The sequence below is a fragment of the Comamonas koreensis genome (genome assembly GCF_014076495.1).
Classification (GTDB): Bacteria; Pseudomonadota; Gammaproteobacteria; order Burkholderiales; family Burkholderiaceae_C; genus Comamonas; species Comamonas squillarum.
Genome location: NZ_CP043575.1, coordinates 3397199 through 3508375 on the forward strand (window position 1 = coordinate 3397199; position 111177 = coordinate 3508375).

A 111177-nucleotide genomic window follows, 5' to 3' on the forward strand; every position below is an offset into this window, starting at 1 on the left:
ACAGGTTGGCGTGTGGCACTGGCCCAGAACGGGCTGCGCGAGAGGCGCTCGATCAAGGTGCTGGCGGAGGAGCTGGGGTATGCGAATCCGTCCGCCTTGTCGCGGGCGTTTGCGGGGAAGGTGGGGGTGTGGCCTCGGGAGTGGTTGGCGACGCTGGTTCAAGCCCATCCTTAAGCTGCACCTCGGCTCTGCACATTGACGCTCGGAGACACATGTTTTATGGATCTAATGAACCAAGGGCATCTCCATGGAATATTTGCCCACCAACCTTTCACTGTGAAAATCACTAATTTTGGGGATTGCACGTAAAAGAACTCTTATATCAAATGTTATTTTTTATATAAGAGGCTAAACAATGCGCGTTCTTCATACTCTCAGGATCGGTATTCTTTCTGCAGGGCTGGCATCAGCAGGCTTGGCCAATGCTGCCGTAGAGACATTTTTCGGAGAGGATGCTGTTAATGGATCTGCCAGCGCACCCAGACCTCAATCCGATGCCGCGCGGGATGCATTTATTGCGCGACTGAATGGCGCAAACACTGAGAATTTTGATGCGATCAGTGCAGGCACGCCGGCGCCATTTTCTGTGAACATGGGCGCATCTGGAACCGCAACTCTTTCCGGATCAGCAACGGTTACCAACTTTTTGGGAAGTGGCAGATTTGCTACGTCCGGCTTCAACTTTATAGAGACCAGCACCAACTTCACCATTAGCTTCTCATTGCCACAGACCGCTTTTGGATTCTATGCGACAGACATATCCGATTTTGGCGGACAGTTGAGCATCACCTATTCAGATGGCACATCCAGTACAGTTGCCGTCCCACATAGCAATCCCGCCACAGATGGCTCAGTATTTTATTATGGCCTCATAGATATGGACAATCCATTTGTCTCTGTTGTTTTTAATAACAGTAATGCAACGGATATCTTTGGCTTTGATGATTTAACTGCTGGCACTGCAGCCCAGGTGATTCCGCCGGTTTCTATCGCCACTGCAAGTCTGCCAGCAGGAATGCATGGCAAAGACTATTTACCATTTACTGTAGAAGCAACTGGCGGACTCGCTCCGTTGACTTGGAGCGCAAACAATCTTCCTGCTGGACTTCTTCTTGACCCGGTAACCGGCGTCTTATCTGGCAGACCTACACAGAGCGGCACATTCACGGTGGATATTTCCGCAACGGATGCCAGTAGCCCCACGTCGCTCAGCGATACCAAGTCGTTCACGATAGAAATCACAGCGGTGCAAGCAACTGCAGCTCCCACACCGGTGCCAACCCTCGGTATCTGGGCTACCGTTGCTCTTTCGTCCCTGCTTGCGCTCTTTGGTTGGACGCGCCGCCGCCAGTATTAATCTGGCTGAGAATGCGCCCGCAGATCCCGTGGCTACTGGCCTTGCACCCAGCGGCAAATGACAGACCTAGATGCCTGAAGGGCGTAAAAAAGCCCGCTATACAGCGGGCTCAGCAGGGAATGCCTTCAAGCTAATTCTGGCTTACTTTCTAAAGCCAGCTCACTCCCACTCCAATATATACAAGGACTTTAAGCTGTTGATTAACAAAGATTTTTCGATTGATCAAAATCGAATAACCATCTTGCTAACCATCAGCTATTACTGCTCTAACTTGCTCGACTTTGCCATTTACAAGCTGGCCACATGATGGTTAAGCAGCGATCCTCACATCGAATCTGGTTTCCTCGTTCATCTTACGGGCGCCGAGGGCAAGCTGAGCAGCCTTGACATAGGCCTTGTGGAAAGACTCCGCCTTGCTCTGCATGTCCTTGGACAGGGTGATCCCATCGTCGCCCAAGGCGGTCATGTAGGCCTTGTAGCTTGAGCTCATGGCCTCAGTATTGCGGAACTCGCCCTGCAGGACCTTGGAGAATTTTTGGACCACCTCTTGGATGGCCTGGTCGGTCATCTTGCTGGGTGCGTCGTGAAGCGTGACGATGATGTTGGACATTTGGACTCCTTGTTGATGGAGCCCGAAGTGTAGCCAAACACTGTATTTATGTACAGTATTTTTACTTCTTACCCTCCTTCGGAGGGCAAGGAAAGGCGTCCTGCAATGCTTCGATCGTGAGATCCACCGCCGGCTGATGGCGTTTTTTCGCATTGTCTTGAAGATGGTTGTAGACAACATCAACGATCTGTCCTCCAGTGACAGTATGCGGAATGCAAAAAAGAATTTTATTTAAACTATCAATAACTCCTCTCACATAGCCATAACCCAGCGCCTGATCAAACACCGCGTCGGCAGGAGGAGGGCCTCCTGCTGGTGTCGGCTGTTTGAAGTCATATAGCGCTTTGAAAAGTTTATTTCCTGAATAGGTTTCTGCATGTGCCCCCAATGAACACAAGGTAGCAGCAAGTACAAGCGCAATAGCTTTCATGACGTTCCAGCCAATAATGATTCCACCCATTATGGACAATTCTGTAACTCCAATTAACAATGGCACAATGAAAGCTGCATTTTTTATCCTTGCCTCTGCGCTATCCCTCACGGCATGCGGGTCCTGGTCCCATCCACAGTACACAGGGGACGCTGGCCGTGCGCAGTTTGAGCGCGACAAGGCTGAGTGCGTGCAGTCCGCGCAAAGCAACGCGAAGGCGCAACCCGCTGCAGCTGTGCCTGCCAGCAACCGCCCCACAACTTACTCTGTTCACACGCAGGACATGGGAGGCGGCTACACCTCCGCGACCGTGACGCCTACCTCTCCCGCTGCCGGCGCTCCCGTGGCGAGCAAGTACGATGGCGGCGCGAAGAACGTGGCGCAGGTCGCATCTCGCGATGCGTGCCTGCGCGCCAAGGGGTGGAGCTTCTCCACCAGCAATTAAGGCTGTTCCGCCCCCGCCAACGAATTGACAGCCTGTGCCCGCATGGTCTTGGGCACAGACTTGAGCACGCGCATGTCCTTGTCGGTCTGCGCCTGCTTGGCCCGGCTCTTGATGGTGGATGGATTGATCACAATCGGGGTGTCGGGATAGCGATCATTCCATTTGTCGCGCTCTGCCAGCGCCGCGTCGAGCGCCTTTTGATCGTTGTCGACCACCGCCTGGGTCAGCTTTCCAGTTATCTGCCCCTGACGCTTGCGCAGCAGCGCGGCGTCCTGCATCAGCGGGCCGGTGCTGCGCGACTTCTCAGCGTTGGCAGTTGGGTTGAAGCCCAGCAGTTTGGTTACGCCGGCCGACTTCGGCAAGTCCATCACCTTGCGGCCGCGCGTGTCGGTGTTGTGACCCTTGGTCATGATCTCGATGCCTGCGGCTGCGTTGCGCACCGCAGTCGGCGCCAGGTTCAGTGCTGCCTTGCCGACGTTGCCCTCGTCCATGGCGCCGACAGCGTCCGAAGCCTGGCCTACCAGGGAGAAGATCGGGCCCAGGACCTCGGTAGATTCTCTGCTCTTCATCGAGTCGGAGTTTGAAGGGCGCAGCGCACCGGTGCCGGGGACCAGATTGCCCAGCCCCAGGCGGCCAGAGAAGTCCAACGGGAGCTGGGCAGACACGCCATACAGCGCCAGATCGCCGAAAGTCTTGCCCAGCATCGAGTACGCCCAGTCGCGCTTGTTGCGCTTCATGTTGGTGTTGAACCCCATCATCTGACCGGCAGTGTCGATCAGGTCATCCAGGTCCTGAGCAAAAGGCAAGCCCTCCTCACCCGACGCCAGGATCAGCACCGCCAGCATGGTCAGCGCCGCGCGCTTGCCGCCCGGCCCAGCGCGGTACATGCGGTTGAGCAGCTCCAGGTAGGTCAGGCTGTACTGCTTGAAGGTGAACAGAAGGCGCCCCACGGTCGAGCGCGCCAGGTTGGGGCGGCTGACCTTGTTGTAAATGCCCTGCGTCTGGTTCACAGCGCGCACAGCAAAGGCGTAGACATCCCTTTGGCCTTGCTCCTTCGCCATGTTGTAGGCCGCGATGAACGACAGCCGGCGGTTGAAGCCTTCGGCTGCAGCGAACATGGAACCCCAGAGAGTGAAGAAGGCCTGAGCTCGTGCACGGGCCGAGTCGCCGCCCGCCTGCACCTTATCTCCCAGCCCGGGCACCTTGGCGGCCAGGCTCACCAGCTTGGCGGACAAGCCGCGGGTGCCAGCGCTGTACAGGTGGAAAATCTCCTGTGCATCGACGATACCCTCCTGGCTGGCCCGCTTGAGCGCGGCGCGCAATTCAGCGTCGGCAATCTGCTTGCGACCCATGGCATATGGCAGCGCCTTGGTGAGGTGCGGCACGGGATTGCCGAATTGCACCAGGTATGGTGCAGTCATCATCACGGGTTGCGTCATGTTCACGATGGCCGATGCCACATTCCCGCCAAGGAACCACGCAAAAGCCAAGCTGCTCGCCATGGCCCCGCCGTCGTTGTTGTCGCCCATGAACTTGCGCAGTGCAATCGCCTCGTCGCGCACATCACCCTTTGCCTGGGGGATGTAGCGGATAGCGTTGTTGATGTCGCGGCTGAAATAGCGCTGGCTTGCCAGGCGGGCATTGCTGGTGATGAAGCTCGACAGGACGCGCGGCAGATCCGTGCTGTAGCCAGGCGTACCCTTGCGCTCAAGGCGGCGCTTCAAGGCGCTGCGCTCGGACAGTGCGGCTTCGTAGTATTTCTGTGTGACCGTGTCAAAGCCAACGATGTCGGCGAACAGAGCAACGGTTTCCGGCGTGATGCCCTGTAGCAGCTCGTGGCTGCGCTTGGAATCGTGCCCATGCTCGGTGAGGTACTGGGTTGCCGGATACTTGCGGCGCGCGGCCTTAAGCGCTGCATTGGCTTCGGCCTGCGTCTCAAACTTCTCAAACAGTACAGTCTGGCGGTTACCCTCTGCGTCATAGGCAATCTGGCCATCCACATCGAGCGCGGTGACGGTGACGGTGTAATCACCGAAGCGCATCAAGGGCGCGTAGCCAGCCTTAGCCAAGTTCTCCGCAGTGGCAAAGATCTGCCCCACCTTCGTGCGCGACTCCTGCATGCGCGCGATCTGCGCCCCGATGCTGGCCGCGATGTCCGGATCGCGCAGCGCCATGCCTTCCATCGCCTTGGTCGAAGTGTCGATTTGCTTATCGAATTCCCCTAGGATCAAATCTTTGGCTTGGGCTGGGTCGTCCATCACCGAGCGGCGCGCTCCTTCGGGCAGATAGGATCCGGCGATTGCATAGGCCTCTGCCGCTGCCACCTCCATGAGGCTGGCGTCAATGGCAGCGCGGGCTTGGCCGTAGGCGGCCACAGCCAAGTCATCCATCTTGAACTTTGAGCGCAGCTCGGCCTCGCTGAACACTTTGCCGTCCATCACGCTCTCACCGGCCAGCGTGCCTGCAAACAGGGCCGCCGACGCCTTTCCGACAGGAGACTTATCGCCCTGCCCCATCACCAGCTGCTTGAACGCCTCAGCCACACCGTCTACCTTCGGCAGAACCATGGGGGCCAACTCGGAGGGGCGCAGCGCGGTCAGCGAAACAGCCGACTGCTGCGCATTGATCAGACCGAAGACTTTCCCGAAGTGCTTATCTTTCAGCGCTTTGTTGTACTGGGTGGACAGGCTCTTGTCGTACCAGTTGAACGACTTGAACCGCGCAGGCTGGGCTACGGCTTCGATGGCTTTGCCGCTCGCCGAGTCTGCAATGCTTGCAGGCCCCTGGCTTGAATCCTTGCGGTTGAAACGAATGTCAGCGTTAGCTGGTTCAAAGTTACCGTTGTTGCCGATGGCGCTCTTGATCTGCTCAGGGCGGAAGGCAACGATTTCCTTTTCGCCGCCCTTGTGCTCGATAATGATCCCGTCGTAGCCCATCTTGGCGAGCGTGTCGCGCACATGCTCGGTATCCATTTCCGCGCCTGGCTGGTCCATGACCCGCTCCACCACGCTGCGCGGTGCTGGGTTCTGGATCGATAGATAGACCTCCATCACGTTGCCCGAGCCTTGGGTGTACGTCTCAGCGGCCGCTCGTGCGCTGGCGAAGTAGAAGCCGGTGCCCCAATCAGTGTTGCCGTCGCCCTCGCCGCTGAATTCGTCGCTGAATTCCGTGAACACCTCAGGGGTGCCGTGATAAACCACCATCGGCTTACCTTCAGCATCAACAACCTTGCTATCGCCAAACCAGCGCTTGAAGGCCGCAGTATCGGTTTGCTTTACATCTTGAGTGTGGGGCTCGCCATTGCCTTGATAAATGTTTTGCAATACACTTCGGATAGCTCCAACATTGTTTTTGGCGCCAGTGTGGTCCCCAGCTTCGGCTGCATCGCCCCTGGTCTTGAACGCCCCTTGTTGGAGCTTTTCTTTTAGCACTACCTCGTGCACATACAGACGGCTGGCGTGATCGTCTGACTTGACCAGCGCAATCTCGATCATCTCCTTGCCGGCCAGGTTGACCGGTGCTGCGATGTAGTAAACCATCCCAGCCCCGCGCGATCCGTCCATCGGTTCACTGTGAATGATCTTGCCCCTTGAGAGCACATCAGGCACGGCCGCGAAGGCATTGGCCTTGTCACGGCTGATGCCGTGCGAGATGCTGGACTTGACTGCTCGTTCGTCCAATTGGACCGCACCAATCCCTGCCACCTTGATAACCTGCTGACCTCGGTCGCGGAACCATTGCGGCACCTTGTCCGTGAGCTTCTGGCCATCAGGTGCAAACTCATCACCCTTCGTAGATGCGACCGGCGCGCCATCCAGGAACCGGCGGACATCATCCTTGCGATTGAAGTTCGGATCGATGCCTGCTTGCTTGTTCAGCCGCGACTGGTTCAGGTGATACTCGCCCATGACCTGGCCGGCAATCTCCATGACTGCCTTGAAGTCAGTCACAAAACGGTCTGTGCGCTTGCTGTAACCCAGCGAGGTGAGTGCCTTCTGGATCAAGCGGGCCACAGCCATTTGCACCTGGACCAGCAACTGCTTGTTGGAATTACCGACAGCACGCCAGAAGTCAGGGTCCATAAAGCCATCGGAGAAAACTTCGCCGACGAACTCCTCAATTTGCTGGTGAGGCTGGAGATGATTGGGAGCAACATCAGAGCCAAAGAACTTGGTTTCAAGTTCGTGCTCTTTGATGTAGGGCTCGATGGCGTCCAGCAGCCGGTCGTAAAGCGCTGGATTGGTCTTTGCCAGGATGTGGGCGAACTCATGTCCCAACACCGCGATATGCGGACGCTGGGAATCAACGTTCAGATAGATGGCTCCTTTGTACGTGACGCCATTGAAGTCCACCGCTTCTCCGCGGGAGTTAACGGGCGCTCTTTCGGTAGGCCGGATTTGAACCTGAATAACCGGGAGGCCCAGCGACTGCGCCAGTGATAGAAGACTCTCGTCTCCAGCGGTACGCCTTCCTTCCACGAGACGCGCAGCTCCGAAATCGCCTCCAAGTCCGTCATTGAGAGCGGCGACAGCTCTCTGTGTATCTGGCGAAAGATCTGGAGTGGAGTTTTCTTGGTTGGCATCGCTGTCCTTGCGGCTGAACTTAGGCGCCTCGATGGCTTCGGACAAGTGTTCCTGGCGAATGAACCACTTGCCGCCCTTGTTCCAAGTATATGGATCGGCCAATTGTGCCTGCTCTTTGGTCAGGCCTGCGCGCCAGACCCCGTGGAGCGTCTTGCCGCGCTTGGTGACATAAGCTTCAATGGGCTCCTCGCCTCTCCATGTTTTGTTCGCAGGCGCCGCACTGCCGCGCTTGCTCTCGGCCACAACCTTCGCCTGGTCCGCAACGCTGGGCGCATCCTTGGCGCGAGCTGGCAGGCCAATATCCTCCAGTCGGTCGAACAGATCGGCGACACTGTCCACGCTGGTGAGGTCGATATGGCGGGCTGATCCGTAGGCAGCGCGCTTTTCCTCGCTCGCCTGCTTTTCCAGCACCACGATTCGGGCGGCGACCGCTGTGCCGGCGCGCTCAAATGCCACCTGAGGCAACGCAACGTCGGCCATCAGCACTGCGTCCGGGACCAAGCTTTCGCCCTTGTCGTTTGCGCCATAGAGCCAGTCGTTCAACCGCTTATCGGCCGCCGGGCCGGTGGGGATCAGGGCTACCAGGCGGCCACCATCGCGCAGATGCCCCCAGGCCTTGGCAACGTGCTCTATCGCCGTCTTGCCACCCACACCAAAGGGCGGGTTCATCACGATGGAATCGAACTTGTTGGACTTGGCCAGGTCCTCAAACACGCCATCAACAACGCGATCCTCGGCCGGGTTGATGTTCAGTGCCAGGCGGGCGCGCAAGGTGCTCGAAGGTTCCACCACCGTGCGCTTGACGGCATCCGGGAACCAGCGCGCAATGGCGCCATGGCCGGCGCTGGGCTCCAGCGCATCGTCACCTGGGCGCATGTCGGCCCACTGCACCATCTTCAACCCCACCGGCTCGGGGGTGGCGAAGTAGTCTTTCCCCTCCTGTGCCTTCGTCTTGGCGTTCTTTTTCTGTGTGCCGAAATAGTAGGCCTTGGCTCGATCCCATTCAGTGAGCGCACCATTGATCTGCCGATCGCGCGCCTTGCCACCCTTGCCCTCGCCCTCGTGCCCCGGCTCGTAGTAGTCGCTCTCCTCAAACGCCTGGATGAAAGAATCCTTGAGCGCGCGCGCTTCTTCGCCCAGGCTCAGATTCTCGGCTGCGCTGGCCCGCCCGGCGATGGTGCCTGCGAAGGTGTGCTTCTCCCAGCTGGTGCCGGTGTTGAAGTAGCGAATGATGGCGTCCGACACCTGGCCGGTGCGGTAAATGCGGCCTTCTTGCTGGATCGCCATAGTGGGTGCTGAGGGCTGCCCCAGGTTAACCAGCACGCGCTGATACTTCCCGGTCGTGTCGTGACCACTCCAGCCCGCATTTTTGGCAGACTGCACCAGAAGCACTGCAGGCAGCTCGGAGTCGTTGTTGAACTTCTTGTAGCGCTCGAGCATTGCCTTGGCTTTCTCGTCGCCGTTGACCGGCATGACCTGGTCTCCGAAAGCCCGTTGGTACGCCTCAATGGGCGACAGCATGTTCTCCAGGCCAGAGGACAGCAGGTCCTTGAACTCTCGGCGGAACTCCGACACCGCCTCGGCCAAGGCCGCGCGCTGGTCAGCGGTCAGGGACCCGTACTCACCGAGCTGCTCAACTGACACGTTGAACGGGTTGAAGCCACCACCCTTTTTGTAGTCGTGAAAGACAACTACCTTTCGGCCCATTTCGAGTTGCTTGCGCACATAGGGAATGCTGTGCTCCGCCTTGATGGCCTCCAGGAGATACCTGCGGGACAAGTAGTCGAATGACCCACGGATCAGCTTGTTGAGATTCTGGTAGGTCTTCGGGTCCTTGCCCTCGGCCCGGCTCTGCTCGTCCATCCACTGGAAAACCGCGTCGATGCGGTTGCCCAGATCCGAATCAATCAGGACGAAACGGCGGTCATAGTCAGCAGCAACATCCAGTACACGCGACGAAAGCACACCCTCGCGCTTGAGCCAGGTGTTGAAGTTGCGTTGCATCAGGCCGCTGTCCACCCCGGCCTCGGGGGCGGTCAGCTTGTTGTAGCGCATGCGGTAGCCGAAGTGCTGCATCATGAACTGCTCGCGGCCGTTGCCGGAGTTGTATGCGGCGCCTTCTGCCTGGGGATACTCAAACAGGTATCCATTGGCCCAGTCCACCGTCTTCTCGTAGGCGAACGGCGTGGCCGACAGGAACAGCGCGCGGGGGCGCTTCTCCCCTTGGTTGGCCGCCACAAAGGCCTTTTCCTGCTCGTAGAGGTCGCGCAGCTCCTTGTTCAGGTCGTCAATCTTCTCCTGCAGGCGCGAGACATTAACCGCCTTGTCGCCGGCCTCCTCAGCCGCCTTGCGCTCCTCGCTCAGGCGGCGAACTTCCTCCAACTTGTCGGCGTTCTTGGCGCGGTGACGCGTCCAGGCCCCATCTGGGTGGAGCGTCAGCGCGCGTACCATCCTGAGCGCATCGGTCTCCTTGGCGTCCTCGGACTGCATCAGCTTTTGGGCCTCATCGGCGACCACCAAATCCCAGGCGCGCGTACTCAGCTGATTGTTTTGGCCCACATTGGCATACGTGGTTACGACCACACCGCGCCCCGCATCCTTGGTGTCGGCCAGCGCAGTGATACCGATGTCCAGGCGCTTGCCGGAGTCAATCCAGTCGTTAAGCACCTTCTCGTCAGGAACCACCACCAGGATGTTGTCTTTGCCTTGTCGCACCTGGCGCGAGATAACACCCAACCCCGTGAAAGTCTTTCCGGTGCCAGTGCCGTTGGTGAACAGCATGCCGTAGCCGTCTGGCTTGTCAAAGCGTGCTTCGGCCTTGACAACGTCGTCTTGCTGCCCAGGGAGCAGAGATGGCAGTGTGTCGCGGACATTCTGAATGCCGCGAGAAATGGGAGTGCTTAGTGCACCGCGCTGGCTTGTGCGGGCCTTAGCTGCTTCAAGGCCTGACGCAGCACTTGCTGCAACTGTCGCTGCTGGGATGGAGTCAGGCGGTACTCCTCCGATGCCAACATCACTGCCTCGCTCACGGAAACCACTTCCGGTAGCGATGCCCGCAAGTTCAGATAGCCCGTCTCCTGTATGAACGCGCTGATCGCCTCGTTCTCCATCAGGAGCGGCGCCACGATCCGGAACCCCAGAATCACGCTGTTGTCCGTCGTGTACTTCTCCGCGAACGCGTCCACCTTCGACTCGATCAGCTTGTCCATCTCGTCCGGATCCGAGCTCATCACCTCCCGCCAGAACGGATCCAGCGGCTGGCTGCGTGCTATCTGGTTCCAGATCGGGGCGGGTACTTGATGCATTGTTTTGTGCCTGTGTAGGTTTGTCTTGAAGTTTAGCCAATTCGGCGCGTACTGTCTCGGAAGAATCCATCCCCTCAACGGAGAGGTTGCTGTCTTCCATCATGTCGCGCGCGCCGTTGTACCAGCCGCGCAGGAACGGGCGGATCTTGCTGATAGGGGCGTCCAGGTCGCGGGCAATGGCCTGGGCAAAATCGGCGAATTTGCGCGCACCGGCTTCGATGTGGAACACCGCGAGCTCAGTGCCGATTGCCAGCATCTCGGGATCAATCCCTGAATTGAGTTGGCCCAGCTTCTTTTTCAGCCGCTCACGCAGCTCAGCCGCGCGGTCAGCACTCACCAGCTTATTCGCGGCGCCGTATGAGCTATCGGGTTGGGGGGCGCTTGAATCTTCGGCCTGTTCGCTAGGGCGGATATTCGCGTTGTCGTTCACTGCAGGATTCGCTGATTCCTGCACCTTGGCTCGCTCAATCGGCCCCTTTTCCAGCTCCTTGCGGCTTGGCATCGTGGAGTGTTGGCGCTGCTGCTCGTTGGGTGCATCAACCCATGCATCACCCTGCTTGCGCACGGCCTGTACCGTGACCTTCGCGCTGGCCGTGTCTGACTGAGGCACATAGGAAATAACGCGATCGGTGCCACCGCCATATGATTCAACGATGTTGCCTGGGGTGAAATACTCCGCCGTGGCTGCCTGCGTCTGCTTAGCCGTGAGGGGCTTGGTTTTCTTCCGAGCAGGAGCCTTCTCAACTGGGGCAACAGCCGTCTCAGTGTTGTCGACAACATCCTGACGAACCGCTTTGGCCGCGATCTCATCCCCAATGGATTGCACCTGTGCCTCTGCCTCCGTGCGATCTGCAGCACCAAGAGCATCTTTCACCAAGTCCAGGCGGCGCTGCGTGAGCTTTTTACCAGGGGTGGCCGCGACCTTGTCTGCCTCGGCCTGAGTGATCCCAGAGCTCGCCTGCATCAGCAGTGCGGCGCGGGCTTGCTGGTCCAACGCATCCCAGCGCGCGCGCACCGGCAGTGGCTTGCCTTCCTCGGTCACGCTGGCAGTGGCGCTGCCTGGAGCGCTCTCGGTGACGGGCTGCGCCGCCGCCGGGCGCTCTCCTCCGGCAATTTCCGCCTCTGAGAAGCCCAGCGAGCGCATGGCCTCTGCCTGGCTCACATTGCTCTCGCCAGACAGAGGATCACCAATATCCAGATCAGGGTCTTCGTCAATAGGCGCAACTTGCTCCTGCTGGGTCGCCCAGTCATAAGCGGCTCGGTCCGCCGCATCGCTGGCGTCATATGCGGCCTCTGGTGCTGCGGCTTCCTGGGGGGACTCCACGGCCTCGGGCGCTGGTAGCGCCTCCTGTTGTGGCTGGCCCTGCGCCTGGGCAGCGTGCTGGTCCAAACCGTAGAACACCGCAAGAGCTGCAGGATCTCCGCGATGCTGCTCCAACACGCGCAGCTCATTCAATTCTGCAGGGGTGAGCTGCTCGCCACCCTCTTCTACGTAGCTTCCATCCGCGTCCTGCACCACTTCGCCATCGCGCTTGGCGCGCAGGGTTTGGTAGCGTGAAGAAGCTAGGCCCAGCACTGCCTCGGTGTCCAACTGCGCTGCTGACGCATCAGCGGCCACGCTTTGCTGCACCAACTCGGCAGATGGCTGAGCCACAGGCGCCGCCTCAGCAGCAGGCTCTGCTTCCAATACCGGTTCCACACGACCGTCGCCCGTGGGCGCTAGGCGGACGGGAGCAGCCGTGTCTTCGGACGGTTGAGCCAGCTGTCCGAACTGTGCCCAGGCGGTCAGAGCCTTGTCCTTGGCCTTCATCGCCTCCGCTTCCATGATGCGCTCGGAAGGGCCCTTCTCCGACAGAAAGCTGGTGACCTTCCCAACTCCGCTGGTGCCGCCAGCCATAATGCCGCCCTGCATCAGCGTCTGAACGATGGTGTCCGCGACCTGGCCCAGGTAGTCGTTGAAAGTTGCACCCTTGTTCAAGCCCATTTGGGTGAATTTGTCCGTTGCAAATTGCCCGGTAGTCGTCAGTACCTCGCCAGGAACTTCCTTGGAAAGCGCGTGGAAAAGCAAACCCGCAATCTGGTCAGACGGCATGCCCTTAGCCGCGCCGCGCAGCGCATCGAGCTGGTGCCCGAGGCCAAAGCGTTCCCCAATGACTTCAAATGCGGCAAACAGGCCAGCTCGCTTGGTGGCGTCGGCGACGGTCAGTTTCTTCTCACGGCCCTCGGCATACTCCTGGCCGAAGCTCTGCGCGGCAATGCCGCCCAGCACCAGGGCCTGGCCGCCCTTGATGGCCGCGCCGCCCATCAGCAACGGCAGTTGCTGGCCGATGGAGTTGATCGCGCCCTCCAGGTTGCGCGCCATCATGTCGCCGCGCTCACCAATGGCAGCAGTCTTTTGCCCGATCAGCTTATTGTTGGCGCTGGCAAAATCCTTTGCGAGATCTTCTGCCCCGGTCACATCCGCCGCAAACTGAGATAGACCCAGCGCGGTCTGGCCGATCCCAAGTGCGGCCTTAGCGATCCCGCGCACTGCTGCGTTGTTCACACCATTGCCTGGCTGGTTTGGATTGAACAGCTTGGCAGTCTCGAAATCGAAATCGCTATTGCCTACCGAGGGGTTGGCCAGCAGCTCTTTACCCGCTGGCAGACCTTTGCGTGCAGCATCGTTACCCATGGTCTCAGCGAACGCAGCTTGCTCGCCTGCGCGCATGAGCCGCTCGCGGCGAGCCTCGGCACGCGTGTCAAGCGGCGCGGGTGTAAGCGCCTCCTGGTCTCGGCGCGCATCCACTGCACCCATCTGCTCGGCACGCTGGCGGGCCACCAGTCCTTGCCAGCTGTCCTGAGACTCAAGAACCTTGCGCTGCTCCGGCGTTGCGGCGTCCCAAGCGCCTTGCACAGCCTGCCTCATCTCGGGGCGCAGTGGAATTCCCCCTGCATTGTTCGCCAGCGTAGGGCTGTTCGCTTGCATATTCTCCCGCGTGAGCACCGAGCCAGCCTGCGCGGCGGGGTCGGCGGGCAGCTGCGGCTTCTTGCGCTGCATGTGGGGGAACACTCCAAATGCTGCCTGGCCAGTTTCCGTGGGCGCTGCCGTAGCCGCGGCGGGATCCTGTGTCAGAGGAGGCAAATCGCTGAGGAATTGAGCGCGCAGCGCATCGGCGTCCGAGCCGGCGTGCGGCTGGATGAATGTGTCGAAGTATGCTTCTTTGGCACCGCGCTGCTGTTGCGCCGACATGGCGGCAAACTCCGGCTTCGATGCCAGCTCGGCCCAGGTGGGAATGGACTGCTCTTGCGCAGCGGGTTTCAGCTTGGCCAGCGCGGCCGACGCTACGCCGGCGGCGGCAACGCCCTTGCGGATGTAATCGGGGTCCTCTGCATAGCCGCCTTGCTTGAGCGCGGTGAAGTAGCTTCCGGCGTCCTTGGCGCCCAGGACGTTTCGATAGCGGTCCTTACCAAGCAACCCGGCGAAGTCATCAGCGAATGCGTCACCGTTCTCGTAAGCGCGGTACTTGTCCACGCTGCCAGTCATGTTGTCCTTGGCCGACACACCCCGGCCCGAGAAGTCCTTGATGTTGCCTAGATTGTTGGTCCCTGGAATGACTGACTTGCCCCACCCGGTTTCCAGGCCCCACTGCCCGATGATGGCGTCCACCGGCGCGCCAGTCTTCTCGGAGACCCGTTGCGCCATGGGAAGCACTTGCCCCACGAAATCGTCCACGTTCTTGGATGGCTTGGAGCCAACGGTGGAGAGGGTTGCAGGTGGTGCGTATTCGGGGATCGCAGGAGCAGCGGCCTGCTGCACCTCGTTGGAAAAGTCAGCGAGTGCCTGAGCATTGCTGAGGCTTGCGGCCAGAGTGTTGATGTTGAGTTCAGTGTTCTGGCCGTTTTGCTGCATGTGTCAACCTACTAAGGGAGTCCCATCAATCGCCGAAGGTCGGCATTTGTCGGGGCCATAGTAGGTTGGGCTGGCTTACTCGTACCACCACCAGCGGCAGGCTGCGCGGCCGGGGGCATCTTGCCACTGCCTGCAGTCTGGATCTGGTCATACAGCTCACTGGCTGCAGCTACATCCGCTTGCGTAGGCTTGAATCGGCCGGTCAAATCAGCCTTTGCACGATCTGCCAGGTTGCGAGCAATGAAGTCCTGGCGACTCATGCTCTTGCCCTGCTGGATCTGGTCAATGGCCCGGGAAACGGGTATGCCTTGAACGCCCGCAATGTATTCCGCATCGCGCTGCAGCGGCCCCATCTTCGCCCCGGCGACCTTGGCCTGAGACTCAGGCGCCGTGAAGACCGGGCGCGGCACGCCGTCTGCGCCGGTGCGCACCAAGGTGGCCCCTGGCGCTACCGACTTGAGCTCGGACTTCTTGCCCAGGTTCAACTGTTGCTGCAATTGCGTCAGGGTACTGGCGGGCATCGGCGGGATGTCCGCGATGATCTGGCCCGAGGAATCCACGACCGCCAGCGCCTTTTGCCCATTCACATCGATCATTCTGGCGCCGGCCACGTCTTCGCGCAGTGGCGTGCCTGAGAGCGCCGAATGCGCATCGGCCACTGAGCGTCCGAGCAATGTGGAATCCCCGCTGTTCAAGGCCTGCACAACGCCCTGCAGCGCTTGCAAGCCGCCCGCAGAGGCGCCTGCAGCCGCCTTGCCCAGATTGGCATTGTTGTTGAGAGGGGCTGTTTTCTCCAAGCCCTGTTGCACCGTGAGGCCGGTGCGAGCCTTAGAGGCGTCGATCAGGTCATACGTTGGTCGGTTTGCTTGATTGGATTGAGCCTGCGCCAGGCTGAGACCGGCATTGAGATCATTGGTCTGCTCCACCACGGGGCTGCGCGCTGTGGCCGCCTTGGCCTGAGCGAGGCCCAGACGCCCGCGCTCCCCCTCCCCCTCGGCCGCTATCCGGCTGTTCTCCTGCCGCAGGGGGCGCAGATCCTCCTTGTCACCAAGGTCTCCGAGCTCAGAATCAGTGCGAGCGTTGGCGAGCGTAGCCAAACCTGGGGTGGTGTCGACGATGTACTGGTTCCTGGCCTTGCGCGCAGCCAGGTCCGATTGGAACTGCTGAGACTCGCGGAACCCCTTCAAGGCGGCGAGCCCCGCCAATGCATTAAATCCCATGGTCGCCTCGCTTAAAAGAATGCACCAACAACACTGCCCAGGAGATTGCCCATTCCCGAGCTCTCTTGCTGATTGGCCTGCGCCTGGCTGGCGGCCGCGTTGTAACCGCTACCAAGTGAGCTGCTCGCAACACCCGCCAGGTTATTGCCCAGCCCCAGCGCCTGAGTCTTCCGGGACCAAGCCGTGTCTTGCACTCCCTTGCGGGCGGCATTCTGGGTAACTGCGCCATTGGCGGCCTGCGCCAGGTTGAGCCCCACCATGCCGGCCTGATATGCGCCGCTGCTGGGATCCATGCCCGGGGTCCGGGTCAGCCGAGACTGTGCCTTGGCAAACTCGGTGGCATTCGTAGCCGCCGCATCGCCTGCCGCGCGCGCATAGTTCTCAGCGCTGTCGTAATTCATCGCATCGCCGACGACCGCCTGATTCAGCGGAATGTAGGTCTGCTCGTAGAGGTCTGCCAGTCCGGAGCCGAACTGGTTCAGCCGGGCCGATGCGGCATTGGCCTTGCCTGAGCTGCCATCATCGGCGAGCATGCCGCCGACAATTGTTGCACCTGCACTCGCTACGATTCCCCAAGACATGGTCTTACCTCCTGCACAGCTTCCAACTGCGCGAATTCGTCGTATTCCTCATAGGACTGAGCAACGCACTCAGCCTCGATCGCCACCAGGTCGGTGTTGTCTGTTCCGTGGATAGTCAACCAGCGACTTTCGGTGTGCGCGTATCCTGCCCGTTTGATCCCCGGGAAGGCCTCCACCACCTCGCCCGGCTTGATGCGCTTCAACCCGGTTTCGGTCAGCACTGACATATCTCCGCTGAGCAAGATGTTCAGCGTCTTGTGCTTGTGGATCTTACCCACGACGACGACCCCGGCCGGAACCCTCATCTCCCGCGCATAGATCCGGTGCGCAAAATGATGCTCGGTATGAAGCTCTACCTGGCTGTCTTTGTCGGCAAGCATCGCTTCCTGCAGGCGCATTAGCTTTGAGCGCATGGTGGGATCAGGCGTGTGTGCGATCTCTGAGGTCATGGGCTGCATGCTATCCATCCTCCGCTACTCGTGTGGCGCCTCTGGCCACACCAGTGCAGCTGGGTCCGGCTGCGCGGTGATGTCGCGCAGCGCCTGCCTGTACGCTCGCCACTCAGCGGCGAGAGGAATACCCGATTCCGCAGCTGCTGACGCGCGCCAATCGCAAGCAGCCAGCAACTCATCACGTTTGAACCGAGCTTGCGCCCAGGCCTCCTCGACAGACAACGGCATTTCATCCCAGGTGCAGGTCAAGATGTTCCACCGGTGGCGCGCGGATGGGCAGGCGCCAATCGGCCAGCCGGGCGGCTCTCCGTTCTCGACGATGGCTCCTTCCGGAAACACGGCGCAACCAACGGTGCCAAAGGCCAATAGATAGACGCCGTCGTGGGCGTAGTGCATCGCGCTGTTCATCGTTTGGCCCCTATGGCAAAGAGCATGGCATTATTGATGGCACTGGGCGTGTCGCCCTCAAATTGCAGGGTTAGCCTGGTGGTCGATCCCGCATTCGCATAAAACGCGTAGGCGTGCGAAACCGTGATGTAGCCGGTGTCAACCTCGTAGCCCGCCACCGACCCGCCGTTGACAAGAAGCCTCGTTCCTGTTTTCCGGAAACCTGAGCCGTAGGTAATGAGGGCCGAGGCGTGTACATACACCCAGCCGGGGTAGTCCATCGTGATGTTCAGGGTCACGACATCGAACCAAACACCAAAACCGGCCCCCGAACGCCCCGAGGGGTTGGAGCTGAACATGGGCACGGTGACGGCATTTCCCTGAATCAAGAGCGTGTCAACCTGGGCGAGCCCGATCATCGCCGTGGTAATCGTGCCATTCGCGATGACGCCATCTTCGATATAGACGCCTGCGGGCGCGACTTTCCCGTTCAGCGTTCTGGGGGTGGTGTAGACCACGAACGGAACGGCGTTGCCGTTGTTTGGCGATCCGATGGCGAACCTGTCCGCGCGCACAATGAACGTCGAGACCGTCGCCCCGTTGTTCGCCTCGCTCATCAGCCCGAAGCCAGACACATGCCCGTTCAAGTCCACCTTGATGGTGTACTTGGCCATCATCTGCCCATCAACAGTCGCGCGGGCGGCCGTCTCCTGCTGAATGAGCGCAGTGTTGTTGCCGACCTTCACCTGCAAGTCGATCAACGACTGCGCATAGGCGGCCACATTGCTCGCCATGGTGGTGTATTTCTGCTGCAACAATGCGTAGTTGCCGTTGATGACTGCGTACTGCTGCTCGGTACGGACAATGATCGCGTTGTCCGCGCTCACGCGCTCCTGCCGCTCCTGGAAGAAGTTAACCCCGTTCTTGCTGACGTCGATGTTGATCAGTTCGATGCGTTCTCCCAGCTCCTTCCAGAGCAAGGAATTGCGAATATCGCTTTGCACCTGGTTGATGAGGCCGGGAACGTCCGAGGGCTTGAGCACCTGGGGCGCTGAGGTGCCCGTCTTCTTCATGGTCTCGGTGGCCGAGGCAATGTCGATTCCGGCGATCTTGAGATCTGCCCGCGTGACGAACTGCTGGTCACCTTCACCGGTGGTGCCATTGCGCACGTTCTGGCCAGTGGCCATATCCTGCAGCACCTTGCGTACATTGGGGTCAGCAATGGCGTTCAAGGCCGTCTGGCTGATGGCTGGAACCCCTTGGTGCCGTTTGTTTGGACTGATCATAGGCCAGCCAGCTCCCGCGCCTTCTCAGCCACTCGCAGCTCGCGAAAGCGCCCCTGCCCCGAGACCTCGATTTTCCAGCGGTCGGCCATGAAGCCGGCTGGCAGCCTAAAGTCCGAGACCTTGCGGGTAATCAACTCGGTGTGCCGTAGCACATCATCAGCATAGAACTTCACCGTCCAGTTGCCCGAGGCCACCACCTGGGCATACCCGAAATTGAGCGGGCGCGTCAAAACCATCTCCCGCGAGCCCCAGCGGCATTGCTGCTCGTCGCCGGAGTGGAAGGCGTACACCTTGGCGCCAACCACGTAGTAGAGCTGGTCAGCCAGCAGGCCCGTAAACGTGCATTGGGCTTTGAACCCGGGCACGTCGGTCATAGTGCCACCCGCCTCGTCGAAGCGGATGACAAAAGGTATGGTCGTGTTGTCAGGGGTGTATGCCAGCAGGCGGCCATCGTTCATGCCGAAACGCAAGGCCTTGAGGTCGCCGTTCGTGAACCTGGCGCGCCACACCTCGCGCGTGAAAAACAGTTGCGAGTCCGCCAGGCTAGCGGTGGCACCGGTGATGGTCACCAAGCCGTCCGGGCTCGCGTATATAACTCGCCCCGACACGTTGATGATGCTCCACTTATTGACCCCGGCCTGCTCCACGTTGAGCTGGCTGACAGTCATGGCATCGGGCGAGATGCCCTCGACCAAATACGGCTGCGTGCGCGTCGTCACGATGGCGCCGGTGCCCACCGCGCAGGCGCCGACTACCTGGCTGCGCAAGGGCTTCACATTTGCAGGGCTCCAGGCCCAGGGGCGGTACGCCTCCGAGAAATGAACCTCGTTCTCCCGCATGGCCATCAGAATCCCATTGGGCAGGAGCGTGAGGTTGCGTAGCTCTTGCGATGGCGGGTAGCTGTAGAGAGAGCTCAACTCCTCATTGAGCTCGGCGCCGGCCTTTGAATCCCGAAAGCTGAGCGTCTTTGGCCCCGTCGCTCCGGAGGTGAAGACACTGTCAACATAGTAGTAGCTGGCAATGGTGGTGCCGCTAGCGGTCCGGTACACGCGGATTTCGGTCACCGGCACAAAGCCGCTCACGTCGTCCAGAGTGAGCGCAATATCGACCACGCTGGTTGGAGTCGCGTCCAGCGATAGCGGGTCTGAGGGCGGGCCCTCCTCGTTGTACTGGTTGACGTATGTGTAGACGTAGGCGCGCGACTCCATGTCCTTTTCTTCTGCGCCGGCCACCAGCTGAGCGTCGAACATGTTGTCGTGGTCTTCGACCTTGGCCAGCGATAGATCGATGTACTGCTGCGCGACGTAAAAGCTGGAGTTGCTGGTATAGATGTCGAGGTACAGCTCGCCGCTGGTCTTGTCCTTCGCGACCACGCGCAGCACTTCAAACGCGTCATTTGGAGTGGCCTGGTCTGCTGGGACCTGCGTTTCGTTCGATGTTTCGTTTTCCAGCTCAGGCTTTGCGCATGGCGCCCAGTGAGTGCCCGTGAACGTGTACCAGACATCGGACGGGCTGGTATGGTAGTAAGCCTGCAGGCGCCCCTGGCCGGGCTCTGGAAAACCAGCGTTGTCGTTGATGGAGTAGATCGGCCAGCCGTTGGCCGCATACTGCAAGCCTGGGATGCGGTTCCCAGTCACGGCGGCCGTGGATTTGACCTTCTTCTTTGGAGCCGTGAACCTGATTTTTGTGAGATACCCGCTCGCGTCAAATGTGGGCGTTACCGCGATGTTGCCCTCTTGGTACTTTACGTTTGCATCCTCGTAATGGAAGATGTACTCAATGCTGTGCTTATCGCGATTGACGCGGCGAATCTGCAGCCCCCCTCCGGCAGGGATCAGCGGCGCGGTCTTGGGGCGCGGAACGCCCACCTTGAAGGATGTACCAGGCACGCCGCCTGTAGGCTTGGTGCCCGCGCGATCCGTCACCCTTACACCGTCTGCACCGGTGTAATACAGGCGCCTGTACTGGTCGTTGGCGATGGGGGAGCGCACCGCATCGACGTCGCCTGGCCAAGAGTAAAAAGTGAGTCCGTCCTCAGTCCAAAGGCTTGAAGGCTGGTTGCTCATCGAGTTGATGAGAAAGCCACCCTTCATGTTGCGGAGCTCACCATAGGCGAAGTCGCAATTCTCCGCCAAGGTCGCGGCCGTTTCGGGCAACAGTGACTCCTGGACCCTTGGGTAGATGCCGGTGAACTTGTTCAAGATGAACCCGGCCATGGCTCACTCCAGTGGCGCGAGACCGGTGGTGGTGGCTTCCCAGGCCACCTTGCGCCAGTTCTTGCCCCACTCCCTTGTCATAGCCTCGTCGCCGTTGTCGCGAAGCTGCTGCATCACCCAGGCTGCATGGCGGCGCTTCTCCTCGCGCTCTTTAAATGCCACGTCCTTGCGTTTTGCCCACACCGACACAAGGCCGGTGAGGATCGTAAAAATAGCGCCAATGATGATGCCCATGGTATCCACCGAAAGACTCGAAAACCAGGTCGGCGCGACCCCGGCATCCGTTGCAGCTTTGGCTACGCCACCAGTGAAGGTAAAACCTCCAATGGCATAGTTGGCTCCAGCAGAAATACGGCCGATTACAAAAGCGCGGCTCTCATTGAGAAGGGACTTGAGCGACATTGTTCTACCCTCTCCCAGGCAGCACGGAATAAGTTAAAGGTGCGCGCAAGTCGAATCCGGGGATCGGATACCACTGCTGCACACCATCCCGAAACACATTGTCTATTTCGTAGCCAACTCGTACATTAAGGCCGAAGCGGCCGAGCAATGGACGGAAAGCTGTGAGCTGCCAGGCTTCGCCGCAGCGGCGCAGCTGAATTGTGTCGTCGGCATTTCGCCAGACCTGCACGGAGTCCGCTCCGGCCGACACATCCACCGGCATCCCAAGACGGTAGGCGAGGCCTTCACCGGCATTGCGGCGATACCAGTCTTTACGGGCCTTGGTGCTACGCGGGTGGTTGCCCTTGCTCCAATAGCATGCCTCGACGGCGCGCTGGTACTCCCATGAGGCGGGGTCCTCGCTGAGCCATTGCCCAGGCTCTGGCCGGTGGGTGGCGTCGTTCCAAGGTGCGTTGTCCCCATGCGCTGTGATGTTTCCCATCGGGGCGATGTCTTGATCCAGAAGATCGGGCCGCACATCAATCAGGCGCTCGCTCTTCCACGTCAGCATCTTGGCGATCTTTCCGGCCTTGAAGAGACGCACTTTCCATTTCGCCCATAGCAAGCCACGGGCTCGTTTTTCTGCGTCCTGCAGCGCGGCAAGCGCACTGGGTTGCAACGCCGAGGGCAATCCGGTGCGCGCAATAAGTTTGGCGATGTTCATGCCGCTCCTCAAATGGTGATCTGTTGGCCAGCAATGAACATCTCGTCCAGGGCATCGTCGCTCAGACCTAGCGCAGCAGCGGCCTTGGTCAGAAACGGAGAGTCGAAGCGGCGCCAGGTGCTGGTGTGGTTCCAGGCCAAGTCTGCCCACATAGCCTCTTGCCCGTCGGTGATGCCGGCCATGTAGTCAAGCACCCCCTGCGTGAGGCCCTGTAGCCCCAGGATCGCCCGGCCCTGTGCGCGGCTGATCTCGGCAGGCACGCGCGCACGGCGGTCGTCTTCGGCAATCTGCTCGGCCGTCTTGAGCTGGCCCCAGTCGATATTAGGCATTGGGCACCTCGTCAGTGGGCAGTGGCACGCGGCCATCTACGGGGTTCAGGATCGGCAGCGGGAAGGCGCAGCTTTCAGGCGCATCCCAGGCGATTGGTAGCAGCAGAGTCAGCTGCAACTCGCCACCCTGGCGGCGCACATCGCCTATGATGAACTCGCAATCCACTGCAGCCGCCGGCAGAACGCCACCCTCGGGCAGTTGAGTGAAGTCGAGCAGCTCGCCGTTGATGGTGAGCTTGTCGGCATCCTTGAGCACTTCCAGTGCATCAGAGCGGACCTGAGGGGAGAGATTGATTTTCATTAATACCACCGTCCAATCGCAAGAATTCTTACGAAGTAATTCGCCGTATCTGAGGTGACCCTGAACAACTGCATCTTTCCAGACTGAGTAGGAGTTGGATTTGCGGTCTCGCAAGCCCAGCTATGACCCTCTGCGCCATCGACCTTTGCACCAAAGAGCCACTCGGTTGGCTGAGAAATGAATTCTGCGGGCCAGGAATATGGACCAAAACTCGCACCATTTACAAAGACGCTGCCTGCTGCAACTGCAATCCCAGTGGTGCCCGAGACTCGCCAGCAGATCTGGGTGCCGTCGGCCAATCGAATAAATTCACCATTGCCATTGACGCCGCGCTGCATCACCGCCCCGTTGGGGACTCCAGCCAATTGCGACACAACACCAACAAGCGCAGCGAGCGCAGCAGACCCAAGCCCAAGATTGGAACGTGCCCCCGCAGCTGTGTTGGAGCCTGTTCCGCCCCCGTTTAATGGTGTTATGCCGGTGTGGTTAGCGCGATTCAGAAGTTGTGCATCACTGCTATTGGCGGTAGCGCCACCGGAGATGCCGGCCAACTTCGCCTTCTCTGCAGCTGTGAAGTCATTTGAGGACAGTCCTTTGCCCTCCTGCGCGTCTACCTTGGCATCCAGTGTGGACTGCAAGTTGTCGATGGAGGCAACAGCCTGCGTTCCGGTGTGCGTGCTACGGTCGCGCAGCTGTGCGTCGGTCGCGTTCTTTGTGGCTTGCTCTGCAATGGCACCAAGCTTCGTTGCTTCAGCGGTCGAATAGTCGTTGGTACTGAGGCCCTTACCGGCGACCTTTTCCACCTTGCTGTCGAGCGCCGCCTGCAAACCAGCAACTGTTGCTATCGACTGCGTGCCGGTGTGCGTCGTGCGATCGCGCAGTTGGGCATCACTGGCGTTTGCGGTTGCACCCACGGCTATACCTGCCAGCTTGTCTCGATCCGCAGTTGCGTAGTCCTGAGTGGACAGGCCCTTGCCGGTGACCTTGTCAACCTTGGTATCGAGGCCTGACTGCATTGCTGCCGCCTGCACAAAGTTCGTCAGTCCGTGAGCGGTTACCCTCATACCCAGATAGTCGCCAGGCATGTAGCTTTGCGCCTGCGTCCCCTCTTGGCCTCGCTGCACATAGATGCGCAGCTCGTTCACCACCGAGCTATCCACGGCCAGCACTTTGATGATCTCGATGTTGCTCTCAACAGAGCCTGACTTTTTAAACCCGGTGATGGTGTACCAGTTCCCATCATTCAAGGGGGCCAAATACACCGCAGCGCCCGAGCTGATGCGCAAGATGCCGTAATCCAGCTCGTTATCCGGATCTCCTGTCGTTGGTGCTGACTTGACCGGCGCAGTGAATTGAGACTGAAAGTTGTTGATAAAGATCTGCTTGGCCATCTCAGTCATCCTTAACCGTCATCGTGAACTCGTTTTCTTTCTCACGGCCGTCGCCGGTGACGGCTAGAACGGTGATCTTGTAGCGGCCCGCCAGAGGCTTGATGCACCACACCTTCACGCGTTGGTGCTGCACAGCAAATGAGCGACCAAACCCCGAGTACGGCACCTCCGAGCCATCAGCCAGGCTCTGCACCTTCACGGTGGCCGAGGTGATCGTGTCGTCGATAGGCAAGAACTCCGAGAAGTCCATGTCGTAATCGAGGGTCTCGGATGGTTGTTGCGTGAATTTGCCAATGATTGCCATCAGCCCACCTTCATTTCTCTGTCTTGGTACGGCACGTACATCACACGGATGTCGGGCGCGTCTTCGTCGTACGGGATCTGCTTGATAGTGTCCCCAGACACGGTTACTCGTACCCGCATAGCGAAAGGCACAACGGTGCGGAATCTCTCGTAGCTGCGCACCGCAGCCAGGCGCAGTGCCACAGCTGGTGAGATGGCAAGCGGGCCCAGCGGGGTGTAAGTCTTGAAGTTCGGCGTGAGGTCCGCCCTAGGACTAATCGCTACCCTGCCCTGGCTGATGCTCCGCCTCGGAAACACCGTCACATGGGGCACCAGCAGCACCCGTTGCGCGAAGGTCAGCTTTGTGCGCGAGCGATTGGTCCCGAGGATGGTGAGCTGCGCGGTGGGCGCAATGACGGTCCGGCCGCTGCGAACCAATGTTTTCCACACCGAAATCAGTTCGGCCCTGGCGGTGAACTCCACCGGCGCGCGCGCTCGCACCCGCCCATTTGGCCGCAACACTGCAGCCATATTGAACGTGGTGCTGACACGCTGAATCGAGTCTTCTACCAGCTCGTTTATCAGCGCGGCGTTGATGCTCTCGCTGTTCATCCTGGTGCGCGACCGATCAGAGGAAGTTCAGCATCAAATCGCCGCTGAGCTGCGAAGAGTCGATGAAGTACACATCGTTGATGTTGAGCAGTTTGGGAGCCGGCAGCGCTTCACTGAAAATCAAGTTTCCACCTGTGAGCGCATCCACCACACCGATGTGGGTCACCGTGACAGCCGCACCCGTCACTGGCGCGAACTCGGCGCGCTCAGTGTTGAATGTGCTGCCGTTGTTCGCCGTTGCGAACGTGGGCGCCTGGATGCGCGTGTACCAGCTGCCGGTCACCTCAGTGCCAGCCGTGAACGAATCGGTGGGGTCAGCCTTGAACAGCGCCAGGTAGCGCCCCGGCACGCCAGGCATCGCGATGCCCTTGCACCAGAAATTGGCAGTTGCGTTGGCGGCGTAGGTAGAAAATCCAGACATCTTTTATGCCTCCGGTTTTGCTTGTTGCAGGCCGACATCGGCCGCGAATGCTTGATAAAAACTGCCCGCTTTCGAGTCCGAGGCGGCTTCGGTGTCCTTGCTGTGCGCGCGAAAGCACACCCAGTTGAGGAGCGCGCCGCGGTACGTGTCAGGGATGGAAATGGGCTGGCCAGCCGTGATGTCTGGCGGGACCGCGCTGTATGTCATCAGAACGAAGCCGGCGCCGGTGTTTGCAGGCCACACCCAGAACTGCTCACGGATGTGCGGATCAGGCATGAAGTGCACGACTTCAAGCTGGGCCTTGTCAGCGGGCCACCTGGCGCGGGACTGGTCCAGGTAGTCGCGGGAGGTGGCGCGAATGCGCTTCCCCGGCGTCGCGCCATTGATACCCAGGTTGTAGGCCAGGTCCAGCACTGTGATGGCCCCAGCCGGTGCGCGCTGCAACACCCCCTGTGCCAGCTTCTGAGGCTCAGTCTTCGTGTAGGCCTGCGGTACCGCATTGACCACCTGCGTCTGCGCTTCGTTGAGCCAACCCAGCAGCTCTGGCTGGGTCCAGCGCGTGTTGCTCTGATCCTGCAGAATGATCGATGCTTGGTCGATGAGGCGCTGCGCCACGATGGTTCCCATGCTGACGCTCCTCAATGCCTGCTGCGCGTGCGCAGCGGTGCGCGGGCGCGGTTGGTGATGGCGCCCGCTTGGGCGTTATGCATTGCACCGTGGAACAGCTGCCTGTGCAGCGCGCCCAGATCGGGAGCGGACCAAGGTTTGCCGGGCATCAGCATCAGGCGCGCCAGGGCGCCATCAACGATTCGCTCCCCCCACTTGGCCCAGATCCAGCCCGGGATGGTCGTGGCCGCCCGTGATGGTTGCAGCGCCAAGTCGATCTCCAGCACGCCAGCCTGGCTGGTGACCGGCACGGGATGCAGTAGCACCTGCTCGGTGTCGTTCTGTGCCCAGAAGCGCGGTGCGCCAGTGGGGTCCCCGTACTCAACCTCATCGAGCCATTTCCCCTGATTGGCCGGAGCCAGCGCTTTCCCGCGATAGCGCACGGACAGCACCCTCACCACCGCTGCACCCATGTCCGGCTCGAGCTCCACCGCGCGCTGGCCGGCAGTCAAGCTGGCGTCCTCTTGCGTGTATGTCCACACGCCAGAAGTGCTGCAGAATTCGATGGCCGCATTGCGGATAGCCAGCTCGGTTACGGGCGAGGACGGGTCGGCGGCCAGGTGCGGCAGCACATCGTCTACGGCGTCAGCGAGGGTGAAGGCGGCCATATCAGTCTGCCGCTTTGATCGACGGGTCTACGACTGCGCCTTCGGCCTCCAGTTCGCGCACCTGGTCCAGCAGGTCGGCCGTGGCCTTACCCTTGAGGACCTTGTCGAACTTGCGCTTGGCGTACTCGCGCAGCTCACCGGCGGTGAACTTCTCCAGCGGCTTGTTTTCGGCGGCGACCTGCAGCGCGTCCTTCGCGGGCGGCTCGCTGCCATCCACCAGGCGGAACTCGCTGGGGTGGCGCAGTAGCGCGGTGGCTTGGGCGTCTGAGACTTCCGCGACGGCGCCCTTACCCTTCCAGGTCTTGCCGCTGTGCGCCACGCGATCCGTGACGAAGGGCTTACGGCCGATGTATTCGATTGATGGCATGTGTGCTCCTTACAAGAAAGCCCGCACCACGCGAGGCGGTGCAGGCGTTCACGGGCTGGGCTTAGATGCCCTCAGGGGACTGCAGAACGGTCAGGTCCAGGCGGCCCGTAGCGGCCGCACCGGTGACGGTTGCAGTCACGAAATAGCGGACCTTCTTTTTCACCGGGGCGGCGGCGCTGCGCGCTACGCCGGCGGCGGCCGTATCGGTGGCGGCCAGCAGGATCGCGGCGTCTTCCGCGAATGCGGTGCCGTCGAATGCCTCGATGCCGATCGACACCTTGCTGCCAGCGCCCAAGGCGCCATACACCAGCTTGGCGTCGTGGATCTTGGTGCCGGCAGAGAAGTCCAGCAGGCGGATCTTGGTGCCCGCAGCTGCAGCGTTCAGGGTGATATACCCATGTTCAGCAGCCAGGCCACGGTCGCCCACGTACTGCACGCTATCCAGGGAAGGAGCATTGATAGTTGCCATGATCTAATCTCGATTCTGGGAGGCAACGCCTCCCGTTATTGATTGACGAATTGAGCCAGGCTCACGTTACGAGGCGAGCAAAGCCCGGCCTTCGGCGGATTCGATGGCGGGTGCGTAGGAGTCGAACACCGCGCAGCCGTGGTCGGTCATCACGCCGTCGATCTCGAAGCGGATCTTGGCGGTGCCACCCATGTCGCCCGCAACGATCTCGATCACGTTGCCGTGGTCGGTCTTCTCCTCCGACCAGTCGTAGAAATAAGCGCTCTCGCCACCGCTGCGACCGTAGGCCCGGCCCAAAGCCTGCGCGCCGACGATGATCGAACGGTCAGTGGGGACTGCAGCAGTCTTCTCCACCGGCGTGAACTTGCCGCCGGTGCCCTGGTCCACTTGCACCTTGGAACCCGTGTCAAAGCGGATGGCATAGCGCTTGAGCGTAGCGATCAGCATGCCACCCCACATGATGGTTTCCATGTTGTCGAACAGCGGATGCTTTGCCCCAGGCACCTTGCGAGCCACGGCATCTGCCACAGCCTTTGCCCACTGCGAGGTAGTGCCGCGCTGCTTGAGGTACAGGAACTGGCGCTCGGACACGAACCACACGTACAGAGGCGAGTTCCAGTACTTGTCGTCGTTCTCGTACTTGATGCCCTGCAGGGGAACAGTGGACTCACGGATCTGCGAGCCAACGCGCTCGATGTCGGTGAAGGTCATCGCATCGGTGGTGGCCAGCTCTTCCACGCTGGTGGCGTCACCAGCATAGAACTGGCGGTTCTTGGTTGGAGCCTGGACATCATTGACCATGATGCCGTTGAAGTCCTCGTCAGAGTCTTGCGGCACAACCCAGTCGGAATGGTTCTGGGTGCCACGGGCGCCGGCCAGCTGCACCAGCGTGCGCTGGTCTTCCAGGCGGCCCATGTAATCGGTCAAGCCGGTCATCACCACATCGCGCAAATTGTGCACGGTGCGCTTCTGGGACATCTTGCCGCCGTTGTCGGCACCGGCGCGCGTCTGGTTGATCCAGATGTCCATGCTGGAGCTCGACGTTTTCATCATCTTGCCCTGCACGCGGGTGTCACCCATCACGGGCTTGCCGCGCAGAGGGTTGAACAGGTCGATGCTGACACGGTCACCTGCAGTCTTGGACAGGTCACCGGCCTTAACCACTGGATAGCCAGGCGCGGTCTGGTCCTTAGCCTTGCTGCCAAATTCGGCGTTCTTGGGCATTGGGCCCGAGAGCATGTTCAGGAAGCCGGGAGCCTGCTGCACCTTGGTGAACAGACCTGCGGAGAAGACTTTCGCAGCCAGTGGGCTGCCGATTGGGATGGAATTTGCTGCCATAGTGATTTACCTCAATTCACAACTTTGCGAAATACGCTGCCTGTTCGGCTGGCGACATGCTCTGCAGCTTTTGCGCGATCTGCGCTGCTGACAGGTTCTGTATTTCGTCGATTGCCGTTTCTTTCGGCGCGGCGCCTGCTGGGAACTGCTGCAGCGATGCGGGCATCTCGGAGTGCTGCTCCTTTGCCTTTGCCACAGCGGCTGCCTTGAGGTCTGCCGCGCCTGCCTTGGTAGTACCGAGGTCAATGGTCTTACCCGTCGAAGACTCCGCCATCTCGACAGCCTTGGCGAACCGCTCCGCCATGGGCTTGTCTTTCCATGCCGCTTGCTGCACCAGCAGTACATCGAACTGCTGCGCAACGGCGAACATGGCAGGATCATTGGCTTGGATATGGGCCAGCTTGGGCACCGTATCGATTGCCTCCTGCACAGCTTCACGCTGCTGGTTGGCCTGCCGCTCCTGCGCACTGGCATACGCCTGCTGCATAGGGTCGACCTTGTTGGCGAACTGCTCCTCCAGGCTCTTGCCAACGCTTTGCAGCTTGGCCACCGCCTTGTAGACAGTCGGGAAGTCTTCTTTCAGCTCAAGCAGCTCTGCGTCGGTCAGGTCGCCCGCTTTGTCCATCAACTCCGCTGCGCGCTCGGTGTCAGCATCACCGGGGGTACTGTTTTGCTTTGCGCGCAGCTGTTCAAGCTCGGTCTGTGCTTGCTGGTACTTGGCGTTGATCTCGTCGCGCTCGCGCTGCGCCGCTTGACGTTGTTCACGCTCACCAGCCAGGACAGTGAAGGGAAGAACGTGCTTGCCGTTTTTGGACTGAATGCCATCAGCGGTGTGCTCGTCGCCTTCGCCCTCGCCTGGGACGACTTCGGGTTTCTTTTCCTCTGCAGGGGCTGCAGATGAATCCTTTGCAGGCTCAGTGCCCGAGGTGCCCGGGGCCGCGTCGTCGTCCGGGGTGCCGGCCGACAGCTTCTCGTACAGAGCAAGCGCGTCTGTAGGGCTCAGGTTCTCAGGGATTTGGTCTGCTATTGGATCTGCCATAACTCTCGGTTCTCCGTTTAACGCACTGGTGCGAATAGGCCTGCATTGAGGACGTAACCCTGTCCGGGGTATCAACTGGGCCAGTGAACCGAAATTTATTGAGAATTTCTTACTCGTATCGGGAAAATTGAGCAAATCAAAACCGGCGCGTGGTCGGCTCAAAAGAGCATCAAAAGTTGCTTTTTGGAATAATTGATCCCCCTAATGATCTTCTATCAAGACACGCGCTAGCATAGGTCACGGGCCATCTAGGTTACATTGAGGTACACATCACTCATATCGAAGCAACATGCTGATCTACTGCGAAGGTGCCGCCCAAATCCGTCATCACACAACGGGCCTGATCTATGACATTCAAGCTGACGAACTGGATTGGAGCCAAGTAGGAGGCGACGAGGGGCCTATGGGTGCGTCAACTCACTATCAGGCCCAACTTGAGCATCCCGAATTAGGACTGTTGACGTGGGATATATGGGAATACCCCGTGGGTGTGGAAAACAGTACAGCGAGAAACGTAAATGGTCATGAGGTTATTCATGATTTACGGTATGGACTGGAGCATGTACCAGACATAGAAGACGCAGACGACTGGATAAATCCGTATATTCCAAATGATCCTTATGAGATTTTCAAGGAGTCAATCACAGAAGCCAATGTACTAGTGAATACGTCTGGCTCAGCCGAAGGAACGGGGCTCATCAACCGTATGGTTTTCTCTCACTACATTACAGCCATGGAGGCGTTTTTGTGTGATGCTCTGCTAAATGCGGTTTCAGATGACACCACCGCTAGAGGAAGGCTACTAAAGGAGCTTAAAGGGCTTCGGGAGCAAAAATTCACATTGAATGAGATCGCGGCAGATCCAGACATTGTGATTAGCAGCTTACAAAATCACCTACGCTCAATCGTCTACCATAATCTGGTAGTCGTAGGCGATTTATTCAAAATCGCTCTTGATATCGATATTTTCCAATTTATCGACGATAAGGATTTCTTATTTAAAGCGGTATTATTACGCCACGATTGCGTTCGTCGCAATGGTAAGGACAAAGATGGAAATATATTAGATGTTTTCACAAAAGACTTTGTAATAGAAACCGGCCAAGCGATCAGGTTCTTCATCGCTTCTCTTGCTTTGGCTATGGATCAAAGGGTTTTCCGGGGGATTACGGAGAAGCTCGAAAAACTGGAGGCGGAGCTCTCATTGTCCGGTTCGTAGCCGGAGGTCCTATCCATTGAACGTCAGGCCCATATTGGCGGAAACACAAGGAATCGAACCCTCACCCGCTCTTCACGGATGGCGACGGTTTTCAAGACCGTTTCCCGACCTTCGGGGCATGCTTCCGGTTGATGGCGGCCAGGCACTCCCAACCCTGCATTGCTGCTTGACCATCAGGAAACAAACCTAGTGACCTCCGTTTTGCCGCGCTTCACAAGCCGCTGGTCAGGCGGCGGGATCCGTGCAGTAGGCCGATACCACTCTGCGTGGCCGTTCCCGGCTAGGTTCGTTTCCTGATGCCCCTCGCAAGGGGCTTCAAGGCCTGTGCTGTTCCTACGTTCTCAGGCTACGCGCCGTCCGATCTCTCGATCAAGCTGCCACTGCGAAGCCACCGTTGGCAGCCACGGCACCCTTGGAGGATGCGGAGGCCTTGGCGATGGCAGCAATAGCTGCTACAGACGAAGAAGCAAAAGCGTTTGCAGTTACTTGGTTTGCTTGGTTTCGCCTTGCGGCCGGGCTCCGCTTGCCCGAGTCGTAAATCTCCGCGTCCTCGCGCTGTCTAAACCAGGTCAGCCCCACAGGATATGTCTAGGTTAGGTTCAAGAATCCCGCCGCGTCCGACCTGCAGATCAAACACACCTTTTGTGCCTAAACATATCTTGTGGAGCTGGGCGGAATCGAACCGCCGTCCAGCACGCACCTACTTCAACCTCTTGGCAGCATCACTGCTTGCCTCACGACCATCAACGCTAACTGCAGGTGACGAACTTACCCACTCGCCGCGTGTCTGGTTGCAATGGCTGGACTTGAACCAGCGACCTTCGGGGTATGAACCCGCTGAGCTACCAACTGCTCCACATTGCAGAATCAGGATGCTCAAAAGATGGCTCACATACGGCAGTGTTTCCACAACAAATCACACGGAGAGCCCCAGTTGCGGCGCCCACCCGCAACACCATCAATCGAGCAAGACTCAATATTAAATTGATCTTTAATCACTTGGCAAGACACGCGGAGCGTAAATTGTTTCAGGCTGTGGCGTGGTGTCTACGACTGGCAGTTGCACTCCCATGCCTTGCGCCATGGCTTGCAGCTCCTGGACGGCCCGTGCGAGGTCAACCGCAAGCTTGCGGGCCTCCATCAGCGTCTTCTCCGAGTCGGCCTCCTTGGCATTGATCTCCGCTGCAATCTTCGCCATGTTGAGCGTAGCTGCCTCCTGTTGCATCGCCTGCTGAATTTGCTGAGCCTGCTGAGCAGCCTGCTGATCGGCCTGCATCTGCTCGGGCGTCTTGACGCCTCCCACCGAGCGGATGCGATCGGCGATCTCATATTTGCGCGGGCTGTCCGTCTGCTCAAAGACGATGTCGGCCACAGCGGCCTGCATCTGCGGCGGCAGCGACTTGACCATCTCGGTCATCTGCTGCATTTGCTGCATCTTGAAGCTCGGTGTAGCCGGCACGTCGTCGAGAACCAGCACCGGGCGCACGCGCGTAGTGTCGTTCTCAATGACGGTCTGCCCAGTCGCTGGATCCACTACCCGTCGGTTGAACACAATCGTCTTGGCCTTGGCGCCCTGCCCAATCTTGACCCGCGTCTCCTTGCCCAGCATGTCCTGCAGGCGCATCTCAAAAAGCATTTGCCCAGCAATGCGGCGCGCGATGCGGTAGTTGTCGTTCAGGTCAGCCAGGCCATTGACGCCTTGCTCCACCAGCGAGTTGATCGCAAAGCCGCTAGTCGCGCTGGAGTTCTGGCCCATCAGCGCCTTGTGCACGCCCGAGGCCTCCGGGATGCTCTGCTTGGCCTCCTGCAGCGCCTGGAATTGCTGCGAGGAGATGTCCGCGCCGCTGTCCACCTGGAACTGCGAGTCAGGGGTTCGACCCTTTTTGAGAATGATGTAGGCGTCCTGGCGAGACACCTCGGCGGCCGCAGCTTCATGGTCCTCCACCGCATCGGCGTCGGCGATCACCCGCTTGCTGTTCATGGCCCAGAGCATCTTGCTCTTGCGGGCGTTGACTTCGCGCTGGGGCGAGAGCATCACGCGGATGATCCCGTACGGCGCACCCGACAGATCCTCGCGCTTGCCGAAGAAAGGCACATATGGGAACAGGCGATGGTTGTAGGGGCTCGGAGTGTCGTACAGCATGTGCGGGCCGACGTACCAAGCCAGGCGGACCTTCTGGAACACGGCCGGCTTGACCTGGGCGCCCTCCTCAACGATCAGGCGCTGGTGCTCCACGTTGTCGAAGTCGCACTCCACAACCGTGCCGGTGGGCAGCCGAAGCGTGTAGCCCTGCACCGCCTTGCGATACCACACCTCGGAGATCAGCACGCTGTTGTCTGCGCGGTTCACGTACATGTGCTCGCTCAGCCTGGTGTCACGGCTGATGTTGAAGTGCTGGATGAGGCCCGTGTTGCCGTTGTCCAGCAACGGATCGTAGCCCTGCCAGTTGGTACCGCACTGGCGCAGCAGCTCAGCGAACATGGGGAACATGCCAATGGCGTCATCGAGCAGGATCCAGCGGCGGCGGATCAGGTAGCGCGCATCGGACAGGTCAGGCTCCTTGCTGCGCCAATCCCAGTAGATCTCGCTGCGGTGGACGTAGCGGGCCATGTAGGCGTTCTGGGCCAGTCCATCGCGCTCGCGCCCGATGTAGACCCACCCCAGCCCCGCCTTCACCTCGGCTGCATAGGCCTCGGAGGTGGCGCGATCCAGTCCGGACTCCGTCTCGTCACGCTTGACCAGCAGCGACAGGCCCTCGGCCATGTCATCGGTGCACACGTCATCGTCCTCGGGTCGCACCCGGAAGTCCGACCGGCTCTTGACCTCCATGCCCAGCACCGTGTCGACAGTGGGCTGGATCAGGTTGGTGATGACCTCGGGCTGACCTCGGTCCTGCAGCGTCTCCTTATCTTCCTGGGACAGCTGGTGGTTGTCGTAGAAGTCGCAGCAGATATTGGCCTCGGTGCGCCACCCGCTCGGCTGCAGGGGCAGCTCCATCATCCAGCCCTCAATGATGCTGCGGTCAAGGGGCTTGTCCGCCAGCTCGGGGGCGACATCGCTCACGTTGTCGGTCGGGTCGGTCCCGAATTCGGCGGTGGTAGTGTTCATGCGCAAGGCCTGGTCAAAAATAGTCGCAGTTGCGCAGATTCTCAGGACAGGGGCTAACTCGTACCAGTCAAACCCAACTCGATCCACGACGCCGGCGCATGACCTGGCCCGTGCCCTTGCTGGGGATGGTGATGGCGTAGCGCAGCATCATCAGCGCGTAGCGTGTCGAGTCCAGCAAGTCGTCGTGCGCCTTCACGATCTTCCCGTCCTTGCGGTGGTACATGTTGTACTCGTTGAACCACTCGCTGAGCGTGGAGAAGACGCGAATGCGCAGCGGCTTCTCCCCCTTCAACAGGGTCTGCTGCCGGGCGTATTCCGCCGGATCGTTCGCGTTGAAGCCGTCCAGCATCATCATCAGCCCGGCCTCCACCGACGTTCGGTTCACCCGGGTCTGCCCGTCCAGCGTGTGCCCCTCTGGAAACTTCGCGTTCTCGTGGAGCATGTTCAGGCCATGGCCACGATACTGCTCCGACAACTGCGCGCCGCCGTCCTTGCCGTGCTGCAGGCCGTCGTGCGGCCAGGCAAAGGGTATCCAGTCGCCGCGCTGTAGCGCCTTGGGGGCGAGCTGGGCCGGGGTCTGCTTGCTCTCGCTGAGCGTGTCGTACAGGTAGACGATGTTCTCGTCGCGGTCCCAGGCCAGCCAGCTCATGGCAGTCGGGTGGTCCCAGCCGAAGTCGATCGCGCCAATGCGCGGCCACAGATCGGGGATGCTGAACGGCGCGACCTTGATGATCTCTTCGTCGGTGCCGAAGATCTGGCCGTCGCCCAGCGCCGGATAACCCCGGGAGCGGGCCTTGCGCAAGTGCGGAGGCGTGGATGCCAGCAGCTCGGCCTTGGTGCGCGCGCTCAGGTGGGGCACATCATCCCAGCCGGCCATGACCAGGTACTTGGATTCGGAGCCGGGCACTCTAGGCATCGTCGTCCTTGTAGATGTCCGGGATGCCATTGGGCAGGAAGGATCGCACCGTCTCGCTCATGCCCTCCAGTGGCGTGAACGTGATGTTGATGAGGCCATTGGTGGTGGCCGTCCGGATAAGGCACTCGCCGTAGATGTCGTACGGGGGCTCCTCATCTAGCCAGATCACGTCCTGCTCGGTGCCCTCAAATGAGCCGCGCCCCTGCTGGAAGGACTTGATGCCCAGCTTTGACCAGCCGCCAGTGATGTGGCGGACCTGCACGGTATCCATCAGGTCCTGCACGCCTTGTTTCCATGAGATTGACCCGATGTCATCGCCCGGCACCAGGCCGGTGCCCGCGACACCCTTGCGCGCGCCGTCGAACTTGATGTCGCCAAACAGCTTGTTCTGCACAATGTCCCGGCTGGTTTCGTTGGTCTTGCCGGCCGCCCAGGCCTTGATCGGCTTGTCGAACCTCCGACCCACCCACCAATGCGGATAGCGGCCGGTCAGGTGCAGTGCCATCTCGTACCCGCCGGCGCCCTCGGTCTTCCCGATCCGGTTGGCCGCCAGAAAGCAGCGCTCACGATACTGTGCCCCGGCCGCGAAGAACTCCAAGTGCTTGGGGTAGAGCTCGCGCCGTAGCGGGCCTTCGTCGGGGTAGTAGGTGAACAGCTTGCGCCGGGCCTCGCGCCGGGCTTTCTCCTGCAGCAGCTCCAGCAGCTGGGCCTTCTGCTCGCGCGTGAGCCCCGCCAGATCAGGCTTTGCCGGCGGTGTACGCAGCGATTTGCTTGTCGAGCTCATCGTCTCCCAACTCCGTCACCTGCTTGACCTCGATGCGCTCCTTGAACATGCCCAGGTGCTTACCGATGTCCACCAGAGCAGCGCGCTTGTCCGCCAGCTTGAACTTGACGCGCTTCACATCGCGGGCATCTTCGCCGCGCCCGTCGACAAAATCCTCGACCGTCACCTCAGAGAGCGCGGCAGCCTGGTCGCGGGTCAGGCTGGAGAAGTCCAGCACCGGGTCGCCGTCGTGCCCGATACGCATGTAGTCGTGCATGTTGGCGAAACCGAGCTTTGCCAGCTCCTTGAGCACCATGTCCTGGGTGATCTCAGTGCGCTCAGACCGCTTGTCCTTTGCAGCCTGCACGGCAGCTGCAACGCTAACATGCGCTAACAAACGGGCCGCCTGCTCGTTTGCCGTCTTGGGCGAGTAGCCGGCACGAATGGCCGCCTGCGTCCCGTTGAGGTCCACAAGGTACTCGTCCACAAACCGCTGCTGCCTGGGCGTCAACGCCATCAATCCACCCTCAACTTTCCGTGTTCTACAAGCCACTGCGCAGCGATGATCCGCTGCTTGACCCAGGCCTGTGATATTCCCCACTCTGCCGATATTTGGGCACTCGTGCGCGTGCGGGCGGCTACCAGCAGCTCACGCATCCGCGCTTTTGTCCAGGCTACTCGCGGCTTTTTGGCAGCAGAGCCTGCCGGGCGCGTACCGCGTTGATCAATGCCTTCTTCTCGCCTGCACACTCCTTCGCGCTCCCCGTTACCTCCACCAATCGCTCGGTGACATCGTACAAATCGCCCGTAGTCAGAGGGTTGGCCAGCTGCCCAGGGCATTCCTGCATCAGCCGATCATCGACCGGTGGCGCCGAAACTAGCGTTGAGCGCTGCGCGCAGCCCGTCAGAGATGACAGGATCAGAAGGGCACATGGCAGCACCAGCAGCGACTGGCGCCTGGCTTGCAAGAAGTTTTGTCGTGGCATGGTTCGCCTTCTCCGCGTTGAGCATTGACTTGAGGCCCGAGGCCTCCGCTTTGGCCGCTTGCGTGGCAGCCTTGGCCTGGTCCAGCGCAGCGTTGTCCAGGACCGGGACAACCTTCTCGACTGTCTGCACCACGGTCTTGGTGATGACTTCGGCCTCTTTGTGGCCTGCAGCCGACCACTTGTAGCCAAAGCCCAGGCCGGCAGTGAACACGATGGCCGCGCCCACAATCAACCCGACTATCTTTTCGATCAGTGACATACGGTCCGCCCCCACGATGAGTAAATGAGCTGGTGTTTCAGCAAGATCTTGGGCGAGTAGGTTTCGTTCTCGTGCTGGTTGGATGCCAGGATCCCCGGGTTGATGAACCCGGTTGCCTGCCACGACAGCGGATCGGGGGAACGGGCCTTGCGCCGATTGGTCCACCCCAGGCCGCCGTTGTAGCTGGACAGTGCGAAGTTCCACCGATCGCACTCTGTGTGTCCCTTGACGCGGTCATACAGCCACCGGTCATACCAGACCCCGGCGCGAATAGACCATGTGGGATTCAAAGGCTCAACTGCACCCCAAGCAGCCGCCTCATTGGCCCACTTGGCCGTTGCTGGCATGAATTGCATGAGCCCCAGAGCGCCGGTCCGTGATACGGCTTGTGCGCGCCAAAGACTCTCCTGGTGGATCTGGCCGGCGATGGCCGGCACAGGAGCCGGGATGCCAAAGCGAAACTGGGCCTCTCGCGTGAGCTGGGCCCGGTACTGCAGGGCAGCAGCCGGGATGGCCTGGGCCATGACATTGCCGCAGAGCAAGGCGATTGCGCAAGCGACCCAATGGCCGATGCCGGGGCGACTCACTGTCGCACCTCAAGGTGCTTGATCCGGTCGTCAAGAATTTCACAGTACGCGGTCATTGCCTGGGCCTGGCGCTTCATGCGACCTTGCTCCGCTTCGGTCAGCTTCTGGAACATGGGGTTGTCCGACACAAAGGCATTCAACTTGTCCAGGCGGTCTCGCAGATCGGAATGCTCGCGTAGCATTCGCTCCTCGTGCGGTGATCGGTCGCTAGGTCGCGCCTTGGACCCGGCAGGCACCTCTTTGATGAGGATGTCGGAGCCTGGGTAGACATACAACTCGACCTCATCACCAGGCTCCAAGATCTGGCCGGTTATCGCTGTCTCCACTTTCGCCTCGTAGGAGCCACCGTTCTTCGGGACTTGGATTCGGATTTTCAGGGTCATGGTTCGCGCTCAGGAAAGTCTCCAGCAACCGGCTGGCTCGGTTTGAATAGTTGCCCCCTGGCTGGGGCGCACAGATCAATATCTGGCACCGTTCTCAACTGCCGTGTGAACCCTGTTGCGTGGGTCAGGAGCGGTGCAAGGGGGTGAGCCCTTGCGTACGCACGGCTACATCCGCCTCAGGAATTGGTTTGAATATTTCGGCACGCGCCGGTGCAAAAGCAGGCATTACCGTTGGGGCACGCCTTGATGTTGGGAACAAAACCTACGGGCAGCAGGTTGGGCATGGCTAGAGGCCGAGGCACCCGCCCAATACCACCGCAGCGATGACAATTGCGGCTGGCAAGGCCGAAGAATCTTTCATCCCGCGAGAGTCCCGTCCCACGGCATTGCTCGCAATCCAGTAGCCCACCCAGGCGAACATCGTTACGTGCCCCGCCTTGTAGAGGACCGTCTGCGCGGCGGGCAGATCGCTGCCCACCAGCCAGGCCAATGTGTACAAGGCCAAACCCAGGCACAACCACTGCGCCATCTTCAATTTCTCTTTGATCTGCATCTTCGACACCACCAGAGTTAATGTGCTTGCTGCCAAGATCGCGGCCGCGATCCACCGTTTGTCTTTGTCCATCGGATTGCTCCAATTCCTTGATGGCCCGCTTGAGATAAACCGCTTGGTCGAGCGTCTCTTCGTAGGCGTGTTGCAACCATTGCTTCAAGTCCAGCGGGTTGTCAGCCACTGACACGCCGTACTTCTTCATGCCGAAGGCCTGGCGAGCAGAAATGTCAGCACACACCTGCGCCTCAACCCCGTGCGGCACGGCCCCGGCGGCCGGAGCTTCTCCGTCAACCTCTGCACATTTCATTGAACATCCTTTGCAACTCGTGGCCGGTGATGGCGCTGGACTCCCAGATCAGCCAACCCGCCTTCCTGTTGCGCCGCTTGCGAACAATCAGGCGTTTCTTGGAAAGAACACAAAGCGCGTCCTCCACCTGCTTGCGCTTGAGCCCGGTGGCGGCGGCGATGTCTCTGCCCATCACCTCCACCCCGGCGCCCGCGCGGATCACATCGAGGATGCGCTTCTGGTTCGTCATTCATCAAGACCCGGGGCCTCATACGCATTGACGCCGAAGTATTCGCACAGCACTTCACGCGCCTGCTCAGCTGATCGGCAGAGCGCATGCGCCCAGCCTTGCGAGGTGAAGTGGTCACGCCACTCCACCTGCTCGGGTGACTCGCGCCCCGTGGCCGTTTTCATCTCAATGACAAGTCCGGCAACTGCACCCACACGCACCGACAGATGCAGATCCGGGAATCCAGGTTTTGTACCGAGGGCCTTCATCTGGGCCCCTGTAAAGGCATCACGCTTGCCCCCGTTGGGCGAGTGATGCAGCCAACGCAGACCCGGCATCAATTGCCGGACTGCCTGCTTGTGCGACCAGCGAACAAGGCGTGCCTGCTCGGCCTCCTCGCTTCGATTGATCGTTCTTGAACGGTTTGCGGTCATGTCGTGATTTTAAATCAACATGATCAAATCTCACGCAATGATGCAATGTGTTGCAAGTGCACCAATGACCACTTCCCCGGACTTCCACGGCGACTCCACGGCCATGAAAGCACCTAGTCAATTGTTATATTTGACTTTTCTCACATTTTTCCCCGATTCCACGAATTCCTCAGCGTTATAGATCCAGATACCCCAACTGCCTAATATTTAATCAATTTTTTAAGGTGGGCATAGATGGGAGAATTTGGGGAAGTAGGTATAGGTATATATATTTATATATATTTTTCAATATCTTATCTATAGACAGCAGTTCCCCAAGAGTTCCACAGAGCTCGGAGAACTTGGAGAATTCCAGCTCAAAAAATGTTTGCACATGCTCACATAGCAATCAAGGGTAAACCCTTGTGAAATGATTGAACTTTAATCACACGACAGTGAACATTTCTGTATGATTGAGCCTGGATCAACTGCAAAAGATGATCTTTGATAAACACCTGCAATGACGGGTGATCAACTTCAACAGAGGTAACACATGCAATTCGTGAACATTCACGGGAGGCCGGTTTCGACCGAGGCCACCCAGAAATCACCGGTCTCAAAGAAGGAGGCGCCGAAGTCTTTTCACAAAGGCTGGAAGGTGCTGGGCGTGCACCCCGACCGCGTGAAGGAGGCCAAGGCCGTGCACGAGGCCGGTCAAAAGCGTCCATCGATCAAGGGCTACAAGCCTTTCAACCAATCCGAGTGGCTGCGGCAAGCGACCTTGAAGCCGGTGCAGTCCAAGCCCATGGCGACACCCGAGGGCGCGGGCCAACTGGCCGACCTGGCGCGCTCGAGCGGTTGGCTCAACGTGGTGGTGCAAGAGGTGATGAAGGGAGGGCACAAGTAATGGCGCGCGCCCTCCTCCAATTCTCATCATGCCTGGCGCTCGCCGCTGTGTGTGTGGCCGCCTATGTGCAGGTCATGCGCCTGGCCGATGCGGGCGCCAGTGACCTCGTCGTGATCCCCTTGACCCTGGTGATCGCTGTCCTCTTTGTCGCCTGTGGCACGGGCGCTGTCTTCGCATGGGAGCCTGAACATGTCCACGGCTGAACTCCAAACTTCATCATCCACCACCAATCAAACCGCCAAGCCCAAGGAGTTGACGGCTGAGCAAAAGGATCAGCTCAACCGGGTTCAAGAGGTATTCCGTGGATCGCCTCTCCCTCCCACTGATCCCTCCGCCATCACCCTGACACTGCAGGCGCGCGGCGAGCGCTTCGCCCAGCATGTGGATGTGGCCACTGAAACCTTGGGGTTCCATACGCTCAACGATCACTTCGCCAAGGGATTCAAGAACCACGACACCGAGAGGTCGCTGGCGTACATCAGCGGAAGCATGGGACGCCTACTGCACGGGCCAGGCAAGACGGCCACGGTTTTCATCGAGCCCGAGAAGCACCTCATGGAGTTCGCCACCGCCGGCAGCTGCTTTATCGAGATGCTCACCCAGCTGGCCGATGCTCTGGAGGCAGTCATCCTGAACGCAGACGGTGCAGTTCTTAGTGAGGCCGAGCTCAAGGCCCTTGGCGAGCAAATCAACGCCGGGGTGCGCAAGAAGATGCAGCAGCACCGGGCTGCGCACACCGTCGTGATGCCCGACGGCGAAGTGCGGCTCTACAACGGACTGTCCTTCACTTACGACGTGCTGGACGCCAAGGGCGACTGGGACCACACCGTTTATTTCGATGCCGCGCCGGCGACGGTCAGCCAGGGTCGGGCCAATGGCCTGAACATGGCCGCGGAGCTGATGAAGTTCCACAAGGCCCATAAGCGTGGCTTCTACTGGTTTGGGCGCGTGCTGGAAGCTGCGTACGAGGCCAAGAAGAAAGATCCGCGCGTCAAGTACAGCAAACCCTGCGTAGAAAACGTTGTGGCTGGCTTCATGACCGGCATCGAAGCCTTTGTCCAAGTCGGTTGCAAACACACGAATGTCGAATGGATCAACGCGCGCATCGACGAAGCCGAGCAGAGCTATGCCCGGGATCTGGCTGAAAAGGCTGAGTTCGCCGAGCGCATGCGCAACGCCCGGGCGGCAGCCGCGGCCAAGCGATCAGCGGCCGCGCAGGGAGGGTCATCGAAATGAGCGCCGTTGCAATCTCCCTCCCCTCCGACCACCTGGGCCTGCACCAGCAGGCGCCTTACGGCTCCCAGATCCTGCAGGCTGGCGGCGATCTGCGCTATCCGGAGATCGTCACCGGCGATGTGCTGCAGATCGACTTCGACGTCAAATCCATCAAGCACGACGGCCTGTACTTGATCGTCATCCGCAGCAAGGATGGCGCGCCGTGGCGCTGCGCACGCCGCTTCATGCGCGTGCCGAGCTTCTCCAGCGCGGGCATCGCCATCCACGGCCAGGACGTTGCCGCCGAAGGCTGGGCGCCCGTGCCCGATGAACTCATGAGCCGCATTGAAGTCTTCGGCGCGATCCGCGAGGTCTTCAAGCCCGTCAGCAAGATGGGGAGGTAGCGCGATGTCGGAACCACTCCCACCCAACACCCATGTCTGCGATTACATGCGCAGCTCCGTGGCTGTTTTGTACGACTACCTGCTGGGATCAGGTGACGAAGTCCCAACGCTTCGCAAGCTCTCCATCTCCAAGCTCGCAATCATGCTGCGCGACGAGATTGATGCAGCCAAGCGCGAGTCGCCCTCGTTCGCCGCCCAGCAGGACCAGAAATTCCAGGCCATCAAGGCCCAGCTGCTCAAGAAGCCGCGCAAAAACTCCCGCCTCTACAAGGAACTCAATCATGGATAGGCCCACCACCCCTACCCCCAACATCATCGAGCTCGCGCTGAAGCATGGCGCATCCAGCTACCGCAATCGCGCGGACACCGCCCACCCGGCGTACGGCTTCACCGAGCGGGGCCTGGTGCAGTTTGCGGAGGCGCTGCTTACAGGGTGCCATTGCCCTGATACCGCCGTGAAGCCGGCGAACCTGCAGGCCTTCGACGCAGCGGAATTCCTGGCAACCCCCAAGGATTGCGTTGACTACCTGCGCGAGTTCATCAATAAAGAGGACGAGCAACTGATCACCGGCGCGGTCGACGATGTGGTGCGCGCCCTGCAGCGATTCGCCGGCCGGCTAGCAGCGGTGCAAGCAGAGCCAGCGAGCTACGAGTTCCAGGATCGTGATGGCAAATGGTGCGCTTTTGCCAATGAAGACCATCGCCGCAACACAGAGCGCGATGGGACATGGCCAATCCGCGCGCTCTATACAGCCCCCCATCCCGTTGACGGGCTGGAGCCTGTCCGCCAGGCCATCCGCGACTATCACCATGCACTCGACACGCACAAGCACGGCGGCGTGGCCGCGCACGCAGCAGTCGATGCCATCGAGACTGCGCTGGGCATGCCCTGGCACCAGGGCGAGGAAGCGGGCCGGCGGGCGGCTGCGGCTGAACAAGGCGGTGCAGCATGAAGACCGATCCACGCAAGGGATGCGCGAACGAGCGCGAGCTGTGGCTGTGGGCCGCTATCCATGACCTGCTCGCCCATCCGCTGATGGTGCTCACCTGGTATAGCCGGCCGGCGCTTTGGTTTCACGACTTCACATCACACCGCGCATGGCCGCGCGCCGTGAGCGCCGCTGCTACCGTCACAGCGCACGCTACACGTTTCGGCAGTGTGCGCGTAGCCGCGCAGAGTCCAGGCGTTTGGCGCGTCTACCACGGGCAGGTCAATCACGCGATCACGCTGGCCGCCTTGTCAGGTGATGAGGCTTTGTACAGGGCGTTGCGGTGGTTCGACTCCCTGGGCGCAGAGTTTGGCGGTCGTTTCTCGCCGCAGACATCGGAGGCACTGTGATGCGTCAAAAAGGAATCACCCTTATCGAAACCTTGCTTGTGGTCGCCCTCACCGTCGTCGTGTTCCTGGTTGGCAGTTGCGTGATGGATCCCGAGCGAGTGGCTCAACGCGCCGCCGAGGAAGCGGCGGAGAAAAAAGCCGTGGAAGCGAGGCGCCAAGCCGAACTCAAGCCGCGAAAAATCAGCGAAGCCGATGGCTGCGAGGTCTGGGCGTTCAACCCCGGCCAGCGCTGGCAGTACTTCACGCGCTGCGGCAGCAAGACCGAAACCAAGACCACATGGGAGGAATGCCGCACCGTGACCTCCGGCAAGACTTCGCGTACCGAATGCACGCCTCACAGCGCGACCGTGACCAACGAACCCAAGGATGCCCAATGACAGCCGCCATGCCCCAAAACATAGACGCCTTGAGCCTGGCCGACTGGATTGACTCAGACTTCGATCCAGACGAAATGCTCGAGCGCGGATACGACGCCATTGCGGCCGAGCTGCGCCGGCTGAGTAAGGTGGAAGCGGCCTTCAAGGAATGGATCGAAAAAACCGATTGGGTCCAGCGCACAGCGAAACCCGCCGAGCTGGGCGTCCACCGGGCCGATGTGCTGGCTAGTCGCATCGCGGCGATGGATGCGGAAATCCGCGTCACTAACGACATGAACCAGCAGCTGCGTGACCAGAACACCGCAGTCGATGCGGCGTGCGCGGCGCTGGAGAAAGCCGGTATCGAAGCGGCCAACCGCGCCGCGGCCGCTGAGCAGCAAGTCACCGCCCTCACCCAGCGCCTGGACATGGCCAATCGGCTGAACACCGATGCGTGCAATCTGTTGGCGCAGCAAGCTGCCAGCGAGCGCCTCGCGAAGGCATTCCCCCAGGCTGCCGAAATGTTTCATCCGCTCTATGTCCAAGGCTTTAAGGCCGGCTATCGCCGGGGTGGCGCGCGCGGGAAGCGCTCTGTTCTGCGCCAAGTCGGCAAGCTGGTCGATGAAGTGATTGCCGCTCCTCCTCCGCCTGAGCAGGAGCCGCGCACCAATGAGTGGCACCACAACAGCAGAGTCGAATCCGCAGCCGGTATTCGTGATGCCTTAAGCCGAATGGGTGTGTACCTCACGATCACGACCATTCTTCAGCTTGTTGACATCACGCGCAAGGCACATGAAATAGGAGCCACCAATGATTGAACACCCCAAAATTACCGACGCCCAGATTGACGAGATCTTCAACGCCATGCCAGGCGGGCCTGCAGGCTTCATGAAGTCCTGGGGCTACCGTCAGTTTGCCCAGCAGCTGCTCGCGCTGCGGGCCATGCCAACCTGGGAGCCAGCATTCGACATCATGGTCCCTGAGCAAGAGGAACTGGTGATGCAGTTCTGCATGGAAATCGCGGGCCCAAAAGGAAAGCCCGGCCGCCCGCCTGATCCGGTCCGTTTGCTGGAGATGGCCGAGGCGCTGTACCAAGTTGAGCGGCAAGCCGCTGTAAAGCTCCCCCAGTCGGGTGAACTTGTAAATGTAGTGAAGCCCTCAGCCTCGTGACCCAGTACTACACCACCACCGAAGTGGCCGAGCGCGAGGGCCTGAGCCGCTTTGCTGTACTGCACATGTGCCGGCGCGGGACCATTACCCCAGCCAAGATGGTCGCCGGTCGCTGGTTGATCCAGGCCGGCTATCACTTCACTTACCGGCCGCCGGGGCGGCCGTCAAGCACCAGAAAGGAATGCGACGCAACATAGTTTATGAGATGATGCGCACACAATAACGTGGAGCGCATTTTGATACATAGACGCAGGCCAGTACCTCAACATTTCGGTTTCTACCCATTACCAATAGAATTCGACGAAAAGCAATTTCGAATTTCGACCCTCCCAGGCCTTTCGAAAACCGTAGCTGAGTTAAAGCAAAAAGAGACATTCGCAGGCGACTGGTTCTATGCACCCGCAGCATGCGCGAATATTCACGGCGTCGGTTACAGGAACATGCCTTTTTCCACGAGGATCTTTGGCCTACCTCACACGCACACGATCAACATACAAGGGTCTCAGGATCCAGACGAGGTAGAGTTTGTAGTTTGGTGTCTTTCTTTCTTTGTGGGAATGCGCCTTACGACTACTCCAAATGGATTTCTCGATGGCACTCCACTAACGCCGGGCGATCTTACAGACTTCCAATTGGGCGGTAACGAAAAACCCGCAATTGACCTCGCCTTAAATTTTTACGCCAAGCATGGAGAAGGATCCGTTGCAGCAAAAAGGTTGTGCGCAGTGATTCACGCGCTATTTTTGGCTCAATACAATCGAAATTTACCATTCGAGAAATTTCAATATCTTTATATGGCCATAGACGCATGCTTCAAAATCATGCAAGGCCAGACAAAACCAAAATCATCCGTGGGGCACGGTCAAAGAATTGAATGGATGTGCAATTTTTATGGGATGCCGATACCAGTGTGGGCAAAGTATGATGCGGCGACTAGAATTTCTGATATTTCTGATTTGCGCAACCCAGCTATTCACGAAGCATTATTTTTTGGTGAGCCACTCGGGTTCGCCGCTTCTGGCGGATATGAAACTTGGCCTAGCGAAATCAACCTAGCACTGGAAATGCGGGCGTTGATCTGCAGATTCGTAGTCGCTATCCTCGGACGAACCGACGTACCCTATGTGAAAAGCCCAATTGGCACCTCTCAGGTTTACGCGCTCGACTTGTAGGCAGAAGTCCTCGTCCAAAAAAAACCCGCCACGGAGGGCGGGTGCGCAATTCAACAGAGCAACACTAGGCTGCTACGTAGCATTCTACAAGGCTATTCTCAATCGACTTAGAAATAAGTTTGGCCTGGATAGCAGTATCCACCAGCTCGTCCAGCTCCTTGGCCTTGCACTTCATCAGCTTGAGCAGCTTGGATCGGGGCATGAAGCCCTGCGCCATCAGCGCGCTCTGTCCATCGGCAGCGCTGGTGAGCTTGCGCACCTTCTGGATGTAGCCCAGCATGCGCTGCAGCTGCTCGTCGAACTGACTGACCGTGCGCGACCTGGTCACCGCATCCAGTAGGCGCGAGTCGTAGTACTGCACATACTCGATAGCCCACTTCAAGTGCTGTGGCGTGATGCAGGTGTTCTGCGCCCTCTCCGCCTTGCACGCGATCATGGCCAGGCGCAGCGACTTCTCCAGCGTGCGGCCGAGCAGCACATCAACACCCTCGTGCTCAAACTTGTCCTTCCAGCCGTTGAGCTTGCGCTCGAAGGCCTGGATCAGCGGCAAGCAGGCATCGTCGAAGACCAGCGGAATGGTGTTCGGCTTCACATCCGGCCCGCAGACTCCCGCCAGGTCGCCGAAGGCCTGCCCCGTGATGTGCACCAGCTTGCACCACTCGGTGATGTGAAATGGCACATCTGCCGCGCGGCTGTGGAGGTTGATCAGTTGCCGGGGGCGGGTTGACTCAACCACGATGCAGCGGCCTAGAAACCCATCTTTGATCAGGTCGTCGGTCAGGTTACTGTAGAAGGTGTTGCCGGTCGTGGCTCCCAGCAGTGTGATGCCCGGGTTGTAAACCACGCGGGCCTGAACCTGTTGGTCCTGGCGCAGCGTCATTTGCGAATAGGTAGGTGGGCGCATCACGCCGTTGACCCGCCCATACGCCTCCACCAACTTGTCGATCGCCGCTTCGCCGTTGCTGTTCCCCTTGGCCCGAGACAGCTTGAGCATCTTGCCGATCTCGTCGATGCAAGCAAGGTGCGCGGGCGCCTGCAGCAGCTGAGAGAAGACTGCGCCGGCCGATGTGTATCCAGATCCGCCGATCAGCTCGGGCAGCCCGGCCTCCGTCAGAATCTGCTGCACAGCCGACTGTGGGTGCTCCTTGCCCTCGGTGGACTTGGCCACCATGATGAAGTAGAGGGATGTGAAGTTGTTGAACTGCGACACATAGGTGCGCGCCATCACCACGCTGCCTAGCGCGATGGCGGCGGCCACGGCCAGCTCAGGCTGCTCTTTGGGCGCTGTCGCGGCGATCCAGCGCGCAATCTCGCCCAGCATGCCGGGCGGGTTGATCACGAACGGAGGCAGCGCGGGCGCCGCCTCCTCGCTGGTGGTGGGCGGCAGCAGTATGCGGTCCGCCGCCGCCGGCGGTGATGATGAAATGTCCGGAGCTGGCGAAATGTCCGGAGCTGCGACGACTTGAGGCGGCGGCTCTTGCCGGCTGTCGCCGGCCGTGGCGCCAAAGCCATCGGGCACGACAAAGTCAGGTAGGCCGTCAACCGGCACCAGCTCGGCCAGCGCATCCACTGCGCGCATAAACTGCACCTGGTGCGTGTTCATCACCAGATCGATGGCGGTCATGCCGTAGTTGCCGCCAAAGTCGAAGATGCCGTTCGGATTGACGCCCACATTCGGATTTTCCGCTCCCCGCCAAGTAGCGATGCAGCGGTAACCGTCTCCGTGGTGGCGCGATGTGGGGATGAGGCGCGGCACCCAGAGATCCAGGTTCGCTAGGGCCTGCTGGTTCAGGCGGCTGTAGAACTCTGCGGCAGCCGACTGGTTGGTGTTGATGCGGTCGGTGCTGTCCTTGGGTTTGATGACCTTGCGGCTCTGATACTTCTTATCCGCCTCAGTCTGATACGGCGCGATGGTGGCCTGCACTCGCTCCAGAAACCCCTCAGGCAGGACAGGAAGATCTTCAACTTCGTATTCCTCAAGCATGTCCTCAGTCAGGTACACATAAGTGTGCCCTTCGGGATGACGGGTGCCGGGCATCAGGGTTTGACGACCGTCCGACAACACATCCAGCACGCGTGCGCCGCCGATGTTGAAGCTGCACGAGGGCTCCCCGTTGTACCGGAAGAACGCTGTATACCCTTTGGCGCCGCGCTTCTTCACAGGCGTCCATGGAATCAACCGATCCAGGGCATCCGTACCATTGGTATCGTAGTCCCGGTCCAGCGCAACGACGCGCGACTTCTTGCCGCAGAGCAACCCAATGCCAGCATCCGGCCAGGTGTCCCAAGTCTCCAGCTCAATGTCGGTGGGCATGCGATCAAAGTACCGCTCCCAATCGTTCATGCCGCGCCACCCCTCGACGGAGGAATAGGCGCCGGGGCGCTTCGTGCCGGGGGCGATGGGAATGACACAGTATCCGCGCTCTATGTAGACATAGGCACGGGACTTGAATGGTGAATTCATGCGGTGGCGGCCCCCACGGTGACAAAGTGCCCCGATTTCTTTTGCGAAATGAGCCGATCAACCGAGCGCTTCAGATCGATGGCCGTGCAGCTGTCCAGCTGTTCAACGTGGACTTCGATTGCCACCCTAACCTTTTTCGCCTCCTCGCTCGAATAGGCAAACACCCCCCCGGAAAGGCAGCGCTCGCACATGGCCTTGTGCGCGTCGTACGCCTGCAGAAGCTCCGGCCGCCAGTCCCGCCCGAGGCGCTTCTGCTGCGCCAAGTCGCATGCCACGCTGATGGTCTGAGACACGTACTCGGCCTGCTGCCGACATCCGCCGCCCCGCTCCAAGGCAAGGAAGTGCTCCCATATCTGAATCTTGAAACCGGCAAAGCTGGCGTCCGGCGTGCTCTCCAGTTTGCGGTTGCGCTGGTTCACGATGTCCCAGGGCATCACCCTGGAGGTGATCTTCTTGCGTGCAGTGCCCTTACGCATCGGCGCCACCTTGCACTTGGTCGGGCCGCACAATCGCCAAGGGCAGACCTGCAGCAATGGCAACGGTCCGGGCATGCTCTTCAGGTATAGAGTGACTCCACTTGTGCACGGCCTGCGGGGTGATGCCGCACTTCTCAGCGACGGCGCCGGTGCCCCCCGCCATCACCACTACGCCGCGCACTGAGAAGCCTACTGGAGCGGACTCGTTCCTAGTCTTGATTGAGTTTTGCAAAATTCCATCTCCAAATAAATTGAACTTTAATCAATTCTAGAGATAGTTGCGGACGCGCACAAGGCTTTAACCGAGTTGATTAAAGTTTATTTTTTACTTAAGCTATACCTATGTCGGACAGGCGGGCAGTGATCTGCGCGCGTCCTGAAACCATTCATAGTTGCGTACGGAGTCTGAACCCCATGAAATCGATACTTGCACAGCGCATACAAGCCGCGCGTGAAGCTATGTTCCCAGCGGTCAATCAAAAAGACATCGCCGCAAAGCTGGGCAAATCGCCCTCTGCAGTCTCCCTGTGGGAATCGGGCAAGAATGAGCCGAGACCCGCTGAAATTGTCGCCCTAGCCAAGACATTTGGTGTTTCTGTTGGTTGGCTCATGGGAGCAGATGAGACGAATAATACTGTACAGACATCCAGTAGTCAAGGAACCCCAGTGGTGTCCATTGACGCCCTAAAGACATGGGATTTGCAGGCGCCCGAAGAGTACGTCTACACGTCCCGAGACTATCCAGTAGGCACAGCGGTAGGATTCAAAAACAATAGCAGCGCACTACCATCTGTTGCGCCTATGGGAGCAATATGCATAGTCTCCCGAGCGCACCCCACAACGAACGGGACACCGGTGGTTGCAATGGTTGATGGCGATCTTTTGCTGCGCCGAATAGTGCAGGACGGTGGTCAAACGTTGCTGCTTTCCGACGATCCCAGATTCGCATCCATACCACTGGATAAAGCGACAGTGATTGGTCGCATCGTCGAAGTCATACAGCGCACAACGCTCTGACCCCAGCGGCCCGATCTTACGGGCCGTTACTTTTTACAGATACGTACTTCTACGTACGAGAAAGTTCTTGAACCTTAATCAACTTCGATCTATGATCTAGTCATCGAATGAGTTTTAGTCAACTTGATCGATGGCAATTCAACACGTAGATCGGAGAACAAATTGAACAAGGAAAAAATCTCATCATTGGCGGAGCGATTGCTCCAAGCTAAGGCCGCAGAGGATGCGGCCACCAAGGACCGCAAGGCCGTCGAGGCCGAGCTGGTCCAAGAGGTCGGAATTCAGAAGGCCAACGGTTCCAAGACCACTGCGTTCGACGCGTTCAAGGTGACCATCACCACTGCGCAGAACGTTAAGCTCGACTGGGATAAGTACGACGAGATGGTCGACGACATTCCTACCGAGTTTCGCCCTGTCAAGGCCAAGCGCGAAGTCGACGAAAAAGGCGTCAACTGGCTGCGTGAGCACAAGCCTGAGATCTACGCCAAGCTGCCGCTCACCATCACGGATCGCACGCCTACTGCCAAAGTGGAGCGTGTGTAATGCAGAAAGTCATCATCACCATCGAGAGAGCACCCAATGGCCAGGATGTGGTGAAGATCTCTGCAGACTACCAGGGCGCTGCCGCCCTTGATGAGGGCAACCCTGCCCACCAGATCGCCGCGCTGCTGATGCAGACCGCCGCGAGCCTCTCCGGCCTCGAAACCGCTGTCATCAACAGTGATGCTCCAGGTCCCAACCAAACTATCCTCTTGAAAGCTGCATAACCATGGCATTCGACCTTTCATCCATCAGCCGCGGCCGCCGTGCACGGCCGCCCAAGATCGTCGTCTACGGCCCACCGAAGATCGGTAAGTCCACCTTTGCGGCATCCGCGCCGGGTGCGATCGGCATCATCACCGAGGAAGGCCTGGACAACATCGACGTGCCGGCCTTCCCCAAGGCTACGCATTACAGCCAGGTTGAAGAGGCCATCAACACCCTGTTGACCTCGGACCACCCGTACAACACCGTGTTCGTCGACTCGCTCGATTGGCTGGAGCCGCTGATCCACGGAGCCATATGCGAGCGCGGCGGAGTCAAAAACATCGAAGACTTCGGTTACGGCAAGGGCTACGTTATGTCCGACGACAAGTGGCGCGAGTTCTTTGCCAAGCTGGATGAGTTGCGCGATAAGCGCAACATGGCCATTGTGTGCATTGCACATGAGCGCATCAGCAAGATCAAAAATCCGCTGCTGGCGGATGACTACGACGCATACGCGCTCAAGCTGGAGAAGCGCGCCCTCGGCATCGTCAACGAATGGGCCGACATCATTGCTTTTGCCGCTCATGAAACGATGACGCGCAACGTGGCCCAGAACCAGCAGCAGCAAAAGGACATCAAGGCGGTGAGCACCGGCCGCCGCATGCTGTACCTGAACCCGCACCCTGCGTACGTGGCAGGCAATCGCTACAGCCTCCCCGACTGCGAGCTCAACTGGTCGCAGTTCCAGGGCTTGCTCAACAATGCTCTGGCCCCGAAAGATTCTCAGAACGCAGCCGCATAACCGTTTTCGCTCGCCCTTAAACTTGAGTTTTAATCAACTCACCATTCAATTTTTAAGACATTCATCATGACTAATTTTGCAGACCTCAATTTCAAAGCCGACGAAGTAAAAGACGACTTCGCCATCCTCCCTCCCGGCGCCTATATCGCCATCATTACCTCATCGGAGCAGAAGGTGAACAAAGCCGGTACGGGCAAGTACCTGGCAGTCGTCTACGAGGTGATCGATGGCCCGGCCAAGGGGCGCAAGATCTTCTCGAACCTCAACCTCTGGAACGCCAGCGAAGCGGCATGCAAGATCGCCAAGATCGAGCTGTCCAAGATCTGCGAGGCACTGGGCATCAACGCTCCTCGTGACAGCAGCGAGCTGCACAACAAGCCCATGAAGCTGATGGTCGAGGTGACCATGGGCCAAGACAAGCAGGGCAACCCCCGCGAAGAAAACAAGATCAAGGAATGGCACCCTGCCACCGGTGCTGCGCCGGCCCTCACCACCAGCGCGGCGCCCGCACCCGCCAATCAGGCCCAGGCACCCGCCGCCTGGAATCAGCCCGCCACTGGCGCCGTTGCCTGGGCAGCGCCTGGCTCGCAATAAGTCTCCTCGCTAGAACAAGGCCCGTCCAAAGAGGCGGGCCGGTCTTAACTTCAACAGAGTTTCAACATGGTAGATATTGCTGACGCTACGTCGCCGGTGGTTGCGGCCATTGCCAAGGTCTACGAGGACCGCGAGGGAGCTGAGCCTCCCCGCACCTACCTCGGCGCCTCGATCATCGGCAAGGAGTGCGCGCGCTCTCTCTGGTACGACTTCCGCTGGGCCAGGCGCGAAAAGTTCGACGGCCGCATGCTGCGGCTCTTCCAAACCGGCCACCTTGCCGAACCGAGGTTCGTGCAAGACCTCCGCGACATCGGTTGCGAGATTCTTGACTGCGACCCGGCCACCGGCCGTCAGTTTGCTCACGCCGACCACAGCGGTCATATGGGTGGGCACATGGACGGCAAGGGCCGGTACATCCCGGGCGGCGGCCAAAAGTGGCACGTTCTGGAGTTCAAAACCCACTCCGCGAAATCGTTCAAGGAACTGCTCGCCAAGGGGGTCGCGCTGGCCAAACCCCAGCACTACGCGCAGATGCAGTGGTACATGGGCAAAGAGGGCCTTGACCGCGCGCTGTACCTGGCCGTGAACAAGGATACCGAAGAGCTTTACGCCGAGCGCATCACGTTCGACTTTGAGTATTTCACCAAGCTGCAGACCAAGGCCGAGCGCATCATTTTCGGAACAGAGCCACCCGCCAAGATCGCTACCGACATCCACGCGTTCGCTTGCAAGTTTTGCGTGCACAAGGATGTATGCCACGCCGACCAGGTCCCGGAACTCTCGTGCCGCACCTGCGTGCACTCCACCGCCGAGCGTGAGGGCAATGGCCGGTGGTCCTGCGCAATCGCACCAGGCGGCCGGCAAAGCGAGATCCCGGTCACTTTCCAGCGGACCGGGTGCGGGCAGCACCTTCCGCTCCCGTTCTTGGTCACCTACGCCACACCGGTGGACGCCGGCGCGGGCTGGATCGAGTTCCAGCGCAAGGACCGGCCGGAGATCCACTTCTGCGTCGTGGCCGAAGGTGTGGCGCCTGATGGCGTGCGCGCCGGAACACCGGCCTATTTGTCCCGCGAGCTGTCGGCGCTCAAGGACTACCGCGCCCTCGGCGCACCCGAGCTCGAAAAATATCGCGCCCAATTTCCGGGTGCAGAAATTGTGGGGTAAGCCATGAACATCAAATTCTCAGGTACGGGCATGGCCTTCTTGTCGCACTACATGGCGACCCAGGACATTCGCTATTATCTCAACGGCATTTTTTTGCAGCCGCTCACTGCGCGCCAGGGAAGCGGCGTGATCGGAGTCGCCACCAACGGGCATATCCTCGGGTTGTGGCATGACCAACAAGGCGAGCTCGATCGAGAGGTCATCCTCCACGTTACCAAGCCACTCTTGTCTGCGTTGGGGAAGAGCGACAAGGGACTGCCAAGGTCCCTCCGCGTTATCGATGGACGCCTGGCCTGCCTCACGGCCAAAGACGGCGAGGTATACATCCAGCCCAATCCGCATACCCCGATAACTGGGAAGAGGATGCCATGGGAGGTTGAGGGAAAGTTCCCAGAATTCTCTCGCGTGGTTAAACGTGCGGACAAGTTCGCGGATGCCCCCGGACCAGTAGATCCCGTTGATGCGCGCTACCTGGAGCTGCTCAATCGGTCGGTTGTCGGAGCCTCGCGCGCGCCCAACGGCATCGAGTTGCGACAGCCCGCTCCTAACTCTGAGATCTACGCTCGCTTTTGCGCGAAAGATGAGGCTTTTGCTGTAGTGATGCCTATGCGCTGGGGCGCAAGCGATGTGCCGAAATGGCTGCGTCAGATCCTCAAGGCTGCGGAGGCGCAAGGATGATCCAACTTTACCCCTACCAACAGCAGGCGGTAAACGCCGTCTTCGACTTCCTCCAGACCCGTCCGGGCAATCCTTTAATCGAGTTGCCTACCGGCAGCGGGAAGAGCCTGACCATGGCGAGCACTGTAAAGCAGGCCATCGCCATTTACCCGCCAACCAACGTGCTGCTGCTCACGCACGTGAAGGAGTTGATTGAGCAGGATTACAAAGCGATCACCAAGTACTGGCCGGAAGCGCCCATTGGCATCTGGTCCGCCGGCGTAGGCATCAAGAGGCAGGCGCAGATCACCGTTGCTGGCATCCAGTCGATTCACAAGCACCCCGCCCGCTTCGGCAACACGCACCTGGTGCTGGTGGATGAATGCCACCTTATTCCGGCCAAAAGCGATACCACGTACCAGCGCTTTATCACTGCGCTGCGGGCCCATAACCCGAACCTCAAGGTCATCGGCTTCACGGCGACCCCATACCGCACCGACTCGGGCCTGTTGACCGAGGGTGACAACGCCATATTCACCGACATCGCATACAGCGCGAACGTCGGCGACCTGATCCAACAAGGCTATCTCTGCCCTTTGGTGGCAAAAAACGGCGTGACTAAAGCGGACTTGGCCGGCGTCGGAACACGGGGCGGGGAGTTCATCACTGGAGCGCTGCAGGACGCGATGAACAAGGACGCGTTGATCGAAGGCGCGTTCGATGAGGTTGCGCTGTACGCATCCGATCGCAACCACATCCTGGGCTTTTGCACGGGCGTGGCGCACGCGCGCCGGTGCGCTGAGCTCGCGAATGAGCGCGGCTGGCCCGCCGACTACGTGGATGGCTCAATGGGTAAGGTCGAGCGTGATGGAAAGATTGCGGCATTCAAGTCCGGCGTCATCCGATTCCTGTTCAACGCCAACATCCTGACCACCGGCTTTGATGCGCCGTTAACCGACTGCCTGGTCATGCTGCGCCCCACCAAGAGCACCGGCCTGTATGTCCAGATCATGGGTCGCGGGCTTCGCAAGCACCCCAACAAATCCAACACCTTGGTGCTGGACTTCGCGGGCAACATTGAGCGCCATGGGCCGATAGACCAGATTCAGGTCAAGTCAAAGCGCAAGAGTGGTGAGAAGGCAGTGAGCGTGGCGCCGGTGAAGGAGTGCCCCAGCTGCCATGAGCTGGTGCACACCTCCGTGCGCATCTGCCCAGGGTGCGAGCACGAGTTTCCGGCGAGCGAGAACCCGGCGCATGGCACAGAGGCGGCGGATATGGATCCAGTCGCGGTCCTGGCAAAGCCGCGTGTCGTGGAAGTTGAAGCTATCCGATACAGCCCGCACACAAAGCAAGAGCGCACTTCTCTTAGGGTGGAGTACCTATCCCAAGGCCAGACCTACACCCAATGGGTGCCTATCGAAGACCCCCGGAGCTATGTGCGCAAGCATGCGGTGCAGTGGTTTTGGGACCATGGGCGTCACCAGTGTCCTGACACGGTCACTGACGCTCTGAACCTTCTGGAGCGCGAAGGCACTGTACCCGTCCCGGACTCCATTCAGGTAGTTCGCGATGGTGCGTATTGGAAGGTCGACAAGTATTTCGGCCTCTCTCATCGCCCAGGGGTGGCCACCGTCGAGCGCGAACCTAGTCTGGGCAATTTAATGAGGGCATGGGGATGAAAACAAGCATGGATGACAACGCGAGCATGTCGCTCGCTGAGGTGCAGGTCCGGCGAGATGCCGCAAAGAAAGACCTGGAGCGCTGGCAGCGAGTGCTGGACAAGAAGGCATGCGACAGCTGCATTCATTGGACCGGCCACGGCTGCAAGGCATCGGGCGGCGCCGTGCCGCCGGAGGAGGTTCAGCGGACCGGCTGCCAGGCCTGGCGCTACGACTTGATCCCTTTCTGAGGTGAACTATGGAACAACCAACGATTCGAGAAATGCTCTCCCCCAAGGAGATGATGCAGCGCTTCAAGGTGTGCCGCCGCACCCTGGACAACATGGAGAAGACTGGCAAGATCCCCAAGCGCGTGCACCTTTCGCAGCGCACTGTGCGGTGGTGGCGCGACGAGGTGGAAACCCATGCTGCAGTTGCTTAGTCGCTTCGATGCGTGGTTGACTGCTCAGGTCTTCCAGAGGCTGGTTGACCTGAGCCAATTGCGGCCTGCTTGGTGGGGGCGGCAAGCAGCGGCAGTGCTGCTCATAGTGGGCATCGTCCGAGCGGTGAACACGGGGTATTCGATCCTGGCGGTGATCTATGTTCTCGCTATGGGTGTATGGCTGCTTGCTACCTTCATCGAGCCGCTCTACGCCAGCTTGGCGGAAAGCACCTGGGTGCGGTACTTCGCGCTCTTTGACGCGGCCATAACTATTTCTGCCCTGCTGCTCCCCCTCTTGGGTGAGCAGCCAGATCGTCTGGCTCGTTGGGTAGTGGGCTCAGTGGGCTTCACTTCCTATTTTTATTTCGCCACCTGCCGGCCGCCTCGCCCGAGGCTGCCCCGTCGCAAGACGGTTCTCAGGCAGGTAGGATAAGCAAAGGGGCCCAGCAGGCCCCTTTTTCATTGTGTCCAGCGATCAACCATATCCGCCCAATCCTGCAGCATCGCGGTGCGCTGCTCGCGATACTCCGCTTTGTTGTAGACCGCGCGCACGCCCCGCTGCTCGTGCGCCAAACACTTCTCGATCCAGTCGGTGGCATACCCCGCCTCGTTGAGCAAAGTGGACGCGGTGCGCCGCATGTCATGCGGTCCGCAATCGGGCATGTCAACACCATCGCCGCGCGCCTTCTCGACGGCGCTTGAGATGACACGGTTCAACGTGGCCGCGCTCATCGGCTTATCGAACTCATATCGGTTTGGGAGGACATAGGAGGAGCTGCCGCCAAAGGTTTTCAGCGCAATCATGAGGTCGAAGGCTTGGCGCGAAAGATAGACCACATGCGGCCGGCCCATCTTCATGCGCTCCTTGGGAATGGTCCAGGTGCGCGCCTCAAAATCAACTTCATCCCAAGTAGCGAGTGTCAATTCGCTCTTGCGCACCATTGTCAGCAGCAGCAGCTTTATCGCCACCTTGAACTGAATGCCGGTCCCAACGCGCTCAAGATAGGTGTACAGCGTCTTGATGTCAGTGGGCTGGAGCATGCGGTCGCGGGGGACAAACGTCGCAATGCTGCTCGGCTTCACTCGGTCCGCTGGGTTTGCTTCGACGTCCAGCCCTCGCTCAACCGCGTAGCGAAAGACCATCATCACGATGTCTCGGGCTTGGATGGCCACCGCAGGCGCGCCGCGCGCAACGATCTCGTCTGTTCTTCTGCGCAGCGCGTGGTGGTCAATCTCGCGCATCAGCTTGTTGTGGAAGTAAGGCTTGAGGTCGCGCTCGTAGACTGATCGCTTCATCGCTCTGGTGGAGTCGGCCATGCGATGCTTCTCCATCCATTCCTCAGCCCAGCTGGCAAATGTGCGCTCGCCTTCGACGGCCGCGACCGCCGCTCGCGCCGGTGAAACCCCGGCGTTGCGCAGGCGCTTAGCCTCACTCAGCTTCTGCCGCGCCTCGGCGAGGGTGATCCCGCCAATGCCGTACTGACCGAAATTGATTGTTTCCTGCCGGCCGTTGACCCGGTAGTTGTACGCAAACGTGCGCGCACCCTTTGGGGACACCCGGACATACAGTCCATCACGGTCCGCCATTTTGAACACCTTGCCCGTGGGCTTGATGTTTTTGAGTATGGTATCTGTGAGCATTGCAACCTGTTGAAGTAGAAAATATTTTTAAATCTCCTGCAGGTGCTTGATGGTAGGTTTCAGCAAGTTCAAGAAAAATTGACCATCATCACGCAGTGCCATCAAACACGCCTGCAGGCCTGATCAGAGCTCGCTCTCCTTCGTTTTGACGCGCTCTGAACGCAACATAAACGGGATCACAAAGCACCAATTTGGCAGGTCGATTCTAACGACGCCATCAGATTTGCCAATAATCATCCTTGCTTCAACTGTCTACAACTTATCGATCTTTGCCGAATTTTTCTCATAAAAAAAGCGGCAAATCAATGACTTACCGCTTTAAACTTTCTTTAACTTATTTCAATATTCTTTTTCAGAATTTATTCCCACTCAATCGTCGCAGGCGGCTTGCTAGACACATCATACGTAACGCGATTGATCCCGCGCACTTCATTGATGATCCGGTTCGACACCCGCTTGAGCAGCCCATAAGGCAGCTCAGCCCAGTCCGCCGTCATGAAGTCGCTGGTCTGCACCGCGCGCAGCGCCACGACGTAGTCGTAGGTGCGGCCGTCGCCCATGACGCCCACGCTCTTGACGGGCAGGAAGACAGTGAAGGCCTGGCTGGTCAGGTCGTACCAGGTCTTGCCGGTGGCATCGTCCACCCAGTTGTTCAGCTCTTCGATAAAGATGGCGTCGGCGCGGCGCAGCAGATCGGCGTATTCCTTTTTCACTTCGCCCAGGATGCGCACCCCCAGGCCTGGGCCGGGGAAGGGGTGGCGGTAGACCATGCCGCGCGGCAGGCCCAGGGCTACGCCCAGCTCTCGCACTTCGTCCTTGAACAGGTCGCGCAGCGGCTCGAGCAGCTTGAGGCCCAGCTGCTCTGGCAGGCCGCCCACGTTGTGGTGGCTCTTGATGGTGACGGCCTTCTTGCTCTTGGCGCCGCCCGATTCGATCACGTCGGGGTAGATGGTGCCCTGGGCCAGGAAGGTCGCGCCCTTGTGGCCGCCGTCGCCTGCTTTGAGCTTGGCGGCCTCGGCCTTGAAGACGTCGACAAACAGGCCGCCGATGATCTTGCGCTTGGCTTCTGGCTCGCTCACGCCAGCGAGCTTGCCCAGGAACAGGTCAGACGCATCCACACGGATGACCTTGGCGTGGAGCTTGCCTTCGAACATCTCCATGACCATGTCGCCTTCGTTGAGGCGCAGCAGGCCGTGGTCGACAAACACGCAGGTCAGCTGGTCGCCAATGGCGCGGTGGATCAGCGCGGCAGCGACGGACGAATCGACACCGCCGGACAGGCCCAGAATCACCTCTTCGTCACCGACTTGCTCGCGGATCTTAGCCACAGCTTCTTCGATGTAGTCACCCATGATCCAGTCGGCCTGGGTGGCGCAGATGTCGAGCACAAAGCGGTTGAGCAAGGCCTGGCCTTGCACGGTGTGCGTTACCTCGGGGTGGAACTGCACCGCGTAGTAGCGGCGGGCCTCGTCGGCCATGCCGGCGATCGGGCAGGATGGCGTCGAGGCCATGACCTTGAAGCCTGGCGGCAGCGCGGTGACCTTGTCGCCGTGGCTCATCCAGACCTTGAGCATGCCGTGGCCTTCGGGGGTGACGAAGTCCTCGATGCCCTTGAGCAGCTCGGTGTGGCCATGGGCGCGTACTTCGGCGTAGCCAAACTCGCGGCTGTTGGAGCCTTCGACCTTGCCGCCCAGCTGGGTGGCCATGGTCTGCATGCCGTAGCAGATGCCCAGCACGGGAATGCCCAGCTCGAACACGGCATCCGGCGCGCGGTCGTCCACTTCGTAGACGCTGGCATGGCTGCCGGACAGGATCACGCCCTTGAGCTTGCCGTCTGCGGCAAACTCGCGCACCCAGTCGCTGCTCACATCGCAGGGATGCACTTCACAGTAGACATGGGCTTCGCGCACGCGGCGGGCGATCAGTTGGGTGACTTGGGAGCCAAAGTCAAGGATGAGGATCTTGTGGTGTTGCATAGCAGGATCGTTGGGTTTGGATGGTGGAAAAACGGGGTGGATGGGTCAAAAATCGTCGGCCGCCAGCACGGTGATGCCGCATTGGCGGGCTGCTGCCACTTGCGCGGCATCAAAACTGGCCAGCGGCAAGCGCAGCGACTGCGCCAGCCACAGGTAGGCGGCATCGTAGACCGGCAGGCCGGTGGCCAAGGCCACATCCAGCACGGCCTTGTGCTGGGCGGGGGCCAGGTCATGGAGTTCCACCCGGTGGCGTATCGCATCGAGCACGCCCCAGAGACCTTCGACACTGCCCAGCGGGACACGGCCGCTGTTGGCCCCGGTGGCAATCAGGTTGCTGCATTCCCAGAACCACAGGTTGGGCGCTTGCGGATCCACCTCATGGCGGCGAATGCGGGCGTAGAGGCGCTGGGTATGGCTACTCGCCGCTTCGGGCAGCAGCCAGGCGGCGGTGACCGAGGCATCGAGCACAAAGGCGCTGAAGGCGGCGCTCATGCGGCGCTCCTGCCGCTGCGGCGCAGCTGGGGGACTGCATCCGCATCAGACGCCGGCGCAATACTGGCCTGCAACGCCTCGATCTGCGCCAGCTCCCGGGCAATCTGCTCGTCGGTGATCACCGGCTTGCGCCGCATCGGCAGCATGCGCACCACTTCCTTGCCGTGGCGCGTGATGCGCACTTCCTCGCCCTGCTCGACCAACTCGACCAAGGCAGAGAAACGGGTTTTCGCTTCGTAGATACCGACGCTGTGCATGGAAGTGGGTGACAAAAAATCTGTCCTGAACATCAATTCAGACCAGATTCTAGCATTCAGACCAGTTTTATGCCAATAGCTGGCACAAGAGGTGAGAATACAGCCCAGCAAACCAAAGGTTTGCGGTTGAGGCTAGGCGCGCAGCCGCAGGCAGTACTGAAGTACGAAAAGGCAAGCAACAACGCATCAAGGGTTGTGTTCTCGCCTCGAAAGGAGGAGCGCCGCGTCAGTGCAAGGTGGTGAGGTATACGCTGTCAAAGGTACAGGGTACGTGGTTCCGGGCTGATGGGTAAGCCGTGTATTGAGCACGTTTGCGCTGCCCTCCGCGCATCCAGATGGGACCCAGAATATTTTCAACCCCCTGGCTCCCAGCCGGGGTCTTTGCACTCGCCCGTGGCGCTCCAAAAACTAGATGGTGATCCTTTATGGGGTCAGTGAACGGCTATGCCGCCACATCGATCTGCCAGTTGGCCGATTGCAGCACCACATTGGTCTCGCGGATGCGGCGCGACAGATCATCGGCCTGCTTTTGCAAGCTGGCCACATTGATCTGCGGCAGCCATTTGATCTCGCGCTGGCTGTAGCGGTCCACATCCTTGTGCGTGGCGGCGATGGTGGCGACCAGCAGCGAATGCTGGGCGACCAGGGTATCGCGCTGGGCCAGGATATCGGCCAGCGGGCGGCCATCAGCCAAGCGGGCCGTCTCGTTGGCGGTGTTGATGGCGCGCACCAGCTGCTGCTGCGCGAGCAAGGTCGAGGTGGCCTCAGTGAGCAGGTCTTCGACTCGCTCCTTGGGCTGCTCGCCTTCTTGCACGATGGCATTGCGGGCAATGCGCTCACGCAGGGAGAGCAGCTTTTTCTTGTGGTCGGCTCTGAGCAACAGGGCTTCGGCAAGCTTCATCGGCATTCCTTGGAAGGAGTTCAAAAAAATGGCTGCCAGCGGCAGCCATTCTCGGGACCATCAGTCAGCGCGGTAGTTTGGAGCTTCCTTGGTGATCTGCACATCGTGCACATGCGACTCACGGATACCGGCTGCGGTGATTTCCACAAACTCGGCCTTCTCGTTCATCTCGGCAATCGATGCGCAACCGCAGTAGCCCATCGATGCGCGCACGCCGCCGGCCATTTGGTAGACGATGGCAACCATCGAACCCTTGTAGGGCACGCGGCCTTCGATGCCTTCTGGCACCAGCTTGTCGGCATTGGGGTTGCCGGTGCTCGATTCCTGGAAGTAGCGGTCGGCCGAGCCTTGCTGCATCGCGCCGATCGAGCCCATGCCGCGGTAGCTCTTGTATGAGCGGCCTTGGTAGAGGATCACTTCGCCGGGTGCTTCTTCGGTGCCGGCAAACATGCCGCCCATCATGATGGTCGATGCGCCAGCGGCCAGGGCCTTGGAGATATCGCCCGAGAAGCGGATACCGCCGTCAGCGATCAAAGGCACGCCGGTGCCTTGAAGCGCCTGGGCCACGCTGTCGACAGCCATGATCTGGGGCACGCCCACACCGGCCACAATACGCGTGGTGCAGATGGAGCCTGGGCCGATACCGACCTTGACCGCATCAGCGCCTGCCTCGACCAGCGCCAGCGCCGCTGCGCCGGTGGCGATGTTGCCGCCGATCACATCTACCTGGGGGTAGTTTTGCTTGACCCAGCGCACGCGCTCGATCACGCCACGGCTGTGGCCGTGGGCGGTGTCCACCACGAGGGCGTCCACACCGGCCTTGACCAGCAGGTCCACACGCTCTTCGGTGCCAGCGCCCACGCCAACGGCCGCCGCCACGCGCAGACGGCCAGCGCGGTCACGTGCGGCATTGGGGAAGGTGGTTTGCTTGGTGATGTCCTTGACGGTGATCAGGCCCTTGAGTTCAAAGGCATCGTTCACCACCAGAATGCGCTCGAGCTTGTGCTTGTTGAGCAAAGCCTTGGCAGCGGCGGGCGTGGTGTCGTCTTTTTCATTGACGGTCACCAGCTTGTCGCGCGGCGTCATGATGTCGCGCGCCTTGACGTCGTAGCGGGTCTCAAAGCGCAGATCGCGGCTGGTCACAATGCCAACCACCTTGCCGCCGTCGCAGACCGGGAAGCCGGAGATGCCCCGCTCCTCGGACAGCTGCATGATCTGCAGCACCGTGTGCTCAGGCGTGATCACCACCGGGTCGTGCACGACGCCCGATTCATGGCGCTTGACCTTGGAGACCTCGGCAGCTTGCTGCTCGGCGGTCATGTTCTTATGGATCACACCAATACCGCCCTCCTGAGCGATGGCAATCGCCAGTCTGGCTTCCGTGACCGTGTCCATGGCGGCAGACACCAGGGGCAGGTTCAGGCGGATATTGCGGGAGAATTGGGTGGCGAGAGAGACGTCCTTGGGCAGGACTTGGGAGTATGCGGGCACCAGCAACACATCGTCGAAGGTGAGCGCTTTTCCGATCAGGCGCATTGTGAAGGCTCCAAAAGAAAGATTCTACCGTCTTTTGTAAACAGCTTGCAGGGCAGCCGTATTACATCCCTTCGGCGCAAGCCTGTTATCTGCAACCAACAACTTCGTCTGGCGTTGACAATCGGCAAGCTACACTCGCCTTCTATGAAACTCATCAAGCTCCTTCTCCTCTCGGTAGCCATTGGCATTGGCGCGCCCGCCATGGCCCAATGGCAGTGGGTCGACAAAGACGGCCGCAAGGTCTTCAGCGACCGCCCACCGGGATTGGAGGTGCCGGAGAAGAACATCCTCAAGCGCCCCAAGGGCTATGGCTCGCTCAAGGGCGTGCAGTCCTCGGGCACAGGCCCTGCGCTGCGCGAGGTCGCACCCGCGCCCCAGGAGGGCGAGTCTGGCGATGGCGCAGCAGCACCCGCCCCCGCTGCTGGGGCCGCCCCGGCTGGCGGTGCCGCCGCTGCCAAGGCCGCCACTGGCAAGGACAAGGAGCTCGAAGCCAAAAAGGCCGCTGACGCCAAAGCCAAGACCGATGCCGAAGCCGCAGAAAAAGCCAAGCAAGCGGCAGCCAAGGCCGACAACTGCAAGCGCGCCCAGCAGGCCAAGGCGATGTATGACACCGGCAAGGCCGTGCGCGCACCCAATGAAAAGGGCGAGATGGTGTTCCAGAGCGCCGAGCAGCGCGCCGCCGAGATCAAGCGCACCGATGAGGTGATCTTCAACAACTGCTGATCGCCCGTGCCCCACACCAAAAAGCCAAGCAGATGCTTGGCTTTTTTCCATGCGGCGATGGCCGCGCAATGGCGGTGAACCTTTTCTTTAAGCGCCGTAACCGGCCTTGGACTGCGGCCTGCGCCGGGCAAACAGGCCGGCGCCACGGGCGCCCTGCTTGGCAAAGCGCTCACGGCGCGCTTTCTTGGGGTCGACCTTGAGGGCTTCGTACAGCTCCACCCGATCCCCATCGGCCAGCAGCTGGCTGCGGGGCCGCACCCGGCCCCAGATGCCCGCATCCTGCGCATCGGCAAACACCTGGCCGGTTTGCTGGCCAGCCGCTGCCAGGGCCTGGGCCAGGCTGGCACCGGCGGCCAGCTGCAGCTGCACCGTCTGGGGCTGGCCGTTCTGGGCCCAGACCACCTCAATCTGCATCAGCGCGGCGCCCGCTGCGGTATCAGCCATAGATCTTCTCGGCCCGCTGGATAAAGGCATCCATCATCGTGGCGGCGATCTTGTCAAAAATGGGTCCGACCACGGCGGCGAGCGCCATGCTGTCAAAGCCATAGCTCAGGCTCAGCGACACCTTGCAGGCGCGCTGGCTGCCATCGCCCACCGGCTCAAAGCGCCAGTCGCCTTGCAGCTGCGAGAACGGCCCCTTGACCAGGGCCATCTGCAGCCGCTTGCCCGGCTCATAGGTGTTGCGGGTGACAAAGGATTTTTTGATACCCGCCAGCGCAATGCCGACCTCGGCGGTCACACCATCGGCGTGCTGCTCGAGCACGCGCGCGTGGTCACACCAGGGCAGAAAATCGGGATAGCGCGGCACATCGGCCACGAGATCGAACATCTCCTGGGGGCTGTACCAGATCAGGACGGACTTGTTGACAGTTTTCATGCAGACAGGAGGGAGGGCCGCAGCAGCAAACCGGCTGCCGCCCGAAACATTCATAAAATCATAGACCAGAACAAAAAGCGCAGCCCCCAGCAGCCCTATGGACTTGGGAAAGCCGTTTTGCCCCTAATATTGCAATTATGTCGAAGACGAACAACACCAACAGCCGCATAGCCGATAACAAGAAGGCTGCATTCAACTATTTCTTTGAGGAACGCTTCGAAGCGGGCATGGTGCTGCACGGCTGGGAGGTCAAGGCGCTGCGCGAGGGCAAGGCCCAGCTCACCGATGGTTATGTGCTGGTCAAGAATGGCGAGCTCTTTCTGATGGGCTGCCAGATCAACCCGCTCAAGACCGCCTCCACCCATGTCAGCCCCGATGCCGCACGCATCAAGAAGCTCTTGATGAAGAAGGACGAGATCAAGCGCCTGATCGGCAAGGTCGAGCAAAAGGGCTACACCCTCGTCCCCATCAACCTGCACTGGAAAAACGGCCTGGCCAAATGCGATATTGCACTGGCCAAGGGCAAGGCCGAACATGACAAGCGCGATGTGATCAAGGACCGCGAAGGCAAGCGCGAGGTAGAGCGCGCGATGAAGGTGCATAACCGTTGATAGACCAGATGGCCCAATGGCGGTTGCACCTGGGCGCCAGCGTAGAGACTTTGAACAGGTTCTAAGATAGCGGCTCCATCCTGACTGGAGACCCCGCCATGCACACACTGCTGCGGCTTGCACGCTTTGGCCTGGCCGCCCTGGTGCTCGCAGCCATCGGCCAACAGCTGTCCCTGCATGCCGCGCACGGCCTGCGTTTTGCCAACTTCTTCAGCTATTTCACGGTGCTGTCCAATCTGTTGGCGGCGCTGGTGCTGGTGCTCGGTGCCTGCACACCGGCGCGTGCTGAGCGCCCCTGGCTCAGCCAGTTGCGTTTTTTCTCTGCGCTCAACATGGCCATTGTCGGCCTGGTGTTTGCCTTGCTGCTGCGCAACCTGGATGTCGGCCTGATGCAGGCCTGGATCAACAGGGTGCTGCACTACCTGATGCCGGTCGCCGTGGTGCTCGACTGGCTGCTCGCCCCGCCGGCCGCGCCGCTGGCACGCAAGGTCCTGGGCAAGGCGTTGGTCCTGCCGGCGCTCTACCTCCTCTACACCTTGCTGCGCGGCCAGCTGACGGGCTGGTATCCCTACCCCTTCCTGAACCCGGCCCATGTCGGTGGTTTCGGGGGTGTGGCGGCCTATGCGGCCACGATTGCGCTGGGTTTTGTGGTGCTGGGTAGTGGGCTGCTGGTCGCCGCCCAAGGCATGACTGCCAGCAAGCGCATGCGATAAGACCCGACACAGCGGGCCGGCAGCTGAGCGCGGTGTGTTCGAGGATGGGCATCTGTCCGACATGGCGGGCCAGCGCCCCCACCTATATTGAGGACACCATCAACCAACCTGGGTGCCGTCTATGTTCTCCAAGCTTGCTGTACTGGCCATTCCGCTGTCCGCCGTTCTTTTGACCGCCTGTGGCTCCATGCACCACAAAGCGTCGGATACGAGCACGCCAGTGCGATCCGCAGATGGCGTGCTCGTCGGCCCCGATGGCCGCACGCTCTACACCTTCACCAAGGACACCGCTGGCAGCGGTGCATCCACCTGCTACCAGCAGTGCGCCACCAACTGGCCGCCACTGGGCGTGGCTGCAGGTGCCAAGCCGATTGGTGACTTCAGCATCATCACCCGCACCGACAACACCCAGCAATGGGCTTACAAGGGCTGGCCACTGTACTACTTTGCCAAAGACAGCCAGGCAGGCGACAAGCGTGGCGATGGCATGGGCGGCGGTGTGTGGAAGCTGGCCAAGCCTTGATCGGCTAACGCCCTTCAGCTTTAGTGCAAACAACAAGAGGTGGCCTTACGGCCACCTCTTTGCGTTGGGGCGCTCTGTCCAGCGCGCTGCTTATTTGGACTTGTCGCGCAGATTGCTGCTGTAGCGCTCCAGCCAAGTGGAGACCTTGCTCAAGGCCTGGCCGCCCTTGCCCAGCAGTTGAGCCAGCTCCGATTCCGCGCGCTCGCGCAAGGTCTCCTCGTTCTCGGGCAGCGGCGGCAGGATGTGGGCGAAATAGGTTTTGCCCAGCACCCGGTGCAGCAAACGCTCGCCGACAAAGGGCTGGTTGCCGTTCAGCGCCCGCGCGCCCTTGATGATGTTGCGGATGTCGTACTGCGTAGGGCTGATGTCGGGCACCTGCTTGGGCAGGCCCAGCAAGGTGTAGACACCGATGCGCGCGGTGCGCACCGAGCTTTCCATCGTGAAGATGATGTCATTGCTGGTCTCGACAAACTGGCCGACCAAGGCCAGGTTGGTGCAGCCCTCGGGCACCACATGGGGCCGGTCGCCGGCGGCGCGGGGCATGAACTGCGCCGTGATGTAAGGCATCAAGGCCAGGCGCACCTTGGTGTTGGCCGCCACCGCATCGATCTGGTCGGCAATGCCCAGGTGGTAGCACAGCTCGGCCAGAATCTCGCGGCCCGTGCATTCGGGCATGGTCTTGGCGACATGGTTGCCCTTTTTGTCCATCAGCAGCGCATACACCCACAGCACCAGCACATCGCCGGGCTGGTCGGGAAAATGCGGCTGGCGGTTGCAGGTAAAGCTCATCACCCAGTTCGAATCGGTGAAGGTGATGATGCCGCCGGTCACCGTCTTGCCGGAGTACGGATCGTTGACCGACAGCTCCTTGAGCTTGTCGATCAGCGGTGAGGCTTTGCAGGTCAAGGTGGCCGACTCCCACATCGAGCCCTTCACATCGCCATAGAACTTCTCGGGCCGGCCAAACACCGGCGACTTGGCCGCCAAGCGCTTCCACAGGGTCCAGTCGCTGTCCTCACCCGGCTCCTCATTGCCGCGCGCCAGCACCGGCGCGGTGTCCAGGTCGCCATAGGCCGTGCCTTCGGTCATCGAGCCGGTCAGCGCAAACACCACATCATGGGGGCCGACGTCAATCTGAACCTCCTGACCCGCCGATTTGCAACGGATCCCGGTCACCGTGCGGCTGCCTGCTTCCTCGCGCATGTCCAGGTCATAGACACGGGTGTTGAACTGCACCTTGACGCCCTTGTCCTTGAGCATGCGCGTCAGCGGCACGACAAAGCTGTCGTACTGGTTGTACTTGGGAAACACGAGCGCCGACATGTCGGTGAGGCCATCGATGGCGTCCAGGAAGCGGTGCATGTAGAGCTTCATCTCCAGCAGGCTTTGCCAGTTCTCGAACGCGAACATCGAGCGCCACAGGTACCAGAAATTGGTCTCCAGAAAACTGGCGCTGAAATAGGACTCGATGCTGATGTCGTCGAGTTCCTCCTTGCGCTTGAGCAGCAGCTTGACGATCTCCCACTGGTGCGCCTTGGTCAGACCCAGCGTCGAGAAATCGCGGATCTTGCCCTGCTGGTGCATCAGCCGGGCCTTGGACCAGTTCGGGTCGTTGTCGTTGACGAAGCGGTACTCGTCGAGCACGCTGTAGCCCTCGGGCAGCTCCAGCGCCGGCACATCCTGGAACAGGTCCCAGAAGTTGTCGTAGTTCCAGTTCATCTCGCGGCCGCCGCGCACGATATAGCCTTGCTCGGCATTGCCCGCGCCATCGAGCGAGCCGCCAGTCACATCGAGCGTATCCAGGATGGTGATGTCTTCGCCCGCCATGCCGCCGTCGCGGATCATGTAGAAGGCGGCTGCCAGGCCGGCAATGCCGCTGCCGATGATCCAGGCCTTGCGCCCCACGACCGGCGCGCCCAGCACCGGCCGGTTGCGCATATAGGCGCCCATCATGTCCGGTGGTGGCAGGCTGTCTTGCGGGCCCTTGCGCCAAAAGCCTTCGCCGATGTTGGCCTCCACGCGGATTGAGGAGGCCTGGGAGTCTGCATGCGTCATGGTCTTGCCTTTCATGGATACCTGAGGATCACATGCCAAGGTATAGCACACCGATTCGCCAGGGCCTTTGACAGTCGGCAAGGGCCTACGTATTCACGCAGGCCCTCGTATGGCTCGCAAGCCCTGATGGCTTAGAGCTGCTAACACGACCCAGCAAACCGAAGGTTTGCGGTTGAGACTAGGCGTCCCCGACTAGGCGTCAAGCCGCAGGCAGTACAGACGTACGACAAGGCTTGGCGCGGCCGGCGCGGCAACGACGTATCAAGGGTTGTGGTAGCGGCTCTTAGTTCAGCGCCAGCAGCGGGTGCGCCTCAGCCGGCCAAGGGCTGGCAAACATCTGCGCCACTTCCTGCAGGTCCACCACTTCAATGCGGGCGGGGCTCCAGCGGGGATGGTGGTCCTTATCGACCGCCAGCGCGCGGATGCCTTCGAGCGTTTCGCTCTTGCGGTCGGGGCGCAAATAGAAGCAGTGGCGCACCAGGTCGCGCTCCATGCGCAGGTCTTCGGCCAGGCCCATGCCGCGTGCACGGCGGATCTGCTCAAGCACGACAAACAGCATCAGCGGCGAGCGCTTGCGCAGGGTCTCGGCGGTGGTGCGGGCAAAGTCGCTGCTGCCCGCCTCCAGCGCAGCGATGATGGCCGGCACATCAGCCAGGCCAAAGTACTGCGCGATCTCGGCATCGGGGTTGTTAGCACGTTCTGGTGCGGACGCCAAAGCGGCTTTGACAAAGGCTTCTACGGCCTGGCCGTTGGCAAAGCTGCCGCTGGCCAGCCCGTCCCACAGCGCCTGCTGCTGCGCGCTCTCCAGGTAGCCATCGGCCAGCTGGTAGGCCAGCGCATCGGCCGCGCCAATCATCTGTCCCGTCAGGCCCAGGTACTCACCCACATGGCCAGGGCAGCGCGAGAGAAAGTAGCCGCCGCCCACATCGGGGAACAGGCCAATGGCGGTCTCGGGCATGGCCATCTTGGTGCGCTCGGTGACGATGCGCAGGCTTGCGCCCTGGCTGATGCCCATGCCGCCGCCCATCACGATGCCATCCATAAAGGCGATATAGGGCTTGCCGAAATGGTGGATCAGGTGGTTGAGCGCATATTCCTCACTGAAGAAATCCTCCAGTTCGGGATTGCCTGCCATGCCGGCCGCATGCAAAAAGCGGATATCGCCGCCAGCGCAGAAGTCGCCAAAGGCGCCCTCCTTGTTGCTGCCCCGGATCGCTACGGCCAGTACCTTCTCGTCCTGCTGCCAGCGCAGCAGCACATCGCGCAGTTCGCGCACCATGGCCAGCGACAAGGCGTTCAGCGCCTTGGGCCGGTTGAGCGTGATCAAGCCCAGCTGACCACGCACTTCGCTTTGCACATCTTCGGTGTAGACCGACATAAGCATGACTCCTGATTCTTCTAAAAACAACCGCCACCATAGCCGAAAAACGGCGCGGGCTGCGGTCAATCAGGTGCCAAATCAGGCTACGGCGGCGCGGCTGTCCGTGATCTCGCGGATCACATCCAGGGCCATGCCGCCAGCAGCCAGCAGCGCCTGGCCGGCCTGCAGCTGCCAATAGCTTTCGCTGCCAGCCGTCTGGCGCCACAGGTGCAGGCGGCGGGTGTAGAGCTGCAGATCAAACTCGGTGGTAAAGCCGATCGCGCCGTGGATCGAATGCGCGAGCGATGCCACCTCCACCGCTGCCTCGCTGGTGCGCGCCTTGCCCACGGCCACCTTGAGCGGGTCTGCCGCGACGCCATCGGCCTCGCAGGCGATCTGCGCGGCCATGCGCGCGGCGCTCACATGCTCGGCCATCACCGCCAGCTCATGCTGGATCGCCTGGAACTTGCCAATCGGGCGGCCAAACTGCTGGCGCTCGTTGGCAAAGTTCAAGGTGCTCTCAAACACCGTCAGCAGGCTGCCCGCCAGCAAGGCCGACACCAGCCCGGCCTGGGCGACCAGCAACGACGCTGCGGCCGGCACCCGTGTGGCCGAGGCCAGCGCGGCTTCGGGCCAGTGCAGATCCGCATCGAGCACAAAAATGCTGGCACTGACCTGCGCGGTGCCCACCGGCAGCAGCCACAGATCAGCGCCCTGCTGGCCCAGCACCCAGGACGCTACGCGGGCGCCGCGCACACCGCTGGCCCGCAGGCCACCTTCGGCTGCCGCCAGCTTTGGCGTCAAGGCGATGGCGCCCTGCGGCAGCGCCACACCGGCAGCTGCCAGCCAGGCCCGCGCCAGCATGGTGTCTGCCAGCGGCAGCGGCATCGCGTGTTGGCCCAGCAAATCCCAGACACCAAAGGCATCGCGCAAGGCCAGGCCGGCGCCGCCAGCCTCTTCGCTCAGCAGCAGGTCGGCAAAGCCGGTGTCTTCAATCTGCTGCCACAGCGCCGCAGCGGCAGGGCTCTGGCCGGCAGCCACTTCGCTCTCGATCGCGCGCACCACAGCGGGCGTGCATTGCCCGGTCAGCAGGTCGCGCAGGGCCTCGGTAATCAAATGGTCCATCATCTTCTCCTTGCGCTCAACGCAGGCCCAGGCCGCGCGCGATCATGCCGCGCAAAATGCTGCGGGTGCCGCCGCGCAGCGTGTAGCACGGCGATACCAGGGTGAGGTAGTTCAGGGTCAGCAGCAGCTCGTGCGGCACGGCTTCGCCCTCCAGCGCCATCAGGTCATCGGCAATCGCAGCCGGTATGAACTGCTCCAGCACCGTGCCCTGGTCCTTGACCAAGGCGGCCTCGACGATGGGGCTCTGGCCCTGCACCAGCTTTTCCTGCACCGCCACCGACAGCGCACGCAGCGGCGCCAGGCGCGTCAGGATCTGGCCTGCCAGCTTCAGGGATTCGGCGCGCGGCGCCGCTTGCGTGCGCAAAAAGGCCAGCCACTGGTCCAGCAGCACCACCGACGAGAACAGGCGCTCGGGCCCACTGCGCTCAAAGGCCAGCTCGGCCGTCACCTGCTCCCAGCCCTGGCCTTCGGCGCCCACCAGCGCATCGGGTGCGAGCTGCACATTGTCAAAGAAGACCTCGCAGAAATGGCGGTCGCCCGACATGTCCTCGATGGGCCGCACCGTCACGCCCGGCAGGCTCAAATCGACGATCAGTTGCGACAGGCCTTTCTGGCGGTCCGCTGCTTCGCCCGAGGTGCGCACCAGCGCAATCATGTACTGGCAGTGCTGAGCGTTGGTGGTCCAGATCTTCTGGCCGTTCAGCAGCCAACCCGCATCGTTGGGCGTGGCGCGCGTGCGCACGCTGGCCAGGTCCGAGCCAGCATTGGGCTCACTCATGCCGATGCAGAAAAAGCTCTCGCCGCGCGCCACCTGCGGCACATAGCGCTGCTTTTGCGCCTCGGTGCCGTATTTCAGGATCAAGGGCGCGCTCTGGCGCTCGGCAATCCAGTGCGAGCCGACCGGGGCGCCAAAATTGAGCAGCTCCTCGACCACCACATAGCGCGCAAACGCACCCTGCGCGTGGCCGCCATAGGCGGTGGGAAAGGTCATGCCCAGCCAGCCCTTCTCGCCCAGCTTGCGGCTGAAGGCCGGGTCATACCCGCTCCAGGATTTGGCGCGGATATGGGCAGGAATGTCTTTGACCGCCTCTTGCAAAAAGGCCCGCACCTGGGCGCGCAGCGCTTCGCCTTCGGGCGGAATGCGCGTCAGCGCCAGTCCGTTCAAAATCGTCATGTTCTTCGCTTTCGTTCAATCCAGGGACACGCCCGTGCTCTTGACCACGCCGGCCCAGCGCTTGATCTCGCTCTGGATATAGTCGCCATAGGCCTGCGGCGTGGAGCCCAGCGGCTCGGTGCCCTGCAAGCGCAGTTTTTCCAGCACGCCGGGGTCCTTGAGCGCCTTCAAGATTTCGGCATTGAGGCGCTGCACCACAGCATCGGGCGTCCTGGCCGGCACCATCACGCCCTGCCAGGCGCCAGCCTCAAAGCCGGTCATGCCGCTCTCAGCCAAGGTGGGAGCGTTGGGAAAATTCGGAATGCGCTGGGCCGTGCTGACTGCCAGCAGCTTGAGCTTGCCGTCCTTGATGAAGGGCGCGACCGAGTTGATGGTGTCGGTCATGAACTCGATCTGGCCCGCTACCAGGTCCACATCAGCCGGGGCGCTGCCTTTGTAGGGCACATGGCTGGCGTCGATGCCATAGTGCTGCACCACCTGAAAGGCGGCCAGGTGCGTGACATTGCCGTTGCCGGCCGAGCCGTAGGAGAGCTTGCCCTTGTTGTCCTGCGCGTACTTCACCAGCTCTTGCACGGTGTTGGCGGGCACCTTGGGGTTGACCACCAGGCCCAGCGGCACCACCGCGGTCAATGCGACCGGGCGCAGGTCCTTGGCCACGTCATAGCTGAGCTTTTTGTACAGCGAGGGGCTGAGCGCAATCGACGAGGTGTTGTAGAGCACCGTGTAGCCATCGGCCGCCGCCTTGGCCACCAGCGCATTGCCGATATTGCCGTTGGCACCGGGCCGGTTGTCGACGATGACCGTCTGCCCCAGCTGCTGGCCCACCTGCTGGGCCAGCACGCGCGCCACCATATCGGTGGGCCCGCCCGGCGGGAACGGCACGACCAGGGTGATCGGCCGGCTGGGCCAGGGGTCCTGCGCCTGCGCAGCCCCACCAACAGCAACCAGCGCCAGGGCCAGCAAGGCGGAACGACGTACCAAACCATATTGCATCTTTGTCTCCTGTATGTGTTTTTTCATCTCACGCGGGTTGCTGTGATCGCCTAGCGCCCAGCGAGCAGGCGCACGGCGGTATAGACCATCACCTGCTCCTGGCGCTGGTTATAGACCTCGATGCGCGAGGTCACCACCGCCCGGCCGCCCTTGCTGGTCGGCTTGATATCGGTCACCTCCACCAGCGCCTCGATCGTGTCACCCACCACTACCGGGCCCAGGATCTTCTGGTGCAACTCCAGCATCGCCAGGCCCGTGCCCTGGATCATGCTTTGCAGGATGAAGCCTTCGATCAAGGTATAGGTGAGTGCACCGGGCACCGGCCGGCCGCGGATCGCGCCGCCGTCGTAGCCGTCTTCGATAAAGATGGCCTCGAGCATGCCGGTGGTATTGATGAAGTTAACCAGGTCGGTCTCCGTCACCGTGCGGCGGAAGGTGCGCAGCTGCTGGCCGACCTGCAGGTCCTGCCAGACAAAGCCCTGGCCCATGCGGGCAGTGCCTGCCAGTGCGGCGGCGCGGTTGTCGGTTGAAGAAATCCAGTTTTGGGCGGTCATGGCCTTGTTACTCTCAGAGGTTCATTCAGCGATGGAGGGCTGCAACGCCGCAATGCGGGCATCGTCCCAACCCACTTCGCGCAGCAGCTGCTCGGTGTGCTCACCCAGGCGCGGCGGCATGCCGATGGGCGCCTGCGCGCCATCGATGCGCACGGAAGAGCGCGGAAAACGCACGGTGCCCATGGCGGGGTCGTGCTGCTCGACAAAAAAGCCGGTGGCCTTGAGGTGCGGGTCACGCGGCAGGTCGTCCATGCGCGCGACAGGCGCCGCAGGAATCTCCAGCTCCTCGCAGGTTTGCAGCCAGTAGGCGGTGTCTTTTTGCGCGACATAGCTGCTCATGGTCTCCAGCAGGATCGCGATATGGCGGGTGCGCTGGGCCTGGGTGGCAAAGCGCTCGTCCTGCGCCAGCGCGGGCTGGCCCACGGCAGCAAAAAAGCGGCGCCAATGGCCATCGGTGTAGGGCATCATGCAGACATGGCCGTCCAGCGTCTTGTAGGGCTTGCGCCAGGGCGCCATCACGCGCGGGTAGCCAGCGCCGCTGAGCGCGGGCTCAAAATGCATGCCGTAGAAATGCTCGACCAGGTTGAAGCCCACCATGGTCTCGTACATCGGCACCTCGACAAAGCTGCCCTCTCCCGTGCGCTCGCGCTGGAACAAGGCCGCCATCACCGCATGCGCTGCGACCAGGCCACAGGTCTTGTCGGCCGCAATCGTGGGCAGGTAGCGGGCCTCGCCGGTCTGGCGCTCCATCAGGTCGGCCAGGCCGCTCATGCCCTGGATCACATCGTCGTAGGCTGGCAGGCCGGCATAGGGGCCGTCCTCACCAAAGCCATGCAGGCCCACATAGACCAGGCGCGGGTACTGGGCGCGCAGCCGCACTGGGTCGAGCCCCAGCTTGGCGAGCTTTTGCGGCCGCATGCTGTGCATGAAGACATCGGCAGTCTTGAGCAGCGCATGCAGCGCCGCCTGGGCCTCGGGCGCCTTGAGATCCAGCACCACGCTCTTCTTGCTGCGGTTCGAACCCATGAACAGCGCGGACATGCCGGCTTCGGCCGCCGGCCCGGTGTAGCGTGTGGAGTCGCCGCCAGGCGGCTCGATCTTGATCACCTCGGCGCCGTAATCGGCCAGCACCTGGCTGGCCAGCGGCCCGAAAATCACGCTGGATAGGTCCAGCACCCGCAGGCCTGTCAATGCACTCAAGGCTTGTCTCCGTCGTTGTGGTGATAGCGATGAATGGCATTATTTGATATGTTTCACAACTGTGTCTATGTCGCAATTGACAGGTACTGATACACAGGAGATATCAATGGACTTGCGCCAACTGCGCCACTTTGTCACCCTGGCGCAAACCCTGAACTACCGCCAGGCCGCTGAGCAGCTGCATATGTCGCAGCCGCCGCTGTCGCAGTCGATCCGCAAGCTCGAAGACGACCTAGGGGTACAGCTGTTCGAGCGTGACCGGCGCGGCACGGTGCTGTCGGATGCAGGCCGGGCTGCGCTGGAGAGCGCCAAGCTAGCGCTCTACCATGCCCGGCAGGTACAGGCCGTGTCGCAGGCCACCGCCAGTGGCGAGCTCGGGCGCCTGCATATCGGCTTTATCGGCTCGGCCACGTTCTCGCTGATCCCCAAGCTGGTGCAGGCGTTTCGCGCCGCCCACCCGGCGATCGACCTGGTGCTGACCGAATCCACGACTCGCGAGATCTGCGCCCAGGTGGCCAGCGGTGATTTTGATGCCGGTCTGCTGCGCTATCCCGTCACGCAGGCCACCGAGCTGTCCATCACCCCCGTCGAGCCTGACCGCCTGATTGCCGCCCTGCCCGCTGGCAACCCGCTGCAGATCAAGGACAGCCTGCAGCTGATCGACCTGGCCGACCAGCCCTTTGTGAACTACCGCCCCAGCGAAGTGCCGGGCCTGCATGCGCTGGTGGTGCTGGCCTGCCAGAACGCCGGCTTTATGCCGCAGATCAAGCAGCATGCCGTGCAGGCCCAGACCTTGGTGAGCCTGGTGGGCGCAGGCCTGGGCGTGGCGCTGGTGCCGGCCGTGGTCGCAAAGGCCGCGACACCAGGCGTCATCTTCCGCGAGCTGACCGACACCCAGCACCTGCCCCAGATCGGCATTGCGCTGGCGCTGAACCAGCGCCAACCAGTGGCCACGGCCCAGCGTTTGAAGGAGCTGCTGCTCAAGCTCCAGCCCATGGGCTGACTCCTCCAGAACGCAAAAAAGGCCGCAGATGCGGCCTTTGCTGGTGTTGGATCACGTCGCAGCGCAGATTATGCGTTTTCGCGCGATGCGCGCTTGCGGTCGTGTTCCTTCAGGTGGCGCTTGCGCACGCGCAGGCTGGTGGGGGTGATTTCCAGCAGCTCGTCTTCTTCGATGAACTCCACGCCGTATTCCAGCGACAGCTCGATTGGAGGCGTGATCTTGATCGCGTCTTCCTTGCCGCTCACGCGGAAGTTGGTCAGCTGCTTGGTACGCGTGGCGTTCACCACCAGGTCGTTGTCACGGCTGTGGATACCGACGATCATGCCTTCGTACACGGGGTCGTTGGGCTTCACAAACATGCGGCCACGGTCGTCGAGCTTGCCCAGCGCGTAGGTGAAGATTTCACCGTCGTCCATCGAGATCAGCACACCGTTCTTGCGGCCGCCGATTTCGCCCTTGTGCGGCTCGTAGCTGTCGAAGATGTTGGCGATCAGGCCGGAACCGCGGGTCAGGTTCAGGAATTCGTTGGTGAAGCCGATCAGGCCACGGGCTGGAATGCGGTATTCCAGACGGACGCGACCGCGGCCATCGGGTTCCATGTTCACCAGCTCGCCCTTGCGCTCGCCCAGCGCTTGCATCACGCCGCCTTGGTGGCCTTCTTCGATGTCAGCCGTCACCAGCTCGATAGGCTCATGGCGCACGCCGTCGATCATTTGCATCACGACGCGTGGCTTGGACACGGCCAGCTCGTAGCCTTCGCGGCGCATTTCTTCGAGCAGAATGGTCAGGTGCAGTTCACCACGGCCAGCCACTTCAAAGATACCGTCTTCGTCGGTTTCCTTGACGCGCAGGGCCACGTTGGAGCGCAGTTCCTTTTGCAGGCGGTCCCAGATCTGGCGGCTGGTCACGTACTTGCCTTCACGACCTGCCAGAGGCGAGGTGTTCACGCAGAAGTTCATCGTCAGCGTCGGCTCGTCGATCTTGAGCATCGGCAGCGGCTGGGGGTTGGTCGGGTCGGTCACGGTCTCACCGATACCGATGTTTTCGATACCGCTGATCAGCACGATCTCGGAAGGACCGGCTTCGGTCGCTTGCACGCGGTCAATACCTTGGAAGGTGTGGACCTGGTTGATCTTGCCGGTATAGCTCTTGCCATCCAGGCCGGCCATCACGGCCACCTGCTGGCCTGGCTTGAGCGTGCCCTGGGTGATACGGCCCACGCCGATACGGCCCACGAACGTGGAGTAGTCCAGCGCCGAGACTTGCATCTGCAGCGGTGCAGTCGCGTCGCCCTGCACCGATGGCACGTGTTCCAGAATGGTTTCGAACAGGGCCGACATGTCGGGGCCCCATTGCGCGCCTGGCTCGCCTTCTTCCTTGGACGACCAGCCGTTGATGCCCGAGGCGTAGACCACGGGGAAGTCCAGCTGTTCATCGGTCGCGCCCAGCTTGTCGAACAGGTCGAACGCAGCGTTGACGACCTTGTCGGGGTTGGCACCGGGCTTGTCGACCTTGTTGACCACGACGATGGGCTTCAAACCCAGGGCCAGGGCCTTCTTGGTCACAAAACGCGTTTGGGGCATGGGGCCTTCTTGCGCATCGATCAGCAGCACCACACCGTCCACCATGGACAGCGCGCGCTCCACTTCACCGCCGAAGTCCGCGTGACCGGGGGTGTCGAGGATGTTGATGTGGGTGTCGTTCCAGGACACGGCGCAGTTCTTGGCCAGGATGGTAATGCCGCGCTCACGCTCGATGGCGTGGTTGTCCATCACGGTGTCCACGACTTTTTCGTGTTCGGCGAAGGTACCAGACTGGCGCAGCAGCTGGTCCACCATGGTCGTCTTGCCATGGTCAACGTGGGCGATGATCGCAATATTGCGGATTTGTTTGCTCATGATGTTTCCAAAATGCCGCTGGCTTGTGGGCGCGGCGTTCCTTCCAAAATTTGTTGAATCTCGACGGGGCTTAGGAGGCGGTCGGGAATGAGCTCGCGCGCCCGGATGTGTGCCACACCCAAAAGCGCAGGAGGCTCTTCTCCATAAACGGCCACTGCATCGGCATCGGCCCATTCACCCCGCCGGCGCAAGCCGGACAAAAATCTGCCTGCATTATCACCATCGAGCGTGACACGGGTGTGCGCTGCCAGCAACGTGTCGACAGGCAACACGGTGTGCAGGCGCTCCGCATCGGGCGTCGCTTCCAGGGTTTGCAGGCTGATACAGCGGGACAGGTCGATCCCACCGGTTTCTATGCGGCGCAGGCTGCGCAAATGCGCGCCATAGCCCAGCGCCTGGCCAATATCCTCGGCCAGCGTACGCACATAGGTGCCCTTGCTGCAGCGCACCGTCATCTTGAGCGCGACAAAGTCCTGCTCTTCTTGCACACGCGACAGCGTCAGATGCAAGATGGTGACAGCACGCGGCTCACGCTCGAGCGTGATGCCGGCGCGGGCGTATTCGTAGAGTGCCTTGCCATCGCGCTTGAGCGCGCTGTACATGGGTGGCACCTGGCTGATGGGGCCGGTAAACCGGGCTGCCACGGCGTCCAGGGTCTCGGGCGTCAGCGCCTCCCCATCCACCTCCCAGGTCTGCAGCACCTCGCCCTCGGCGTCGCCGGTGGTGGTGGTAGCACCCAGGTGCACCAAGGCCTCATAGGTCTTGGGGGCATCGAGCTGCAATTGGCTGAACTTGGTGGCCGCGCCAAAACACAGCGGCAGCACACCCGTAGCCAATGGGTCTAGCGTGCCGGTATGGCCCGCTTTTTCGGCGCGCAGCAGCCACTTCACTTTTTGCAAAGCGTCGTTGCTGGACAAGCCAATGGGTTTATCGAGCAGAAACACCCCGTGCACAGGGCGCCGCTGCACCCGTGTGCGAGAGGCATGCATGCGATCAGCCTTCCTCGGGTCCGCGCGATGCCACGGCCTTGGCGATCAAGGCATTCATGTCGGCGGCACGCTCGGTGGTGCGGTCGTAGATGAAGTGCAAGGTCGGCACGGTGTGGATATGCAGGCGCTTGAACAGTCCATTGCGCAAGAAGCCAGCTGCCTGGTTCAGTGCGTCCTGGGTCTGGTCGGGGTCACCGATCAGCAAGCTGAAATAGACCTTGGCGTGGGCATAGTCAGGCGTCACCTCAACGGCTTGCAGCGTCACCATGCCCACACGTGGGTCCTTCAACTCACGGGCGATCAGCTCCGACAGATCGCGCTGGATCTGGTCGGAGACTTTGAAGCTGCGATTGGGCGCAGCAGTTTTCTTGCGAGTTGCCATCGGAAATTACAGCGTACGAGCGATTTCCTTGATCTCAAAGACTTCCAACATATCACCTTCTTTGATGTCGTTGTAGTTCTTGAGCTTGATACCGCACTCGAAGCCTTCCTTGACTTCCTTGACGTCGTCCTTGAGGCGGCGCAGTGAGTCGATCTCACCGGTGTAGATGACCACGTTGTCGCGCAGCAGACGGAAGTGTGCATTGCGGGTAACGTGACCCTGGGTGATGTACGAACCAGCCACCGTACCGATCTTGGAGGCCACGAACACGGTGCGGATCTCGGCCATACCGATGATCTCTTCGCGTTGCTCGGGAGCGAGCATGCCGGACATGGCCGCCTTCAACTCATCGACAGCGTCGTAAATGATGTTGTAGTAGCGGATATCGACATCGTTGCTCTCGGCGGTCTTGCGCGCTTGCGCATCGGCACGCACGTTGAAACCGATCACGATCGCCTTGGAGGCCAGCGCCAGATTCACATCCGACTCGCTGATACCGCCCACGCCGGTGTAGACCATCTGCACCTTGACCTCGTCGGTCGACAGCTTGAGCAAGGAGGCAGCCAGTGCTTCTTGCGAACCCTGGGTGTCGGCCTTGATGATGATCGGCAGCGACTGCACGTTGCCCGCACCCATTTCGGCGAACATGTTCTCCAGCTTGGCCGCTTGTTGCTTGGCCAGCTTGGTGTTGCGGAACTTGCCAGCGCGGTAGGTCGCGATTTCACGGGCGCGGCGCTCATCGGGCAGCACCATGAAGTCGTCACCAGCCTGCGGCACATCCGACAGACCCTGGATTTCCACGGGCAGCGATGGACCGGCTTCCTTGGCGACCTTGCCGTCTTCGTCGACCATGGCACGCACGCGGCCATAGGTTTGACCGGCCAGCACGATATCGCCCACCTTCAAGGTACCGGACTGCACCAGCACTGTGGCCACCGGGCCGCGGCCCTTGTCCAGCTGGGCTTCGATCACCAGACCCTTGGCATTGGCTTGCACCGGCGCCTTGAGTTCCAGCACTTCGGCCTGCAGCAGCACTTGCTCGAGCAGCTCGTCAATGCCTTGGCCGGTCTTGGACGACACGGCCACGAAAGGCGAGTCACCACCGTATTCTTCGGGCACCACCTGCTCGACCACCAGCTCCTGCTTGACGCGTTCGGGGTTGGCATCGGGCTTGTCGGCCTTGGTGATGGCCACCACGATAGGAACACCAGCGGCCTTGGCGTGCTTGATCGCTTCCTTGGTCTGGGGCATCACGCCGTCGTCGGCAGCGGCCACCAGAATCACGATGTCGGTCGACTGTGCACCGCGGGCACGCATGGCCGTGAAGGCCTCGTGACCAGGGGTGTCCAGGAAGGTGATCATGCCGCGTGGGGTTTCCACGTGGTAGGCACCGATGTGCTGCGTAATGCCGCCGGCTTCGCCCGCAGCGACCTTGCTGCGGCGGATGTAGTCCAGCAGCGAGGTCTTGCCGTGGTCGACGTGGCCCATCACGGTCACGACCGGCGCGCGTGGCAGCGCTTCGGATTCGGCCTGGGATTCTTCTTCGGCGGTGAACGCTTCCGGATCGTCCAGTGCGGCAATATGTGCCTTGTGGCCCATTTCTTCCACGACGATCATCGCGGTGTCCTGGTCCAGCGGCTGGTTGATGGTGACCATCTGGCCCATCTTCATCAGCGACTTGATCACTTCGGACGCCTTGATGGCCATCTTGTGGGCCAGCTCGGACACGGTGATGGTCTCGGGCACATAGACGTCGAGCACGCGTGCTTCCACCGGCGCAGCCGATTGCGCGCCACGGTGGTCGTTGCGGTCATTGCCGCGACGGCCGCCACGGGGGCCCGAACGCCAGTTGTTGCCGCGACCGGCCACACCACCCGAGGAATCACCACGGGTCTTGAGTTCTTTCTTCTTGCCGTTGCTGTCGTTCTGGTTGCTCCAGCTCGAGGACAGCTTGGCCGACTTGACTTCCTTGTTGCCAGGCGCTGCACCAGCGGCAGGCTTGGCCGCGCCAGTGCCGGTCGTGGCAGGCTTGTGCAAGGTGCCCTTCTTGGCATCAGCGGCCTTGACTTCCTTCTTCTCTTCCGAAGGCTTCTTGGCCACCAGCACCTTCTTGGGCGCGTTCATCATGGCGCGAATGGCTTCGGCCTCGGCCAGGGCCTTGCGGCGGCGCTCGTCCAGATCGACAGCGCGCGCGGTTTCCTCCGCCTCACGGGCCTTGGATTCGTCTTCGGCCTTTTTCTTGGCTTCAGCCTGGGCTTCGTTGCGGGCGGCCAGCTCCTGGGCGTGGCGGCGCGCAGCTTCTTCCTGCTCGGCAGCTTCCTGGGCCTTGCGCTCTTGCGTCTTGGCCACGTAGGCAGCGGCGCGCTCTTCAGCCTCACGCTCCTTGCGCTCGCGCTCTTCGCGCTCAGCGCGCTCGGCACGCTGCTGCACCAGATCAGCTTCTTGCTTGCCGATCAGGTCGGCTTCGCGACGGGCTTCCTCTTCGCGCTTGACCAGGTCAGCCTTGTGTTCGGCTTCCTTTTGCTTGGCTTCGGCGTGCTTGAGTGCTTCGTCGGAATCGGCCTCAGCCACTTCGTCACGCTTGACGAAGGTGCGTTTTTTGCGCACTTCCACCTGGATGGTGCGTGCCCGGCCCGTGGCGTCGGCTTGTTTGATCTCGCTGGTAGATTTCTTGGTCAATGTGATCTTCTTGCGGTCTGCAGCGCCGTGGGCGGCCTGCAGATGGGACAACAGCGCTTGTTTGTCCGTTTCAGTCAGTGCATCGGATGCATCGTGCTTGGACACGCCTGCGGCTTGCAGTTGTTCCAGCAATGTATCCGGTGATTTCTTGAGTTCAACAGCGAACTCGGCGACAGTATTACTCGACATATCTTGTTCCGTGCCTCCTGACCTTATTCCTGTCCATCAAACCAATGTTCGCGAGCCTTCATGATCAAGGCTTTTGCGTCATCGGCAGACTGTCCGGTCAGCTCGGTCAATTCATCAATGGCCAAATCGGCCAGGTCGTCACGCGTGTGGATTCCACCAGCTTCCAGCTGGGCTACCAACTCAGGCGTCATCCCTTCCAGATCACGCAACGCTTGGGAAACACGGGCAACACTCTCTTCGTGGACGATTTCCATCGTCAGCAGCGCATCTTTGGCGCGCGTGCGAAGCTCATTGACGGTCTCTTCGTCGAAGCTCTCGATTTCCAGCATTTCCTGCAGCGGCACATAGGCCACTTCTTCCAGGCTGGAGAAACCTTCTTCGATCAGGATGTCAGCGATTTCTTCATCCACATCCAGCTTTTCCATGAACAGCTTGCGGGAAGTGCTGGTTTCTTCTTCCTGCTTCTGGGCCGATTCGGCCGCGTCCATGATGTTGATCTTCCACCCCGTCAGATCGGAGGCAAGACGCACATTCTGACCACCACGGCCAATGGCGATCGCGAGGTTTTCCTCGTCCACCACCACATCCATGGCATGCTTTTCTTCGTCCACGACGATCGAGGACACATTGGCCGGCGCCAGCGCACCGATCACGAACTGGGCGGGGTCCTCAGACCACAGCACGATGTCCACGCGCTCGCCAGCGAGCTCATTGGTCACCACGTTCACGCGGCTGCCGCGCACACCGACGCAGGTGCCGATCGGGTCAATGCGCTTGTCGTGGCTAAGCACGGCAATCTTGGCGCGGCTGCCAGGGTCACGGGCGCAGCTCTTGATCTCCAGCAGGCCTTGCTCGATTTCGGGCACTTCGTTGCGGAACAACTCGACCATGAACTCGGGCGCAGAGCGCGAGAGCAGGATGGGCGCGCCGCGCAGGGTCAGGTCCACGTCCATGATCATCGCGCGAACGCGGTCACCATTGCGCAGATTTTCCTTCGGAATCATTTCACCGCGCTTCAAGCGGCCTTCCACGCGGCCGGACTCGACAATGATGTCGCCCTTGTCCATGCGCTTGACGGTGCCGTTGAAGATCTTGTCGCCGCGTGCCATGAAGTCGTTGAGCAGCATCTCGCGCTCGGCGTCACGGATCTTTTGCAGGATCACCTGCTTGGCCGCCATGGCGCCGATACGGCCGATAGGCACGGATTCGATCTGCTCTTCAATGTAGTCGCCCACCTGCGCGTCTGCCTTGCGGTCAACGGCATCCATCAGCATTTCTTCGGCATCCGGGTTTTGCAGGCCCGCATCATCGGGCACCACCAGCCAGCGGCGGAAGGTGTCGTAGTCGCCGGTATCGAGATCGATAGCCACACGCACATCCACTTCGCCGGGATACAGCTTCTTCGTAGCCTGGGCCAGGGCAGATTCCACAGCGCCGAACACCACATCGCGCTCTACGTTCTTTTCGCGCGCGATGGCATCCACCAGCATCAACAATTCGCGATTCATGCGACGACTCTCCTATTTCAATCTTTAACCAGAAGGCGGCATCATCAGCGCCACCATGTGCGGGGCCACTTCAGGCCTGGGGTTCGTCGGCAGCACCTGCTGCCGCCCTGCCCTTGAAGCTCACGATGGGTGCCAGACGCGCTTCACGCAACTCATCGAGCGTAAAACCCAGGCTTTGCAGCGGTGCGGGTGGGCGCTTCTTGCTCACACGGGCACCGGGTTTGACAGGCGGCGCATCGCTCCAGACGATCTGCCAGCCACCTGCCTCGGTACGCTCGAGCGTGCCCCGAAATTTCTTGCGATTGGCGCTGATGGTTGTGCCTTCGGCAGCTGCACCGATGGATTCCTTCAGCGTCAGGTCCACCACCGCGCCGGCAAAGCGGATGAAATCCTGCTCATGGCGCAATGGACGGTCAATACCGGGCGAGGACACTTCCAGGCGCTTGTATTCCACGCCATCGACTTCCAGCGCAAACTGCAGCTGGCGGGTGACCTTCTCACAATCCTCCACCGTCACAAACTGCTCTGGCACGCCTTCCGGACGGACGTCATCCGCATTCCAAGGCAGGTCGATGGTGATGCGCAAAAGGCCGCTGGCAGAGCGTTCGATCTCCACCAAGTCGTAGCCCAGGCCGCTCACCGTTTGTAGGGTGGTTTCTTGCAAGCTCACGTGTGCTATTTATCCCGCAAATACAAAAAACCCGAGAACCACGGAATGTTACACATTCCGCAGCATCGAGCTGAAAAACATGCGACCAAAAAAAATGGGCGGTTGGCACCGCCCAGTTGGTCGTGTAGACATCAATTATAGGGGCAAACCAGTATCGATGCAATGATGCGCAGTGGCTTTTAGGCGTGCGAACGACTAAGTCTGCGCATTGCGCGCCTGCACGATAGCCTCAGTGCGCCGCAACAGTGCATGGGCTTCATCGCCATCGGGCAAGGCCTGCGCGTCGCCTTGCGAAAAACGCTCCAGCATGCGCTGCAGCACGCCGGACTGGGGCAGAACGGGGCCCAGGAACATGGCTTCGGTGCCGCGCCCCAGCAGTACGGTGGGGAAGGTGGTGATATCGAGCTCGCCCAGCGCCTCTTCCTCGTCCTCGACATCGAGCCAGACAAAGGCCATGTCCGGCCACTCCTTGGCCAGCGCATCAAAGGCAGGCTGGTACTGGCCACAGGTACCGCACCACTGCGCGCACAAACACACCACCAGCCAGGGCGCACTCGCAGCCTCGGTCATACACAGCCCATCCCGCACACAAAGGCGTATTTGTACCACCATTGCGGTATCCCAGGGCTCCGGTGCCTTTGAGAATACGCGCTTCTCTGACTTGAATCAGACCCAAAAGCAACTAAGTTCTAGGAAGTCATCATCCATTGGGCAGTTGCCTGTACAACAGCAAACTGCCATATCTTCGGGAGCAGGCATGGATTCCAAAAACTACTACGACGTTCTGGGCGTGGACAAAAAGGCCGGCGCAGACGAGATCAAAAAGGCATTTCGCAAGCTCGCCCGCAAATACCACCCGGATCTGAGCAAGGAAAAAGACGCCGCCCAGCGCATGGCCGAGGTCAACGAGGCCAATGCGGTGCTGTCGGACACGCAAAAGCGTGCCGAATACGACGCCATGCTCGACGCCCCGCGCGGCTTTGCGTCAGGCGCGGGCAAGCCCTTCCGCAGCGCCGAAGGCTTTGACAGCGGCGATTTCCAGTTTCGCCGCCAGAGCATGGGGGGCGATGCCGATTACAGCGATTTCTTTCGCCAGATGTTTGGCGACGCGGCGCGCGCCCAGCGCGGTGGCCATGCCGGCGGCGGGCCACGTGCGGCGATCCGGGGCGAGGACCAGCACGCCAGCATCGAGCTGGACCTGACCGACAGCTACCAGGGCAGCGAACGCATGCTGACCTTGCATGGCCAGGACGTGACCGAGGATGGCGAAGTACGCAGCCAGGAGCGCCAGCTGCAGGTGAAGATTCCTGCCGGGGTGCGCGAGGGCCAGATGATTCGCCTGGCCGGCCAGGGCGGGCCCGGTTACCAGGGCGGGCCAGCGGGCGATCTCTTGCTCGAAGTGCACTTTCGCCCCGACAAGCGCTGGCGTGCCGAAGGCAAGGATGTTTATATGCCAATGCCCGTCAGCCCCTGGGAAGCGGCTTTGGGCGGCAGCGCGGAGGTCAAAACGCCGGCCGGCACCTTGGAAGTGACTATTCCTGCAGGCTGGTCGGCCGGGCGCAAGCTGCGCATCAAGGGCAAAGGCCTGCCCGCTGCCACGCCTGGCGATCTGTACCTGGAGCTGCAACTGCACATACCACCGGCCACGACCGAGCAGGAGCGCGAGGCCTACGCGGCCTTTGCCAAGGCCTTTCCCCACTACCAGCCTCGCCAAGGAGTGTGACCATGCCCGACTACACGACAGTACACACCAGCAGCTTGCAGATCATTGACGACGACAGCCTTGATGCGGCCAGTCTGGCCCAGGCCTGCCAGCGCAACCTGGACTGGGTGCAGGCCCGTGTCGTCGATGGCGTGCTCACCCCCAGCACTGGCACACGCAACCCCGAAGCCGTCACCAGCTGGCGCTTTGCGGCCACCTGCATCGTGCGCGCGCGCCGTGTGGCGCTGCTGGAGCACACCTATGATGCCGACCCCCAACTGGCCGCACTGACCGTCGACCTGATGGAAGAGGTGCTGGAGCTGCGCCGCCGCTTGCATCGCTGACGGATCTTTCAGACAGACGCAAAAAAGCCCGCTGATGCGGGCTCATCCTTACCGAAAAAGCACCATCCGCATGCCGCGCCTGATCGTGGCAAGCGCGGCATGCGGACGGGGCAAACCGGTAGGCGGTATTAACCGCCCTTGTGCGTACGCTTGCCTGGGTTCTTCTTGGAACGGGTAGCAGTGCCACGGGCACGGCTGACCTGTTGGCCGCGGCCAGCAGTAGGCAGGCTCTTGCCGTTAGGCAGGGCCGGTTGAGGGGTGAACTTGCGGTCAGCTTCCGTAACGATTTTGTTGCCCATCCTGGGACCTCGCGATAAACAAAACCGACATTAGGCCACAGATGCCAAGCGAGCAGATAAAAATACCTGCTAATTCCCGTGCCTTGGTGCGAAATTAGGCATGCAAGCCGCAAGGCGACAGCGCAAATCAGGCGCTTTGCTTACATTTGGCCCACGCTGGCAGCTTGTAAATTACGCCTATCTGGTTAGGATTCATAAAACAAAACAAGGAATAATTTCTTATGCAAGAGCTCGATCATCAACAACGACCGCAACAGCGCTCTCTCTGGCTCCCCCTGGCAGCCGGTGTGGCCGCCTTGGCCGTTTACTGGTGGACCAGCAACAAATCCCGCAAAGTCGTGCCGGTCGACCTGATTGAGCCCGTCGCCGACTTTGATGCAGAACGCTTTGTCGGCGACTGGTATGAGATCGCCCGCATCGAGCGCGGCATCGGCAAGCCGCTAACGCGCTCACGCGTCGAATATGAGCTGCTGAGCGATGGCAGCCTGGGCATCACGACCCGGGGCTTTCATGCCGGCACCCACCGCTGGGTCGAGGGCCATGGCATTGCCCGCTTTGTCGGCGCGCCCAACTTTGGCGCCATGAAGGCCTCGTTCATGGGCCCCTTCCACGAGGGCTACCATGTCGTCGCCATTGACCCCGATTACCGCTGGGCCATGCTGATGGGCGACACCACCGACTCGTTCAAGCTGCTCTCGCGCCAGCCCGTGCTCGATGGCAAGACCACCGATATGCTGGTCCACCAGGCTGCACTGATGGGCGTGGAGACCTCACGCATCCACTGGGTGATGCAGGACGGCATCAACCCTACCGGCCACTGGTAAGCCGCAGTCCCTTTTATTTCCGGAGGGACACCCAAGCCTGCGCGCGATGCGTGCAGGCTTTGCTTTGTCTGATGGCGCTTTAGACGCCGATCCGCTTGGCGCCAGCCCGCTCTTCGTCGACCAGTGCCTGCATGCTGCCAGCAAACGCGATCGCGCCCTTCTCCAGCACATAGGCCCGGTCGCTCACCAGGCGCGCAAAGTGCAGGTTTTGCTCGCACAGCAAAATACTCACGCCGCGCTGCTTGAGTTGCACAATCATCTGCGCCATCTGCTCGACGATAACAGGCGCCACCCCTTCAGAGGGCTCATCGAGCAGCACCAGATAGGGATTGCCCATGAGGGTGCGGGCGACGGTGAGCATCTGCTGCTCGCCGCCACTCATCTGCCCGCCAGCGCGCTGCGGCATGGCCGCCAGGTTCGGGAAAAAGGCGAGCAGCTCATCCACCGTCCACTCGCTGGCCAGGCTGCCATCGGCCCAGCGGCGGGCGGGCTGGCGGCCCACCTCCAGGTTTTCGAGTACCGTCAGGTCGCTGAAGATGCGCCGCTCTTCGGGCACATAGCCCAGGCCCAGGCGCGCAATGCGCCAGGGGTCTGCCTGCGCAATGTTCTGGCCCATGAACTGCACGGTGCCTTTGCGCCGCTCCACCAGGCCCATGATGGCCTTGAGCGTGGTGGACTTGCCCGCGCCGTTGCGCCCCATCAAGGCCACCACCTCACCGCGCCGCACCTCCAGCCCCACATCAAACAGAATATCGGCTTCGCCATACCAGGCGTTGAGCGCGCTCACCTGCAGCAGAAGCTCGGCGTGCACATCGGTTATCTGCGCGCTCATACGGCAGGCTCCTGACTTGGTTCCTGGCTGTCATAGGTGCTGCCCTTGCCCAGGTAGACCGCCTGCACCTCGGGGTTGCGCCGCACGGCCTCCGGCGCGCCCTCGGCAATGAGCCGGCCCCGCGCCAGCACAATGATGCGGTCGGCATAGGCAAACACCACATCCATGCTGTGCTCGGTAAACAGCACGGCCATGTCGCGCTCACGGGCCAGTTGCCGCGTGAGCGCCATCAGCTGCAGGCGTTCAGCCTGGGCCATGCCGGCAGTGGGCTCATCCATCAGCAGCAGCACAGGCTTGTGGGCCATGGCGATGGCCAGCTCCACCCGCTTCACATCGCCATAGGCCAGCGCGCTGCAAGCACGGTCAGCCTGGTCCTGCATGCCCACCAGCGCCAGCAAGGCCAGCGCCTCATCACGCTGAAAGCGGGCGGCTTTTTGCCACAGGCCAAAGACGCGGCCAGCGGCCGACAGCAAGGCCATCTGCACGTTCTCGGCCACCGTCAGCGAGGCAAAGGTCTCGGCAATCTGGAAGGTGCGCCCTACGCCCAGGCGCCATATCTCGCGGGGCCGCTTGCCGCCCAGGGCCGTGCCCTGAAGCAGCATGCTGCCGGCATCGGGCACCAGTTGCCCGCCCAGCATGTTGAAGGTGGTTGTCTTGCCCGCGCCATTGGGGCCAATGAGCGCCAGCACTTCGCCCCGGCGCAAGGCAAAGCTCACATCGGCCACGGCCTGCACGCCGCCAAAGCGCTTGCCCAAACCGGTCACTTGCAGCAGTTCTGTCATGGATTTCCCGTTGATGCCGCAGGCAGCTTGCGCACTGCCTGCGGCCCTATTCCGCTCATAAAGTCGTTGCCGGGCGCTGCCCGCTCAGCCCAGCTCCAGGCTGGCGTCCATCAGGCGCTGCGTGTAGGCCTGGCGCGGCGCATCGAGCACCTGCATGACCTCGCCGCTCTCCACCACCTCGCCATCCTTCATCACCAGCACCTCATGGGCCATGGCCCGGATCACCGCCACATCGTGCGTGATCAGCACATAGCTCAGGCCGCGCTCGCGCTGCAGGCGCTGCAGCAAGGCCAGCACCTGCTGCTGGATGGTGACATCGAGCGCGCTGGTGGGCTCGTCCAGCACCAGGATCTCGGGGTCCACGATCAGCGCGCGGGCAATGGCCAGGCGCTGGCGCTGGCCGCCGGAGAACTCATGCGGATAGCGCTCGAGCAGGCCCGGGAACTGGGCCTCGGTCATGCCCACTTCCTGCAGCAGCGCCAGCACCTGCTGCTGTAGATCCGCTGGAGCCAGCTGGGGCTGCGCCAGCTGCAGGCCTTCGCCCACCATCTCCTGCACCGTCATGCGCGGCGACAGCGACGAGAACGGATCCTGGAACACCACCTGCACCTTGCGGCGCAGCTGCTGGTTGGCCGCGCTGTTGCGCTGGGCTGGCAACTGCCAGGTCTCTTGGCCAATGCGCAGCTCGCCCTGGCTGGGCAGCAGGCCCAGGATCGCCTGGGCCAAGGTGGATTTGCCCGAGCCCGACTCGCCAATCACCCCCAAGGTCTGACCCCGGCCCAGCGCCAGGCTGGCGCCGCGCACCGCGTCGAACCGGCCCTTGCGGAACCAGCCCGCTATGCCCGGCAGCGGCGTGGCATAGGCCACCTGCAAATCGCGCGTCTGCAGCACCGTGGGTGCCTCAGGCTGGCGGGCCACCACCTGGCGCTGGGGCGTGCTGGCCAGCAGCTTTTGGGTGTAGGCATGCTGGGGCGCGGCAAACACCTCGGCCACAGCCCCCTGCTCCACCAGCCGGCCTTTTTCCATCACCGCGACCCGGTCGGCAAAATGGCGCACCAGCGGCAGGTCATGGGTGATCATCAGCACCGCCATGCCGGTCTGGCGCTGCAAGTCGCTCAGCAGCTCCAGGATCTGGCCGCGCAGGCTCACATCGAGCGCCGTGGTGGGCTCATCGGCAATCAGCAGCTTGGGCCGGCAGGCCAGCGCCATCGCAATCATCGCGCGCTGGCGTTGGCCGCCGCTGAGCTGGTGCGGGTAGCTGCCGGCGCGCCGCTGCGGCTCGGGGATGCCGGTTGTGGCGAGCAGCTGCACCGCCTGCTCCCAGGCGGCCTTGTCGTCCAGGCCTTGCTTGAGCTGCAGCACCTCGGCAATCTGCGCGCCCATGGTCATCAGCGGGTTCAGCGCCGTCATCGGCTCCTGAAAGATCACCGCAATCTCATCACCACGCACCGCCTGCATCTCTCGCTCGGAGATCTGCAGCAGGTTGCGCCCGCCCATCAGCGCTTCGCCGCGCAACTGGGCCTCGCCCACCAGGCGCAGCAGCGACAGCGCGGTGATTGTCTTGCCAGAACCTGATTCGCCGACCAGCGCCAGCTTCTCGCCGGCCTGTATGCAAAAGCTCAGGTCCTTGACCACATCCTGGCCGCCAAAGCCCACATGGAGGTGGTTGACCTGGAGCAGCGGCGCGGGCACGGCCACCGGGGATTGTGCTTGCTCACGCATGGCGGGTCTCCTTGGCATCTGCGCTGGCTGACGGCGCTGGCTGAGCCGAAAGCGCAGCAGGCGCTGCGCCAGCGCGCGGCGAATTCAGCTGCTTGCGCGGGTCCAGCGCATCGCGCAATGCATCGCCCATGAAGGTGAGCAGCAGCAAGGTGGTCACCAGCACCGCAAAGGTCGACAGCGAAATCCACCAGGCATCGATGCTGTTCTTGCCCTGGTTCAACAGCTCGCCCAGGCTGGGGGTGCCCGGGGGCACGCCCAGGCCCAGAAAATCCAGCGATGTCAGGGTCAGGATCGCGGCACTCATCTGGAACGGCAAAAAGGTGACCACTGGCGTCATGCTGTTGGGCAGGATATGGCGCCACATGATTTTCCAGCTTGGCACGCCCAGCGCCCGCGCCGATTTCACATAGTCCATCTGGCGGTTGCGCAAAAACTCCACCCGCACATAGTCGGACAGTGCCATCCAGCCAAACAGGCTCAGCAGCACCAACAGCAAGCCGGCACTGGGCGCCAGCACCGCGCTGAAGATGATCAGCAGGTACAGGATCGGCATGGCGCTCCAGATCTCGGTAAAGCGCTGAAACACCAGGTCCACCTTGCCGCCAAAAAAGCCCTGTATCGCACCGGTGAGAATGCCGATCAGCGTGCCGACGGCCGTCAGCGCCAGGCCAAACAGCACGCTGACGCGAAAGCCGTAGATCAGCTGGGCCAGCAGGTCACGCCCCCGGTCATCGGTGCCCAGCCAGTTGTCCGCCGAGGGTGCCGAAGGCGTGGGCGACTTGGCAAAGTAGTTGATGGTGTTGGGGCCATAGCGGTTGAGCGGAAAGATCGCCCAGTTGCCATCCTTGCGCAGCTGCTGCTGGATGAAGGGGTCGAGAAAATCGGTGGCGGTGTGGAAGTCGCCACCAAAGCTGGTCTCCGGGTAGTCCTTGGCGAGCGGGAAATAGGTCTGCCCCTCATAGCGCACAACGAGCGGCTTGTCGTTGCTGATCAGCTCGGCAAACAGGCTGAGCACCACCAGCACCACAAAGAGCAGCAGGCTGTAAAAGCCCAGTTTGTTGGACTTGAAGCGGCGCCAGGCGCGGGCCGCAGGCGAGCGGCCGGGGGGAAGTGGGGAAACAGGCTCGGTCATCGTTATGGTCTGCAGAGACGGTGTGGGCACCGTCCCCCTCCTGTCACTGAATAGGGCGGCCTGGGGCCGACGTTGGCAACGGTGGCGGCGAGGGCACGGGGTGCTGCGCTGTCGCCATTGGCCGACAGCCAAACGGCGCGCCATCGGCCATGCTCTGCGCCATGCCTGCCACCCACACGCCCTCCGCCTTGCGCACCGCGCTCAAAAGCATTGCCATTTTTGAAGCGCTCAAAGGCTTTGCCGCGCTGCTGGGCCTGTTGGGACTGCTCAGCCTGCTGCACCACGATCTGCACCGCCTCGCGCTGGAGCTGATCGGCCACGTTGGCCTCTCGCCCGAGGCGCGCTACCCGGCCGTGCTGATTGGCTGGGTGGACAAGATCAATGCCACCCCCATCCATACGCTGGTGCTGCTGGGCGGGACCTATATCGCTGTGCGCTGGCTGGAGGCCTGGGGCCTGTGGCAGGACAAGGCCTGGGGCGAATGGCTGGGCGCGCTGTCCTCGGGGCTGTACATACCGCTCGAAGTGCAGCACCTGCTGGCGCACCGCCATTGGCAAGGCGCGCTGGTGCTGCTGCTCAACATCGTCGTCGTGGCCGTGCTGCTGCGGCGCCTGCAGCTGCGCCGCAAGGCATGAGGCGCGGCGCCATGCCGCAGGTGCTGGGCTGGCCAATGCGGGCATACGCGACTCAGTCAAACTTGACACGGGGATCCACCCAGACATAGCACAGGTCGCTCACCAGCTTGGTGAGCAAACCGATCAAGGTAAACAGGTACAAGGTGCCCAGCACGACCGGGTAGTCGCGCCGGATCACGCTCTCATAGCTCAAGAGGCCCAGGCCATCGAGCGAGAACAAGGTCTCGATCAACAAGGCCCCGGTAAAGAAGGCGCCAATGAAGGCCGCCGGAAAGCCGGTGACGATGGGCAGCAAGGCATTGCGAAACACATGGCGCCACAGCACCTGGCGCTCGCTCAGACCCTTGGCCTTGGCCGTCACCACATACTGCTTGCGGATCTCTTCAAGAAAGGCGTTTTTCGTGAGCATGGCCGTCACCGCAAAGCTGCCGGCCACCATGGCGGTGACTGGCAAGGTGATGTGCCAGAGGTAGTCGACCAGCTTGGCGGCCCAGCCCATCTCTTCCCAGCCCGATGAGGTGAGCCCGCGCAGCGGAAACCACTGCAGCTGCCCGCCAAAGATCACCAAGAGCGCCACCCCCAGCACAAAGCCGGGTATCGCATAGCCCACCAGCACGATCACCGTGGTGACCATGTCAAACCGACTGCCCGCGCGCACCGCCTTGGCAATGCCCAGCGGCACCGCAATCAGGTAGCTGATGAAAAAGGTCCACAGCCCCAGACTGATGGAGACGGGCAGCTTGTCCTTGATCAGCTGCCAGACGCTTTTGTTCTGGAAAAAGCTGTTGCCCAGATCAAAGCGGGCGAACTGGCCCAGCATCTGCACAAAGCGCTCGATGGGCGGCTTGTCAAAGCCGTACAAGGCCTTGATCTCGTCGAGCCGCTTGGGGTCAATGCCCTGCGCGCCCCGGTAGCCCATGCCCGCGCCCTCCGCGCCCCGGTTGCCGGCCTTGGCCTCTGCCAGGTACTGCTCGACCGGGCCCCCCGGCACGAACTGGATCACCACAAAGGTCAGCAGCAAGACCCCGAACAGCGTGGGAATCATCAGCAGCAGACGTTTGAGGATATAGGCAAACATGCGGGGTGGGCTCCAATGTCAGCACGGGCGGGCAAACGCCGTGGCACTGTGGCAGAAAATGCCGGGGCAGCGCGGCAGGCGCGCTGGGGCGGTCAGAGGGATCATATAACGGCTGGGCCCGGCATCAGAGCAGCTCATGGCTTGGCGGTTGCGGCTGTGAGCGGCGGCATGCGCGCCCACCAGTAGTACATCACCCAGGTCTCGCCCGGCACATAGGCGGGCACCTGCGGGGGCTCCACCAATCGCCAGGCGTCATACACCACGCGGTGGCTGGCGGCATACCACTGCGGAATCAGGTAGTGGCCCGCCACAATGATGCGCTCGAGCGCATGGCAGGCGGGCAGCAGCTCCTGCTCGCTCTTGGCGCTGGCCATCTGGGCAATCATCGCGTCGACCGCAGGGCTCTTCAAGCCAATGAAATTGCCCGAGCCCTCCTGCTCCGCCGCCGCGCTGCCAAACAGCTCGGCGTATTCCTGGCCCGGGATATTGGTGCCCGGCACATTGACCGATATCAGGTCATAGTCGAACTTGTCGACCCGCTGCTGGTAGAGCGCGTAATCGGCCACCCGCAGCCGGAGCTTGATGCCCAGCTTCTCCAGGTTGCGCATCCAGGTGGACACGGTGCGAATGCCGCCCTCGTTGCTGTCGAGAAACTCCAGCTCCAGCGCCTGGCCCTTGGCATTGCGCAGCACGCCATTCCTGTCCACCTTCCAGCCGGCATCGGCCAACAGCGCCTGCGCCTTGCGCAGGTTGTCGCGCAGGCTGCTGCCCTGGTCGGTGCGGGGGGGATCCTGCAGCGGCCCCAAGGTACCGGCGGGCAGGTCTTTCTCAAAGGGCTTGAGCAGGGCCAGCTCGGCGTCGCTGGGGCTGCCATGCGTCTCGCACATGGTGTTGCCAAACAGGCCATGCACGCGCTCGTAGGCTCCGTAGAACAGCTGGCGCTGCATCCACTCGTAGTCAAACGCCAGGCCCAGGGCCTCGCGCACCCGCACATCCTGCAGCACTGGGCGGCGCAGGTTCAAAAAGTAGCTCTGGAAGCCCGAGGGCAGCTTGTTGGCGAAGTCCCCCTTGCGCAGCTCACCCCGGTCAAAACGCTTGCCATAGAGGCGGCGCGCCCAGTCGCCGGCGCTGAAAAAGCGCATCACATCGAACTCGCCGGCCTTGAGCGCCTCCAGCTTGGCGGTGTTGTCCTTGTAGATCTTGACCGTGACCCGGTCAAAATTGGCGCTGCCCACGCGCACGGGCAGGTCCTTGGCCCAGTAGTCGGGGTCGCGCACGTAGGTGATGTCGCGGCCAAACACCACCGGGCCGATCTTGTAGGGGCCGCTGCCAATGGGCATATCGGTCACGATCTGGTCAAAGCGCTTGGGCTTGCCATCGGCGCCCAGGCCCCAGTCGCGGCTGAAGACCGGCAGGCTGCCCACGGTCAGCGGCAGGTCGCGGTTGGGCTTCTTGAAGCGAAAGCGCACCGTGCGGTCGTCGATGACATCGCAGCCCTCCACATCGGCCAGCAAGGTCTTGTAGCCGGGCGTGGCGTACTGGCTGATCAGCGCCTCGTAGCTGTGCTTGACATCCTGGGCCAGCACCGGTTTGCCATTGTGAAAGCGCGCCGCCTTGCGCATCTTGAATGTCGCGGACATGCCATCGGCGGCCACATCGATGTCCTCGGCCAACAGGCCGTAGCCGGTTGTCGTCTCGTCCAGGCTGGCGATCAGCAGGCTGTCAAACAGCATGTCGCTCAGGTAGGCCGGGGGCGAGCCTTTGATCGTAAAGGGGTTGTATTTGTCAAACGTCGAGTAGCGCAGCGCACTGACCAGGCGCAGCTCACCGCCCTTGGGCGCCTCGGGGTTGGCATAGGCAAAATGCTTGAAATCCGCCGCGTAGCGCGGCTCGCCCCAGAGGGCGTAGGCATGGCTGGCCCAGGCAGGCGCTGCCGCGGCAGCACACAAAATCAGCGGAAGGCAGAATCGCATGCGACAATTCTGCCCTAGCTGGCCACCTGTGCAAGCGTTTACCCCCGAGAAACGCTTTGCGCCGGTGCCCAAGTCTTTTTTGGCCATGCCCTTATGGCGTGGCACTTATCAGGAGAAGAACAATGGGTTTTCTGACCGGCAAGAAACTGCTGATCACGGGCGTGCTGTCCAACCGCTCTATCGCTTATGGCATTGCCAAGGCCTGCCACCAGCAAGGCGCCGAGCTGGCTTTCAGCTATGTGGGCGAACGCTTCAAGGACCGTATCAGCGAGTTTGCCGCCGAGTTCGACTCCAAGCTGGTGTTCGACTGCGATGTGGCCGATGACGCCCAGATCGAGAAAATGTTTGCCGACCTGGCTGCGACCTGGGGCAAGTTCGATGGTTTTGTGCACTCCATCGGCTTTGCGCCGCGCGAGGCGATTGCCGGCAACTTCCTGGATGGCCTCTCGCGCGAAGGCTTCCGCATTGCGCATGACATCAGCGCCTACAGCTTCCCTGCGCTGGCCAAGGCCGCCCTGCCCTACCTCAACGACAAGTCGTCCCTGCTGACCCTGTCCTACCTGGGCGCCCTGCGCTCCATCCCCAACTACAACACCATGGGCCTGGCCAAGGCCTCGCTCGAAGCCTCCGTGCGCTACCTGGCCGAGGCCGTGGGCCGCACCGAAGACGGCCGCGCGATCCGCGCCAACGGCATCTCTGCCGGCCCGATCAAGACCCTGGCTGCCTCGGGCATCAAGGACTTTGGCAAGCTGCTCGGCCGCGTGGCCGACGCCTCACCGCTGCGCCGCAATGTGACCATCGAAGACGTGGGCAATGTCGCCGCCTTCCTGCTGAGCGATCTGGCCTCGGGCGTGACCGCCGAGATCACCTATGTGGACGGTGGCTTCAGCCAAACGGCTGGTCTGTCGGCCGACCAGGTCTAAGCTTCAACGCTTAGACAAAAACCCCGCAGGCTTGGTGTCTGCGGGGTTTTTTCATGTCTAGCAGCCTTATCTAGACGCTAAAACGGCGCAGCCGCAAGGCATTGGCCAGCACAAACACGCTCGACAGCGCCATCGCCCCTGCCGCAAACACCGGCGACAGCAGGGTGCCATTGACCGGGTACAGCAGGCCCGCGGCGACCGGGATCAGCGCCACGTTGTAGGCAAAGGCCCAGAACAGGTTCTGGTGGATATTGCGCATGGCGGCGCGCGAGAGCCCGATGGCAGTCACGACGCCGCGCAGGTCGCCGCCCATCAGCACCACGTCGGCCGACTCGATGGCGATATCGGTGCCCGAGCCCACGGCAATGCCGACATCGGCCTCGGCCAAGGCAGGCGCATCGTTGATGCCATCGCCCACATAGGCCAGCGCACCATGCGCAGCCCGCAGCCGCTTGACGGCCGCCACCTTGCCATCGGGCAGCACCTCGGCCACCACCTCGTCAATGCCCAGCTGCTGGGCAATCGCTTCGCCGGTGCGGCGGTTGTCGCCGGTGATCATCGCTACCTTGAGGCCCATCGCATGCAGGCCCTCAATCGCAGCGCGTGTGGTGGGCTTGATCGGGTCGGCCACGGCGATCATGGCGGCCAGCTGGCCATCGATGGCGGCATACAGCGGCGTCTTGCCTTCGGCGCCCAGACGGGCAGCCTCGTCAGCAAACACCGCCACATCAGCGCCCAATTGCCGCATCATGCGGTCTGCACCTACCTCGACCCGCGCAGCGCCCACTTGGGCACGCACGCCAAAACCGGTGACCGATTCAAAGCCGGACAGCGGCAGCAACTGCAGGCCTTCGGCCTGGGCAGCCTGCACGATGGCCTGCGCAATCGGGTGCTCCGACTGGCTCTCAACGGCGGCCACCGCCGCCAGCACGGCCGCGCGTTCAAAGCCGGGGGCCAGCACCAGGTCGGTCAGCGCGGGCCGGCCCTCGGTCAAGGTGCCGGTCTTGTCCACGGCCACCACCTGGGCGTCCTTGAGCAGCTGCAGCGCCTCGCCCTTGCGGAACAACACCCCCAGCTGGGCGGCGCGGCCGGTGGCCACCATGATCGAGGTGGGCGTCGCCAGGCCCATCGCGCAAGGGCAGGCAATGATGAGCACAGCCACCGCATTGACAAGGGCCAGGCTCAGCGCGGGCGATGGGCCCAGCAACAGCCAGAGCACAAAGGTCAGCACGGCAGCGGCCATCACGGCGGGCACAAACCACATGGTCACCTGGTCCACAACGGCCTGGATCGGCAGCTTGCCGCCCTGGGCCTGCTCCACCATGCGGATGATCTGCGCCAGCACCGTGTTGCCGCCCACTTCGGTGGCCTTCAGGGTCAAGGCGCCCTTTTGGTTGATGGTGCCGCCCACCACCAGGGCGCCGCTGGTCTTGTGCACCGGCACGGGTTCACCGCTGATCATCGATTCGTCGACATAGCTCTCGCCATCTGTCACCCGGCCGTCGACCGGGATGCGCTCGCCGGGGCGCACCTGCACGGTATCGCCGGGCTGCACCGCATCAATGGCCAGTGATTGCCAATCGCCATCGCGCAGCACCCAGGCCGTCTTGGCCTGCAGCTGCACCAGGCGCTTGATCGCCGCCGAGGTATTGCCCTTGGCGCGTGCCTCCATCCAGCGGCCCAGCAAAATCAGCACTACGATCACCGCCGCGGCCTCGAAATAGACATGCACGGTGCCCGCTGGCAGTACGCCAGGCGCAAAGGTGGCCACCAGCGAATAGAGATAGGCCGACAAGGTGCCCACTGCCACCAGCGAGTTCATATCGGGCGCGGCCCGCGCCAGCGCAGGCAGGCCCAGGCGGTAAAAGCGCCGGCCCGGCCCGGCCAGCACCAGGCTGGTCAACACCCACTGCAGCAGCCAGTTGCTCTGCTGGGGCAGCCATTGGCCCACCCAGTGGTGAAAGCCCGGCAGCATGTGGCCGCCCATCTCCAGCACAAAGACCGGCGCGGCCAGCAAGGCCGCCAGCCACAGGTCACGCAGCAGCCCGTTTTGCGCTTGCTGCTGGCGCTGGCTCTGCGCATCATGGGCATCGGCCGCCTCGCTGGCCTCACCCACCTGCGGCACAGTGCGGGCGGTATAGCCGGCCTTGGCAATAGCAGCCATCAGCTGCTCGGCATGCACGCCCGCCGTCAGCTGCACCGTGGCCCGTTCGGTAGCCAGGTTCACGGCGGCGGTCTGCACGCCGGGCACGGCTTTTAACGCGCGCTCCACGCGGCCCACGCAAGAGGCGCAGGTCATGCCTTCGACTTCCAGCTCCAGCGCATGCACAGGCACGCTGTAGCCGGCTTTGTGGACCGCTGCCAGCGCCTGCTCCAGCACCTGGGCGGCGGGGGCCTGGTCGCCCAGTTGCAGGCTGGCCTGCTCGGTGGCCAGGTTGACATGGGCGCTTTGCACGCCGGGCACGGCCTGCAAGGCGCGCTCGACCCGGCCGACGCAGGAGGCGCAGGTCATGCCCTCGATCGGCAGTTGCAGCAGCGGGGTGGCGGATGGGGTGGTTTGGGCAGTCATGGCGGGAGTCTTTCTATCCATGGCAGGAACTCTAAAGATTGCCATGGTGTGAATGTCAAGCCCCTGCCCACAGCGGGTGCAAACACGACATGGGCAACGGGGGCAGCGCCGCCCGCAGCCTTACCAGTTGCTCTGGATCTTGCGCCGGCCTTCCTGCGGGAATGCGGGCTTTTGCGGCACATAGGCGCCGGGCTGCGGCTTGGGCGCGGCCGTGCTGCCTGCAGCGGCTGCACCTGCACCTGCGCCTGTCCCTGCGCTGGCACCCGCGCCTGGCGCTGCGGCGCCGGCCTGGCTCAGCCAGGTCACCACTTCCGAGCGGTCGGCGCGGGTGGCAAAGTCACTCGCCGTCAGTCCCTGCTGGTTTTTCAGCTTGGGGTCGGCGCCTTCCTTGATCAGCAGTTGCACGGCGCTGCGTGTGCCGTACTGGGCGGCCATCATCAACGGCGTGGTGCCATTGGGCGATGCGGCATCGATATAGGCGTGGTGCTCCAGCAGCAGCGCCACCATCTGCAGGTCGGAGCCATCTTCGCTCGGGGCCGAGACGGCATAGTGCAGCGGCGTCCAGCCCTCGCGGTTCACATCGGCGCCCCGGGCAATCAAGGCCTTGGCCAGATCGACCTGGCCCTTGATGGCAGCCATCATCAGCGGTGTCTCGCCCTTGGCATTGGCCAGGTTCACATTGGTGGTTGGCAGCGCAATCATGCCCTTGGCCGCGCGGTAGGAGTCGAGCTTGAAGGCCTGCGTCAGGCCCGTTTCGCCCTTCTCGCTCACGGTGTTGGGGTCAAAGCCGCGCTGCACCAGCGCCTCGATGCCCTTGGCGTCATCGCGGATGATGCGGGTGAAGAAATCGTCATACGAGCCCGCTTGCGCGGCCGCGCAGGCCAGCCACAGGGCCGCCGCGCAGGCCGCTCGAAGCACAGACAAAGAACCAGGTGTAGCAGGCAGCTTCATGACAGCACTCCGCTGAAGAGTCGATCGAAATTGCGGTTGGTGGCCTCGGCCACCGCTTCCACGCTGGTGCCGCGCACCTGCGCAATCTGCGCGGCCACATGCGGCACATAGGCGGGCGTATTGGTCTTGCCCCGAAACGGCACCGGCGCCAGATAAGGGCTGTCGGTCTCGATCAGCAGCCGGTCCTCGGGCACAAAGGCCGCGACATCGCGCAGATCCTGCGCCTTTTTGAAAGTGATGATGCCCGAGAACGAGATGTAAAAACCCAGGTCCAGCGCCGCGCGGGCGACTTCCATGCTCTCGGTAAAGCAGTGGAACACGCCGCCTGCGGCATGGGCGCCACCGGTCTCGCCCTCTTCGCGCAGCAGACGCAAGGTGTCATCCGATGCGCTGCGGGTGTGGATCACCAGCGGCTTGCGTACCTGCTGGGCCGCGCGAATATGCGTGCGAAAGCGCTCGCGCTGCCACTCTAGATCAGCCACCGTGCGGCCGCCCTTGCGGTCTTCCATGCCGTAGTAGTCCAGGCCTGTCTCGCCAATGGCCACGACGCGCGGCAGCGCCGCGCGCTCGACCAGGTCCTGCACGCTGGGCTCGGTCAGCCCTTCGGTATCGGGGTGCACACCCACGCTGCACCAGAAGTTGTCATAGCGCATCGCCAGCGCATGCACGTCGGGAAACTCCTCCATCGTGCAGCTGATGCACAGCGCGCGGGTCACCCGCGCCTCGTCCATCTTGGCGCGGATGGCAGGCAGGTCCTGAACAAGCTCGGGAAAGTTGAGGTGGCAGTGGGAGTCGGTGAACATCAATCGTCAACGCTGCAGACGCTCAAAGCGCCGCAGTCCAAATACAAAGAACTGCTGCCATTGTCCCCGCTCCGGCTGCTCCGACGGTCGCGACCACCGTAAAACCCTGTCAGCCCGGCTAAGAAATCGGGGTGGGACAGGGTCGAATCCAGTGCTTAGAACCTGTTCAATGTCTCCTCGCGCCGCGACAGTGTCTTTGCGAGATGGGATGCTAGGGGGGCGCCCAGCCGCGCAACACCGCAGCAATAGCCCAGCTATTGCGAGGATTGGCAACAACGCAGACCGCCCCTGCCCGGGCGGCCCTCGCCGGGCGCCCCTTCCCGGGCAGCGCAAAGCCACTGTCCCTACGGGTTGGAGTGAAATCGGACGATTTCTGCGCGCTGGCCCTTGCTTGCACCCCGGTGCAAGCTGCGTTCCATCCCTTCGAACTCATCCCGATTGCGCTCCAACGCGGCTGCGTAGAGACTTTGAACAGGTTCTTAGATGGTCTGCGTGGCGCGGTCAGCCTGCAAGGCCGTGCCCAAGATCTGTTCAATCTTGTAACGCAGCTCATCCGTCTTGGGATCTTTGGGAAAGCGCACGCCAATGCCCTGGGTGCGGTTGCCACCGGCGCCTGCCGGAGTCACCCAGCCGACTTTGCCGGCAATGGGGTAGCGCTGCGGATCCTGGGGCAAGGTCAGCAGCAGGTAGACATCGTCGCCCAGTGCATAGTCCTTGGGCGTGGGGACAAAGATGCCCCCTTCCTTGAACAAGGGGATGTAGGCGGCATAGAGCGCGGCCTTTTCCTTGATGGCCAATTGCAGCACGCTTGGGCGAGCGCTGGCCGTGCCCGGTACAGGGGTAGGACTGTTCATAGATTCCAAGGATAACCAAATTTTGCTGCCTATTTCCAGATGCCAGCGCAAACACAGGCCACATCAGCGGCCTGTTACACCGGCAGATGGACCCCGCTTAGCGCCGCGACTGCAGCACGCTGGCCGCCTGCGCGACCAGTGCTTCGAGCATCAGCCCCTGGTTGAAGGGGTGCGCCGCCGTGCGCATCGACTGCGTCAAAGCCTTGCTCCAGCGCGCCAGCACCGCCAGCGCCGGGGGCGCAGGCAAATCGGCCGCGTCAAAAAACCGTGGCGCGGCCCCCACACGCAGCATCAGCAAATCATGGCAGAGCTTTTGCAACGCATCGACCACCTCGGGCGCCGACAGGCTGGACAAGGCACCGGGCTGGCCATTGGCCAAATCCTTGGGCAACTTCCTCCAGACCTGGGGCGAGCGGCCGGCATGCATCTGATCCAGCGCATCGTCGGGGCGACCGCCTGCGGCCTGCAGCAGCGCGTCGACCTGGTCTGCCGGCACGTCCTGCGCCACCAGCCAGCTGCGGGCCGATGCGGTATCGGGCCACTGCATGGTGTGCGCCAGGCAGCGGCTGCGGATCGTGGGCAGCAGCTGGTGCGCGGCTTCGGTCGCCAGCACAAAGCGGGCATCGCCCGGTGGCTCCTCCAGCGTTTTGAGCAGCGCATTGGCAGTGACCGCATTCATTTTTTCCGCCGGAAACACCAGCACCGCCTTGCCTTTGCCCCGGCCCGAGGTGCGCTGCGTGAACTCCACCGCATCGCGCATCGCATCGACGCGGATTTCCTGGCTGGGCTTGCGCTTTTTGTCGTCAATGTCCGCCTGGGCCTTTTCGGGCAGCGGCCAGCCCAGCGCCAGCATCTCGGTCTCGGGCATCAGCACACACAGGTCCGTGTGGGCATGCACATCGATCGCATGGCAGCTGGCGCAGTGGCCGCAGGCGCCCTGGGGCGTCGGTGCATCGCACAACCAGGCCCGCACCAGGCCCATGGCCAGCGAGAACTGGCCCAGGCCCGAGGGGCCTTGCAGCAGCCAGGCATGGCCGCGCTGGGCCAGCAGCTGCTCGCGTTGCTGGGCAATCCAGGGCGCGGTGGGCGCCGGTGCTGCGGCTACGGGCTCGGCTGCTGCAGTGTTCTTGGCGGTGGCCATATCAGCCCTCCACTTTGCTGGCCGGCAGCCAACCCTGGGCTGCTACGGCCTGGCGCACCGCCTGCCACACCGCCGGCTTGGGCTGGTGCGAATCGATGCGCGCAAACCGCGCGGGCTGCGCCAGCGCGCGCTCGGCATAACCGGCGGCCACGCGGGCAAAAAACTGCTGGGGTTCGGCCTCAAAACGGTCGGGGGCACGTGCACCGGCCAGGCGCTCGGCGGCCACCTCGGTGGGCAGATCAAACCAGATGGTCAGGTCAGGCTGGCGCAGCGCGCCCTCACCCAGCTCGGGCCGGGCCTGCACCATGCGCTCGAGCACCTGCAGCACCTGCAGGTCAAAGCCGCGCCCGGCGCCCTGGTAGGCAAAAGTGGCATCGGTAAAACGGTCACACAGCACCACATCGCCCCGGGCCAGCGCCGGCTCGATCACCTGCTGCAGGTGGTCGCGCCGGCCCGCAAACACCAGCAAAGCCTCGGTCAAGGCATCCATGGGTTCTTGCAGGAACAGCGCGCGCAGCTTTTCGGCCAGCGGCGTGCCACCGGGCTCGCGCGTGCTCACCACGTGGCGGCCTGCGGCCAGGAAGGCATCGTGCAAGCCCTGGATATGCGAGGATTTACCGGCGCCGTCAATGCCTTCAAAGCTGATAAACAGGCCGCGCGAAGCAGCTGGAGAAGATGCGGGAGAAGATGGAGTCATGCTGCGCCAGATTGTACGTGCCCGCCCACACCCCTGATGGGTTCAGGCGGCAGGGTCAAAGTCCGCATCACCGGCCACGCCGCGCTTGCGGGCCACGCCGTAGGCGGTCAGCACCTGGTGGGCGACCATGTCCACGCTGGGGCGGGTCACGCCATCGCGGTCGACCCAGACCTTGGGGGTCAGACTGCCCGACAGGCAGATGCTGTCGCCGTCGCCCAGGCCCAAAAGCGCTGCGACCGGCGCATCGTCAAAAGCGATGACGTTGACAATCAGCATCTCGCCATCGCCCGCGCCCGCATTGGCACGCACCTTGGCCAGTGCATACGGCTTGCCGGTTTTACTGCTGCGCTCGACCGGCTGACCCAGTATGCGCCCGGATACCAATCCATCCATCATGCTTTGATCCCCCCATACAAGCCTTGCAGTTTAGCCGCTTGGGCGGCCACCAGAGGCGAGTCGTGCGCCAAGATCAGGGCTCGCGGGGCGGCTGGGCCTGTTTCTCACCCACCGCATGGCTGGCCGGTTCTGCGCTGTGGCTGCTGTCGAGCACCCGGAAGTTGGGCAAGGGCGTTTTGCCCAGCACCCAGGCCATGCGCGAGCCCGCGCCCACCAAGCCGCCCATTACCCAGAAAACCCCGCCCACCCCAATGGCCGCCCCTGCGGCGCCAAACATCAGCGGCATGCAGACGCTCGAGCCATTGATCAGCATCAGCCGCAGGCCCACGGCCTCGCCGTGGCGCTCCTCGGGGGTGATCTGGTGGAGCATGCTCATGGCCATCGGCTGCACACTGCCCAGGCCGATGCCCAGCAAGGCCGAACAAAAAGCCATCGCCCAGGCATTGGGCATCAGCGGGTAGATCGCAAAAATCGCAGCCGTGAGCACCATCGCGGCCATCACCACGGTCATCTCGCGCAGGTGGCGCGAGATGGCGGGCAGCAGCACCCGGATCACAAAGGCCGCCAACGCAAACACGCCCAGCACGGCACCGATCTCGGAGGCCGACAGACCCCGGTCATGGCCCAGCAGCGGCACGACAAAGGTGTGTACATCCCAGCAAGAGGCGACCAACCAGTTGACAATCAGCAAGCGGCGGAAGGACTGCTCGCGCAGCAGGTCCCAGGCATGGTGGGGCTGGCCATCGCTTTTGGCGGGCGCGGGCTCCATCTCCTGGGCGCTGCGCACACACCACCAGGCCACCACCGAGAACAGCGCCAGCACCGCAAAAGCGATGCGGTAGGACAGGTTGTTGCCGGCCTGGCCGGTCGAGTGGTCAATGATCAGCCCGGTGACCATCGGCCCCAGAAAATTGGCAATCGCCGGGCCCAGCGACAGCCAGCTGAAGATCTGGCGCAGCTCACTGGCCTCATGGGCGACGCGGCCCGCATGGCGCTGCAGCGCAATGATGGAGATGCCGCAGCCCGCCCCCGTGAGCAGCGCCGCGACGCACAGGACTTCAAAACGGGGAAAAGCGACACCAATGGCAGTGCCGGCAAAGGCCAGCGCAATGGCGGCCAGCATCGGCTTCATGAAGCCATGCCGGTCTGCGTAGCGGCCCGCCGGCAGCGCCAGGAACACCTGGGTCAGCGCAAACAGACTGAGCAAGAACCCCACCGCGCCGGGGGTATGGCCATCGCGCAGGGCCAGCAGCGGGGCTGCCAAGCGCGTACCTGTCATACAGGTATGGACAAAAAACTGGCCGATGATCAGCCGTATCAACTCGCGATTCACGCGTTCCCTTCAGCACCGTGGGCAACTGGCACTTGCTTGGCCTGCATTGTCGGCTAAGTCAGGGCCGCTGCGCTGTCGCCTTCGTCCGTATCGGTGGTCAACGGGCCCAGCTCGCCAGCGACGGGTGTCTCATGCACATGCGAGAGCCGTTTTTGGATGGCGCGCGTGCGCACATCGACCTGCTCGAATTTCTTGGCCGCCTGGTCCAGCGACCTGCGCGTGGCCTCCACCACATCGCCAAACTTGTTGAACTCGGTCTTGACCTGCCCGAGCACCGCCCACACCTCGGAGCTGCGCTTTTCGATGGCCAAGGTCTTGAAGCCCATCTGCAGGCTGCTGAGCATCGCTGCCAGGTTGGCTGGGCCCGAGACCATGACCCGGCAGTCGTTCTGCAAGGCTTCGACCAGACCCGGCCGGCGCATCACCTCGGCAAACAACCCCTCGGTGGGCAGGTAGAGCACCGCAAAATCGGTGGTGTTGGGTGGCGAGACATACTTGCTGTAGATCTTCTTGGCCTCCAGCCGGATCGAATTTTCAAAGCCGATGCTGGCCGACTGGATCGCCGCCTTGTCCAGGCTTTCTTGCGCATCCATCAGGCGCTGGTAGTGCTCGACCGGGTACTTGGAATCGATCGGCAACCACACCGGTTTGTCATCGCTGTGGCCCGGCAGGCGGATGGCGAACTCTACCATCTCGTCGCTGCCCGGCACGGTCTTGACGTTCCTGGCGTACTGCTGGGCCGTCAGCACGTTGTCGATGATCATGCCCAGCTGCAGCTCGCCCCAGGTACCGCGCGATTTCACATTCGTCATCACGCGCTTGAGGTCACCCACGCTGCCCGCCAGCGTCTGCATCTCGCCCAGGCCCTTGTGAACCTGTTCGAGCCGGTCGCTCACCAGCTTGAAGGATTCACCCAGGCGCTGCTCCAAGGTGGCATGCAGCTTTTCATCCACCGTTTTGCGCATCTCTTCGAGCTTGCTGGCGTTGTCGCTCTGGATGCTGGCCAGGCGCTCGTTGAGCGTGCCGCGCAGCTGCTCGGCCTGCTGCTGGTTGGCCTGCAGCAGCTGCGCCAGCTGGCGCCCCACCCCGTCCTGCATGCCCGCCAGGTGCGACTGCACATCGGTCTTGAGGGTGGCCAGGCTTTGGTGGTTGGCGCGGGTGAGCGCATCGACGCGCTGGGTGAGCGAGGTATCGAGCACCGACAGGCGCTGGTTGATGGCCGCATCGAGGTGGGCCAGGCGCTGGGCGAGCTGGGTTTCGAACCCGGCCAGCGCCTGGGCCAGCTCCTGGCGCCCAAGGCGCGATTCAGCCAGGCTTTGCGCCATGCGCGCTTCCAGCGATTCGCGGAACTCGCCCATCACATCTTGGCTGCCCTGGTTCAACTCGCGCAACTGCAGGCTCAGGTGCTGCGACAGGTGGCTGAGCGCGCCTTCGCTGCGCGCCAGCGCCTGCACGGTCTGCTGCTGGTCGCGGGCCTGGCGCTCCTGCTGCTGCAGCCAGGCCTCCCCCAGATCGGCTTTGGGCCGGCGCAACAGCAGCACCAGCAGGTTGGCCAGCACCGCCAGCAGTACCAAGGCCAGCAGCACCAGGCTGAGCAGCGACCGATCCAGATCCAGATTCACAACCGTTCCCCGTGTTTGAGAAGACTGCAAAAATAATAGCTGCTTGCACCCGTCTGGTGGGCACAAACAGCCATGTTTATTGAAATATTTTGCGTTCAGGCGGCGCTGCGGCGGCTGTGCTCCAGGCGGTTGACGGGTGTGACCGGCGCCTGGCCGCCCAGGTAGGCGATCAGGTTGTCAGCCGCCAGCTGGGCCATGGCCCGGCGCGTGCCCATCGTGGAGCTGGCGATGTGCGGCGTCAGCACCACGTTGGACAGCGCCAGCAGATCGGGATGCACCGCAGGCTCGCCTTCGAACACATCCAGGCCGGCGGCGGCAATGGTCTTGCTCGCCAGCGCCTTGGCAAGCGCCATATCATCCACAATGCCGCCGCGCGCGATGTTGATCAGCGTGGCGCTAGGCTTCATGCTGGCGATCTCGGCTGCGCCAACCGTGTGGTGGGCCTCGGGGGTGTAGGGCAGCACCAGCACCAGGTGGTCAGCAGTGCTGAGCAGCTCTTGCTTGCTCACATAGCGGGCCTTGCAATCGGCCTCCAGCTCGGCAGACAGGCGCGAGCGGTTGTGGTAGACCACCTGCATGCCAAAGCCATGCGCGCCGCGCCGGGCAATGGCCTGGCCGATGCGGCCCATGCCCAGAATGCCCAGGGTGCTGCCATGCACTTCGGCGCCGGCAAACAGGTCATAGCGCCAGTCCTTCCAATGGCCGGCACGCAGAAAATGCTCGCTCTCGGTGATGCGGCGGGCCGTGGCCATCAGCAACGCAAAGCCGAAATCGGCCGTGGTCTCGGTCAACACGTCGGGCGCATTCGTGCCCTGCACGCCGGCTGCCGTCATCGCGGCCACATCAAAGTTGTTGTAACCCACGGCCATGTTGGCGCAGATCTGCAGCTGCGGGCAGGCGGCCAGCAAGGCCGCATCGATGCGCTGCGAGCCGGTGGTCAGCACGCCATCCATGCCCTGCAGGCGCTCGGCCAGCTCGGCGGGCGACCAGGCGATGTCGTCCTGGTTGGAGCGGACATCGAAGTGCTGCTCGAGCACGGTGACCACTTCGGGCGAAATGGCGCGGGCAATCAGAATTTTCGGGCGGGACATCGGCAGTTTCCTCGGGGGTTCAGCGGAACCAGATAAAAGTCATCACGACAAACAGCGGCACCAGGATGGCGCACGACCAGGCCATGTAGCCAAAAAAGCTGGGCATGCGCACTCCACGGCTTTCGGCAATGGCCTTGACCATCATATTGGGTGCATTGCCGATATAGGTGTTCGCGCCCATGAAGACGGCACCCGCCGAAATCGCGGCCAAGGTGGTCGCCATCGAGGTCATCAGCACCTGGGGATCACCCCCGGCGGTGTTGAAGAACACCAGGTAGGTGGGCGCATTGTCCAAAAAGCTGCTGAGCAGGCCCGCAGCCCAGAAGTACATCGCCGGGTCGGGCGAGCCATCGGGCCGGGTTACCGCACGCACCACCGCGCCAAAGGGACCGTTGGCGCCCGCCTGCAGCATCGCGATGACGGGGATGATGGTGAGAAAAATGCCGGCGAACAGCTTGGCCACTTCCTGCATCGGGCCCCAGTCGAACTGGTTGGCCGCATGGGCCGACGCGGGCGTGAGTTTGTAGGACAGCACGGCCACCGCAATCAGGCCCAGATCACGCACGACGGACGGCAAGCCCACGGCCACGCCGGCAATGTCCCACTGCAGGTCGGACTTCCAAAAGCCGCTCAGCAGCACCAGGGCCACGACAGCGCCCAGCAGCACAAAATTGATCTTGCCTTCAAAGCCCAGGCTGTGGGTGTCGGGCGTCGGATCGCTGCGGGGCTTTTGCGCATCAAAGCGCAGCATATAGCGGTCCAGCAGGTAGAAGATGACCAGCAGCGCGCCGACGAGGAACAGGGTCTCGGCAAAGATATGGCGCACGGTCCAGAAAAAATCCACGCCCTTCAAAAAGCCCAGGAACAGCGGCGGATCACCCAGCGGTGTGAGCGAGCCACCGGCATTGGAGACGATGAAGATGAAAAACACCACCACATGCGCGCAGCTGCGGCGGGCATCGTTGGCCCGGATCAGCGGGCGGATCAGCAGCATGGACGCGCCGGTCGTGCCCATGAAGCTGGCCAGCACTGCGCCAATGGCCAGGATGGCCGTGTTCAAACCCGGCGAGCCATGCAGATTGCCGCGGATATAGATACCACCCGAGACGGTGAACAAGGCCGTCAGCAAGATCACAAAGGGAATGTATTCAGCCACCAGTGCATGGGCCAGGTTGCCAACGGCCAGCCCCGGGCCAAAGACCGCTGCGAAGGGCAGCAAAAAGGCCAGCGCCCAAAAAGCGGCCACCTTGCCAAAATGGTGGTGCCAGAAGCTGGGCAGAAACAGCGGCATCAGCGCAATCGACAGCAAAATTCCGGCAAAGGGAATGCCCCAGAAAACAGAGAGTTCGGCCCCGTTGATGGTGGCCGCCCCGGCCCACCCGGGCGCCAGCACCGCAGCGCCCACCGCCGCCCTGCCCCAGACCCCATACTGCTGCCCCATAACCTGCTCCTTGTGTTTGTGCTTATTCATGCATGGCAGCCCAACACCGTCCGGCAGGCGCACGCAGCCCGGTGATTTTAGTCAGCGGCCAAGCCCCAATGCAGGCTGCGGCAGGCGGCAGCCATCCCGATTAACCCGCACGTGCGGGGGCGGGGGCCACGCCTTGCGGGGGGATGTGCTGGCTGGGGGGCAGGTTGAACACCTGGCGCAGGTAGGCCAGGTATTTTTCGTCGTCGCACATGCTCTTGCCCGGCGTGTCCGAGATCTTGGCGACCGGCTGGCCATTGCAGCGCGTCATCTTGATGACGATCTGCAGCGGCTCGTAGCCCAGGTCATTGGTCAGGTTGGTGCCCACGCCGAAGGCCAGTTGGCAGCGGCCCTCAAAGCGCTCGAACAACGCAATGGTGCGCGGTATCGTCAGCGCATCGCTAAAGATCAGGATCTTGGTCAGCGGATCGACCTTGTGCAGCTTGTAGTGCGCGATCAGGCGCTCGCCCCAGCTGAAAGGGTCGCCGCTGTCATGGCGCGCGCCATCAAAGAGCTTGCAGAAGTACAGGTCAAAGTCGCGCAGAAAGGCATCCATGCCATAGACGTCGGACAGCGCAATGCCCAGGTCGCCCCGGTACTCCTTGGCCCACATGTCAAAGCCATAGATCTGGCTCTCGCGCAGGCGCGGGCCCAGCGCCTGGCAGGCCTGCAGGTATTCATGGGCCATGGTGCCCAGCGGGGTCAGGCCCAGCTGTTTGGCAAACAAGGTGTTGCTGGTGCCAGCCAATTGGCCAAGGCGCTCACCGGGCATTGCCGGATGGGTCGCCACGCCCAGCCCCCCCACCAGGCTGCCCAGCACCTCGCGCTGCCAGCGATGGCTAAAGCGCCGGCGCGTGCCGTAGTCGGCAATCTTGAGCGCCTCCAGCCCCGGCCCGCGCATGGCCTCGATCTTGCCTGCCAGGCGCCGGCGTCCTTCAGCCCAGTCGGGCTCTGGCTGGGTATTGCGAAAGTAGACCTCGTTGACGATGGCCAGCACCGGGATCTCGAACAACACGGTATGCAGCCAGGGGCCGGTGATCGTGATGTCGATCTCGCCACTGGGCAGCGGCAGCACCGTGATGTATTTTTCCTTGAGTTGGTAGAGCCGCAGAAAATCGATGAAGTCGCTTTTGATAAAACGCAGCGATTGCAGATAAGCCAATTCGTCATCGGCAAAACGCAGGCTGCACAGGTGCTGGATTTCGGCGCGAATCTCGTCCACATACGGCGCCAGTTGCACACCGGGGTTGCGGCAGCGAAACTTGTATTCCACCTGGGCCCCGGGGAACTGGTGCAGCACCACCTGCATCATGGTGAACTTGTACAGGTCGGTGTCCAGCAGGCTTTGGATAATCATGGTTGGCAGCACAGGGTTGCGCGCCAACCCATGCAGCAGCCTATTTGGCTGCTGGCGGCAGACGCCATGTCTCATATCCACAACCCAGCGCCTATTTCATAAGGTCGCAACAGCGGCAAGTGTAGGCGATTGCCCGCTGCCTTGCTGCCAGGCAGGGCAAGCCTCTTATTTACTGCAGCTCCAAGCTCTCCAGTGCCTGGCGTGTGGCATCGGGCAGCGCCACCGGGCGGCGGCTGCTGCGGTCCACATACACGTGAACAAAATGCCCGCATGCAGCGCTTTGCGCCTGGCCGGCGACAAAAATTGCCAGTTCATAGCGCACGCTGCTCTTGCCCAGATGCGCCACGCGCACGCCCACGTCCACGTCCTGCGGATAGGACACCGGCGCAAAATAGTGGCATTGGGTCTCCACCACCAGGCCAATGCTGCTGCTCGCTTCGATATCGAGCACGCCTTTTTCGATCAGCAAGCGGTTCACGGCGGTGTCGAACCAGCTGTAGTACACGACATTGTTGACATGCCCATAGGCATCGTTGTCGGCCCAGCGGGTGGTCACACGCACAAACTGCGCATAGGCCGATCGGGGCTGGGGCTGGGGGCGCTCGGCGTGCTGCTGCATAGAAGACATCTTGGCCATCCTG

113 protein-coding genes and 2 tRNA genes (1 of these 115 running past the window's edge) are annotated in these 111177 nt (G+C 61.6%); 36 read left to right on the top strand and 79 right to left on the bottom strand.

Annotation, left to right across the window (positions count from 1 at the left end; genetic code table 11):
* Both F0Q04_RS15360 and F0Q04_RS15365 read left to right on the top strand, forming a co-directional pair.
* Positions 1-174, top strand: partial view of an AraC family transcriptional regulator gene (locus F0Q04_RS15360; protein ID WP_182341846.1) — the final stretch only. It extends 699 nt beyond the left edge of the window; only the last 174 of its 873 coding nucleotides appear in the window; the start codon falls outside the window, past its left edge; its stop codon occupies positions 172-174.
* A 181-nt stretch (positions 175-355) separates the two neighbouring features.
* On the top strand, positions 356-1357 hold the full coding sequence (locus F0Q04_RS15365; protein ID WP_182345726.1) for an IPTL-CTERM sorting domain-containing protein: 1002 nt from the start codon (positions 356-358) through the stop codon (positions 1355-1357).
* Between the two features lie 310 nt (positions 1358-1667).
* Here the strand turns inward: F0Q04_RS15365 and F0Q04_RS15370 are convergent, their stop codons facing one another.
* Both F0Q04_RS15370 and F0Q04_RS15375 read right to left on the bottom strand, forming a co-directional pair.
* Positions 1668-1967 (bottom strand): hypothetical protein, encoded by a 300-nt coding sequence (locus F0Q04_RS15370; RefSeq protein WP_182341849.1) that lies wholly within the window; start codon positions 1965-1967, stop codon positions 1668-1670.
* Positions 1968-2028: 61 nt separating this feature from the next.
* Positions 2029-2508, bottom strand: a complete 480-nt coding sequence (locus tag F0Q04_RS15375; protein ID WP_182341852.1) for a Rap1a/Tai family immunity protein — start codon at positions 2506-2508, stop codon at positions 2029-2031.
* Between the two features lie 199 nt (positions 2509-2707).
* On the opposite strand from F0Q04_RS15375, the gene F0Q04_RS24200 reads away from it, so the two are divergent.
* Entirely contained in the window at positions 2708-2842 is a 135-nt protein-coding gene (locus tag F0Q04_RS24200; RefSeq protein WP_269780246.1) for a hypothetical protein, read from the top strand.
* On the opposite strand, the gene F0Q04_RS15380 is transcribed toward F0Q04_RS24200, so the two are convergent.
* From F0Q04_RS15380 to F0Q04_RS15480, 21 genes are all read right to left on the bottom strand, one after another.
* Complete coding sequence (locus tag F0Q04_RS15380) at positions 2839-14622, bottom strand: PLxRFG domain-containing protein (protein WP_182341855.1); 11784 nt, start codon at positions 14620-14622, stop codon at positions 2839-2841. The genes F0Q04_RS24200 and F0Q04_RS15380 overlap by 4 nt on opposite strands.
* A gap of 11 nt (positions 14623-14633) precedes the next feature.
* A complete protein-coding gene (locus F0Q04_RS15385) occupies positions 14634-15842 on the bottom strand; it encodes a hypothetical protein (RefSeq protein ID WP_182341858.1) in 1209 nt (402 codons plus the stop codon).
* 11 nt (positions 15843-15853) lie between these two features.
* Positions 15854-16423 carry a hypothetical protein gene (locus tag F0Q04_RS15390; RefSeq protein WP_182341861.1) on the bottom strand — a complete coding sequence of 190 codons (570 nt, stop codon included), beginning with the start codon at positions 16421-16423 and terminating at the stop codon, positions 15854-15856.
* The gene (locus F0Q04_RS15395; protein ID WP_182341864.1) at positions 16405-16881 is read right to left on the bottom strand and encodes a hypothetical protein; all 477 of its coding nucleotides are present in this window, start codon (positions 16879-16881) and stop codon (positions 16405-16407) included. The genes F0Q04_RS15390 and F0Q04_RS15395 overlap by 19 nt, the downstream gene beginning before the upstream one ends.
* A 15-nt stretch (positions 16882-16896) precedes the next feature.
* On the bottom strand, positions 16897-17283 hold the full coding sequence (locus F0Q04_RS15400; protein ID WP_182341866.1) for a tail fiber assembly protein: 387 nt from the start codon (positions 17281-17283) through the stop codon (positions 16897-16899).
* On the bottom strand, positions 17280-18548 hold the full coding sequence (locus F0Q04_RS15405; protein WP_182341868.1) for a phage tail tip fiber protein: 1269 nt from the start codon (positions 18546-18548) through the stop codon (positions 17280-17282). Before F0Q04_RS15405 ends, F0Q04_RS15400 begins: the two co-directional genes overlap by 4 nt.
* Positions 18545-20764, bottom strand: a complete 2220-nt coding sequence (locus tag F0Q04_RS15410) for a hypothetical protein (protein WP_182341870.1) — start codon at positions 20762-20764, stop codon at positions 18545-18547. Before F0Q04_RS15410 ends, F0Q04_RS15405 begins: the two co-directional genes overlap by 4 nt.
* A 3-nt stretch (positions 20765-20767) precedes the next feature.
* The gene (locus F0Q04_RS15415) at positions 20768-21166 is read right to left on the bottom strand and encodes a hypothetical protein (RefSeq protein ID WP_182341872.1); all 399 of its coding nucleotides are present in this window, start codon (positions 21164-21166) and stop codon (positions 20768-20770) included.
* A gap of 4 nt (positions 21167-21170) precedes the next feature.
* Positions 21171-21869 carry a hypothetical protein gene (locus F0Q04_RS15420; RefSeq protein WP_182341874.1) on the bottom strand — a complete coding sequence of 233 codons (699 nt, stop codon included), beginning with the start codon at positions 21867-21869 and terminating at the stop codon, positions 21171-21173.
* 8 nt (positions 21870-21877) lie between these two features.
* Complete coding sequence (locus F0Q04_RS15425) at positions 21878-22198, bottom strand: hypothetical protein (RefSeq protein ID WP_182341876.1); 321 nt, start codon at positions 22196-22198, stop codon at positions 21878-21880.
* Entirely contained in the window at positions 22191-22499 is a 309-nt protein-coding gene (locus F0Q04_RS15430) for a hypothetical protein (RefSeq protein WP_182341878.1), read from the bottom strand. The genes F0Q04_RS15425 and F0Q04_RS15430 overlap by 8 nt, the downstream gene beginning before the upstream one ends.
* Positions 22499-23890: a hypothetical protein gene (locus F0Q04_RS15435; protein ID WP_182341880.1), complete on the bottom strand. Its 1392-nt coding sequence runs from the start codon at positions 23888-23890 to the stop codon at positions 22499-22501. The genes F0Q04_RS15430 and F0Q04_RS15435 overlap by 1 nt, the downstream gene beginning before the upstream one ends.
* 1 nt (position 23891) lies before the next feature.
* A complete protein-coding gene (locus F0Q04_RS15440) occupies positions 23892-24194 on the bottom strand; it encodes a hypothetical protein (RefSeq protein ID WP_182341882.1) in 303 nt (100 codons plus the stop codon).
* A complete protein-coding gene (locus tag F0Q04_RS15445; RefSeq protein WP_182341884.1) occupies positions 24194-24784 on the bottom strand; it encodes a hypothetical protein in 591 nt (196 codons plus the stop codon). The genes F0Q04_RS15440 and F0Q04_RS15445 overlap by 1 nt, the downstream gene beginning before the upstream one ends.
* Before the next feature lie 16 nt (positions 24785-24800).
* Positions 24801-25205, bottom strand: coding sequence for a phage tail fiber protein (locus F0Q04_RS15450; protein WP_182341887.1), 405 nt, complete (start codon positions 25203-25205; stop codon positions 24801-24803).
* 3 nt (positions 25206-25208) lie between these two features.
* A complete protein-coding gene (locus F0Q04_RS15455) occupies positions 25209-25832 on the bottom strand; it encodes a DUF6682 family protein (RefSeq protein WP_182341890.1) in 624 nt (207 codons plus the stop codon).
* 11 nt (positions 25833-25843) lie between these two features.
* Complete coding sequence (locus F0Q04_RS15460) at positions 25844-26479, bottom strand: hypothetical protein (protein ID WP_182341893.1); 636 nt, start codon at positions 26477-26479, stop codon at positions 25844-25846.
* Between the two features lies 1 nt (position 26480).
* On the bottom strand, positions 26481-26846 hold the full coding sequence (locus F0Q04_RS15465; protein ID WP_182341895.1) for a hypothetical protein: 366 nt from the start codon (positions 26844-26846) through the stop codon (positions 26481-26483).
* 61 nt (positions 26847-26907) lie between these two features.
* On the bottom strand, positions 26908-27315 hold the full coding sequence (locus F0Q04_RS15470) for a hypothetical protein (protein ID WP_182341899.1): 408 nt from the start codon (positions 27313-27315) through the stop codon (positions 26908-26910).
* 66 nt (positions 27316-27381) lie between these two features.
* Positions 27382-28653, bottom strand: coding sequence for a N4-gp56 family major capsid protein (locus tag F0Q04_RS15475; protein WP_182341901.1), 1272 nt, complete (start codon positions 28651-28653; stop codon positions 27382-27384).
* Between the two features lie 16 nt (positions 28654-28669).
* Positions 28670-29692, bottom strand: coding sequence for a hypothetical protein (locus tag F0Q04_RS15480; protein ID WP_182341904.1), 1023 nt, complete (start codon positions 29690-29692; stop codon positions 28670-28672).
* A 289-nt stretch (positions 29693-29981) separates the two neighbouring features.
* Between F0Q04_RS15480 and F0Q04_RS15485 the strand changes: the two genes are divergently transcribed.
* Complete coding sequence (locus tag F0Q04_RS15485; protein WP_182341907.1) at positions 29982-30911, top strand: hypothetical protein; 930 nt, start codon at positions 29982-29984, stop codon at positions 30909-30911.
* Between the two features lie 35 nt (positions 30912-30946).
* Here the strand turns inward: F0Q04_RS15485 and F0Q04_RS15490 are convergent.
* The 13 genes from F0Q04_RS15490 to F0Q04_RS15545 all read right to left on the bottom strand — a co-directional run bounded on the left by F0Q04_RS15490 (position 30947) and on the right by F0Q04_RS15545 (position 39416).
* Positions 30947-31037, bottom strand: a tRNA-Ser gene (locus F0Q04_RS15490).
* Positions 31038-31699: 662 nt separating this feature from the next.
* Positions 31700-31775, bottom strand: a tRNA-Met gene (locus F0Q04_RS15495).
* 127 nt (positions 31776-31902) lie between these two features.
* Positions 31903-34020, bottom strand: a complete 2118-nt coding sequence (locus tag F0Q04_RS15500) for a hypothetical protein (protein WP_182341910.1) — start codon at positions 34018-34020, stop codon at positions 31903-31905.
* Positions 34021-34087: 67 nt separating this feature from the next.
* Positions 34088-34936, bottom strand: coding sequence for a terminase (locus F0Q04_RS15505; protein WP_198424326.1), 849 nt, complete (start codon positions 34934-34936; stop codon positions 34088-34090).
* Positions 34929-35720 (bottom strand): terminase large subunit domain-containing protein, encoded by a 792-nt coding sequence (locus F0Q04_RS15510; protein ID WP_182341913.1) that lies wholly within the window; start codon positions 35718-35720, stop codon positions 34929-34931. The genes F0Q04_RS15505 and F0Q04_RS15510 overlap by 8 nt, the downstream gene beginning before the upstream one ends.
* Positions 35674-36216 (bottom strand): terminase small subunit, encoded by a 543-nt coding sequence (locus F0Q04_RS15515; RefSeq protein WP_182341916.1) that lies wholly within the window; start codon positions 36214-36216, stop codon positions 35674-35676. Before F0Q04_RS15515 ends, F0Q04_RS15510 begins: the two co-directional genes overlap by 47 nt.
* Before the next feature lie 157 nt (positions 36217-36373).
* The gene (lysC, locus tag F0Q04_RS24340) at positions 36374-36640 is read right to left on the bottom strand and encodes an Rz1-like lysis system protein LysC (RefSeq protein ID WP_420093985.1); all 267 of its coding nucleotides are present in this window, start codon (positions 36638-36640) and stop codon (positions 36374-36376) included.
* Positions 36555-36944, bottom strand: a complete 390-nt coding sequence (locus F0Q04_RS15520; RefSeq protein ID WP_182341919.1) for a hypothetical protein — start codon at positions 36942-36944, stop codon at positions 36555-36557. Before F0Q04_RS15520 ends, lysC begins: the two co-directional genes overlap by 86 nt.
* A complete protein-coding gene (locus tag F0Q04_RS15525; protein WP_182341923.1) occupies positions 36935-37531 on the bottom strand; it encodes a transglycosylase SLT domain-containing protein in 597 nt (198 codons plus the stop codon). The genes F0Q04_RS15520 and F0Q04_RS15525 overlap by 10 nt, the downstream gene beginning before the upstream one ends.
* Positions 37528-37914: a crAss001_48 related protein gene (locus F0Q04_RS15530; RefSeq protein WP_182341926.1), complete on the bottom strand. Its 387-nt coding sequence runs from the start codon at positions 37912-37914 to the stop codon at positions 37528-37530. The genes F0Q04_RS15525 and F0Q04_RS15530 overlap by 4 nt, the downstream gene beginning before the upstream one ends.
* A 286-nt stretch (positions 37915-38200) precedes the next feature.
* Positions 38201-38539: a hypothetical protein gene (locus tag F0Q04_RS15535; protein ID WP_182341929.1), complete on the bottom strand. Its 339-nt coding sequence runs from the start codon at positions 38537-38539 to the stop codon at positions 38201-38203.
* A 215-nt stretch (positions 38540-38754) separates the two neighbouring features.
* Entirely contained in the window at positions 38755-39003 is a 249-nt protein-coding gene (locus F0Q04_RS15540) for a hypothetical protein (RefSeq protein ID WP_182341932.1), read from the bottom strand.
* Entirely contained in the window at positions 39000-39416 is a 417-nt protein-coding gene (locus tag F0Q04_RS15545; RefSeq protein ID WP_182341933.1) for a VRR-NUC domain-containing protein, read from the bottom strand. Before F0Q04_RS15545 ends, F0Q04_RS15540 begins: the two co-directional genes overlap by 4 nt.
* A gap of 532 nt (positions 39417-39948) precedes the next feature.
* On the opposite strand from F0Q04_RS15545, the gene F0Q04_RS15550 reads away from it, so the two are divergent.
* The 11 genes from F0Q04_RS15550 to F0Q04_RS15600 all read left to right on the top strand — a co-directional run bounded on the left by F0Q04_RS15550 (position 39949) and on the right by F0Q04_RS15600 (position 45958).
* The gene (locus F0Q04_RS15550; protein ID WP_182341936.1) at positions 39949-40302 is read left to right on the top strand and encodes a hypothetical protein; all 354 of its coding nucleotides are present in this window, start codon (positions 39949-39951) and stop codon (positions 40300-40302) included.
* On the top strand, positions 40302-40505 hold the full coding sequence (locus tag F0Q04_RS15555) for a hypothetical protein (protein WP_182341939.1): 204 nt from the start codon (positions 40302-40304) through the stop codon (positions 40503-40505). The genes F0Q04_RS15550 and F0Q04_RS15555 overlap by 1 nt, the downstream gene beginning before the upstream one ends.
* The gene (locus F0Q04_RS15560) at positions 40492-41538 is read left to right on the top strand and encodes a hypothetical protein (RefSeq protein ID WP_182341942.1); all 1047 of its coding nucleotides are present in this window, start codon (positions 40492-40494) and stop codon (positions 41536-41538) included. Before F0Q04_RS15555 ends, F0Q04_RS15560 begins: the two co-directional genes overlap by 14 nt.
* Entirely contained in the window at positions 41535-41921 is a 387-nt protein-coding gene (locus tag F0Q04_RS15565; RefSeq protein ID WP_182341945.1) for a hypothetical protein, read from the top strand. Before F0Q04_RS15560 ends, F0Q04_RS15565 begins: the two co-directional genes overlap by 4 nt.
* Positions 41922-41925: 4 nt before the next feature.
* Positions 41926-42210: a hypothetical protein gene (locus F0Q04_RS15570; RefSeq protein WP_182341948.1), complete on the top strand. Its 285-nt coding sequence runs from the start codon at positions 41926-41928 to the stop codon at positions 42208-42210.
* Positions 42203-42874: a hypothetical protein gene (locus F0Q04_RS15575; protein WP_182341951.1), complete on the top strand. Its 672-nt coding sequence runs from the start codon at positions 42203-42205 to the stop codon at positions 42872-42874. The genes F0Q04_RS15570 and F0Q04_RS15575 overlap by 8 nt, the downstream gene beginning before the upstream one ends.
* Positions 42871-43260, top strand: coding sequence for a hypothetical protein (locus F0Q04_RS15580; protein WP_182341954.1), 390 nt, complete (start codon positions 42871-42873; stop codon positions 43258-43260). The genes F0Q04_RS15575 and F0Q04_RS15580 overlap by 4 nt, the downstream gene beginning before the upstream one ends.
* Positions 43260-43637: a hypothetical protein gene (locus F0Q04_RS15585; RefSeq protein WP_182341957.1), complete on the top strand. Its 378-nt coding sequence runs from the start codon at positions 43260-43262 to the stop codon at positions 43635-43637. The genes F0Q04_RS15580 and F0Q04_RS15585 overlap by 1 nt, the downstream gene beginning before the upstream one ends.
* The gene (locus tag F0Q04_RS15590) at positions 43634-44434 is read left to right on the top strand and encodes a hypothetical protein (protein ID WP_182341960.1); all 801 of its coding nucleotides are present in this window, start codon (positions 43634-43636) and stop codon (positions 44432-44434) included. Before F0Q04_RS15585 ends, F0Q04_RS15590 begins: the two co-directional genes overlap by 4 nt.
* Positions 44427-44786 (top strand): hypothetical protein, encoded by a 360-nt coding sequence (locus F0Q04_RS15595; RefSeq protein ID WP_182341963.1) that lies wholly within the window; start codon positions 44427-44429, stop codon positions 44784-44786. The genes F0Q04_RS15590 and F0Q04_RS15595 overlap by 8 nt, the downstream gene beginning before the upstream one ends.
* Before the next feature lie 440 nt (positions 44787-45226).
* Positions 45227-45958, top strand: a complete 732-nt coding sequence (locus tag F0Q04_RS15600; RefSeq protein ID WP_182341966.1) for a hypothetical protein — start codon at positions 45227-45229, stop codon at positions 45956-45958.
* A gap of 64 nt (positions 45959-46022) precedes the next feature.
* On the opposite strand, the gene F0Q04_RS15605 is transcribed toward F0Q04_RS15600, so the two are convergent.
* The gene (locus F0Q04_RS15605) at positions 46023-48422 is read right to left on the bottom strand and encodes a bifunctional DNA primase/polymerase (RefSeq protein ID WP_182341969.1); all 2400 of its coding nucleotides are present in this window, start codon (positions 48420-48422) and stop codon (positions 46023-46025) included.
* Positions 48419-48973 carry a hypothetical protein gene (locus F0Q04_RS15610; RefSeq protein ID WP_182341972.1) on the bottom strand — a complete coding sequence of 185 codons (555 nt, stop codon included), beginning with the start codon at positions 48971-48973 and terminating at the stop codon, positions 48419-48421. Before F0Q04_RS15610 ends, F0Q04_RS15605 begins: the two co-directional genes overlap by 4 nt.
* A gap of 339 nt (positions 48974-49312) precedes the next feature.
* Here F0Q04_RS15610 and F0Q04_RS15615 point away from each other — a divergent pair, with 339 nt between their 5' ends.
* The 11 genes from F0Q04_RS15615 to F0Q04_RS15665 all read left to right on the top strand — a co-directional run bounded on the left by F0Q04_RS15615 (position 49313) and on the right by F0Q04_RS15665 (position 56412).
* Positions 49313-49915 (top strand): helix-turn-helix domain-containing protein, encoded by a 603-nt coding sequence (locus F0Q04_RS15615; RefSeq protein ID WP_182341975.1) that lies wholly within the window; start codon positions 49313-49315, stop codon positions 49913-49915.
* Between the two features lie 198 nt (positions 49916-50113).
* Entirely contained in the window at positions 50114-50458 is a 345-nt protein-coding gene (locus F0Q04_RS15620) for a hypothetical protein (RefSeq protein ID WP_182341978.1), read from the top strand.
* Complete coding sequence (locus F0Q04_RS15625) at positions 50458-50682, top strand: hypothetical protein (protein WP_182341981.1); 225 nt, start codon at positions 50458-50460, stop codon at positions 50680-50682. Before F0Q04_RS15620 ends, F0Q04_RS15625 begins: the two co-directional genes overlap by 1 nt.
* 2 nt (positions 50683-50684) lie before the next feature.
* Entirely contained in the window at positions 50685-51464 is a 780-nt protein-coding gene (locus F0Q04_RS15630) for an ATP-binding protein (protein ID WP_182341984.1), read from the top strand.
* A 66-nt stretch (positions 51465-51530) separates the two neighbouring features.
* Positions 51531-52058: a DUF669 domain-containing protein gene (locus F0Q04_RS15635; RefSeq protein ID WP_182341988.1), complete on the top strand. Its 528-nt coding sequence runs from the start codon at positions 51531-51533 to the stop codon at positions 52056-52058.
* 66 nt (positions 52059-52124) lie between these two features.
* Positions 52125-53222: an oxidoreductase gene (locus F0Q04_RS15640; RefSeq protein ID WP_182341991.1), complete on the top strand. Its 1098-nt coding sequence runs from the start codon at positions 52125-52127 to the stop codon at positions 53220-53222.
* A 3-nt stretch (positions 53223-53225) separates the two neighbouring features.
* A complete protein-coding gene (locus F0Q04_RS15645) occupies positions 53226-53900 on the top strand; it encodes a hypothetical protein (RefSeq protein WP_182341994.1) in 675 nt (224 codons plus the stop codon).
* Positions 53897-55558, top strand: coding sequence for a DEAD/DEAH box helicase (locus tag F0Q04_RS15650; protein ID WP_182341997.1), 1662 nt, complete (start codon positions 53897-53899; stop codon positions 55556-55558). The genes F0Q04_RS15645 and F0Q04_RS15650 overlap by 4 nt, the downstream gene beginning before the upstream one ends.
* 8 nt (positions 55559-55566) lie before the next feature.
* Positions 55567-55788: a hypothetical protein gene (locus tag F0Q04_RS15655; RefSeq protein ID WP_182342000.1), complete on the top strand. Its 222-nt coding sequence runs from the start codon at positions 55567-55569 to the stop codon at positions 55786-55788.
* Positions 55789-55796: 8 nt separating this feature from the next.
* A complete protein-coding gene (locus F0Q04_RS15660; RefSeq protein WP_182323504.1) occupies positions 55797-55979 on the top strand; it encodes a helix-turn-helix transcriptional regulator in 183 nt (60 codons plus the stop codon).
* Complete coding sequence (locus F0Q04_RS15665) at positions 55963-56412, top strand: hypothetical protein (protein ID WP_182342003.1); 450 nt, start codon at positions 55963-55965, stop codon at positions 56410-56412. Before F0Q04_RS15660 ends, F0Q04_RS15665 begins: the two co-directional genes overlap by 17 nt.
* A 26-nt stretch (positions 56413-56438) precedes the next feature.
* Here the strand turns inward: F0Q04_RS15665 and F0Q04_RS15670 are convergent, their stop codons facing one another.
* From F0Q04_RS15670 to guaB, 6 genes are all read right to left on the bottom strand, one after another.
* Positions 56439-57620 carry a tyrosine-type recombinase/integrase gene (locus F0Q04_RS15670; protein ID WP_182342006.1) on the bottom strand — a complete coding sequence of 394 codons (1182 nt, stop codon included), beginning with the start codon at positions 57618-57620 and terminating at the stop codon, positions 56439-56441.
* 359 nt (positions 57621-57979) lie between these two features.
* Positions 57980-59596 carry a glutamine-hydrolyzing GMP synthase gene (guaA, locus tag F0Q04_RS15675; RefSeq protein WP_182342009.1) on the bottom strand — a complete coding sequence of 539 codons (1617 nt, stop codon included), beginning with the start codon at positions 59594-59596 and terminating at the stop codon, positions 57980-57982.
* Positions 59597-59641: 45 nt separating this feature from the next.
* Complete coding sequence (locus tag F0Q04_RS15680) at positions 59642-60088, bottom strand: type II toxin-antitoxin system VapC family toxin (protein WP_182342012.1); 447 nt, start codon at positions 60086-60088, stop codon at positions 59642-59644.
* Positions 60085-60345, bottom strand: coding sequence for a type II toxin-antitoxin system Phd/YefM family antitoxin (locus tag F0Q04_RS15685; RefSeq protein ID WP_116924086.1), 261 nt, complete (start codon positions 60343-60345; stop codon positions 60085-60087). The genes F0Q04_RS15680 and F0Q04_RS15685 overlap by 4 nt, the downstream gene beginning before the upstream one ends.
* Positions 60346-60787: 442 nt before the next feature.
* The gene (locus F0Q04_RS15690; RefSeq protein ID WP_182342015.1) at positions 60788-61246 is read right to left on the bottom strand and encodes a DIP1984 family protein; all 459 of its coding nucleotides are present in this window, start codon (positions 61244-61246) and stop codon (positions 60788-60790) included.
* Positions 61247-61306: 60 nt separating this feature from the next.
* On the bottom strand, positions 61307-62782 hold the full coding sequence (gene guaB, locus F0Q04_RS15695; protein WP_021027258.1) for an IMP dehydrogenase: 1476 nt from the start codon (positions 62780-62782) through the stop codon (positions 61307-61309).
* A gap of 144 nt (positions 62783-62926) precedes the next feature.
* Here guaB and F0Q04_RS15700 point away from each other — a divergent pair, with 144 nt between their 5' ends.
* Entirely contained in the window at positions 62927-63505 is a 579-nt protein-coding gene (locus F0Q04_RS15700; protein WP_182342018.1) for a DUF4124 domain-containing protein, read from the top strand.
* An 87-nt stretch (positions 63506-63592) separates the two neighbouring features.
* On the opposite strand, the gene F0Q04_RS15705 is transcribed toward F0Q04_RS15700, so the two are convergent.
* Both F0Q04_RS15705 and F0Q04_RS15710 read right to left on the bottom strand, forming a co-directional pair.
* Positions 63593-63949, bottom strand: a complete 357-nt coding sequence (locus F0Q04_RS15705; protein ID WP_116924089.1) for an RnfH family protein — start codon at positions 63947-63949, stop codon at positions 63593-63595.
* Entirely contained in the window at positions 63942-64382 is a 441-nt protein-coding gene (locus tag F0Q04_RS15710) for a type II toxin-antitoxin system RatA family toxin (protein WP_116924090.1), read from the bottom strand. The genes F0Q04_RS15705 and F0Q04_RS15710 overlap by 8 nt, the downstream gene beginning before the upstream one ends.
* Before the next feature lie 137 nt (positions 64383-64519).
* Here F0Q04_RS15710 and smpB point away from each other — a divergent pair, with 137 nt between their 5' ends.
* The 3 genes from smpB to F0Q04_RS15725 all read left to right on the top strand — a co-directional run bounded on the left by smpB (position 64520) and on the right by F0Q04_RS15725 (position 66229).
* On the top strand, positions 64520-64993 hold the full coding sequence (gene smpB, locus F0Q04_RS15715; protein ID WP_021027262.1) for an SsrA-binding protein SmpB: 474 nt from the start codon (positions 64520-64522) through the stop codon (positions 64991-64993).
* Between the two features lie 98 nt (positions 64994-65091).
* Positions 65092-65706, top strand: coding sequence for a Pr6Pr family membrane protein (locus F0Q04_RS15720; RefSeq protein WP_182342021.1), 615 nt, complete (start codon positions 65092-65094; stop codon positions 65704-65706).
* A 187-nt stretch (positions 65707-65893) separates the two neighbouring features.
* Complete coding sequence (locus F0Q04_RS15725) at positions 65894-66229, top strand: ATP-binding protein (protein WP_232539365.1); 336 nt, start codon at positions 65894-65896, stop codon at positions 66227-66229.
* 90 nt (positions 66230-66319) lie between these two features.
* Here F0Q04_RS15725 and F0Q04_RS15730 read toward each other — a convergent pair whose 3' ends face one another.
* The 7 genes from F0Q04_RS15730 to F0Q04_RS15760 all read right to left on the bottom strand — a co-directional run bounded on the left by F0Q04_RS15730 (position 66320) and on the right by F0Q04_RS15760 (position 74690).
* Positions 66320-68284, bottom strand: coding sequence for an oleate hydratase (locus F0Q04_RS15730; protein ID WP_182342027.1), 1965 nt, complete (start codon positions 68282-68284; stop codon positions 66320-66322).
* Between the two features lie 283 nt (positions 68285-68567).
* A complete protein-coding gene (locus F0Q04_RS15735; RefSeq protein ID WP_182342030.1) occupies positions 68568-69662 on the bottom strand; it encodes an enoyl-CoA hydratase/isomerase family protein in 1095 nt (364 codons plus the stop codon).
* Positions 69663-69743: 81 nt separating this feature from the next.
* Positions 69744-70772 carry an acyl-CoA dehydrogenase gene (locus tag F0Q04_RS15740; RefSeq protein ID WP_116924094.1) on the bottom strand — a complete coding sequence of 343 codons (1029 nt, stop codon included), beginning with the start codon at positions 70770-70772 and terminating at the stop codon, positions 69744-69746.
* Between the two features lie 13 nt (positions 70773-70785).
* Positions 70786-71943 carry an acyl-CoA dehydrogenase family protein gene (locus F0Q04_RS15745; protein WP_116924095.1) on the bottom strand — a complete coding sequence of 386 codons (1158 nt, stop codon included), beginning with the start codon at positions 71941-71943 and terminating at the stop codon, positions 70786-70788.
* 15 nt (positions 71944-71958) lie between these two features.
* Positions 71959-72936, bottom strand: coding sequence for a Bug family tripartite tricarboxylate transporter substrate binding protein (locus F0Q04_RS15750; RefSeq protein WP_182342033.1), 978 nt, complete (start codon positions 72934-72936; stop codon positions 71959-71961).
* A gap of 50 nt (positions 72937-72986) precedes the next feature.
* On the bottom strand, positions 72987-73424 hold the full coding sequence (locus tag F0Q04_RS15755) for a MaoC family dehydratase (RefSeq protein ID WP_407928857.1): 438 nt from the start codon (positions 73422-73424) through the stop codon (positions 72987-72989).
* An 87-nt stretch (positions 73425-73511) separates the two neighbouring features.
* Positions 73512-74690 (bottom strand): CaiB/BaiF CoA transferase family protein, encoded by a 1179-nt coding sequence (locus F0Q04_RS15760; RefSeq protein WP_182342035.1) that lies wholly within the window; start codon positions 74688-74690, stop codon positions 73512-73514.
* 106 nt (positions 74691-74796) lie between these two features.
* On the opposite strand from F0Q04_RS15760, the gene F0Q04_RS15765 reads away from it, so the two are divergent.
* Positions 74797-75693 carry a LysR family transcriptional regulator gene (locus tag F0Q04_RS15765; RefSeq protein WP_182342038.1) on the top strand — a complete coding sequence of 299 codons (897 nt, stop codon included), beginning with the start codon at positions 74797-74799 and terminating at the stop codon, positions 75691-75693.
* Between the two features lie 68 nt (positions 75694-75761).
* Here F0Q04_RS15765 and typA read toward each other — a convergent pair whose 3' ends face one another.
* The 7 genes from typA to F0Q04_RS15800 form a co-directional block, all read right to left on the bottom strand.
* Positions 75762-77591, bottom strand: coding sequence for a translational GTPase TypA (gene typA / locus F0Q04_RS15770; RefSeq protein ID WP_116924100.1), 1830 nt, complete (start codon positions 77589-77591; stop codon positions 75762-75764).
* Positions 77588-78580, bottom strand: a complete 993-nt coding sequence (gene truB / locus F0Q04_RS15775) for a tRNA pseudouridine(55) synthase TruB (RefSeq protein WP_116924101.1) — start codon at positions 78578-78580, stop codon at positions 77588-77590. The genes typA and truB overlap by 4 nt, the downstream gene beginning before the upstream one ends.
* A gap of 4 nt (positions 78581-78584) precedes the next feature.
* Complete coding sequence (gene rbfA, locus F0Q04_RS15780; RefSeq protein ID WP_021027862.1) at positions 78585-78962, bottom strand: 30S ribosome-binding factor RbfA; 378 nt, start codon at positions 78960-78962, stop codon at positions 78585-78587.
* 6 nt (positions 78963-78968) lie between these two features.
* Positions 78969-81830 carry a translation initiation factor IF-2 gene (gene infB / locus F0Q04_RS15785; protein WP_116924102.1) on the bottom strand — a complete coding sequence of 954 codons (2862 nt, stop codon included), beginning with the start codon at positions 81828-81830 and terminating at the stop codon, positions 78969-78971.
* Positions 81831-81853: 23 nt separating this feature from the next.
* Positions 81854-83338: a transcription termination factor NusA gene (gene nusA, locus F0Q04_RS15790; RefSeq protein WP_021027864.1), complete on the bottom strand. Its 1485-nt coding sequence runs from the start codon at positions 83336-83338 to the stop codon at positions 81854-81856.
* Between the two features lie 70 nt (positions 83339-83408).
* On the bottom strand, positions 83409-84008 hold the full coding sequence (gene rimP, locus F0Q04_RS15795; protein ID WP_116924103.1) for a ribosome maturation factor RimP: 600 nt from the start codon (positions 84006-84008) through the stop codon (positions 83409-83411).
* Between the two features lie 195 nt (positions 84009-84203).
* Positions 84204-84578: a thioredoxin family protein gene (locus F0Q04_RS15800; RefSeq protein ID WP_232539366.1), complete on the bottom strand. Its 375-nt coding sequence runs from the start codon at positions 84576-84578 to the stop codon at positions 84204-84206.
* 187 nt (positions 84579-84765) lie between these two features.
* Here F0Q04_RS15800 and F0Q04_RS15805 point away from each other — a divergent pair, with 187 nt between their 5' ends.
* The 3 genes from F0Q04_RS15805 to F0Q04_RS15815 all read left to right on the top strand — a co-directional run bounded on the left by F0Q04_RS15805 (position 84766) and on the right by F0Q04_RS15815 (position 87177).
* Positions 84766-85731: a DnaJ C-terminal domain-containing protein gene (locus F0Q04_RS15805; RefSeq protein WP_182342044.1), complete on the top strand. Its 966-nt coding sequence runs from the start codon at positions 84766-84768 to the stop codon at positions 85729-85731.
* Positions 85732-85733: 2 nt separating this feature from the next.
* Positions 85734-86054, top strand: a complete 321-nt coding sequence (locus F0Q04_RS15810) for a MerR family transcriptional regulator (RefSeq protein ID WP_182342047.1) — start codon at positions 85734-85736, stop codon at positions 86052-86054.
* Positions 86055-86574: 520 nt separating this feature from the next.
* The gene (locus F0Q04_RS15815; protein ID WP_116924107.1) at positions 86575-87177 is read left to right on the top strand and encodes a lipocalin family protein; all 603 of its coding nucleotides are present in this window, start codon (positions 86575-86577) and stop codon (positions 87175-87177) included.
* Positions 87178-87256: 79 nt separating this feature from the next.
* Here F0Q04_RS15815 and F0Q04_RS15820 read toward each other — a convergent pair whose 3' ends face one another.
* From F0Q04_RS15820 to F0Q04_RS15835, 4 genes are all read right to left on the bottom strand, one after another.
* Positions 87257-88009, bottom strand: a complete 753-nt coding sequence (locus F0Q04_RS15820) for an ABC transporter ATP-binding protein (protein WP_182342050.1) — start codon at positions 88007-88009, stop codon at positions 87257-87259.
* Positions 88006-88791 carry an ABC transporter ATP-binding protein gene (locus tag F0Q04_RS15825; protein WP_182342053.1) on the bottom strand — a complete coding sequence of 262 codons (786 nt, stop codon included), beginning with the start codon at positions 88789-88791 and terminating at the stop codon, positions 88006-88008. The genes F0Q04_RS15820 and F0Q04_RS15825 overlap by 4 nt, the downstream gene beginning before the upstream one ends.
* Positions 88792-88875: 84 nt before the next feature.
* Positions 88876-90513 carry an ABC transporter ATP-binding protein gene (locus F0Q04_RS15830; protein ID WP_182342055.1) on the bottom strand — a complete coding sequence of 546 codons (1638 nt, stop codon included), beginning with the start codon at positions 90511-90513 and terminating at the stop codon, positions 88876-88878.
* On the bottom strand, positions 90506-91645 hold the full coding sequence (locus F0Q04_RS15835; RefSeq protein WP_116924111.1) for an ABC transporter permease: 1140 nt from the start codon (positions 91643-91645) through the stop codon (positions 90506-90508). The genes F0Q04_RS15830 and F0Q04_RS15835 overlap by 8 nt, the downstream gene beginning before the upstream one ends.
* Positions 91646-91806: 161 nt before the next feature.
* Here F0Q04_RS15835 and F0Q04_RS15840 point away from each other — a divergent pair, with 161 nt between their 5' ends.
* Positions 91807-92280 carry a DUF2127 domain-containing protein gene (locus tag F0Q04_RS15840; RefSeq protein WP_116924468.1) on the top strand — a complete coding sequence of 158 codons (474 nt, stop codon included), beginning with the start codon at positions 91807-91809 and terminating at the stop codon, positions 92278-92280.
* Positions 92281-92332: 52 nt separating this feature from the next.
* On the opposite strand, the gene F0Q04_RS15845 is transcribed toward F0Q04_RS15840, so the two are convergent.
* Together F0Q04_RS15845 and F0Q04_RS15850 are read right to left on the bottom strand one after the other, a co-directional pair.
* Positions 92333-93358 carry a microcin C ABC transporter permease YejB gene (locus F0Q04_RS15845; protein ID WP_116924112.1) on the bottom strand — a complete coding sequence of 342 codons (1026 nt, stop codon included), beginning with the start codon at positions 93356-93358 and terminating at the stop codon, positions 92333-92335.
* A 134-nt stretch (positions 93359-93492) separates the two neighbouring features.
* Positions 93493-95331, bottom strand: a complete 1839-nt coding sequence (locus F0Q04_RS15850) for an extracellular solute-binding protein (RefSeq protein WP_182342058.1) — start codon at positions 95329-95331, stop codon at positions 93493-93495.
* Between the two features lie 122 nt (positions 95332-95453).
* Between F0Q04_RS15850 and fabI the strand changes: the two genes are divergently transcribed.
* A complete protein-coding gene (gene fabI, locus F0Q04_RS15855; RefSeq protein WP_021027875.1) occupies positions 95454-96254 on the top strand; it encodes an enoyl-ACP reductase FabI in 801 nt (266 codons plus the stop codon).
* A gap of 70 nt (positions 96255-96324) precedes the next feature.
* On the opposite strand, the gene F0Q04_RS15860 is transcribed toward fabI, so the two are convergent.
* The 13 genes from F0Q04_RS15860 to F0Q04_RS15920 all read right to left on the bottom strand — a co-directional run bounded on the left by F0Q04_RS15860 (position 96325) and on the right by F0Q04_RS15920 (position 111164).
* Positions 96325-98823, bottom strand: coding sequence for a heavy metal translocating P-type ATPase (locus tag F0Q04_RS15860; protein WP_182342063.1), 2499 nt, complete (start codon positions 98821-98823; stop codon positions 96325-96327).
* Between the two features lie 120 nt (positions 98824-98943).
* On the bottom strand, positions 98944-99741 hold the full coding sequence (locus tag F0Q04_RS15865; RefSeq protein WP_313900089.1) for an ankyrin repeat domain-containing protein: 798 nt from the start codon (positions 99739-99741) through the stop codon (positions 98944-98946).
* Between the two features lie 29 nt (positions 99742-99770).
* Entirely contained in the window at positions 99771-100577 is an 807-nt protein-coding gene (locus F0Q04_RS15870) for a TatD family hydrolase (RefSeq protein ID WP_182342066.1), read from the bottom strand.
* Between the two features lie 479 nt (positions 100578-101056).
* Complete coding sequence (locus tag F0Q04_RS15875; RefSeq protein WP_182342068.1) at positions 101057-101431, bottom strand: PilZ domain-containing protein; 375 nt, start codon at positions 101429-101431, stop codon at positions 101057-101059.
* Positions 101432-101528: 97 nt separating this feature from the next.
* Positions 101529-102572 carry a DNA polymerase III subunit delta' gene (locus F0Q04_RS15880; protein ID WP_182342070.1) on the bottom strand — a complete coding sequence of 348 codons (1044 nt, stop codon included), beginning with the start codon at positions 102570-102572 and terminating at the stop codon, positions 101529-101531.
* A gap of 1 nt (position 102573) precedes the next feature.
* A complete protein-coding gene (tmk, locus tag F0Q04_RS15885; protein ID WP_116924118.1) occupies positions 102574-103269 on the bottom strand; it encodes a dTMP kinase in 696 nt (231 codons plus the stop codon).
* 42 nt (positions 103270-103311) lie between these two features.
* Positions 103312-103665 (bottom strand): single-stranded DNA-binding protein, encoded by a 354-nt coding sequence (locus F0Q04_RS15890; RefSeq protein WP_116924119.1) that lies wholly within the window; start codon positions 103663-103665, stop codon positions 103312-103314.
* Between the two features lie 73 nt (positions 103666-103738).
* On the bottom strand, positions 103739-104998 hold the full coding sequence (locus tag F0Q04_RS15895) for an MFS transporter (RefSeq protein WP_182342072.1): 1260 nt from the start codon (positions 104996-104998) through the stop codon (positions 103739-103741).
* A gap of 53 nt (positions 104999-105051) precedes the next feature.
* Positions 105052-106539, bottom strand: a complete 1488-nt coding sequence (gene rmuC / locus F0Q04_RS15900) for a DNA recombination protein RmuC (protein ID WP_420093986.1) — start codon at positions 106537-106539, stop codon at positions 105052-105054.
* Positions 106540-106715: 176 nt separating this feature from the next.
* Positions 106716-107711 carry a 2-hydroxyacid dehydrogenase gene (locus F0Q04_RS15905; RefSeq protein ID WP_182342076.1) on the bottom strand — a complete coding sequence of 332 codons (996 nt, stop codon included), beginning with the start codon at positions 107709-107711 and terminating at the stop codon, positions 106716-106718.
* 19 nt (positions 107712-107730) lie between these two features.
* Positions 107731-109152, bottom strand: a complete 1422-nt coding sequence (locus F0Q04_RS15910; protein ID WP_116924123.1) for a sodium:proton antiporter — start codon at positions 109150-109152, stop codon at positions 107731-107733.
* Positions 109153-109282: 130 nt separating this feature from the next.
* The gene (gene pncB / locus F0Q04_RS15915; protein ID WP_182342079.1) at positions 109283-110536 is read right to left on the bottom strand and encodes a nicotinate phosphoribosyltransferase; all 1254 of its coding nucleotides are present in this window, start codon (positions 110534-110536) and stop codon (positions 109283-109285) included.
* Between the two features lie 169 nt (positions 110537-110705).
* On the bottom strand, positions 110706-111164 hold the full coding sequence (locus tag F0Q04_RS15920) for an acyl-CoA thioesterase (protein ID WP_232539367.1): 459 nt from the start codon (positions 111162-111164) through the stop codon (positions 110706-110708).
* Between the last annotated feature and the right edge of the window lie 13 nt (positions 111165-111177).

Coding starts and splice junctions, on each gene's coding strand:
- F0Q04_RS15595 (WP_182341963.1), top strand. CDS start 44,427: ATGATTGAACACCCCAAAATTACCGACGCCCAGATTGACGAGATCTTC.
- F0Q04_RS15465 (WP_182341895.1), bottom strand. CDS start 26,846: ATGCCATCAATCGAATACATCGGCCGTAAGCCCTTCGTCACGGATCGC.
- F0Q04_RS15685 (WP_116924086.1), bottom strand. CDS start 60,345: ATGCACAGCGTCGGTATCTACGAAGCGAAAACCCGTTTCTCTGCCTTG.
- F0Q04_RS15545 (WP_182341933.1), bottom strand. CDS start 39,416: ATGACCGCAAACCGTTCAAGAACGATCAATCGAAGCGAGGAGGCCGAG.
- F0Q04_RS15425 (WP_182341876.1), bottom strand. CDS start 22,198: ATGCCTAATATCGACTGGGGCCAGCTCAAGACGGCCGAGCAGATTGCC.
- F0Q04_RS15680 (WP_182342012.1), bottom strand. CDS start 60,088: ATGAGCGCCGCCTTCAGCGCCTTTGTGCTCGATGCCTCGGTCACCGCC.
- F0Q04_RS15410 (WP_182341870.1), bottom strand. CDS start 20,764: ATGGCCGGGTTCATCTTGAACAAGTTCACCGGCATCTACCCAAGGGTC.
- F0Q04_RS15385 (WP_182341858.1), bottom strand. CDS start 15,842: ATGGGATTTAATGCATTGGCGGGGCTCGCCGCCTTGAAGGGGTTCCGC.
- F0Q04_RS15730 (WP_182342027.1), bottom strand. CDS start 68,284: ATGACGCATGCAGACTCCCAGGCCTCCTCAATCCGCGTGGAGGCCAAC.
- F0Q04_RS15475 (WP_182341901.1), bottom strand. CDS start 28,653: ATGGCAGCAAATTCCATCCCAATCGGCAGCCCACTGGCTGCGAAAGTC.
- F0Q04_RS15390 (WP_182341861.1), bottom strand. CDS start 16,423: ATGTCTTGGGGAATCGTAGCGAGTGCAGGTGCAACAATTGTCGGCGGC.
- F0Q04_RS15415 (WP_182341872.1), bottom strand. CDS start 21,166: ATGTCGCTCAAGTCCCTTCTCAATGAGAGCCGCGCTTTTGTAATCGGC.
- F0Q04_RS15480 (WP_182341904.1), bottom strand. CDS start 29,692: ATGGCAGATCCAATAGCAGACCAAATCCCTGAGAACCTGAGCCCTACA.
- F0Q04_RS15835 (WP_116924111.1), bottom strand. CDS start 91,645: ATGACCGAGCCTGTTTCCCCACTTCCCCCCGGCCGCTCGCCTGCGGCC.
- F0Q04_RS15530 (WP_182341926.1), bottom strand. CDS start 37,914: ATGACCCTGAAAATCCGAATCCAAGTCCCGAAGAACGGTGGCTCCTAC.
- F0Q04_RS15605 (WP_182341969.1), bottom strand. CDS start 48,422: ATGAATTCACCATTCAAGTCCCGTGCCTATGTCTACATAGAGCGCGGA.
- F0Q04_RS15405 (WP_182341868.1), bottom strand. CDS start 18,548: ATGATCAGTCCAAACAAACGGCACCAAGGGGTTCCAGCCATCAGCCAG.
- F0Q04_RS15630 (WP_182341984.1), top strand. CDS start 50,685: ATGGCATTCGACCTTTCATCCATCAGCCGCGGCCGCCGTGCACGGCCG.
- fabI (WP_021027875.1), top strand. CDS start 95,454: ATGGGTTTTCTGACCGGCAAGAAACTGCTGATCACGGGCGTGCTGTCC.
- F0Q04_RS15580 (WP_182341954.1), top strand. CDS start 42,871: ATGAAGACCGATCCACGCAAGGGATGCGCGAACGAGCGCGAGCTGTGG.
- F0Q04_RS15635 (WP_182341988.1), top strand. CDS start 51,531: ATGACTAATTTTGCAGACCTCAATTTCAAAGCCGACGAAGTAAAAGAC.
- smpB (WP_021027262.1), top strand. CDS start 64,520: ATGTCGAAGACGAACAACACCAACAGCCGCATAGCCGATAACAAGAAG.
- F0Q04_RS15505 (WP_198424326.1), bottom strand. CDS start 34,936: ATGCCTAGAGTGCCCGGCTCCGAATCCAAGTACCTGGTCATGGCCGGC.
- F0Q04_RS15890 (WP_116924119.1), bottom strand. CDS start 103,665: ATGATGGATGGATTGGTATCCGGGCGCATACTGGGTCAGCCGGTCGAG.
- F0Q04_RS15665 (WP_182342003.1), top strand. CDS start 55,963: ATGCTGCAGTTGCTTAGTCGCTTCGATGCGTGGTTGACTGCTCAGGTC.
- F0Q04_RS15370 (WP_182341849.1), bottom strand. CDS start 1,967: ATGTCCAACATCATCGTCACGCTTCACGACGCACCCAGCAAGATGACC.
- F0Q04_RS15810 (WP_182342047.1), top strand. CDS start 85,734: ATGCCCGACTACACGACAGTACACACCAGCAGCTTGCAGATCATTGAC.
- F0Q04_RS15565 (WP_182341945.1), top strand. CDS start 41,535: ATGAGCGCCGTTGCAATCTCCCTCCCCTCCGACCACCTGGGCCTGCAC.
- F0Q04_RS15585 (WP_182341957.1), top strand. CDS start 43,260: ATGCGTCAAAAAGGAATCACCCTTATCGAAACCTTGCTTGTGGTCGCC.
- rbfA (WP_021027862.1), bottom strand. CDS start 78,962: ATGGCAACTCGCAAGAAAACTGCTGCGCCCAATCGCAGCTTCAAAGTC.
- truB (WP_116924101.1), bottom strand. CDS start 78,580: ATGCATGCCTCTCGCACACGGGTGCAGCGGCGCCCTGTGCACGGGGTG.
- F0Q04_RS15815 (WP_116924107.1), top strand. CDS start 86,575: ATGCAAGAGCTCGATCATCAACAACGACCGCAACAGCGCTCTCTCTGG.
- nusA (WP_021027864.1), bottom strand. CDS start 83,338: ATGAATCGCGAATTGTTGATGCTGGTGGATGCCATCGCGCGCGAAAAG.
- F0Q04_RS15470 (WP_182341899.1), bottom strand. CDS start 27,315: ATGGCAACTATCAATGCTCCTTCCCTGGATAGCGTGCAGTACGTGGGC.
- F0Q04_RS15555 (WP_182341939.1), top strand. CDS start 40,302: ATGGCGCGCGCCCTCCTCCAATTCTCATCATGCCTGGCGCTCGCCGCT.
- pncB (WP_182342079.1), bottom strand. CDS start 110,536: ATGATTATCCAAAGCCTGCTGGACACCGACCTGTACAAGTTCACCATG.
- F0Q04_RS15430 (WP_182341878.1), bottom strand. CDS start 22,499: ATGAAAATCAATCTCTCCCCTCAGGTCCGCTCTGATGCACTGGAAGTG.
- F0Q04_RS15805 (WP_182342044.1), top strand. CDS start 84,766: ATGGATTCCAAAAACTACTACGACGTTCTGGGCGTGGACAAAAAGGCC.
- F0Q04_RS15825 (WP_182342053.1), bottom strand. CDS start 88,791: ATGACAGAACTGCTGCAAGTGACCGGTTTGGGCAAGCGCTTTGGCGGC.
- F0Q04_RS15655 (WP_182342000.1), top strand. CDS start 55,567: ATGGATGACAACGCGAGCATGTCGCTCGCTGAGGTGCAGGTCCGGCGA.
- F0Q04_RS15435 (WP_182341880.1), bottom strand. CDS start 23,890: ATGGCCAAGCAGATCTTTATCAACAACTTTCAGTCTCAATTCACTGCG.
- F0Q04_RS15725 (WP_232539365.1), top strand. CDS start 65,894: ATGCACCACAAAGCGTCGGATACGAGCACGCCAGTGCGATCCGCAGAT.
- F0Q04_RS15365 (WP_182345726.1), top strand. CDS start 356: ATGCGCGTTCTTCATACTCTCAGGATCGGTATTCTTTCTGCAGGGCTG.
- F0Q04_RS15740 (WP_116924094.1), bottom strand. CDS start 70,772: ATGATGGACCATTTGATTACCGAGGCCCTGCGCGACCTGCTGACCGGG.
- F0Q04_RS15455 (WP_182341890.1), bottom strand. CDS start 25,832: ATGGGAACCATCGTGGCGCAGCGCCTCATCGACCAAGCATCGATCATT.
- F0Q04_RS15840 (WP_116924468.1), top strand. CDS start 91,807: ATGCCTGCCACCCACACGCCCTCCGCCTTGCGCACCGCGCTCAAAAGC.
- F0Q04_RS15645 (WP_182341994.1), top strand. CDS start 53,226: ATGAACATCAAATTCTCAGGTACGGGCATGGCCTTCTTGTCGCACTAC.
- F0Q04_RS15615 (WP_182341975.1), top strand. CDS start 49,313: ATGAAATCGATACTTGCACAGCGCATACAAGCCGCGCGTGAAGCTATG.
- F0Q04_RS15515 (WP_182341916.1), bottom strand. CDS start 36,216: ATGGCGTTGACGCCCAGGCAGCAGCGGTTTGTGGACGAGTACCTTGTG.
- F0Q04_RS15710 (WP_116924090.1), bottom strand. CDS start 64,382: ATGAAAACTGTCAACAAGTCCGTCCTGATCTGGTACAGCCCCCAGGAG.
- tmk (WP_116924118.1), bottom strand. CDS start 103,269: ATGACTCCATCTTCTCCCGCATCTTCTCCAGCTGCTTCGCGCGGCCTG.
- F0Q04_RS15420 (WP_182341874.1), bottom strand. CDS start 21,869: ATGAACATCGCCAAACTTATTGCGCGCACCGGATTGCCCTCGGCGTTG.
- F0Q04_RS15670 (WP_182342006.1), bottom strand. CDS start 57,620: ATGCTCACAGATACCATACTCAAAAACATCAAGCCCACGGGCAAGGTG.
- F0Q04_RS15440 (WP_182341882.1), bottom strand. CDS start 24,194: ATGGCAATCATTGGCAAATTCACGCAACAACCATCCGAGACCCTCGAT.
- guaA (WP_182342009.1), bottom strand. CDS start 59,596: ATGCAACACCACAAGATCCTCATCCTTGACTTTGGCTCCCAAGTCACC.
- F0Q04_RS15845 (WP_116924112.1), bottom strand. CDS start 93,358: ATGTTTGCCTATATCCTCAAACGTCTGCTGCTGATGATTCCCACGCTG.
- F0Q04_RS15500 (WP_182341910.1), bottom strand. CDS start 34,020: ATGAACACTACCACCGCCGAATTCGGGACCGACCCGACCGACAACGTG.
- F0Q04_RS15625 (WP_182341981.1), top strand. CDS start 50,458: ATGCAGAAAGTCATCATCACCATCGAGAGAGCACCCAATGGCCAGGAT.
- F0Q04_RS15560 (WP_182341942.1), top strand. CDS start 40,492: ATGTCCACGGCTGAACTCCAAACTTCATCATCCACCACCAATCAAACC.
- F0Q04_RS15445 (WP_182341884.1), bottom strand. CDS start 24,784: ATGAACAGCGAGAGCATCAACGCCGCGCTGATAAACGAGCTGGTAGAA.
- F0Q04_RS15910 (WP_116924123.1), bottom strand. CDS start 109,152: ATGGGGCAGCAGTATGGGGTCTGGGGCAGGGCGGCGGTGGGCGCTGCG.
- F0Q04_RS15765 (WP_182342038.1), top strand. CDS start 74,797: ATGGACTTGCGCCAACTGCGCCACTTTGTCACCCTGGCGCAAACCCTG.
- typA (WP_116924100.1), bottom strand. CDS start 77,591: ATGAGCAAACAAATCCGCAATATTGCGATCATCGCCCACGTTGACCAT.
- F0Q04_RS15750 (WP_182342033.1), bottom strand. CDS start 72,936: ATGCAATATGGTTTGGTACGTCGTTCCGCCTTGCTGGCCCTGGCGCTG.
- F0Q04_RS15700 (WP_182342018.1), top strand. CDS start 62,927: ATGAAACTCATCAAGCTCCTTCTCCTCTCGGTAGCCATTGGCATTGGC.
- F0Q04_RS15860 (WP_182342063.1), bottom strand. CDS start 98,823: ATGACTGCCCAAACCACCCCATCCGCCACCCCGCTGCTGCAACTGCCG.
- F0Q04_RS15650 (WP_182341997.1), top strand. CDS start 53,897: ATGATCCAACTTTACCCCTACCAACAGCAGGCGGTAAACGCCGTCTTC.
- F0Q04_RS15735 (WP_182342030.1), bottom strand. CDS start 69,662: ATGTCGGTCTACACCGAAGATGTGCAAAGCGAAGTGCGTGGTCAGCTG.
- F0Q04_RS15400 (WP_182341866.1), bottom strand. CDS start 17,283: ATGAACAGCGCGATGCACTACGCCCACGACGGCGTCTATCTATTGGCC.
- F0Q04_RS15690 (WP_182342015.1), bottom strand. CDS start 61,246: ATGAAGCTTGCCGAAGCCCTGTTGCTCAGAGCCGACCACAAGAAAAAG.
- F0Q04_RS15820 (WP_182342050.1), bottom strand. CDS start 88,009: ATGAGCGCGCAGATAACCGATGTGCACGCCGAGCTTCTGCTGCAGGTG.
- F0Q04_RS15610 (WP_182341972.1), bottom strand. CDS start 48,973: ATGCCCGGACCGTTGCCATTGCTGCAGGTCTGCCCTTGGCGATTGTGC.
- F0Q04_RS15550 (WP_182341936.1), top strand. CDS start 39,949: ATGCAATTCGTGAACATTCACGGGAGGCCGGTTTCGACCGAGGCCACC.
- F0Q04_RS15520 (WP_182341919.1), bottom strand. CDS start 36,944: ATGTCACTGATCGAAAAGATAGTCGGGTTGATTGTGGGCGCGGCCATC.
- F0Q04_RS15705 (WP_116924089.1), bottom strand. CDS start 63,949: ATGGCTGATACCGCAGCGGGCGCCGCGCTGATGCAGATTGAGGTGGTC.
- F0Q04_RS15660 (WP_182323504.1), top strand. CDS start 55,797: ATGGAACAACCAACGATTCGAGAAATGCTCTCCCCCAAGGAGATGATG.
- F0Q04_RS15450 (WP_182341887.1), bottom strand. CDS start 25,205: ATGTCTGGATTTTCTACCTACGCCGCCAACGCAACTGCCAATTTCTGG.
- F0Q04_RS15540 (WP_182341932.1), bottom strand. CDS start 39,003: ATGACGAACCAGAAGCGCATCCTCGATGTGATCCGCGCGGGCGCCGGG.
- F0Q04_RS15880 (WP_182342070.1), bottom strand. CDS start 102,572: ATGGCCACCGCCAAGAACACTGCAGCAGCCGAGCCCGTAGCCGCAGCA.
- F0Q04_RS15755 (WP_407928857.1), bottom strand. CDS start 73,424: ATGGGCCAGGGCTTTGTCTGGCAGGACCTGCAGGTCGGCCAGCAGCTG.
- F0Q04_RS15870 (WP_182342066.1), bottom strand. CDS start 100,577: ATGTTCACCGACTCCCACTGCCACCTCAACTTTCCCGAGCTTGTTCAG.
- F0Q04_RS15590 (WP_182341960.1), top strand. CDS start 43,634: ATGACAGCCGCCATGCCCCAAAACATAGACGCCTTGAGCCTGGCCGAC.
- F0Q04_RS15485 (WP_182341907.1), top strand. CDS start 29,982: ATGCTGATCTACTGCGAAGGTGCCGCCCAAATCCGTCATCACACAACG.
- F0Q04_RS15875 (WP_182342068.1), bottom strand. CDS start 101,431: ATGAACAGTCCTACCCCTGTACCGGGCACGGCCAGCGCTCGCCCAAGC.
- F0Q04_RS15905 (WP_182342076.1), bottom strand. CDS start 107,711: ATGTCCCGCCCGAAAATTCTGATTGCCCGCGCCATTTCGCCCGAAGTG.
- F0Q04_RS15920 (WP_232539367.1), bottom strand. CDS start 111,164: ATGTCTTCTATGCAGCAGCACGCCGAGCGCCCCCAGCCCCAGCCCCGA.
- guaB (WP_021027258.1), bottom strand. CDS start 62,782: ATGCGCCTGATCGGAAAAGCGCTCACCTTCGACGATGTGTTGCTGGTG.
- F0Q04_RS15535 (WP_182341929.1), bottom strand. CDS start 38,539: ATGGACAAAGACAAACGGTGGATCGCGGCCGCGATCTTGGCAGCAAGC.
- F0Q04_RS15800 (WP_232539366.1), bottom strand. CDS start 84,578: ATGACCGAGGCTGCGAGTGCGCCCTGGCTGGTGGTGTGTTTGTGCGCG.
- F0Q04_RS15510 (WP_182341913.1), bottom strand. CDS start 35,720: ATGAGCTCGACAAGCAAATCGCTGCGTACACCGCCGGCAAAGCCTGAT.
- F0Q04_RS15460 (WP_182341893.1), bottom strand. CDS start 26,479: ATGGCCGCCTTCACCCTCGCTGACGCCGTAGACGATGTGCTGCCGCAC.
- F0Q04_RS15575 (WP_182341951.1), top strand. CDS start 42,203: ATGGATAGGCCCACCACCCCTACCCCCAACATCATCGAGCTCGCGCTG.
- F0Q04_RS15720 (WP_182342021.1), top strand. CDS start 65,092: ATGCACACACTGCTGCGGCTTGCACGCTTTGGCCTGGCCGCCCTGGTG.
- F0Q04_RS15570 (WP_182341948.1), top strand. CDS start 41,926: ATGTCGGAACCACTCCCACCCAACACCCATGTCTGCGATTACATGCGC.
- infB (WP_116924102.1), bottom strand. CDS start 81,830: ATGTCGAGTAATACTGTCGCCGAGTTCGCTGTTGAACTCAAGAAATCA.
- F0Q04_RS15850 (WP_182342058.1), bottom strand. CDS start 95,331: ATGCGATTCTGCCTTCCGCTGATTTTGTGTGCTGCCGCGGCAGCGCCT.
- F0Q04_RS15395 (WP_182341864.1), bottom strand. CDS start 16,881: ATGCAGCCCATGACCTCAGAGATCGCACACACGCCTGATCCCACCATG.
- F0Q04_RS15640 (WP_182341991.1), top strand. CDS start 52,125: ATGGTAGATATTGCTGACGCTACGTCGCCGGTGGTTGCGGCCATTGCC.
- F0Q04_RS15745 (WP_116924095.1), bottom strand. CDS start 71,943: ATGACGATTTTGAACGGACTGGCGCTGACGCGCATTCCGCCCGAAGGC.
- F0Q04_RS15830 (WP_182342055.1), bottom strand. CDS start 90,513: ATGCGTGAGCAAGCACAATCCCCGGTGGCCGTGCCCGCGCCGCTGCTC.
- F0Q04_RS15600 (WP_182341966.1), top strand. CDS start 45,227: ATGCCTTTTTCCACGAGGATCTTTGGCCTACCTCACACGCACACGATC.
- F0Q04_RS15380 (WP_182341855.1), bottom strand. CDS start 14,622: ATGCAGCAAAACGGCCAGAACACTGAACTCAACATCAACACTCTGGCC.